General features: G+C 55.2%; 105 protein-coding genes, 2 tRNA genes and 2 pseudogenes (1 of these 109 running past the window's edge). 57 read left to right on the forward strand and 52 right to left on the reverse strand.

Going from position 1 to position 115,343, the window contains the following annotated elements; genetic code table 11:
- Positions 1 to 147: 147 nt before the first annotated feature.
- From E1H13_RS06960 to tsaE, 4 genes are all read right to left on the reverse strand, one after another.
- On the reverse strand, positions 148 to 570 hold the full coding sequence (locus E1H13_RS06960) for a biopolymer transporter ExbD (RefSeq protein WP_169612688.1): 423 nt from the start codon (positions 568 to 570) through the stop codon (positions 148 to 150).
- Between the two features lie 6 nt (positions 571 to 576).
- A complete protein-coding gene (locus tag E1H13_RS06965) occupies positions 577 to 801 on the reverse strand; it encodes a hypothetical protein (protein ID WP_169612689.1) in 225 nt (74 codons plus the stop codon).
- Between the two features lie 122 nt (positions 802 to 923).
- Positions 924 to 1,391, reverse strand: a complete 468-nt coding sequence (locus tag E1H13_RS06970; RefSeq protein WP_169612690.1) for an EVE domain-containing protein — start codon at positions 1,389 to 1,391, stop codon at positions 924 to 926.
- Positions 1,366 to 1,866 (reverse strand): tRNA (adenosine(37)-N6)-threonylcarbamoyltransferase complex ATPase subunit type 1 TsaE, encoded by a 501-nt coding sequence (gene tsaE, locus E1H13_RS06975; RefSeq protein WP_169612691.1) that lies wholly within the window; start codon positions 1,864 to 1,866, stop codon positions 1,366 to 1,368. The genes E1H13_RS06970 and tsaE overlap by 26 nt, the downstream gene beginning before the upstream one ends.
- A gap of 197 nt (positions 1,867 to 2,063) precedes the next feature.
- On the opposite strand from tsaE, the gene E1H13_RS06980 reads away from it, so the two are divergent.
- On the forward strand, positions 2,064 to 2,678 hold the full coding sequence (locus tag E1H13_RS06980) for a ParA family protein (protein WP_169612692.1): 615 nt from the start codon (positions 2,064 to 2,066) through the stop codon (positions 2,676 to 2,678).
- A gap of 34 nt (positions 2,679 to 2,712) precedes the next feature.
- On the opposite strand, the gene E1H13_RS06985 is transcribed toward E1H13_RS06980, so the two are convergent.
- The 8 genes from E1H13_RS06985 to E1H13_RS07020 form a co-directional block, all read right to left on the reverse strand.
- Positions 2,713 to 3,090 carry a hypothetical protein gene (locus E1H13_RS06985; RefSeq protein WP_169612693.1) on the reverse strand — a complete coding sequence of 126 codons (378 nt, stop codon included), beginning with the start codon at positions 3,088 to 3,090 and terminating at the stop codon, positions 2,713 to 2,715.
- A 232-nt stretch (positions 3,091 to 3,322) separates the two neighbouring features.
- Positions 3,323 to 4,597, reverse strand: coding sequence for a phosphoribosylamine--glycine ligase (gene purD / locus E1H13_RS06990; RefSeq protein WP_169612694.1), 1,275 nt, complete (start codon positions 4,595 to 4,597; stop codon positions 3,323 to 3,325).
- Positions 4,598 to 4,674: 77 nt separating this feature from the next.
- Complete coding sequence (locus E1H13_RS06995; RefSeq protein WP_240966510.1) at positions 4,675 to 5,925, reverse strand: ATP-binding protein; 1,251 nt, start codon at positions 5,923 to 5,925, stop codon at positions 4,675 to 4,677.
- A gap of 47 nt (positions 5,926 to 5,972) precedes the next feature.
- Positions 5,973 to 6,404, reverse strand: coding sequence for a response regulator (locus tag E1H13_RS07000; RefSeq protein ID WP_169612695.1), 432 nt, complete (start codon positions 6,402 to 6,404; stop codon positions 5,973 to 5,975).
- Between the two features lie 246 nt (positions 6,405 to 6,650).
- A complete protein-coding gene (locus E1H13_RS07005; protein WP_169612696.1) occupies positions 6,651 to 7,739 on the reverse strand; it encodes a DUF3326 domain-containing protein in 1,089 nt (362 codons plus the stop codon).
- A 17-nt stretch (positions 7,740 to 7,756) separates the two neighbouring features.
- Positions 7,757 to 7,939 carry a hypothetical protein gene (locus E1H13_RS07010; protein ID WP_169612697.1) on the reverse strand — a complete coding sequence of 61 codons (183 nt, stop codon included), beginning with the start codon at positions 7,937 to 7,939 and terminating at the stop codon, positions 7,757 to 7,759.
- A gap of 74 nt (positions 7,940 to 8,013) precedes the next feature.
- Entirely contained in the window at positions 8,014 to 8,331 is a 318-nt protein-coding gene (locus E1H13_RS07015) for a 2Fe-2S iron-sulfur cluster-binding protein (RefSeq protein ID WP_169612698.1), read from the reverse strand.
- A 40-nt stretch (positions 8,332 to 8,371) separates the two neighbouring features.
- Complete coding sequence (locus tag E1H13_RS07020; RefSeq protein WP_169612699.1) at positions 8,372 to 8,545, reverse strand: hypothetical protein; 174 nt, start codon at positions 8,543 to 8,545, stop codon at positions 8,372 to 8,374.
- A gap of 135 nt (positions 8,546 to 8,680) precedes the next feature.
- Between E1H13_RS07020 and E1H13_RS07025 the strand changes: the two genes are divergently transcribed.
- Both E1H13_RS07025 and E1H13_RS07030 read left to right on the forward strand, forming a co-directional pair.
- On the forward strand, positions 8,681 to 9,256 hold the full coding sequence (locus E1H13_RS07025) for a DUF2854 domain-containing protein (RefSeq protein ID WP_169612781.1): 576 nt from the start codon (positions 8,681 to 8,683) through the stop codon (positions 9,254 to 9,256).
- Between the two features lie 107 nt (positions 9,257 to 9,363).
- Complete coding sequence (locus tag E1H13_RS07030; protein WP_169612700.1) at positions 9,364 to 10,140, forward strand: Uma2 family endonuclease; 777 nt, start codon at positions 9,364 to 9,366, stop codon at positions 10,138 to 10,140.
- A gap of 176 nt (positions 10,141 to 10,316) precedes the next feature.
- Here E1H13_RS07030 and E1H13_RS07035 read toward each other — a convergent pair whose 3' ends face one another.
- Entirely contained in the window at positions 10,317 to 10,652 is a 336-nt protein-coding gene (locus E1H13_RS07035) for a hypothetical protein (RefSeq protein ID WP_169612701.1), read from the reverse strand.
- Positions 10,653 to 11,009: 357 nt separating this feature from the next.
- The gene (locus tag E1H13_RS07040; protein WP_347404131.1) at positions 11,010 to 12,968 is read right to left on the reverse strand and encodes an FAD-dependent oxidoreductase; all 1,959 of its coding nucleotides are present in this window, start codon (positions 12,966 to 12,968) and stop codon (positions 11,010 to 11,012) included.
- A gap of 148 nt (positions 12,969 to 13,116) precedes the next feature.
- Here E1H13_RS07040 and E1H13_RS07045 point away from each other — a divergent pair, with 148 nt between their 5' ends.
- The 3 genes from E1H13_RS07045 (at position 13,117) to E1H13_RS07055 (ending at position 14,832) form a co-directional block, all read left to right on the forward strand.
- Positions 13,117 to 13,533, forward strand: coding sequence for a resolvase (locus E1H13_RS07045; RefSeq protein ID WP_240966511.1), 417 nt, complete (start codon positions 13,117 to 13,119; stop codon positions 13,531 to 13,533).
- 532 nt (positions 13,534 to 14,065) lie between these two features.
- A complete protein-coding gene (locus E1H13_RS07050; RefSeq protein ID WP_169612687.1) occupies positions 14,066 to 14,254 on the forward strand; it encodes a hypothetical protein in 189 nt (62 codons plus the stop codon).
- A gap of 68 nt (positions 14,255 to 14,322) precedes the next feature.
- Positions 14,323 to 14,832 (forward strand): inorganic diphosphatase, encoded by a 510-nt coding sequence (locus tag E1H13_RS07055; protein ID WP_169612702.1) that lies wholly within the window; start codon positions 14,323 to 14,325, stop codon positions 14,830 to 14,832.
- 580 nt (positions 14,833 to 15,412) lie between these two features.
- Here E1H13_RS07055 and E1H13_RS07060 read toward each other — a convergent pair.
- The 3 genes from E1H13_RS07060 to fabI all read right to left on the reverse strand — a co-directional run bounded on the left by E1H13_RS07060 (position 15,413) and on the right by fabI (position 17,088).
- Positions 15,413 to 15,712, reverse strand: coding sequence for a ferredoxin (locus E1H13_RS07060; protein WP_169612703.1), 300 nt, complete (start codon positions 15,710 to 15,712; stop codon positions 15,413 to 15,415).
- Positions 15,713 to 16,081: 369 nt separating this feature from the next.
- Complete coding sequence (locus E1H13_RS07065; RefSeq protein ID WP_169612704.1) at positions 16,082 to 16,249, reverse strand: hypothetical protein; 168 nt, start codon at positions 16,247 to 16,249, stop codon at positions 16,082 to 16,084.
- Between the two features lie 62 nt (positions 16,250 to 16,311).
- The gene (fabI, locus tag E1H13_RS07070) at positions 16,312 to 17,088 is read right to left on the reverse strand and encodes an enoyl-ACP reductase FabI (protein ID WP_169612705.1); all 777 of its coding nucleotides are present in this window, start codon (positions 17,086 to 17,088) and stop codon (positions 16,312 to 16,314) included.
- 113 nt (positions 17,089 to 17,201) lie between these two features.
- On the opposite strand from fabI, the gene hisA reads away from it, so the two are divergent.
- Complete coding sequence (hisA, locus tag E1H13_RS07075) at positions 17,202 to 17,975, forward strand: 1-(5-phosphoribosyl)-5-[(5-phosphoribosylamino)methylideneamino]imidazole-4-carboxamide isomerase (RefSeq protein ID WP_169612706.1); 774 nt, start codon at positions 17,202 to 17,204, stop codon at positions 17,973 to 17,975.
- Here the strand turns inward: hisA and E1H13_RS07080 are convergent.
- From E1H13_RS07080 to purS, 3 genes are all read right to left on the reverse strand, one after another.
- Positions 17,972 to 18,904, reverse strand: coding sequence for a DMT family transporter (locus E1H13_RS07080; protein ID WP_206070152.1), 933 nt, complete (start codon positions 18,902 to 18,904; stop codon positions 17,972 to 17,974). The genes hisA and E1H13_RS07080 overlap by 4 nt on opposite strands.
- A 271-nt stretch (positions 18,905 to 19,175) precedes the next feature.
- Positions 19,176 to 19,871, reverse strand: coding sequence for a phosphoribosylformylglycinamidine synthase subunit PurQ (purQ, locus tag E1H13_RS07085; protein WP_169612708.1), 696 nt, complete (start codon positions 19,869 to 19,871; stop codon positions 19,176 to 19,178).
- Positions 19,872 to 20,254: 383 nt separating this feature from the next.
- Positions 20,255 to 20,551 carry a phosphoribosylformylglycinamidine synthase subunit PurS gene (gene purS / locus E1H13_RS07090; RefSeq protein ID WP_169612709.1) on the reverse strand — a complete coding sequence of 99 codons (297 nt, stop codon included), beginning with the start codon at positions 20,549 to 20,551 and terminating at the stop codon, positions 20,255 to 20,257.
- Positions 20,552 to 20,620: 69 nt separating this feature from the next.
- Between purS and E1H13_RS07095 the strand changes: the two genes are divergently transcribed.
- The 7 genes from E1H13_RS07095 to E1H13_RS07120 all read left to right on the forward strand — a co-directional run bounded on the left by E1H13_RS07095 (position 20,621) and on the right by E1H13_RS07120 (position 25,944).
- Complete coding sequence (locus E1H13_RS07095; RefSeq protein WP_169612710.1) at positions 20,621 to 21,028, forward strand: Fur family transcriptional regulator; 408 nt, start codon at positions 20,621 to 20,623, stop codon at positions 21,026 to 21,028.
- Positions 21,029 to 21,342: 314 nt separating this feature from the next.
- A complete protein-coding gene (gene eno, locus E1H13_RS07100) occupies positions 21,343 to 22,641 on the forward strand; it encodes a phosphopyruvate hydratase (RefSeq protein ID WP_169612711.1) in 1,299 nt (432 codons plus the stop codon).
- A gap of 174 nt (positions 22,642 to 22,815) precedes the next feature.
- Complete coding sequence (locus E1H13_RS07105; protein ID WP_169612712.1) at positions 22,816 to 23,352, forward strand: M67 family metallopeptidase; 537 nt, start codon at positions 22,816 to 22,818, stop codon at positions 23,350 to 23,352.
- Between the two features lie 76 nt (positions 23,353 to 23,428).
- Positions 23,429 to 24,601 (forward strand): molybdopterin-synthase adenylyltransferase MoeB, encoded by a 1,173-nt coding sequence (moeB, locus tag E1H13_RS07110; RefSeq protein WP_169612713.1) that lies wholly within the window; start codon positions 23,429 to 23,431, stop codon positions 24,599 to 24,601.
- Positions 24,602 to 24,730: 129 nt separating this feature from the next.
- Positions 24,731 to 24,883 (forward strand): hypothetical protein, encoded by a 153-nt coding sequence (locus E1H13_RS28275; RefSeq protein ID WP_240966512.1) that lies wholly within the window; start codon positions 24,731 to 24,733, stop codon positions 24,881 to 24,883.
- Between the two features lie 24 nt (positions 24,884 to 24,907).
- On the forward strand, positions 24,908 to 25,201 hold the full coding sequence (locus tag E1H13_RS28280; protein WP_240966513.1) for a hypothetical protein: 294 nt from the start codon (positions 24,908 to 24,910) through the stop codon (positions 25,199 to 25,201).
- Between the two features lie 161 nt (positions 25,202 to 25,362).
- Positions 25,363 to 25,944: a hypothetical protein gene (locus E1H13_RS07120; RefSeq protein WP_169612714.1), complete on the forward strand. Its 582-nt coding sequence runs from the start codon at positions 25,363 to 25,365 to the stop codon at positions 25,942 to 25,944.
- Positions 25,945 to 26,325: 381 nt separating this feature from the next.
- On the opposite strand, the gene E1H13_RS07125 is transcribed toward E1H13_RS07120, so the two are convergent.
- Positions 26,326 to 27,267, reverse strand: coding sequence for an alpha/beta fold hydrolase (locus E1H13_RS07125; protein ID WP_169612715.1), 942 nt, complete (start codon positions 27,265 to 27,267; stop codon positions 26,326 to 26,328).
- Between the two features lie 112 nt (positions 27,268 to 27,379).
- Between E1H13_RS07125 and E1H13_RS07130 the strand changes: the two genes are divergently transcribed.
- Together E1H13_RS07130 and E1H13_RS07135 are read left to right on the forward strand one after the other, a co-directional pair.
- Positions 27,380 to 28,870: a hypothetical protein gene (locus E1H13_RS07130; RefSeq protein ID WP_169612716.1), complete on the forward strand. Its 1,491-nt coding sequence runs from the start codon at positions 27,380 to 27,382 to the stop codon at positions 28,868 to 28,870.
- A 75-nt stretch (positions 28,871 to 28,945) separates the two neighbouring features.
- Positions 28,946 to 29,770, forward strand: coding sequence for a hypothetical protein (locus E1H13_RS07135; protein WP_169612717.1), 825 nt, complete (start codon positions 28,946 to 28,948; stop codon positions 29,768 to 29,770).
- Between the two features lie 82 nt (positions 29,771 to 29,852).
- Here E1H13_RS07135 and E1H13_RS07140 read toward each other — a convergent pair whose 3' ends face one another.
- Complete coding sequence (locus E1H13_RS07140; RefSeq protein ID WP_169612718.1) at positions 29,853 to 30,644, reverse strand: RDD family protein; 792 nt, start codon at positions 30,642 to 30,644, stop codon at positions 29,853 to 29,855.
- Between the two features lie 127 nt (positions 30,645 to 30,771).
- Positions 30,772 to 31,737, reverse strand: coding sequence for a hypothetical protein (locus E1H13_RS07145; RefSeq protein WP_169612719.1), 966 nt, complete (start codon positions 31,735 to 31,737; stop codon positions 30,772 to 30,774).
- Positions 31,738 to 31,837: 100 nt separating this feature from the next.
- Between E1H13_RS07145 and E1H13_RS07150 the strand changes: the two genes are divergently transcribed.
- Together E1H13_RS07150 and E1H13_RS07155 are read left to right on the forward strand one after the other, a co-directional pair.
- Positions 31,838 to 32,839 (forward strand): stage II sporulation protein M, encoded by a 1,002-nt coding sequence (locus tag E1H13_RS07150; RefSeq protein ID WP_169612720.1) that lies wholly within the window; start codon positions 31,838 to 31,840, stop codon positions 32,837 to 32,839.
- Between the two features lie 72 nt (positions 32,840 to 32,911).
- The gene (locus E1H13_RS07155; protein ID WP_169612721.1) at positions 32,912 to 35,173 is read left to right on the forward strand and encodes a transglycosylase domain-containing protein; all 2,262 of its coding nucleotides are present in this window, start codon (positions 32,912 to 32,914) and stop codon (positions 35,171 to 35,173) included.
- Between the two features lie 545 nt (positions 35,174 to 35,718).
- On the opposite strand, the gene E1H13_RS07160 is transcribed toward E1H13_RS07155, so the two are convergent.
- Complete coding sequence (locus E1H13_RS07160) at positions 35,719 to 36,087, reverse strand: cupin domain-containing protein (protein WP_169612722.1); 369 nt, start codon at positions 36,085 to 36,087, stop codon at positions 35,719 to 35,721.
- Complete coding sequence (locus tag E1H13_RS07165; protein WP_169612723.1) at positions 36,056 to 37,843, reverse strand: EAL domain-containing protein; 1,788 nt, start codon at positions 37,841 to 37,843, stop codon at positions 36,056 to 36,058. The genes E1H13_RS07160 and E1H13_RS07165 overlap by 32 nt, the downstream gene beginning before the upstream one ends.
- 216 nt (positions 37,844 to 38,059) lie before the next feature.
- Here E1H13_RS07165 and E1H13_RS07170 point away from each other — a divergent pair, with 216 nt between their 5' ends.
- Positions 38,060 to 39,691, forward strand: a complete 1,632-nt coding sequence (locus tag E1H13_RS07170) for an MFS transporter (RefSeq protein ID WP_256378498.1) — start codon at positions 38,060 to 38,062, stop codon at positions 39,689 to 39,691.
- 268 nt (positions 39,692 to 39,959) lie between these two features.
- Positions 39,960 to 43,565: a peptidase gene (locus tag E1H13_RS07175; RefSeq protein WP_169612725.1), complete on the forward strand. Its 3,606-nt coding sequence runs from the start codon at positions 39,960 to 39,962 to the stop codon at positions 43,563 to 43,565.
- Positions 43,566 to 43,593: 28 nt separating this feature from the next.
- Here the strand turns inward: E1H13_RS07175 and E1H13_RS07180 are convergent, their stop codons facing one another.
- Both E1H13_RS07180 and E1H13_RS07185 read right to left on the reverse strand, forming a co-directional pair.
- The gene (locus tag E1H13_RS07180) at positions 43,594 to 44,001 is read right to left on the reverse strand and encodes a response regulator (RefSeq protein ID WP_169612726.1); all 408 of its coding nucleotides are present in this window, start codon (positions 43,999 to 44,001) and stop codon (positions 43,594 to 43,596) included.
- Between the two features lie 195 nt (positions 44,002 to 44,196).
- Positions 44,197 to 48,171, reverse strand: a complete 3,975-nt coding sequence (locus E1H13_RS07185; protein ID WP_169612727.1) for a PAS domain S-box protein — start codon at positions 48,169 to 48,171, stop codon at positions 44,197 to 44,199.
- A 219-nt stretch (positions 48,172 to 48,390) separates the two neighbouring features.
- On the opposite strand from E1H13_RS07185, the gene E1H13_RS07190 reads away from it, so the two are divergent.
- Entirely contained in the window at positions 48,391 to 49,941 is a 1,551-nt protein-coding gene (locus tag E1H13_RS07190) for an ATP-binding protein (RefSeq protein ID WP_169612728.1), read from the forward strand.
- Between the two features lie 163 nt (positions 49,942 to 50,104).
- Here the strand turns inward: E1H13_RS07190 and E1H13_RS07195 are convergent.
- Positions 50,105 to 50,191 (reverse strand) — tRNA-Ser (locus E1H13_RS07195).
- Positions 50,192 to 50,345: 154 nt separating this feature from the next.
- On the opposite strand from E1H13_RS07195, the gene E1H13_RS07200 reads away from it, so the two are divergent.
- The 3 genes from E1H13_RS07200 to ftsH3 all read left to right on the forward strand — a co-directional run bounded on the left by E1H13_RS07200 (position 50,346) and on the right by ftsH3 (position 54,507).
- Positions 50,346 to 51,650 (forward strand): TldD/PmbA family protein, encoded by a 1,305-nt coding sequence (locus E1H13_RS07200; protein ID WP_169612729.1) that lies wholly within the window; start codon positions 50,346 to 50,348, stop codon positions 51,648 to 51,650.
- Between the two features lie 6 nt (positions 51,651 to 51,656).
- The gene (locus tag E1H13_RS07205; RefSeq protein WP_169612730.1) at positions 51,657 to 52,481 is read left to right on the forward strand and encodes an aminotransferase class IV; all 825 of its coding nucleotides are present in this window, start codon (positions 51,657 to 51,659) and stop codon (positions 52,479 to 52,481) included.
- Between the two features lie 184 nt (positions 52,482 to 52,665).
- Complete coding sequence (ftsH3, locus tag E1H13_RS07210; RefSeq protein WP_169612731.1) at positions 52,666 to 54,507, forward strand: ATP-dependent zinc metalloprotease FtsH3; 1,842 nt, start codon at positions 52,666 to 52,668, stop codon at positions 54,505 to 54,507.
- 209 nt (positions 54,508 to 54,716) lie between these two features.
- Here ftsH3 and E1H13_RS07215 read toward each other — a convergent pair whose 3' ends face one another.
- Both E1H13_RS07215 and E1H13_RS07220 read right to left on the reverse strand, forming a co-directional pair.
- Positions 54,717 to 55,373 (reverse strand): PRC-barrel domain-containing protein, encoded by a 657-nt coding sequence (locus E1H13_RS07215; RefSeq protein ID WP_169612732.1) that lies wholly within the window; start codon positions 55,371 to 55,373, stop codon positions 54,717 to 54,719.
- Positions 55,374 to 55,439: 66 nt separating this feature from the next.
- A complete protein-coding gene (locus tag E1H13_RS07220) occupies positions 55,440 to 55,619 on the reverse strand; it encodes a hypothetical protein (RefSeq protein ID WP_169612733.1) in 180 nt (59 codons plus the stop codon).
- Between the two features lie 30 nt (positions 55,620 to 55,649).
- Between E1H13_RS07220 and E1H13_RS07225 the strand changes: the two genes are divergently transcribed.
- The 4 genes from E1H13_RS07225 to E1H13_RS07240 all read left to right on the forward strand — a co-directional run bounded on the left by E1H13_RS07225 (position 55,650) and on the right by E1H13_RS07240 (position 58,336).
- On the forward strand, positions 55,650 to 55,937 hold the full coding sequence (locus E1H13_RS07225) for a hypothetical protein (protein ID WP_169612734.1): 288 nt from the start codon (positions 55,650 to 55,652) through the stop codon (positions 55,935 to 55,937).
- Between the two features lie 248 nt (positions 55,938 to 56,185).
- A complete protein-coding gene (locus E1H13_RS07230; RefSeq protein ID WP_169612735.1) occupies positions 56,186 to 56,518 on the forward strand; it encodes a LapA family protein in 333 nt (110 codons plus the stop codon).
- Positions 56,519 to 56,607: 89 nt separating this feature from the next.
- Positions 56,608 to 56,997, forward strand: coding sequence for a DUF3119 family protein (locus E1H13_RS07235; RefSeq protein WP_347404132.1), 390 nt, complete (start codon positions 56,608 to 56,610; stop codon positions 56,995 to 56,997).
- 208 nt (positions 56,998 to 57,205) lie between these two features.
- On the forward strand, positions 57,206 to 58,336 hold the full coding sequence (locus E1H13_RS07240; protein ID WP_169612736.1) for a DUF3086 domain-containing protein: 1,131 nt from the start codon (positions 57,206 to 57,208) through the stop codon (positions 58,334 to 58,336).
- 3 nt (positions 58,337 to 58,339) lie between these two features.
- Here E1H13_RS07240 and E1H13_RS07245 read toward each other — a convergent pair whose 3' ends face one another.
- The 4 genes from E1H13_RS07245 to E1H13_RS07260 all read right to left on the reverse strand — a co-directional run bounded on the left by E1H13_RS07245 (position 58,340) and on the right by E1H13_RS07260 (position 64,304).
- A complete protein-coding gene (locus E1H13_RS07245; protein WP_169612737.1) occupies positions 58,340 to 60,013 on the reverse strand; it encodes an alpha-glucosidase in 1,674 nt (557 codons plus the stop codon).
- A gap of 167 nt (positions 60,014 to 60,180) precedes the next feature.
- A complete protein-coding gene (locus E1H13_RS07250) occupies positions 60,181 to 61,737 on the reverse strand; it encodes a TolC family protein (RefSeq protein WP_206070156.1) in 1,557 nt (518 codons plus the stop codon).
- A gap of 278 nt (positions 61,738 to 62,015) precedes the next feature.
- Positions 62,016 to 63,425 (reverse strand): TIGR03279 family radical SAM protein, encoded by a 1,410-nt coding sequence (locus E1H13_RS07255; RefSeq protein WP_169612739.1) that lies wholly within the window; start codon positions 63,423 to 63,425, stop codon positions 62,016 to 62,018.
- Positions 63,426 to 63,467: 42 nt separating this feature from the next.
- Positions 63,468 to 64,304 (reverse strand): undecaprenyl-diphosphate phosphatase, encoded by an 837-nt coding sequence (locus E1H13_RS07260; RefSeq protein WP_169612785.1) that lies wholly within the window; start codon positions 64,302 to 64,304, stop codon positions 63,468 to 63,470.
- A 323-nt stretch (positions 64,305 to 64,627) separates the two neighbouring features.
- Here E1H13_RS07260 and E1H13_RS07265 point away from each other — a divergent pair, with 323 nt between their 5' ends.
- The 6 genes from E1H13_RS07265 (at position 64,628) to purF (ending at position 73,082) form a co-directional block, all read left to right on the forward strand.
- Positions 64,628 to 65,344: a DUF3120 domain-containing protein gene (locus tag E1H13_RS07265; protein ID WP_240966514.1), complete on the forward strand. Its 717-nt coding sequence runs from the start codon at positions 64,628 to 64,630 to the stop codon at positions 65,342 to 65,344.
- Between the two features lie 277 nt (positions 65,345 to 65,621).
- Positions 65,622 to 66,608, forward strand: coding sequence for an adenylate/guanylate cyclase domain-containing protein (locus tag E1H13_RS07270; RefSeq protein ID WP_347404133.1), 987 nt, complete (start codon positions 65,622 to 65,624; stop codon positions 66,606 to 66,608).
- A 330-nt stretch (positions 66,609 to 66,938) separates the two neighbouring features.
- Positions 66,939 to 67,862, forward strand: coding sequence for a vitamin K epoxide reductase family protein (locus E1H13_RS07275; protein ID WP_169612742.1), 924 nt, complete (start codon positions 66,939 to 66,941; stop codon positions 67,860 to 67,862).
- A gap of 208 nt (positions 67,863 to 68,070) precedes the next feature.
- Positions 68,071 to 68,694 (forward strand): hypothetical protein, encoded by a 624-nt coding sequence (locus E1H13_RS07280; protein ID WP_169612743.1) that lies wholly within the window; start codon positions 68,071 to 68,073, stop codon positions 68,692 to 68,694.
- Between the two features lie 145 nt (positions 68,695 to 68,839).
- Positions 68,840 to 71,218, forward strand: a complete 2,379-nt coding sequence (purL, locus tag E1H13_RS07285) for a phosphoribosylformylglycinamidine synthase subunit PurL (protein ID WP_169612744.1) — start codon at positions 68,840 to 68,842, stop codon at positions 71,216 to 71,218.
- 340 nt (positions 71,219 to 71,558) lie between these two features.
- Positions 71,559 to 73,082, forward strand: a complete 1,524-nt coding sequence (gene purF / locus E1H13_RS07290) for an amidophosphoribosyltransferase (protein WP_169612745.1) — start codon at positions 71,559 to 71,561, stop codon at positions 73,080 to 73,082.
- Between the two features lie 133 nt (positions 73,083 to 73,215).
- Here the strand turns inward: purF and E1H13_RS07295 are convergent, their stop codons facing one another.
- The 3 genes from E1H13_RS07295 to E1H13_RS07305 all read right to left on the reverse strand — a co-directional run bounded on the left by E1H13_RS07295 (position 73,216) and on the right by E1H13_RS07305 (position 74,943).
- Complete coding sequence (locus tag E1H13_RS07295; RefSeq protein ID WP_169612746.1) at positions 73,216 to 73,644, reverse strand: Rieske 2Fe-2S domain-containing protein; 429 nt, start codon at positions 73,642 to 73,644, stop codon at positions 73,216 to 73,218.
- A gap of 73 nt (positions 73,645 to 73,717) precedes the next feature.
- Positions 73,718 to 74,242, reverse strand: coding sequence for a peptidylprolyl isomerase (locus E1H13_RS07300; protein WP_169612747.1), 525 nt, complete (start codon positions 74,240 to 74,242; stop codon positions 73,718 to 73,720).
- Positions 74,243 to 74,577: 335 nt separating this feature from the next.
- On the reverse strand, positions 74,578 to 74,943 hold the full coding sequence (locus E1H13_RS07305) for an EamA family transporter (protein ID WP_169612748.1): 366 nt from the start codon (positions 74,941 to 74,943) through the stop codon (positions 74,578 to 74,580).
- 129 nt (positions 74,944 to 75,072) lie between these two features.
- On the opposite strand from E1H13_RS07305, the gene E1H13_RS07310 reads away from it, so the two are divergent.
- The 10 genes and pseudogenes from E1H13_RS07310 to E1H13_RS07350 form a co-directional block, all read left to right on the forward strand.
- Positions 75,073 to 75,939, forward strand: coding sequence for a M48 family metallopeptidase (locus E1H13_RS07310; protein WP_169612749.1), 867 nt, complete (start codon positions 75,073 to 75,075; stop codon positions 75,937 to 75,939).
- Positions 75,918 to 76,001, forward strand: a tRNA-Leu gene (locus E1H13_RS07315). Before E1H13_RS07310 ends, E1H13_RS07315 begins: the two co-directional genes overlap by 22 nt.
- 211 nt (positions 76,002 to 76,212) lie before the next feature.
- Positions 76,213 to 77,367, forward strand: a complete 1,155-nt coding sequence (metK, locus tag E1H13_RS07320) for a methionine adenosyltransferase (RefSeq protein WP_169612750.1) — start codon at positions 76,213 to 76,215, stop codon at positions 77,365 to 77,367.
- Positions 77,368 to 77,541: 174 nt separating this feature from the next.
- A pseudogene (locus E1H13_RS28285) lies at positions 77,542 to 77,615 on the forward strand (type IIL restriction-modification enzyme MmeI); the annotation flags it as partial.
- A 58-nt stretch (positions 77,616 to 77,673) separates the two neighbouring features.
- Positions 77,674 to 77,904 (forward strand): addiction module protein, encoded by a 231-nt coding sequence (locus E1H13_RS07325; RefSeq protein ID WP_169612751.1) that lies wholly within the window; start codon positions 77,674 to 77,676, stop codon positions 77,902 to 77,904.
- Complete coding sequence (locus E1H13_RS07330; protein ID WP_169612752.1) at positions 77,901 to 78,191, forward strand: type II toxin-antitoxin system RelE/ParE family toxin; 291 nt, start codon at positions 77,901 to 77,903, stop codon at positions 78,189 to 78,191. Before E1H13_RS07325 ends, E1H13_RS07330 begins: the two co-directional genes overlap by 4 nt.
- Before the next feature lie 270 nt (positions 78,192 to 78,461).
- Positions 78,462 to 78,704: a type II toxin-antitoxin system RelE/ParE family toxin gene (locus E1H13_RS27215; protein WP_256378499.1), complete on the forward strand. Its 243-nt coding sequence runs from the start codon at positions 78,462 to 78,464 to the stop codon at positions 78,702 to 78,704.
- Between the two features lie 10 nt (positions 78,705 to 78,714).
- Positions 78,715 to 79,017 (forward strand): addiction module antidote protein, encoded by a 303-nt coding sequence (locus tag E1H13_RS07340; protein ID WP_169612753.1) that lies wholly within the window; start codon positions 78,715 to 78,717, stop codon positions 79,015 to 79,017.
- A 2-nt stretch (positions 79,018 to 79,019) separates the two neighbouring features.
- On the forward strand, positions 79,020 to 79,196 hold the full coding sequence (locus E1H13_RS07345) for a hypothetical protein (protein WP_169612754.1): 177 nt from the start codon (positions 79,020 to 79,022) through the stop codon (positions 79,194 to 79,196).
- 384 nt (positions 79,197 to 79,580) lie between these two features.
- Positions 79,581 to 80,345 (forward strand): annotated as a pseudogene (locus E1H13_RS07350) (Appr-1-p processing protein); the annotation flags it as partial.
- Between the two features lie 198 nt (positions 80,346 to 80,543).
- Here the strand turns inward: E1H13_RS07350 and E1H13_RS07355 are convergent.
- From E1H13_RS07355 to E1H13_RS07375, 5 genes are all read right to left on the reverse strand, one after another.
- Positions 80,544 to 82,157, reverse strand: coding sequence for a cation:proton antiporter (locus tag E1H13_RS07355; RefSeq protein WP_347404134.1), 1,614 nt, complete (start codon positions 82,155 to 82,157; stop codon positions 80,544 to 80,546).
- 13 nt (positions 82,158 to 82,170) lie between these two features.
- Positions 82,171 to 82,413, reverse strand: coding sequence for a hypothetical protein (locus E1H13_RS07360; protein WP_169612755.1), 243 nt, complete (start codon positions 82,411 to 82,413; stop codon positions 82,171 to 82,173).
- A gap of 57 nt (positions 82,414 to 82,470) precedes the next feature.
- Positions 82,471 to 83,733: an MFS transporter gene (locus E1H13_RS07365; RefSeq protein ID WP_169612756.1), complete on the reverse strand. Its 1,263-nt coding sequence runs from the start codon at positions 83,731 to 83,733 to the stop codon at positions 82,471 to 82,473.
- 261 nt (positions 83,734 to 83,994) lie between these two features.
- The gene (locus E1H13_RS07370) at positions 83,995 to 84,756 is read right to left on the reverse strand and encodes a hypothetical protein (protein WP_206070158.1); all 762 of its coding nucleotides are present in this window, start codon (positions 84,754 to 84,756) and stop codon (positions 83,995 to 83,997) included.
- A 124-nt stretch (positions 84,757 to 84,880) separates the two neighbouring features.
- Complete coding sequence (locus E1H13_RS07375) at positions 84,881 to 85,942, reverse strand: potassium channel protein (protein ID WP_169612757.1); 1,062 nt, start codon at positions 85,940 to 85,942, stop codon at positions 84,881 to 84,883.
- Between the two features lie 276 nt (positions 85,943 to 86,218).
- On the opposite strand from E1H13_RS07375, the gene E1H13_RS07380 reads away from it, so the two are divergent.
- Together E1H13_RS07380 and E1H13_RS07385 are read left to right on the forward strand one after the other, a co-directional pair.
- On the forward strand, positions 86,219 to 88,303 hold the full coding sequence (locus E1H13_RS07380) for a M3 family metallopeptidase (RefSeq protein WP_169612758.1): 2,085 nt from the start codon (positions 86,219 to 86,221) through the stop codon (positions 88,301 to 88,303).
- Between the two features lie 398 nt (positions 88,304 to 88,701).
- Positions 88,702 to 90,531 carry a serine/threonine-protein kinase gene (locus tag E1H13_RS07385; RefSeq protein ID WP_169612759.1) on the forward strand — a complete coding sequence of 610 codons (1,830 nt, stop codon included), beginning with the start codon at positions 88,702 to 88,704 and terminating at the stop codon, positions 90,529 to 90,531.
- Positions 90,532 to 90,562: 31 nt separating this feature from the next.
- Here E1H13_RS07385 and E1H13_RS07390 read toward each other — a convergent pair whose 3' ends face one another.
- Positions 90,563 to 91,426, reverse strand: coding sequence for a transglutaminase family protein (locus tag E1H13_RS07390; protein WP_169612760.1), 864 nt, complete (start codon positions 91,424 to 91,426; stop codon positions 90,563 to 90,565).
- A 614-nt stretch (positions 91,427 to 92,040) separates the two neighbouring features.
- On the opposite strand from E1H13_RS07390, the gene E1H13_RS07395 reads away from it, so the two are divergent.
- A complete protein-coding gene (locus E1H13_RS07395) occupies positions 92,041 to 92,229 on the forward strand; it encodes a replication restart DNA helicase PriA (RefSeq protein WP_206070160.1) in 189 nt (62 codons plus the stop codon).
- 217 nt (positions 92,230 to 92,446) lie between these two features.
- A complete protein-coding gene (gene codA / locus E1H13_RS07400) occupies positions 92,447 to 93,715 on the forward strand; it encodes a cytosine deaminase (protein WP_169612761.1) in 1,269 nt (422 codons plus the stop codon).
- Positions 93,716 to 93,718: 3 nt separating this feature from the next.
- Here codA and E1H13_RS07405 read toward each other — a convergent pair whose 3' ends face one another.
- Positions 93,719 to 93,919: a hypothetical protein gene (locus E1H13_RS07405; RefSeq protein WP_169612762.1), complete on the reverse strand. Its 201-nt coding sequence runs from the start codon at positions 93,917 to 93,919 to the stop codon at positions 93,719 to 93,721.
- 77 nt (positions 93,920 to 93,996) lie between these two features.
- On the opposite strand from E1H13_RS07405, the gene E1H13_RS07410 reads away from it, so the two are divergent.
- From E1H13_RS07410 to E1H13_RS07435, 6 genes are all read left to right on the forward strand, one after another.
- Complete coding sequence (locus E1H13_RS07410) at positions 93,997 to 95,586, forward strand: hypothetical protein (RefSeq protein WP_169612763.1); 1,590 nt, start codon at positions 93,997 to 93,999, stop codon at positions 95,584 to 95,586.
- A gap of 250 nt (positions 95,587 to 95,836) precedes the next feature.
- Positions 95,837 to 96,172 carry a DUF6825 family protein gene (locus E1H13_RS07415; RefSeq protein WP_169612764.1) on the forward strand — a complete coding sequence of 112 codons (336 nt, stop codon included), beginning with the start codon at positions 95,837 to 95,839 and terminating at the stop codon, positions 96,170 to 96,172.
- Positions 96,173 to 96,406: 234 nt separating this feature from the next.
- Positions 96,407 to 98,158 (forward strand): AarF/ABC1/UbiB kinase family protein, encoded by a 1,752-nt coding sequence (locus E1H13_RS07420; protein WP_169612789.1) that lies wholly within the window; start codon positions 96,407 to 96,409, stop codon positions 98,156 to 98,158.
- Positions 98,159 to 98,179: 21 nt separating this feature from the next.
- The gene (locus tag E1H13_RS07425) at positions 98,180 to 98,932 is read left to right on the forward strand and encodes a PP2C family serine/threonine-protein phosphatase (RefSeq protein WP_169612765.1); all 753 of its coding nucleotides are present in this window, start codon (positions 98,180 to 98,182) and stop codon (positions 98,930 to 98,932) included.
- Between the two features lie 549 nt (positions 98,933 to 99,481).
- Positions 99,482 to 99,676 carry an NblA/ycf18 family protein gene (locus tag E1H13_RS07430; protein WP_169612766.1) on the forward strand — a complete coding sequence of 65 codons (195 nt, stop codon included), beginning with the start codon at positions 99,482 to 99,484 and terminating at the stop codon, positions 99,674 to 99,676.
- A 556-nt stretch (positions 99,677 to 100,232) separates the two neighbouring features.
- Positions 100,233 to 101,105, forward strand: a complete 873-nt coding sequence (locus E1H13_RS07435) for a universal stress protein (protein WP_169612767.1) — start codon at positions 100,233 to 100,235, stop codon at positions 101,103 to 101,105.
- A 22-nt stretch (positions 101,106 to 101,127) separates the two neighbouring features.
- Here E1H13_RS07435 and E1H13_RS07440 read toward each other — a convergent pair whose 3' ends face one another.
- From E1H13_RS07440 to E1H13_RS07455, 4 genes are all read right to left on the reverse strand, one after another.
- Positions 101,128 to 102,669 (reverse strand): serine/threonine-protein kinase, encoded by a 1,542-nt coding sequence (locus tag E1H13_RS07440; protein WP_169612768.1) that lies wholly within the window; start codon positions 102,667 to 102,669, stop codon positions 101,128 to 101,130.
- Positions 102,670 to 102,848: 179 nt separating this feature from the next.
- Positions 102,849 to 103,310, reverse strand: coding sequence for a hypothetical protein (locus tag E1H13_RS07445; protein ID WP_169612769.1), 462 nt, complete (start codon positions 103,308 to 103,310; stop codon positions 102,849 to 102,851).
- Between the two features lie 199 nt (positions 103,311 to 103,509).
- Entirely contained in the window at positions 103,510 to 104,652 is a 1,143-nt protein-coding gene (locus E1H13_RS07450) for an anhydro-N-acetylmuramic acid kinase (RefSeq protein ID WP_169612770.1), read from the reverse strand.
- 51 nt (positions 104,653 to 104,703) lie between these two features.
- Positions 104,704 to 105,408, reverse strand: a complete 705-nt coding sequence (locus tag E1H13_RS07455; RefSeq protein WP_169612771.1) for a TrkA family potassium uptake protein — start codon at positions 105,406 to 105,408, stop codon at positions 104,704 to 104,706.
- 153 nt (positions 105,409 to 105,561) lie between these two features.
- Here E1H13_RS07455 and E1H13_RS07460 point away from each other — a divergent pair, with 153 nt between their 5' ends.
- The 3 genes from E1H13_RS07460 to E1H13_RS07470 all read left to right on the forward strand — a co-directional run bounded on the left by E1H13_RS07460 (position 105,562) and on the right by E1H13_RS07470 (position 109,009).
- Positions 105,562 to 106,725 carry a GuaB3 family IMP dehydrogenase-related protein gene (locus E1H13_RS07460; RefSeq protein ID WP_169612772.1) on the forward strand — a complete coding sequence of 388 codons (1,164 nt, stop codon included), beginning with the start codon at positions 105,562 to 105,564 and terminating at the stop codon, positions 106,723 to 106,725.
- 524 nt (positions 106,726 to 107,249) lie between these two features.
- Positions 107,250 to 107,570 (forward strand): thioredoxin, encoded by a 321-nt coding sequence (gene trxA / locus E1H13_RS07465; protein ID WP_169612773.1) that lies wholly within the window; start codon positions 107,250 to 107,252, stop codon positions 107,568 to 107,570.
- Between the two features lie 374 nt (positions 107,571 to 107,944).
- Positions 107,945 to 109,009 (forward strand): LOG family protein, encoded by a 1,065-nt coding sequence (locus E1H13_RS07470; protein ID WP_169612774.1) that lies wholly within the window; start codon positions 107,945 to 107,947, stop codon positions 109,007 to 109,009.
- An 80-nt stretch (positions 109,010 to 109,089) separates the two neighbouring features.
- Here the strand turns inward: E1H13_RS07470 and E1H13_RS07475 are convergent, their stop codons facing one another.
- The 4 genes from E1H13_RS07475 to ppc form a co-directional block, all read right to left on the reverse strand.
- Positions 109,090 to 110,196, reverse strand: a complete 1,107-nt coding sequence (locus E1H13_RS07475) for a serine/threonine-protein kinase (RefSeq protein WP_169612775.1) — start codon at positions 110,194 to 110,196, stop codon at positions 109,090 to 109,092.
- Positions 110,197 to 110,856: 660 nt separating this feature from the next.
- Positions 110,857 to 112,623 carry an ATP-binding protein gene (locus E1H13_RS07480; RefSeq protein ID WP_169612776.1) on the reverse strand — a complete coding sequence of 589 codons (1,767 nt, stop codon included), beginning with the start codon at positions 112,621 to 112,623 and terminating at the stop codon, positions 110,857 to 110,859.
- Positions 112,624 to 112,728: 105 nt separating this feature from the next.
- Positions 112,729 to 113,268, reverse strand: coding sequence for a hypothetical protein (locus E1H13_RS07485; RefSeq protein WP_240966518.1), 540 nt, complete (start codon positions 113,266 to 113,268; stop codon positions 112,729 to 112,731).
- 144 nt (positions 113,269 to 113,412) lie between these two features.
- Positions 113,413 to 115,343 carry the 3' portion of a phosphoenolpyruvate carboxylase gene (gene ppc, locus E1H13_RS07490; RefSeq protein WP_169612777.1) on the reverse strand. The gene runs 1,207 nt beyond the window's last position, so 1,931 of the gene's 3,138 nt are visible here — the last part of the coding sequence; the start codon falls outside the window, past its right edge — the gene reads right to left on this strand; it ends in the stop codon at positions 113,413 to 113,415.

The raw sequence follows: 115,343 nt of genomic DNA on the forward strand, positions 1-115,343 counted from the left end.
ACTGGCCTCCGTTTCATCACCTCTGAAAGTATGCCGTCTTAATTCCTAATGTGACACTTCAAAGGGCGGAATGTGGGGTATAGCGGCCTGGACTGCGCTTCTATAGGCTAATGCATTTGTCAGGTTAATTCATGGGTGGCTGTGACTTCACGGGTCAGGGGCCAAGGCGTCATGGGGTTGGGTGGCAATGGCTAACTGCACTCCCTCTAGGGTTCTCAGTTGATCCATCACCGTGACAACCCGGCCATGGGGGACACTGGCATCAGCCCGAATTACCACCAAGCTCCCTTCAGTATCGGTGATCAACGTCTGTACGGCTGCTAGCAGCTGGTTGTCGTCATAGGGGCGATCGCCAATCAGCACCTGGCCACTGGAATCGAGGGTGACCACCAGTCGCTGTTGGGGCTGCCCCTCGGCCGTTTGTGCCCCTGGCAGGGTCACAGGCAACCCTTCGTTGCGGGTTAAAAACAGACTGGAAATAATAAAAAAGGCCAGCACCGCAAACACCACATCAATCATCGGCACGATGTTGATGCTTGCAGGGGTTTCCGGTTCATCGGGCAAGCGCATAGGGTTTCACACTCGAATCGGCACCCACGCCCCCTGTAAGACTTGGCCTTGGGCTAAGGCATGCTGCAAGCGATCGATCAGATCTAACTCTAGGGGGGTGAGGTTAGATTGTTCTTGAATGTTAGCAATAATCGTCTCTACCTCTGGGGCTAATTCTCCTAAGGATAGGGTCTGACCAATCAAGGCTTGAAGACAAGCCGAGCGGTACAGGGGGGGTAAGTCAGCCAACATAGCAATTACCGTAGTTTGGGGGGTACTGATGACTTCAGTCCTACGGCCTCCAGCCCGGAAACAGGCGGCCAGTTTTACAATAGGTCCATCCACATGGTGCTTTGGTGAATCGTCCGATCAGCTTACGGCTTATCCTGGCCACGGGCCATGGCCAAAAGCCTGGCGGCCACCGCATCAGCCACAGGCATCACCGAGAGGCGGTTGCCCCGGCGCACCACCCACAGGTCCTCGGGCGTAAAGGCGGCTTTCATTTGGTCTAGGGTGATGCCGGGGGCAAAGGTTTCTTTGTAACCGACCGTCACTGTGTGCCAACGGGGCTGTTCTGGCGATGACTTAGGGTCATAGTAGGGACTGGCTGAGTCAAACTGGGTAGGGTCAACCACTTGGGTCTCGACCACATCCATCAGGCCCACAATGCCAGGGGGTTTAGTGTTGGAATGGTAGAAAAAGGCTAAATCTCCCACCGCCATGCTGGTTAGAAAATTGCGCGCCTGATAGTTACGCACCCCATCCCAAAGCTCAGTGTTATCCCGCTTTAGGTCATCAATGCTGTATACATCGGGTTCAGACTTCATTAACCAGTAGGCCATGGTCCGGCAAGTTCTCCAGTAGGGTGACATGGTCAGGGGTGATGGCCACCAGGGTCGCTTGGCGGCCCCCTGCGGCAGTGTCGGTGAGGGTGATCTCTAGGGCATCGGGGGGAGGGGGCCACAGGCGATCGCCCCATTCAATCGCCACTAACCCAGGGGTGGTTTCCAGCGGATCCCAATAGCTATCGAGATAAAGGGAGACGGCTTCAGCTGGGCTAAGGCGATATAGGTCAACATGGTAGAGGGGAATGCGGCCTTCCAGGTACTCGTTCACTAGGGTAAAGGTGGGGCTGGCGATTGGCTCAACAAGGCCTAATCCGGCCCCAATACCCTGCACCAAGGTGGTTTTGCCTGCCCCCAGATCCCCCGACAGCAGCAAAATCATACCCGCTGGGCAGTGCTGACCCAGGGATTGGCCCAGGTTTTTCGTGGCCTGCGGATGGGGCAGATCGAGCCGGAATGTACAGGGGACCATGAAACCAGGAAAAGGGTAGATGACTGAGCGATCGCGATCAGGAGAGGCTGACCCGTCCGCCACCCTTGAGTAACCGTCATACTTTTGTTTACTTTATCGTTAATGGCTGTCGATGAATAACCATGAATAACCGCTCTCATTCGAGCTCTATGGCCCAGTCTAGCCTTTAAAGTCTCAGCGCTTAGCCCGCTACCACCATGATCATCACCGTCGCCAGCTTCAAGGGAGGCGTAGGCAAAACCACCACAGCCATTCACCTGGCCGCCTTTTTGCAGGGCTGCGCTGAGACCCTATTGATCGATGCTGACCCTAATCGGTCTGCCTTAGCCTGGGCCAGTCGAGGAGACCTGCCCTTTCGGGTGGTGGATGAATGGCAAGCCACCGAGCCGCTCCGGCCCTATGGTCATGTGGTGATCGACACCCCAGCCCGGCCCATGGCCGATGACCTGGTGCTGCTAGCCAATGCCTGTGACCTGCTGATTTTGCCCACCACCCCTGACATTTTGGCCCTGGATGCCCTGGCTCTGATGGTGCAATATCTAGTGAGCCAGCAGATCAAAACCTACAAAATTCTATTGACCGCCATTCCCCCTCGCCCCAGTAAAGCAGGGGAGGAAGTCAGGGCCATGTTAGCCAAGACCGATTTACCGGTACTGGAAGGAGGGATCCGTCGCTATGCGGCGTTTCAAAAAGCCGCCCAAGCCGGTCAAGTGATTTACAGCGTTAAAGACCCTAAGGCAGAAGCCGGTTGGCAGGACTATAAGGCTGTCGGCCAAGAAATCTTGGCCAGCAGTCAGAACGTCTCTCCGTAGACCAAACGTAGGTGCCCATCTGGGCCGATGATGATTAAAAGGGGTTAGGCTCGGCTGGCTCTGTTGCCTCGACATCAAGGGTGCCCGGGGATTGCTGACGCATTGCTTCCTGCTGCAAGCTGCGAAAGCGATCGGCTTCAGTGGTCATTCGTCCTTGGTTTTGACGACTAAAGTCAGATAAGCTGGTTTCATTCATCAGGACTGCCCGGTGCAGCAGATCCATCGGATTGGATGATTCCCCAAACAGGCCACCGCCACGGCTATCACTGCTACCGAACCCGGTGTTGGTATCGACCACAGGAGCACGATTAGGATCGGTATCTGTAGCCAGGGCCGTTGGGGCAGCAGCTACAACCCCCAGAACGGCTAGGGAACCGGCCAAGGTTGGTAAAAGCTTGATTGGGTAAGCCATAGGAACACTCCGTGACACCATAAACATCTGTGACACCGTAAACAAAAGCGAAGATCTGCTTACAGAGATCTACTTTTCGAAGCATTTGCTAAACATGACTCAGATAGTTTGATGATATCTAAGTCAGGGGAAAGCTGCCAAGTGATCTAACGATATACCTCCCTGCTAACCCCGCAGCCCCCGACTATGACAGTTGATGTCGCCAAAATGTCGCCAAACATCAGCGCCAAGGCTATCCCATGACTCGATAGCCGATATCGCGACGGTAGTACATATTTTCAAAGCAGATATGATCAACGGCGGTGTAGGCATTGGCGATCGCAGCTTTAAAGCTATCCCCGAGGCCAGTGACCCCCAGCACCCGGCCCCCATCTGAGACAATGGCGTTGCCCTGGCGGCGAGTGCCAGCCTGAAAGACCAGGGCGTCGGTGGCCGCGGCTTCTGCTAAGCCAAAAATCTCCATCCCCTTAGGGTACTTATCTGGGTATCCTTCGGCGGCCACCACAACGCAGGCGGCGGCCCCCGGTTTCCACTGCAAGGGGGGAAAGTCGGCCAGGCGCCCCTCAATGCAGGCCAGCATCACCTGGTGCAGCGGGGTTTCCAGCAGGGGCAGCACCGCCTGGGTCTCGGGATCGCCAAAGCGGCAGTTAAACTCCACCACATTGGGAACCCCTTCCGGTGAAATCATTAATCCGGCATAGAGAATTCCACAGTAGTGGATGCCTCGATGCCCTAAGGTTGCGATCGCCGGTTCCAGCACTTGTCGCTGCACCTGGGTCATAATCTCGGGGGTCACCACCGGGGTTGGGGCATAGGCGCCCATGCCACCGGTATTAGGGCCTGTGTCCCCCTCCCCAATCGCCTTATGATCTTGAGCTGGCAGCAGGGGGCGAATGGTGGTGCCATCGGTAACCGCCAGCACTGACGCCTCTTGCCCAAGCAAAACATCTTCTACCACAACGGTCTGGCCCGCCACCCCAAACTTGCCACTAAAGGCCGCTTTCAATGCCTGGATGGCATCGTTGAGGGTGGTGGCCACTGTCACCCCTTTACCCGCTGCCAAACCATCGGCCTTAATTACAATTGGGGTCCCTCGCTGTTCCACGTAGGCTAGGGCTGGGTTCAGGTCAGTAAACACTTCCGCCCGGGCCGTAGGAATACCGGCTTCAACCATGAACGCCTTAGACCAGGCTTTGCTAGCCTCAATTTGGGCGCCTGCCTGGTTAGGGCCAAACACCTTTAAACCCTGCCCCTGCAAGTAGTCGGTAATGCCTGCGGCTAACGGTTGCTCTGGGCCAACCACCACCAGGGTAAAATTATTCACCAGGGCAAAACGAGCAATGCCCTGAAAGTCATCCAGGGTCATGGCCAGGTTCCGGCATTGGGGTAACGTCGCAGTGCCGCCATTACCAGGGATGCACACCACCTCCGTCACATCCGCAGACTGCAACAGGCACCAGGCTAGGGTGTGTTCACGGCCACCATTGCCGATTACAAGAGCTTTCACAGGCTAAATTCTTAGGGGAAATCGTTACTACCATTCTCCCATGGTCTATCCCCCCCGACCAGAGGGATTTCGGCGGGTTATGGATTGCTGCTGCCTTGAATCTGTCGGGGTAGATGGACCGCAAAGGTGGTGCCCTGCCCCAGTTGGCTATCCACGGTAATCCTCCCTCCCATTAAGCTCACGAGGGAATGGATAATCGCTAACCCAAGGCCAGTACCAGAATTACGACGACGGATAGTTTGGTCAATTTGACGGAACGCCTCGAAGATATGGGGTAGGTGGTCGGCATCAATGCCGACACCAGTATCGGCAACAGTTAACGTAATGGTGTCAGCATCTTTGGCGGTAACACTGATCCGAATGGCACCGCGATCGGTAAATTTAATCGCATTGGAGACTAAATTCACCAACACCTGCCGCAGCCGGTGCTCGTCATTCACCACAATGGGGTTTTCTAGGGTCAGCTGAGTATCCAGGGTAAGCTGCTTCTCACTCGCTAGGGACTGGAGATCAGACAGGGTCGCCATCACCAGGCGATGTAAATCAACGGGGGCAGGGGTTAGGCTGAGCCGTTGAGCTTCTAACTTGGAGAGGTCAAGAATATCATTGACTAGGTTTAGCAAATTTTTACCGTTGGTAAAAATACGCTTGATCATTTCAGCCTGATAGTCGTTTAGTGGCCCTTTGGCCTGGGTGTCCAGAATTTGCGAAAATCCCAGAATCGCATTCAAGGGGGTGCGCAATTCGTGGGACATGGTGGCCAAAAATTCCGACTTCACCCGGTAGGCCTCCAACAATTCTAAGTTTTGGTCTTGAATATATTGGCGCTGGCGTTCCAGTTCTTGATTTTGCAGCGTCAACAAAGCGTTCGTTTGGTGGAGCTTAGCTCGGGCTTCGGCCTCTCGCTGCTCGGCCTCGTAGACCCGCATCGCGTTGCGCAACAACGACGCCAGTCGGTCAGGGGAAACCCGAGGCTTGACCAAATAATCATTGGCCCCAGCTTTCATCAAATCGACAGCAATTTCTTCGTCCCCTTGCCCAGTCAGCACAATCAGCGGAATCGCCACCCCTTCCGATCGCAGTTGACGAATCAGCGATAAGCCATCCTGTTCAGGTAAGCGATAGTCCAGAAAGACACAGTCATATCGTTGGGTACCCAACGCTTCCCGGGCCTTCTCGGCGTTCGTGACTTCAGTGATGGTGACCTGTAAATCCGCTTGCTTCAGAGCACGACCAATCGCCATCCGATCGACTTCATCATCGTCCACCAACAAAATCGTTAGCTCCTTAGCCATGGCGGCGGCCCACCCTTTAGGAATTGCTTGCATTGGCAATGGTCCTACCTATGGTAATCCAGGAGCTAGGGGTAAGTAACTTAAGGAATTTCACACAGAGCCCAATATTTGTTCAGGGCTGCCATCACCTCGGCAAAGTTGGTGAAGGTGACAGGTTTGAGAATATAACCAGCCACGTTCAACCGGTAAGCTTCCACCCGGTCTTGGTCCTCATCAGAAGTAGTCAACACAACCACTGGGGTGGCACTCAGCTCGTCATCTTGACGCAGCTCGTGTAAAAACTCAATGCCATTCATTTTCGGCATGTTGATGTCTAGCAAGATAATCCGCCGGTGGCCAGGAATGCGGTCATACCTATCATCGTTGCCTCGCAACATACTTAAGGCTTCCAGACCATTGTTGGCAACATAGAGCGGGTTGGTGATGTTGCTGCGTTTAAAGGCTCGCTGGACGTTCATGACGTCCACTTCATCGTCCTCCACCAGCAAAACGTTAACAATCCGATCTTCCATAGGTGCTCCTCGGGTGACAGTCGGGCCAAGCCTGGAAACAGTTAACCTGACGCCGCCTAAGCGATAATTGTCGGTAGCCTGACTAACCCGGCATAAAGTTCACCGGTCACCTGTCCAGTGGCTTTACTGAGGCCCTAAAGCAGCCACAAACCATCCGCACTACCGATGATGAAACCTAAGGCTTAACTCAGCTTGACAGTGATAATAATGAATACTTCTAATTCTATCGACATGAATTACGAGGTTCTATCTGTCTAAGGGAGGAAAACCTTGGCCTACCACCTGCAACCTAGGCACTTGGGCGGTTAAGGCGTGAGCGTGTACCCCCGCCCGGTGGGCGGCAATCAGGCCAATAGCCTCTAGGTAAGAGGCCACTCGCACCACTGGCAAGCCAAGGGTAGCGGCGGGTACGTCCAGGGTCGTGGTATTGGCATCTACGGCGATCGCCTGGACGCCTGGACGGCTGAGGCTTAAGACGGCGCTCCCTCCCCAGGCACTGGTGGGGGCAATAATGGCATCCACCTGATCGGCCCAAAGAGCCGTTCCCTGGGCGGTCGTCATGACAAACTGGGGGGCTCGGCTGAGCCCGGCTAGCACACAGGGTAGGAAAGTATAGCCGATTTCCTCGGCCGCAGACTTAGGGGAAATTTTGGGATCTAAGGGCAATGGGCTGAGGGCAGGGGCATGGGCGCAGGGCACTTGGAAGGTGCGTACCACTAGATGGCTAATCACCGCTTCAGCCCCAGCGAGAGGATCCACCCCTTGGCCCTGGCGATAGTTTTGCAGAACCGTGTCATCGGTGTCATCGGGAAAACGAGCCACCACAGCGATCGCCGTAGCGCCTGCGGCCAAAGCTTTCTCTACGGCCCGTAGCAAGGCGTCCGGCTGCTGGATAGTGCCCCAGGTGGCCCCCGACACGGCTGTACGTAGTGCTACCCCCAAAGGGGCGTCCGTGACCACATAATCGGTCAGATTTAACCCCAAGGTAGCCCGAGTAGCCTCAGCCGCTTGCAGGTGTCGCCAGCGCAGTTCGGTTTCAATGCCCTGGTCAAGAACTAGGCCGATGCGATTGCCATGGACCGGGCGTAACCCCCACCGGCCAGCGGCAAACTGATCTAGACCATACCCTTCCACATAGAGCGCGTTGGCTACGGGCCAATATAGCTGAGCCCCATTCATCACGTTGGGATGGGTGATCAGGGTGTCCACCACCGCAGCCAGCCCCCGAGCCACAGGTAGGGCATCCCCGGCATAGCCACCAATGGCGGCCCCAATGCCGGTGGGCACCACTAAAACAGCCGTATAGGGACGGCGGTGGCACATATCCTGAACCATAGGTGAGCCAAACAGCATTAAGACTGAACGGTGACTACAGCTTCCACCGTGGCCATACGGGAACCAGGGTCGACGTGGGTGATCGCCCAGCGCAGGGGATACCCCTGCTCAGCCAGGGCGGCTTCAACCCAGGCAACCAAGTCACCCTGGGCATCAACCAAGCTGATCTCCAGGGTGATGAACTGTGTGACTAGGGCCATGGACCTACCGCCTTTGCTTCTACGTCAGTATGGCCAAGATATCGACTTTGCCCTGGGGCGTCCCTACGCTGGGATTACCCTTGGCCAAATTGCTTTTGGTAGACAATATCTTCTTTCTCAGTTTCCACTTTCAGGTCAGAGCGGGGATAAGCCACACAAAGCAGGGCATACCCCTGGGCTTGCAGATCAGGGCTAACGCCCATACCGTCGGTTTGATCAACATTTCCTTCCAGTACTAGGGCCGCACAGGTGGTGCAAACCCCCGCACTGCAAGAAAACGGCAACTCTAACCCCGCCTCTTGGGCGGCGGTCAAAACAGTCTTATCGTCTGGAACAGTAATGGTATGGGTCTTGCCCTGATGGTTAATCTCGACGGTGTAGCTGGTGGCCATGGCAGGATGAAAACTCGATGTAAATCCAGCATTCAACCTATCATCCTGCCGGGAAGGTGCGATCAAATTCTTCCAGCAAATCGTCGATTTCTTCTAAGGCCTGGTTCACATCAATCCGCAGGGTGCCCAGATCAGGCTGTTCCAACAGGCGAATCAGGGCTTCTCGTTTGGTTCTGATGGTCGTAATGCGATCGCGAATGACCTGTGCTTCCATGGTTATGCTCACAACGCTTCTTTGACAGGATAAGCCAGTTGCCGCTGGTTTGCTGTCGTCTTCTAGAACTGGCCCTACCGTTCTCACCCCGAAGGGGGCATGATAAATAACAGTGACGTTCAGGCTAAAGACACCATGTTAGGGCGAATCAATCTCAGTTTAGTGCTGCTGGGGGTGGGCGGTGTGCTCACGGTCGTTGGGTTTGTCGCCTACTTTCAGGATAATGCCACCCTGAACCTGGCCGGTTTTTTCTACGGCATTCCCATTTTGCTGGGGGGGTTGGCCCTGCGAGCTGCGGAGTTAGAGCCCGCCCCCTATACCCAACCCACCCCCCCAGAAATACTTAACCTGCGGGCCACCCAGGCCACGCCCACCCAAAACCAGGTGCGGCAGGATGTGACCCGCTACCGCTATGGCCAGGAGGCCCATTTGGATGTGGCCTTACAAAAGCTTGGCCTTAGCCCCTCTGGAGAAGAATGCCCGGAGCTGACCGGGGTGCGAGAGATTGCCGTGGATGGCTGCTACGCCCTGGTGCTGGAGTTTGACTCGCCCACGGTGCCGCTCTCCACCTGGGTAGAGAAAAAAGCCAAAATCGAAACTTTCTTTGGCCCCAACATCCGCGCCGACCTCAATGCTCCCACCGAAAACCAGGTGGAACTCGCCCTGGTTACCCGTCTAACCCCCGCCCCCGCCACCCCCGTCGATGCTTAGGCCAACAGGTATGACCCCAGGGTCATGAGGCGCAAACGTTCATCACCTGCCTCCGCTCATTAAATGCCGTGGGCTATACTAAAGCCAACCATTCTGGGGGTTTGGCTATGGTTCGAGTGGATCAAAATCCTCCCGCTACCGGTGAAAGCATCGCCGACATCATTGAGCTGCCGCCGACTAACCTTTACAGTGATGAGCCCCCCTTGGAAACCGATTTCCATCGCGATCAGATTGATCTACTGATTCGGCTACTAAAGCACTGGTGGCGCGAACGCCAAGACTTCTACATTTCCGGCAACCTAACGGTTTACTACAACACCCAACAACTAAAATCGCGGGACTTTCGTGGGCCAGATGTGTTTGTGGTACTGGGAACCGAAAAAAAAGACCGCCGTAGTTGGGCCATTTGGGATGAGGGTGGCAAATATCCCAATGTCGTGATTGAGTTGCTCTCGAGCTCCACCGCCAGGGTAGACAAGGGAGCCAAGAAAACCCTGTATCAGGATGTGTGGCGGCTACCCGAGTATTACTGGTTCCACCCCGAAACCCTAGAGTTTGCTGGGTTCCATCTTGTGGATGGGCGCTACGAAACGATCACGCCAGTGGAGGATGGACGCTTGCCCAGTGAGCAGCTAGGGTTACAGCTGGGAATTTATGACCGCCAGTTGCGCTGGTTTACGGCAGCAGGAGAGCTGATTCCCCTGCCGGAAGAGGTAGAACATCAGCGGGCAGAACAGGAACGCCAGCGGGCAGAACAGGAACGCCAGCGGGCAGAACAGGAACGCCAGCGGGCAGAACAGGAGCAGCAGGCCAGAGAGCGTTTAGAAGCTTACCTGCGATCGCAGGGCGTTGACCCTGACCAACTACCTGACGTGGGACCATGAGGCCCGTGCATCACAGCAGCGAGGTCTTCGGGGTTCTCTGCTGCGATCGCCTGGTTGCTGCTATCTTGTCCCTCTGGAACTCGTGACAAAACAAGTCTTTCAGATTGGCCAGTTCTGGCAGGTTAGGTGGCGCGCCACCCAACCTGCAGGATCCTATTTTTAGGCTTGACTCAACACTAGCTATTGGGTTCAGTTTTAACAGCAGTGGCCCCGTCCACCGTCATGGCGATTTTCTTGGCCTGGTCTAACACCCCATTGGCATCTGGGTTGTATTTCAGCACCACCGTTGATCCTGTTTGGGCCACCCAGAGCCCCACGTTATCAGCCATACCGGCATCATCAAAGGCCTTGGCCACCCGCTTAGCCAGACCACTCTCATCAAACTTGCCGTCTAACCCCACCTTGGCGGGTTCAATTTTGGCCGTAGTCGCTGCTTTCTTCACATCCACCTTAGGGGTGGCTTTTGCCTTCTCTTCTTCTTTTTTGCCAAACAGCTTGCCCAGGAAACCCATCACGTTTCTCCCAATTAGGTTAAAGGTCGTCAGTCAAGACATCAAAACCATACAAGCCCAGCCCAGGGTACCCCTGTGTCTAGACCTCCGGGACAGATCTCAGGGTTCTATTTTGGGATACCCCAACGTTCATAACTCCTGAACCCCAAGCCTGCTGGGAGCTTGACACATGGCACCAATACAATAGGCCAGCACCGTCGAGTAACGTACCAGGAAATCATAAAGGTTCAGTAAGACCAGGGCAGCAGTTGAGCCAGGGCGTTACCTGCGGCACAAGTCACCAACCCTTCCTGACAACCTGATACCTGTCACCTGATACCTGTCACCTGATACCTGTCACCCTCCTATCAGGCCGGACTAGAAACTCAACCTTAGCCCCTGCTGCACCATGGTTTGCTGTAGCTGGCCCATGGTGCCGGCAGGCACAATACTGGGGGGATCGCTCACCGGGGCATCCGTGGCCATCAACCAGCTGGCTGTGACCCCCGCAGCCGCCCCCGCTTGCCATTCGCCATAGTGAATTCGAGTAGACGCATTGGCAATATGGGTAGCTGCCATCGCTTTGCCGCCAATCAACAGATTATCCACCCCTTGGGGGATCAAGCTTTCAAGCGGAATTTGAATTGGGCGGACCCGGGGTTCTTGGGCTGGGGCACTGACCGCATCCCCAGAGGGTCCCCAATTGCGGTATCGGCAGCCGTGGATGTCGATAGCGTAGTGGGTAGTGCCCACGCTGGTGGGAGCAAAGTTGCGCTGCTCAGGAAAGTCATAGCGCAGATCGTTTTCCCGCAGCATAAACGCGTCCTGGCCATAGGCAGTACGACCTAAAATCCGTCGCCCCTCTCGAAAGTAGGGCACCATGCTTAGCCCAGACAGAGTACCCATCGGGCTGTCAGAGCCGTATAGATACGTCAGCGGGTAATCGGCGGAGGACTGGGTTTCCAGCAACCAACGGGCAAACATCAGGGCATGTTCTTCAGCAAATTTCAAGGCCGACTGAGACAAGCCCCCCATCCAGTTTTGGTACTGGCCTGAAGCCGCCAGCTCATGGTGCTTCAAAACCAGAGGCGGATCCATCCAGTTCCAATCATTGCCCCGGGTCCAGTTGATCATGGAAATATCCCCCCGAGCTGGAGCGCCAGTGTAGGGATTGTTGCGGGTTTGGCTGACAATGCGGCGATAGTGGAACACGCTCTTGCCACTAAAGAACGGAAAGCCCTCCAGGTCAAACACGGATTGGTGTTCGTGTAACCCATAGGTGGTCCTCAGTCGCGACAGGGCGGCTAGACTATCGCCACCATCGTCGTGGATAGCCAGACCAAAGGTGTAGGTAAAGGCCTGGGTGCAATCGGGGTTATCAAAGGCGGCGGCATTCGGTTCGCCAGTGGTTTCCCGAGATTCAGACCCCAGGCGGTAGGGCACCTGGGCCCAGGCCACCAGCTCCCCGGTATCGGTGGCATCGATCACCACCATCGACTGTCCTGGGGGTGGCTGTAGCTTCACCGGAGACTTGTCGAAGTTGTCGGTCGGCGACCAGCTATACCAGTCAGCCAGCTCAGCAGACAGTCGCCCTTTAGGATAGTAGTTGGGATCTCGGGGGGTGCGTTGAACCCCATAGACAGCGGTAATGTGGCGCCCAGTGACATCAAATTCAGCCCCTTTGAAAGCGGTCATAGTAGCCCAACGACTATCTGGGGAGGCCTGATGGGCTGATTGCAACAGTTGCTCTGAAGCGGCAGCACCAGCGATCGGTGAGAAGCAGAGCCCGCCCACCCAGCAGCTGTTCAGGTCGGCTACGGTGCGAGAGCTACCGCCTGGGCTCCAGGCTGGTAATGGCACCGGCTGCTGCTTGATCAGTTGGCGAAAGCGCAGCCAGCTAGGGGAAAAGCTATTGCTCAGACGCATGCGCAGGGACTCGTCTAAGGCCGATACCCCCTGGGCACTGATTTGTCCCCCCAGCCAGGGGGCAACCTCGATTAAACAGGTCTGGGCACCGCCAGCCATAGCATGGGCGGCAGCGGCGATCCCCCCAAGGGAACCTCCGACTACTACCACCTGGCAGTCCCAAACATCGACCGTAGCAGGGATGGGGTTGAGCTGGGGACGACCATTCAAGGCCAGGGGCTGGGGCAGCCGTGCCCCTCTGACCACTGGCTCTAGATGGGTATTGTTGCTACCCTGGGATACTTCGGATGCAGAGTCAGAGGCGGTCAGACCCACCAAGGCCCCAAATGCAAACATGCCTGCCGCCAAGATAGAGAGTTGCTTGGCCTGATGCGATCGCCGTTTGCCTTTCACAATCTGTTTACGTTTCACCAATGATGTCTCCCCATCCCCCAATCTGTGCCACGGTTGTAGCACAGATAGCTAAACCCTAAGCACCTTTTTAGCCAGTCTTGTCTTTGGCCCCAAGGGGTGACTGCAAACCTGATAAAGTAGCCAGAGGACTCCATCCCCTGCTGACATGAATACCGATTTTATTGCCCCTGGCCCAGGGGAATCCTTGTTATCGTCGTTCTCGGGTGCTCCAGGTGAGGTGTCTGCAGACGGAACGACGAACCGGTTGAACATTGAGGATGTGCAGCGATATCTCAATCGGTCCCGGGCATCGGTCTATCGCTATGCTAATACGGATCCCGAACTGCTCAACCCGCCCTACGATCCCAAGAAATTGAATCCAGAGATCCGTCGTGATAAAGATGACCCTTTGGAATTTCACCCCCAGGAAGTCAGACGGTTTGCGGAGGAGGTCTTGGGCTTAAACCCGACGATTCAGGTGCAGCCTTCGGAAGAAACCGTGACTCAAACGTTAATGCGGCAAATTTTGCATGAGCTTCAAGCGATTCATCATTTGCTGCAGGCCCAGCAGGATAAATCCTGACAGGCAAGGTGTCCCACAGGTACAGGGCCCATGGCAAAGATGGGATCACCGTCTCCTGCCTAAGGTTTCCTGCTCTCGGGTCGGCAAACCGTCATCCCCATCCCCTGGCCGGGAATGCTAGTATAGATGGCTAATTGGTTGTGATTATGGTCGCGGGCTAGACGGTTACAGGGGCTACTGTTCCCCAAGCAACGGAATGACTTGGTTAAGAGAGTGGCTACTTTGTGATTTGTCTAACGATTTATTTTTGAAGGATCTTTAAGATTGTCTGAGAAAGTACCCATGACAAATTGATGTAATTCCTATACCAGCCTCGACGGGCAGTTCCGCTTTTCGCAAAAAGCCCTGCTTGTCGCCAAACAACTACTCGTAGGCTGGTTTTGATCTGTACCCTAAGCCCCATGGCCCCTAAGCGAACGCCAACGTACGCTTAGATCGATCGTTCTTAGCCATTGTGGCTTTCCAGGCGCAGGGTTTGATCACCTGCTGGTGCCAACACTGCGTTTCTTGCTGCTTTCAGACACTTCACTGTATGGATTCTGCCAGTCAACCTGATACCCCTGGAGGGGAACCTCCGAGTAAACTGTCCAGTCTGCTAGGTCTGGCGATCGCGATTCTGACCCTGACCTTACCGCTCTTTATGGTGGCTCATTTCTCGACGGTCACCGGCGTTACCCCGGATCCAGTCTTGTTTACGACGCCCACCCCTGATCGACGATAGGGAATAATTCCTGAAAAAGGGGTCACTGCCCCGTAAAATACTCAAGTCTTTTCCATTGGAGTAGCGTTGTGGATTTATCCCGTATTCCTGCCCAACCAGAACCTGGGCTGATCAATGTGCTGGTCGAGATCCCGGCTGGCAGCAAAAACAAGTACGAGTTTGACAAAGACTTAAATGCCTTCATCCTCGACCGGGTGCTATTTTCTTCGGTGCATTACCCCTATGACTATGGCTTTGTGCCCAACACCCTGGCCGACGATGGCGATCCCCTCGACGGTATGGTGCTGATGGATCAGCCCACATTCCCGGGTTGTGTGATTGCGGCTCGCCCCATCGGTATGCTGGAAATGATCGACGGCGGCGATCGCGATGAAAAGATCCTTTGCGTGCCGGCCGAAGATCCCCGCTATGCCGAGGTGAAATCCCTGGATGACGTCGCGCCCCATCGGCTGGATGAAATTGCAGAGTTCTTTCGCTCTTACAAAAACTTAGAGAAGAAAGTCACCGAAATTTTGGGTTGGCAAAACGTCGATAAGGTGAAAGCCTTGGTTGACCAATGCGTGGCGGCAGCCAAGTAGCCCGAGACCGTTGAGAACAGTTGAGTGGGCAACGTCCACTCGCTCAACCGATTCCTATCATTAGACTTGTGAAAATTTGACTCAAGTCCATAAAAATCAAGGGAGGCATTCGTTGACTTGAATGCCTCCCTAATTGAGCTATTTCAGAGTTTGTTAGCTAGTCAGCCCCTCACTGTTACCCCAGCCAAAGAGCAAGCGCAAGTTTCAATTGCTCAAAATGCTTACTAACTGAGTGAGTATTAACCTTAACCCCTAGTTGACTGACAAATCTTGTTTCCCCTCATCCCCCAACCCCTTCTCCCACAAGGGGCGAAGGGGAGCCGGAAAAGTAGCTTGATTTTCAAAGTCCCTCTCCCGCTCTGGGAGAGGGATTTAGGGTGAGGGCTATACACTTTTGTCAGTCAATCAGCCTTAACCCTCTAACAAGGGCGCTAAGGGATAACTAGTGCTCTTACCAAGCCATAACCAAACTTGCTATGGCTGAAGACAAACTAATTTAAAGATCTTCGAAAACGGTCGCAGCCCATTGAGCTATAGTCCAAAAAACCTAGTTTTCGGATACGTTCTCGAATGCGTGTTCTTAGTAAAGCTCTTCTTCTTGGTGAGTAATGATGGTGCAGTCAGAGGTGGGATAGGCCACACAGGTCAACACATACCCAGCCCCAATTTGATCATCATCTAAGAAAGACTGATCAGACTGATCAACACTGCCAGCCGTGATTTTACCGGCACAGGTAGAACAAGCGCCAGCACGGCAGGAGTAGGGCAAATCTAAGCCTTGCTCTTCAGCAGCGTCCAGAATATAGGTATCATCTTCAACTTCGATAGTTTGATTTAGACCTTCTGACTCGTTGACCAGCGTAACTTTGTAGCTTGCCATGATGCTATCCTCTCATCAAATACACATTGATCTCGATCTACAGAATTTCCCTGGAATAGCGTTCCCAAGGCTTGTTCTAGATAGACCGGCCACATTTCTGATACTACGGGAAAACCTGAAGACTGTCTTGTATTTTTCCGGCCTGGTTGAACGGGATTCGTAATCAAACTCATAAGTTACTGATTGGTTTACTTATACCCTATGTCGGGTTTTACCTTTCGATAGAGGTGATCGCAGTGTGATCCCCTCAAACTAAAGGGCCACCTACTTCAAGGCAGCCCTTTATTGGGGATTTTCAAGGGTTTCTATAGGGTGTACGGTGCAAGGAAAAACCGTAAACCGCAAACCGTAAACCGCGAGCATGACAACCTAAGAGGCCTTACGGCTGCTTTCTGCCAGTTGTAGGCTAAATTCGGCCTGGGTCAAGGTGGCCGCAATTTGACAGGCGGCCTCGGGAGATAAGGTGGGCTGGCTTTCGGCTAAAAAGTCGAGATAGCCTCGGAAGGTACTGATGATAATCTGCTTGTTTTGTAGCATGTCATCCTCTAACCGTTACCATTCAATGCTGCAGGAAAACTATCGGATAGGCTTAGCATGCCCTACATTCCCATAATGCAATACCCAGAATCGACATAAAGAATTTGCCCGGTCATGCCGCTCGACAGGTCGCTACATAGAAAAGCGGCGGTATTGCCCACTTCAGTTTGGGTGACGGTACGTTTTAGGGGAGCTACGGCTTCCACATGGTGAATCATGTCTAAAATGCCGCCCACCGCTGAAGAGGCCAGGGTACGGATAGGCCCGGCAGAAATGCCATTCACCCGAATGTTATGGGCACCCAGTTCTGAGGCTAGATAACGTACGTTCATTTCCAAGGCCGATTTGGCAATGCCCATGACGTTGTAGTTAGGTACAACCCGTGCGCCCCCTAAATAGGTCAGGGTGACAATGCTGCCGCCATCGGTCATTAGAGGCTTGGCGCCTCGGGCCAGGGTAATTAATGAATAGGCACTGACATCAAGGGCAAGCTGGAAGCCCTGTCGGGAGGTGTTACTAAAGTCGCCAGCCAGATCATCCCGATTGGCAAAGGCGAGGCAGTGAATCAGGATATCGAGCTTGCCCCATTCTTGCTGAATGGTGTCGAAGACGGCCTGAACCTGGGTTTCGTCTTGCACATTGCAGGGCAAAAACAGGCTGGGACTGAGGGGCTCCACCAGGGTTTTTACTTTGCTTTCCATCTTCCCTTTTTCGTCGGGCAAATAGGTGACCCCCAGGGTGGCTCCAGCCTGATGCAGTTGCTGGGCAATGCCCCAGGCGATCGATCGATTGTTGGCAATGCCCGTTACAAGGGCCTTTTTCCCAGTCAGGTCTAGCATGATTCTCGCTGATGATTCGCATTTAGGAGTCTACGGGAATTTGGTACCGGTGAATAGGGGATAGCTCGATAGAATGGATAGGTTGAAAACGAACGCTGTGCTTCTTGCGACCTATGGACGTTATCCCCGCAATCGATTTGCTTGATGGGCGTTGTGTTCGCCTCTATCAGGGCGACTACGCTCAGTCCCAGGTGTTTGACGATAACCCGGTGGCGGTGGCTCGACAATGGGTTGACCAGGGGGCAACCCGCCTGCATTTGGTTGACCTGGATGGGGCGAAGTCTGGCCAGCCCGAAAACTGGCAGGCGATTGAGGCGATCGTGCGGGCGGTGGATGTGCCGGTGCAGGTGGGGGGAGGCTTACGCGATCGCGATCGAGTGGCAGATTTATTTTCCTTGGGGGTGCGCTATGCCATTCTGGGTACCGCAGCTGTGGACAACCCGAACCTAGTTAGCGACCTCAGCCAAGCGTTCCCCGGTCAAATCATCGTAGGGATCGATGCTCGGGATGGAAAAGTCGCCACCCGAGGCTGGCTGGAAACCTCTGAGGTGGAAGCCATTGCCCTAGCCCAACAGATGAAGCAACGGGGCGCTGCGGCTGTGATCTACACCGATATTCAGCGGGATGGTACCCTCAAAGGCCCCAATATTGAGGCCCTACGGGCCATGGCAGAGGCGGTTTCCATGCCAGTAATCGCCTCTGGGGGGGTAGGTGCCCTACGAGACCTGTTGAGGCTGCTGCCCCTGGAAGCTCAAGGAGTGGCCGGGGTGATTGTGGGGCGGGCCCTATACACCGGCGATGTGAGTTTGCCAGAAGCAGTACGGGCGATTGGCAACGGTCGCTGGCAAGATGTGCCCCCATCCCTTGGCGGATCGGCGTTTGCTTAAGCCTGCCCTGGCTGGGATCGTTCTTGGCTGAGGGCAACGATGCTAATAACCACCAGTACCATACCCACCATCTGTCGCAGTTGAAGACTCTCTTGCAGCAGAATCCAGGCGATCGCCACAGTAAACACCGGGTTACTGACGGCCACAATGGACATAGAAGCAGCCCGCACCAGATGAATGCCGATGTTATAGAACAGTTGACCCAGTAGGGTCAACCCTGCGGTCACCAGGCTCAGCAGCCAGAGTAAACCCCACTGACCAGGCGGTACATCGATCTGGATGACCAGTAAGCTGAGGGTCGATAGCAACGCCATCACACTAAAGTTGATCAGGGTGAAGGGAACAGGGTGGATCTGCCGGAAGCAAATTTGAGCCAAAACCCCCTGGAGCGAATAGGCCACACTGGCCCCCAGGGCGGCCCCAACCCCCAGCCACATGGCGTTATCGGTGGACCCCACAAAGCTTGGTACCACCAAGATACTGCCGCAAAGAACACCAGCGGTGACGCCAAGCCGCAGCCGGGTGGGGCGACTGCCAAATACCCACCAAGATAATAGGCCAGTAATCACAGGGTGCATAAAGAAAAGCACCGTGGCCACCCCGGCTGGAATGCTGGCGATCGCAATGAAGAGCAACGCCAGGGCTAGATACAAAAAGCTACTGCTAATCAGTGACAGCTTTAGGGTGCGCCGCTGGGAGGGCTGGGTCAACTGACGCAGAGCCTTGGTGGTAGAGGGATATAACCGGTAAGACAGCAACACCACCGCTGGTAAAATCAGCAGCGATCGCATCTGGAGCACCAAGAGGGAGTTAGCCAGGGTAGGGGGGATAAACCCACCCCAGTCGACTTGTCCTAATAGGTTACTTTCTGAAAAAATGACGCGCACGACAACATTTTGCAGGGCCAGGCAAAGTGAACCCAAGATCACAATCAGAAATCCCTGCACACCCTCGCTCCCAAATGAATTGCTATGACCAGCATAAACAAGCTCTAGGGGGCTGGGAACGGCAATTTGTCATTTTTCCCTGGCTAAGAAGAGATAGTAGATTTCCTTCGGGTGAAATATCATCGTCGGGATTCCCCCTGTCCCCCTTAACAAAGGGGGTGCAAGCGCATAACTTAGACAGCTACAATCTGGGGGAATCCAGAACTCGGCCAAGGCGTACCTCACTCAATCGGGAATCGCTACATAGCCGCAGTTAGGCCGCCGCCAGAGTCTTGAGGAGCCCTTGAAACATAGGCAGGCCATCTGTGCCGCCAACAAGCGCATCAGCAGCCCGTTCGGGGTGAGGCATCAGCCCCAGCACATTGCCCTGGCGGTTACAGATGCCAGCAATGTTATGGAGCGACCCATTGGGGTTTTGAGATGGATCGACAAGGCCGTCCGGGCCACAGTAGCGAAAGACAATCTGATCATGGGCTTCTAGGTCCGCCAGGGTGGCGTCGTCGGCATAGTAGCAGCCTTCCCCATGGGCAATGGGCAGGGTAATCACCTGGTGGGGATCATAGCCCTGGGTCCAAACTAAGTCGGTACGCTCTACCCGCAGAGGTACGCGATCGCAGATAAACCGCATATCCCGATTACGCATCAGCGCCCCAGGCAGCAACCCCATCTCGGTCAAAATTTGAAAGCCGTTGCAGATGCCCAGTACAGGCTTGCCCTGGTTAGCGTGCTCGACGGTAGCTTGCATAGCAGGAGAAAACCGGGCGATCGCCCCACACCGCAGATAGTCCCCATAGCTAAACCCCCCAGGCACCACCACCACATCGATATCGTCCAGGTCGCTGTCCTCGTGCCAGACCATGCGGGTAGGCTGCTGTAAGATATCGCGGGTCACATAGGCCACGTCGCGATCGCAGTTAGCACCAGGGAAGACAATGATACCGAATTTCATGGGAGGGAGTGGGGGAGTGATGGGGTGGGGGAGGTGGATGGGTGGATGGGTAGGGAGGTGGAGTGATGAGGAGGTGGGGGAGATGGGGAAGGTGGGGACGTAGGGGCGGACCGATGTGTCCGCCCTGGGGGGAATGGTAACGGGGGTAGATGGGTGGATGGGTGGATGGGTTGGGGAAGGTGCGGACCGATGTGTCCGCCCTGGGGGGAATGGTAATGGGGGGATTCGGAGGAGGCGGGGACGTAGGGACGAACCTGGGTGTCCGCCCTGGGGAGGGATTCAGTCTCAGCATCCCCTCCTGGGAGGGGCAGGGGTGGGTTATCTAGCCTGACACCTATCTCCTGTCTCCTGACACCTATCTCCTGTCCCCTATCCCCTACCCCTCAAGCCGCAGCCAAGGCTTGCAGTTCAAACCGATAGTTTTCAATCACCGGGTTAGCCAGGAGTTGATCGCACATGCGATCGAGTTGCTGGGTAGCGGCGGCTTCGGTATCTGCTTGCAGGGTGAGTTCGATGTATTTACCAATGCGCACCTGGTCCACATTGTCGTAACCCATGTGGGCCAGGCCAGATTGCACGGCGGTCCCGGCTGGGTCTAATACAGACGGGCGCAGGGTGACGTAGATGCGAGCACTATAGTGGGGCACAGCGAGCTCCAGCTGGGGGTAGAAAACCAGCATAAATCAATAACCTCATCATCCTACCGTATCGGTAGATTGATAAAATGGAAGCAAATCGAGTGATCCAGCATGGTGCGACGAACCCGCAATCAAGACAAAATTTTGACAGCCTTAAAAGGGCAAGATCAGCCAATCTCTGCCCAAGAGCTGTATATGCAGCTGCGGCAAGCGGGCCATTCTATGGGGCTAGCCACAGTGTATCGCTCCCTGGATGCTTTGAAATTAGAGGGAGCGGTGCAAATGCGCACATTGCCCTCGGGGGAGTCAGTTTACAGCCTGCCCCAGGAAGATCGCCATCACCTCACCTGCTTGCAGTGCGGCAATACCATTGCCATTGACGAATGCCCGGTGCACGACCTAGAACGTCAGCTTAACCAGGCCCATAAGTTCAAGATTTTCTATCACACCCTAGAGTTTTTTGGCCTTTGCCCCCAGTGTCAGGGCCAGATGGCCGTAGTGGAGTCATCTGTGACTTAGGAGACCGACGGCCTGTGAAACTCGGGTCACCGTAAAAGTCATCAAATGGTGATCCTTAGGGGATTCTAAGAATTAGCGGCCTATGGGCCCAGGTCCGGTACTATCCACCTAAGAGTATGTCAGCTCATACGTTATCCAGAGCATGGATTCAGACCTGCCCATTTAGCTGAGTTCAGTGTCCATGCTACGCATATTGTGTCAGTAGGAAAAAGGGCTCGCTCGGTAGGATACTACAGACTTGTTTACCGTCTGGTACGCTCTCCCCAACAGAGACGTTGACAGCGGTTGATTGAATCACCAACGGAGTAATGGTTATGGTTGCAATTACATCGGTACAGGCGCGGGAAATTCTGGATTCTCGGGGTAACCCCACCGTAGAAGTCGATGTGGTGCTAGAAGGCGGCGCTAAGGGACGGGCCGCTGTACCGTCTGGGGCCTCCACTGGCATTCGGGAAGCCCTGGAATTGCGGGATGGCGATAAATCTCGCTATGGCGGTAAAGGGGTGCTAAAAGCTGTTGCCAATGTGAATGACACCATTGCCCCGGCCATTCAAGGGATGGATGCCGCCGACCAAGGGGCCGTTGACCAGAAAATGCTGGACCTGGACGGCACTGAGAATAAAGGTAAGTTAGGGGCAAACGCGATTTTAGGGGTGTCCATGGCGGTGGCCCGGGCTGCGGCGATCGCCGCCGATACTCCCCTCTATGTCCACCTGGGCAGTGCCGAGTCGGTGCTGCTACCGGTGCCCTGCTTCAACATCATCAATGGTGGGGCCCACGCCGATAACAGCGTTGACTTCCAAGAGTTTATGATTGCCCCCGTGGGTGCCCCCTCCTTTTCTGAGGCCCTGCGCTACGGGGCCGAAGTGTACCACGCTCTGAAGGCCGTGCTGAACGAGGCAGGCTACAGCACCGGGGTGGGTGATGAAGGCGGCTTTGCCCCCAACCTGAAAAGCAATGTGGAATCTATTGAGGTGATTCTGAAGGGGATCGAGAAAGCAGGCCTACGTCCCGGGGCCGACATCGCCATTGCCCTGGACCCGGCGGTGAGTGAACTGTACCAAGAAGATGGCAGCTACCTGTTCTACAATTCTGACAATAGCCGCAAGTCTTCGGCGGAAATGATTGACCTGTGGGAAAGCTGGGTAAACCAGTTCCCCATTGTCTCCATCGAAGATGGCTTGGGCGAGCAAGACTGGGAGGGCTGGAAGGTGATGACCCAACGCCTAGGCGATCGCATTCAGCTGGTAGGGGATGATGCCTTTGTCACCAACCCCGCCATTATTGAGCAGGCGATTAAAGACGGGGTGGGCAATTCGACCCTGGTGAAGGTGAACCAAATTGGCTCGATCACCGAGACCCTGGCGGCAATCAAGATGTCCCATGATGCGGGTTATACCTGCATGGTCAGCCACCGCTCTGGGGAAACCCCCGACGACTTCATTGCTGACCTGGTGGTGGGAGCCATGACCGGCCAAATCAAGTCGGGGGCGCCCTGCCGGGGTGAGCGCTTGTCGAAGTACAACCAGCTGCTGCGGATTGAAGCGGAACTGGGCGATCGGGCCAACTATGCCGGGCTTTCCACCTTTAAGAAGCAGTCGCTGGTGGCTTAGGCATCTTCTAAAAAGTTGGCTCCCCAGTGGTGGGCACCTGCCCACCGTCGACTGGATTTCCGAGCTATAAAGCCATTTGGCAATGGCTCAGGCAGAAGTGCCAAGTCGAGGTAGAGTACAAAACGGTATAAAGGATATATACAAGGACGCGAGCATTAAGCTGATCATAGAGTCGTGGCCATTTATCTTTCTTCACATCATCACGACGCCATGGTGGCGGCCGCAGTAGACGCCTATCCCCAGGAATGCTGCGGCTTAATCCTTGGGCAACGGGAGTTGGATAACAATCGCTGCGATCATCCCCAACCGGAGGACGACGATCGCCAAGTCCTAGACATCGTCCCGGTGGCCAATGCCTGGGAGCCCTCGCTGCTGGACGATACCGACCCCAGTGGTACAGCTGAAGCAGGCCATGGGCGGCGCGATCGCTACTGGATTGACCCTACCGTAATGCTGGGGGTACAAAAGTCTGCGCGGCAGCAGCAGCTAGAGATTATCGGCATTTACCATTCTCACCCGGACCATCCAGCGGTACCCTCAGAATGCGATCGCACCCTAGCCTGGCCCATCTACTCCTACGTCATTCTCTCAGTACAGCTAGGCACCGTTGCCGATCTAACCAGTTGGCGACTTGGCCCCCAGCAGCAATTTCAGCCCGAGCCCGTGAAAATCATCGGCACATCTGCCAACAACAGCCCATTCTTGTCCTAAGCTGAAGAGATGTGTGATTTCGGTATTGCCCCGTACCGTTTCCGTTTGCACTCATCACATTTCCGCCCTGGAGACCATGCTCAACCCTAACCTAGACGACATCCAACTCACCAAAGAGGAGTACGAGCGCTACTCCCGCCACATTATTTTGCCGGAAGTGGGCCTAGACGGGCAGAAGAAGCTCAAAGCCGCCAGTGTGCTCTGTGTGGGCACGGGTGGGTTGGGCTCTCCGCTGCTGCTGTACCTGGCCGCCGCTGGCATTGGCCGCATCGGCATTGTTGACTTTGATCTGGTCGATCAATCCAACCTGCATCGCCAGGTGATCCACAGCGAGTCGTGGGTTGGCAAGCCCAAGATTGAGTCCGCCAAAGGCCGCATCCTGGAAATCAACCCCCACTGCCAGGTGGATCTCTACGAAACCCGGCTCAACGCCGATAACGCCCTCGATATCTTCAAAGACTACGATGTGGTGGTGGATGGCACCGACAACTTCCCGACTCGTTACCTGGTCAACGATGCCTGCGTGCTGCTGAATAAGCCCAACGTCTACGGCTCGATCTTTCGGTTTGAAGGCCAGGCCACCGTCTTCAACTACCAGGATGGCCCCAACTACCGCGATCTATACCCCGAGCCCCCACCGCCGGGGCTGGTCCCCTCCTGTGCCGAGGGCGGCGTGCTAGGGGTACTGCCGGGGATCATTGGCGTGATCCAGGCAAACGAAACCATCAAGGTGATTTTGGGGGTGGGTAATACCCTTAGCGGTCGGCTGCTGCTCTACAACGCCCTGGATATGACTTTCCGGGAACTGAAGCTACGGCCTAACCCGGTGCGTCCCGTGATCGATAAGTTGATTGACTACGACATGTTCTGCGGCATTCCCCAGGCCCAGGAAGAAGCCCAAAAGGCCCTGGCTGAGATTCCTGAAATGACGGTCACCGAACTGAAGCAGGTGCTAGACCAGGGCGACAAGGATGTGCTGCTGCTGGATGTCCGTAACCCCAATGAATATGAGATTGCCAAAATTCCTGGGTCGGTGCTGGTACCCCTGCCCGATATTGAAAATGGCGATGGGGTGGATCAGGTGAAAAACCTGGTCAATGGCCACAAGCTGATTGTCCACTGCAAGATGGGCGGTCGTTCGGCCAAGGCTCTGGGTATCCTCAAGCAGCACGGCATTGCAGGCACCAATGTCAAAGGCGGCATCACCGCCTGGAGCAAAGAGGTAGATCCCTCAGTACCGGAATACTAAGCCGGTCCAGGTCAGGGTTAACCCCCAGACCCCGTTGCCCTGATGGAAATGTTTCCATCAGGGCATTCTGTTTAAAGGCTCGGCCCTCAGCTCAGACCTGCCATCCGCTAAACTTGAAGTACCGGGTATATGACTGCTTGGCTCAACTTTTTATCTCTGATTCCAGCTACGGTCCTGACACTGCTGCTGATCAGCATTGCCTTTCTGCGTTTCTACAATGAACAAGATTTCACCTTCCTCGGACTCATCGCCAACCCCCGCATCTGGAGCAACCTGTGGTGAGCTTGTCGAATCCACCGGCTCACCATGGCGGCCTTCGTGGCTGCGGTTGCTAATTTCGGCGTTGAGTGGGACCGTCGAAACCGAGAGGCAAACCGCCTGGCTGAAGCAGCACAACGCCGAATTGAGGAAGAGCAACGCCGGGTTGAGGAAGAGCAACGCCGAGTTGAGGAACAAGAACAAGCAACTCGCCGAGCTGCAGTCGAAGTTGAACGAGATCTTGCACTCTTAAGCTATCTGGTTGCTCCCTCTGCCGAAAATCAGCGCAAGCTGGGCCTGGTATTAGCAGTTTTGGATGACTACCGCAACGCCCTCAGTTGATCGGGATAGGAGAAGCACTATAGACCAGGTCCAGACAGACCAGGTCCAGACCTGGAGTTTTCCCAGGCAAATCTCCAGGTTTAGGACTTGGATTTGGTTTAGTCCGTTATTTCCCAGGCTTGTTATCATCAAGCACGGGTTCCTTGAGGGAGGATGGACGAATGGTGGCGTGGTTTAGCCGAAGTGTCGGACTGGGGATTGTGACCCTGGGGTTGCTGGCCCCCCCTGCGATCGCATTACCAGGGCAGTCGGTGCGAGTTGTCGAGACCTGGATACGTAATAACCCAACCCTGCGGCCTCGCCCCAACGAACGTTTGACCATTAATCGGGTGGCGGCACCGGGCCAGCGGTTTATCTTTCAGGCGTCTGTGTTTCCAGTCACGGGGGTACAACCCGATGTTAACCGCCGCACCATTCGCACCGAGCGATTTACCTTTGTCGATCACGCTAATCCGATTACCAGCGATCGCCTGGAAGAGTCCCTGCGGCTGATCTATGGTCCTGAGGTGTTCAACGACTATCGCCAGGCAGAAGAGTTGTTTCGCTATCCCCTGCGGGCTGGCACGGCGGCCACCGAGAATCCCAACCTGCGGCTGCGCGGCCATGTGCGGCAGGGGGAACAATTTGCCTACTGGCAAGAACTGGCCTACGACCAGGAAGGCAACGCCTATCTGGGTCGGATGGCGGTGCTGCTGAAAGCGGATCTGCCGCTGCTACAGGCCCACCTGATCGGTGACGAATGAATCTACACCCCAATCGTGGGTTACGGCGGTGACTCAGGTGACCTGCGATCGCCCTAACCCCGCCCACCTAACCCACGCTACGACTTCAAAATATCCTGCGGGGAGGGCAAAGCCTTCCAAAATCTAAAATTCCCCTCCGCTCCCATTCCTCGCTAGGGCGGACACATAGGTCCGCCCCTACGCCACCTTCCCTACCCTCCGGGAAGCCGCTCCGTGTCTACACCTGATCCCCTACCGGTGCATTGCGGCCTCAGGTTGACCGCCGATACCCAGACTCTGGCCGCTAATGCACCCTACGGCTTCAATTCAAAACCCAAAACCTAAAATCTAAAATTCCCCTCCGTTCCCATTCATTGCCAGGACGGACACACAGGTCCGCCCCTACCCATCCACCCATCCACTCCCCCACCCCTTCACCTCCACCTCCCCCAACACCCACTGCTGCAGTAACCCATTCACCTGCTCGGGCACCTCATCATGGGGGCAGTGGCCCGCTTGCAGGTAGTGTTCTGTCAAACTTGGGTAATACTGGCGAAACAGCTTTCCTTTTGCTCGGCAGTTCATCCAGGGGTCCCCGTCTCCCCAGAGCATCAGTAGGGGACAGGTGAGCTTTTGCAGCAGGGCATCCACGGTTTCCCCCTGGCGGGATTTAAACACCGAGGCAAACACCTTAGCGGCCCCTGGATCACAGGCCGGGCGGCGGATATCCTCCACCAATTGGTCGGTAATCGCCGATTTGTCTAAATACACTTGGCTCAAGGTGCGGCGGATAACCGTTGGCTGACGCACGTACTGGAACAGCAGCCAACTGGGCAGGGGTTGCAGCATCAGAGACTGCACCAGCTTGGCGATGGGGGTTAGCCGTTTCGGCGGGGGTTGGCCAGTGGCGGCTTCGGAAAAGGGACCGGCACTGTTCAGTAGTACCAATCCGGCCACAGCATCGGGATGGTTAGCGGCCACGCACAACGCCGCATACCCCCCCAGGGAGTTACCCGCCAGCACCGCTGGTTGGCCGATGACCTCGCTAATAAAGTCATGGAGTTGGGCTTGCCAGAGGCTGCCACTGTAGTCCCAGGCAGGTTTAGCCGATCGGCCAAACCCCAGCAGATCGATCGCCCATACCTGAAAGTCGGCCTGCAACCCTTGAATATTTTTACGCCAGTGGTCGGTCGAGGCGCCAAAGCCGTGGATCAATAGTAGCGGCGGGCGATCCTCCCTGATCTCGCCAGCCCGTACATAGTGAATGGCTTGATCGCGCCAGGTCCAGTAGGTTTCGGCGGGGTTGGTATCGGCGGACAAGGAGTGGGAAACGGCTGCGGCCATGGGTGTCATTCAGGCTTGTTAACAAATATTAATAACCATGGTAGCGAATCGTAAGATGACAAATCGGCCAAGACCAGGCATTGTTTCAAAGGAAGCTCTTGGGTCTACTGCCATGGCTGCGCTATCTCGTTCCCGTAAATCCTCTGATCGCCGCGAATTTTCTAAGTATGAAGCCCGAACTAACCGGTCACGCACGTCTCGCATCTTTGAGAGTGTGATGGCCCTAGCGGCTCTGCTAAATCTGATTTTAGTGATCGGCGATTTAAGCTACATTCCCCTGCGGGATTTGTACCTGCGGTTTCTGCCCGATTTGACCACCTGGTATGGGGAAACCTTTAAGGGCATTGAGCCCCATCGGTTTACCACCCATTACCTAGATACCGTCGATGAATTGGAAGACCAGGTAGCCCAGACCGGCATTACCTCCCCTGAAGCTCAGCTGATTCTGGAGGACTTGCAGCAGCAGAGCGTTGAAATGATTGCCGAAAATCCATTTCAAGTGGCTAATAAGTCAGGGGCGCTGGAGCGGATAAAAAATGAAATGCGCGATCGCATGGACGTTGACTCTGCCTCGGAAGCTATGACCGAATTTTGGAGTTTCGAGCACCTGAGCGAAGCTGGCTTTCCGGGAGAGATTGCCTTTTTCAACAACGACGTCAGACCCCTGATCGAGACTAACTTTTTCCGCAACATTGGCCTCCATGGTGGCTTTGTGGATGTTTTCTGGCGCATTGACATCTGGTTTAACCTGCTATTTGGCCTAGAGTTGCTGGCCCGTAGCTTCTACCTCGATCGCCGTTACAAAAACTTTACTTGGCGGGATGCCATCCTCTGGCGTTGGTACGACCTGCTGTTGATTTTTCCCTTCAGCGCCCTGCGATTACCCTGGCTGGCGCTGCTGCGCGTCGTACCGGTGATTATCCGCATTAACCAGTCCAACATCATCAACCTGGACCCCGTTAAAAACCGCATTAGCCGCTTTGTCATGAGCCAGGTGGCCGTAGAAATTACTGAGGTGGTGGTGCTGCGCATGATTGACCAAATGCAGTCCCTGGTACGAGATGGCACCCTGACCCAAAGCCTACTGCGTACCAATGACCGACGCTACATCGATGTCAGCGGTGTTAATGACCTGGAAGTGCTCTCTCAGCGACTGGTGGCCCTGGCCATCTACAACGTCATCCCCCAGGTGAAACCCGAAGTCGATGCCCTGCTCAAGCACAGCATCCGCCAGGCCTTTGACCAGGCACCGGGTTACAAAGGATTCCGACAGCTGCCAGGCATTAGCGACCTATCGGATCAAGTGGCTCAGCGAGTGGTGGCCCAACTCTCGGCTAACGCCTACGGCATCATTAAAGGCAGCATGGATGACGATACCGGCCGCGATCTCACCCAAAACCTGATGCAAAAATTGACGGAAACGTTCAAAACTCAGATTAAGGAAAACGAAAATATCGAAGAGCTAGAGGCGTTGGTCGTGAACTTTTTAGAGGAGTTCAAGCTGAACTATGTGAAGCGGCTGGCGGCGGCAGATGTGGATCGCTTGATTGAAGAGCGTTATCAAATCTATAACGTCACCCAGCAGACGTTAGGAGACAACTAAGCAACACCCTACCCGACCGGGGTATTGACAGGGCATTTGAGCCGGATATGCTGGCTTTAAGTAGAGGATTTTGCCATGAAAATAACCGTAACGTTACTTGGCCTGGCGGTGGGGATTGCAGCCATGGGCGGTTTTCCAGGACCGCGATCGCCGTTACCGCTGGCCCTAGCCACAGCCCAGGCGGCTGAAGGCTCCTTTAGTGGCACCTTCACAGGCCAGGTTGGCAACACCCAAGCCGTGGTCGACCTCGATCGCGACGACGATGAAATCTACGGGGAAATTTTGGCAGACGGCTATCTCTATCTGTTGATCGCCACCAAGGTGGGGCAGGGGATGGCCCAGGGAGAAGTGTACGATCCCCAAACAGATAGCACCATGCCCGCCGAAATCACCCAGCAGGGCGACCAGTTGAGCATTACCCTCATGGCCAACGGTCAGCCGGTGGCCTTTCAATTTACTCGTGGCACCGCAGCCCCCAGTGCCGCAACCCCCAGTGCCGCAACCCCCAGTGCCGCAACCCCCAGTGCGGCGGTCAGCCCGGGACCAGCCGCGGCCGTACCCGAGGGTGGCCGAGACGGGGCACTGGTGGGGGTTTGGTCATATCAAGATGTGATGACTGGTGGGGGCATGTCCGTGGCGACGGTGCTCTACATGCAGGTTGGTGCCGATGGTCGCTATCGCTATGGCGACGCCCGAACCATGGCCAGTGGGGCTGATTTTGGCGGGGATACGGGTACTGGCGGGGCCACCACCGGGGCCTGGCGCACCGAAAACAACGTGATTTATGTGCAACAGGATGGAGCCGCCCAGTGGACCCCCTATGCCCGGTACGAAGTATCGGGAAATCGGCTTTTGCTGATGTTCAATGATGGCTCTCGACAACTGTGGTACCGGCAATAGGATTTAGGTGACTTTTAGGAAACTTTCTGCCAAGTGGTGGGCAATGCCCACCCTACAAGAGCTGTGGTATCGGCAATAGGACTTAATGAAGGCGATCGCGCTGTTGCTGATAGGCCCAATAGAGGGCTTCAAGGAAAGTGTCGGTGGTCATTTCTGTGGGGAGGGTCTCTAGCTCCACCTGCGCCTTAAACCGTCGGGCCAGTTGGTCACTGACCTGGGCTCTTGCCTTGGGGCTCATGGCCGAGCGCCGCTGCAAGAACTCGCGGATGGTGGCCAAGTCATCGGGGGACAGCTGCGCCAGGTTGATCACCCCCAGTAGGTCTTTGCCGATCATCTGGGAGCGTTCGGGTATACCAATTTGGCCTCGGGTGTTGGGGTCTACCTGCACCACCACGGTTCCTGCCAGCCTATCCCCCAGGCGTTTTTCAGTTTTGCTCAGCAAAATGCAGAAGAAGCCAATAAAGAAGCTGTCGTCAACCGGTCGCAACAGCGATCGCAGGGTGGCCTGGGGCAATCGCTCCGGCTGGCCATTATCCCGAATCACCCGGATTTTGGTGTAACGTTTGCCAGGGGTTTGGCCGTACCAGGCCGTCTCAAACCCAACAAAATAGCCCACATACAGGGCAAAGGCGAAGACCCCGTAAAGGGCCGTCAACCACAAGCCTACCGTCTCGCTGGCGGCCCCCAGGGTGGCTGGGTTAGCCAGCAGCTGCACCAGCAGAAAACTGTACAGTAGGGTCAGCCCTAGCAACCCTAGCCCCAGGCAGACGTAATCGATCACCAACGCCACCGCTCGGCTGCCAATGCCCGCCAGCACAAACTCCAATTCCACACTTTCGGGGGTGCGAATGGTGACTGTGTTAAATAATGCCATCCCGGTTCCAGGCCCTTGCTTTAGGTGTCCTGCCGTGGGCTGGCTGTAGGGTATCCCTAGCAGTACCGTAGTCCACCCCCCCGGCAAACGTGATTTTATGTCTAAGCTGCCCCATCTCTCCCCATCCCTAGTTAGATGAATGGCGCAGTTCTAGGTCCAGTCCTTCACGCCGGCTGCGTAAATCGTAGTACAGCACCCCCTTAACCGCCTGCCAGAGGGGTAACACAAAAATGCTGCCCACCAGGCTAAGCACCAGTCCCAATGCCGTAGCGATCGCAGAGAAAGCCGTATTTCCCGGCAAAAGCTCAATCAAAAGGGTAGGGATATAGTTAGTCACCATCACAATCGGAATCTGAATTAAAAAGGTGGCTAAAAACACCACCTGAATTCTCACCACCGAGCCGCTGGTCAGGTCCCAGCTGCGGCCCATACTGCCACCAGCGTCTTGATTGGGTTCAATTGCCAGCACCACCTCCGCAATAAACAGCCGAGCGGCGATCCAAATCAGACTAATCAATAAAATGGCTCCCCCCAACATCAGCCCTAGCAAGACCCCCACAACGCCCCCCACGGCCTCATTAATCAGGGCGGACAAGATACCAGCGGTTAAAAAGCCTAGCGCCCCGCCAGCAATCAAGGCGGCCAAGGTACCGATGAGATAAGCGGCCATATAGGCGAGCAACAGCACCACCCCCAGCAGCAAAAACTGTCCTAATTTAGGGGCCACTTGACGCCGGGCCTGTAACGAGACTTCCGGTTGATCTAGCAAATCGCGAAACGATAGGCGACCAATCACGCTAGAGAGCATGTAATACTTAGCGGAGCCATACAGCAGTGGCAAAAAGCCGATCGCCGCCCCCAGCAAGCCGCCTAAAACCCCCAGCAGCTCGCCACCAACGGCTGTGAGCAATCCAGCAAACAGAACAATCGATAGCATCAGCCCAATCACGCCCCCGATTAACCAAACCATGGCCAGGGCCGCCAGTTGGAAAAAGGTTTGGAAGCGATCGCGGTACAGGCGAATGCCAGCACTGACGACATCGCCAGGGTTGAGGGGGCCGAGCTGACTGCCCGGACTGGTGGATGGGGTCATGGGTACAGTCTCCTAATACATTGGTCGAGTAACCGGTAGCCATCGATTTCGAGAGTAGCCTACACTTCAGTCAAGCCGAACCATTTTCCCGATGTACTTCATGAATATTCAGCGTTGGATGGCTCGCCGTGAGCCCACCTGGCGGCAATTTGAGACCCTACTCAGCCAAGCCGAAACGCGAGGGCTGCCCACTTTGTCCAGCCATCAGGTGCGGCAGATGGCCAGCCTGTACCGCTCGGTATCTGCGGATTTAGCCCGGGCCAAAAGTCACGGGGTGGGGCCAGCGGTGGTCAAAGACCTGCAACATCTGACCAGCCGGGGCTATAGCCAAATTTACCAGGGGTCGCGACGGCAAGAATGGCAAGCCCTGTGGGATTTTTGTAGCTACGGGTTTCCCGAAACCATCCGGCAAACTTGGGGCTATATTGCCGTCGCCACCCTCCTGTTTGGGCTTGGAGGCGGTATCGGCTGGTGGTATGCCTGGCAAGACCCCAGCTTTATGAGCCTAGTTCTGGGGCAAGGGTTTGTGGAAGAGGTGAAAACCAGTCAAGAACTCTGGACCGTCTCGATCATGGGCATGGAACCGGTGGCCTCTAGCGGCATCATGATCAACAACATCACGGTGGCCCTGCGGACCATCGTTGGTGGGGTGACAATGGTGATGCCCCAAGCCCCCTGGTTGATGCCGCCTGGGGTCTTCACCATTTTTGTGTTGGTGATGAATGGGCTGATGATCGGCTGTGTGGGGGTGTTAGTGGCCCAAGCCAATTTGGCCTACGATCTCTGGGCTTTTGTGTTTCCCCACGGAGCCCTAGAGCTACCGGCTATTTTTATCGCTGGCGGGGCCGGATTACTCCTGGCTAAAGGCATCTTGCTGCCTGGGGTCTACCGTCGCCGGGATGCCCTAGGAGTCTATGGTTTACAAGCGGCCAAGCTCCTATATGGCTTAATTCCTATGCTGGTGATTGCCGGTCTAATCGAAGGCTTCTTTTCACCCCAAACCTGGATACCGAATCCGTTGAAGTATGCCGTGGGTATAGCCCTGTTGATAGCCCTCGGGCTCTACTGTGGTCGCCAGCGCCCAGCCTTAAAATTGGACTAGGGGCCATGGCACTTTTGCCCCTGCTGACTACAATAGGGTCTGTACCTATGGTTGGGTCTTGCCTGTTGCCCCATGACGCCTCCAAATCCTCCCCAGCCCCGCAACACCTTTGTGAAGACAGTGACCCAAGTGGTCCAGGCGGTTCAGGCCAAGGTTGACTTTGGCCAACTGGCCGTGAAGCCAGGTGCCCGTACCGCCGAACTTCAGGTGACGGCCCAGGGCAAACAGGCCACCTATCCCCTGCTGGGGGAGCACTACATTCTGGGCCGCAGTTCCTCCCAGTGCGACATTGTTGCCCCCAGTCCGATTGTCAGCCAGGTGCACGCCACTCTAACTCGCGACACCAACCGTCCAGGCCAGCCATTTGTGCTCAAGGACCGCAGCTCCACCAACGGTATTTATCGGGATAAAAAGCGGATCACCAAAACCGTGATGAATCACGGGGATGTGTATACCCTGGGGCCAGCAGAACTAGCCGATGCGGTCACTCTGCGCTATTTAGATCCACCCCCTTGGCATGTTAAAACCGCCCGCTACACCCTCTATGGCTTTACCGGCCTGTCGCTCTTAATCGGTGCCTGGATCGTCGGCATTGAGTGGCCCAAGATTCCGGTGCGGCCTTTGCCCGATTCCGTTCAGGGGCCGGTGATGATCTATGCCCAGGAAAATGGTGAAACAATTCCTCTGCGGGAACAGCGCACCCAAGCCCATTTGGAACTGCGCCGCATGGGGGACTTTTCCCCCTATGTGTCCAAGGCGGTGATTGCCTCAGAAGATACCCGCTATTACTGGCACCTGGGAGTTGACCCCATTGGTATTGCCCGGGCTTCATTCATCAACCTGCAAGGGGGCACCATCCGCCAGGGGGGCAGTACCCTGACCCAGCAGCTGGCCCGCAGTGTTTACCGGGAGTATGTGGGGACGGAAGATTCTGCGGGACGCAAGCTGCGGGAAGCGATCGTGGCCTTAAAGCTGGAGACGTTCTATAGCAAGAACCACATCCTGCTCACCTATCTCAACCGGGTGTACCTGGGGGAAAATCTCTACGGGTTTGAGGATGCGGCCCAGTTTTACTTCGACAAACCCGCCCGCGACCTCACCCTGTCAGAAGCCGCCACTCTGGTCGGAATTTTGCCCGGGCCGAATGCCTTTAACCCGGTACAAAACTATGACGCCGCTGTGTTTTACCGCAACCGGGTGCTAGACCGCATGGTGGCCCTGGGGATGGTCACCCAGGAGGAAGCTCGCCGGGCTCGGCGATCGCGGATTGAGATCAGCCCTGACGCCATCGAGCAATTACAGAGCACCCGAGCTCCCTACTTCTATAGCTACATCTTTCAGGAGCTGGAGGCTGTGCTGGGTACCTCCCTGGCCCGGGAAGGCAACTTTCTGGTGGAGACAGGCCTGGACCTGAACCTGCAACGGGCAGCAGAGTCCGCCCTAGCCCAGGACGTGGCGACCCGGGGGGCTACCCTGGGCTATTCCCAGGGAGCGGTGGTAACCCTCGATACCGCCAGTGGCGAAATCCGAGCCATGGTGGGCGGGGTCAACTACGAGACCAGTCAGTTCAACCGGGCCTCCCAGGCTCTGCGCCAGCCCGGGTCTACCTTTAAGCTCTTTGCCTTTGGGGCCGCCCTAGAAGACGGTATTCCCCCCAGTCGCGCCTTTGGCTGCGACTCGATGGTGTGGAATGGGCAGCGGTTTGCGGGCTGTCGCTCTGGGTCAGCACCGCTGGATATGTACGCCGGTATGGCCCGCTCAGAAAATGTGGTGGCCCTGCGCATTGCCCAGGCGGCTGGTCTGCGGGATGTGATTCAGGTGGCCCAGCGCCTGGGAATCGAGTCGCGGCTGGTGGCGTCCCCAGGGCTGGTGCTGGGGGAAAGTGAAGTCACCCCCCTGGAAATTACCGGCTCCTTTGCGGCGGTGGCTAACAATGGGGTATGGAACCGGCCCCATGGCATCGTGCGGGTGCTGGATAGCAGTGATTGCAGCGATCGCGAAGATTTGAGCACCTGTCGCGTTGTTTACGAGTTCGGCCAGGCGGGGGATGCCGACCGCCAGGTGATGGAGCCTGGCATTGCCAACACCCTAACCAGTCTGTTGCAAGGGGTGGTACAGGGGGGCACCGGGCGCAATGCCTTTTTGGGTCTGGGGGAGTCCGGTAAAACCGGCACCACCGACGACAACCGCGACCTCTGGTTTGTCGGTTCGGTGCCCGGTCGGGGGCTGACCACTGGGGTCTGGCTGGGCAATGATGACAATTCCCCCACCCGGGGCAGCAGTGGCCAGGCGGCAACTGTTTGGGGCGATTACATGCGGCAGGTGACCCGTTAACGGCACCAGGCCAGGCGAAGTGCAGCGTCAAGACTTGAATTTAGGGTTTCCAGATGTAGAGATTTGGTGGCATCAAGGTCCGAAATCCCCTCCTTTGGAGGCCTGTGCTGTATAGCCTGCGGCATGGCTTCGCTAGCGTGTAGCGGCCCCGGAGGGGCAACTTGTCGAAGTAGGTAGGGGTGGGTCAAGCAAGCCCGAAGGGACCCACCCCGCCCTCCGGGCACCCTTCCGTGGGAGGGGATGAAAGATCCTGATGTGTTGAAGCGACCTCCCTGAGGATTAAAAGGCTTTTGCAAAGCACTTGCCCTAATTTTTAGTCTTGACAGACCACTAGAACACTGGTGCAGATCCCAGCGGGTGACTAATGGCGATGCCCTTCGATAGAGCAGGAAGAAACCCGGTGACGGCGGTTCCTGGGGTTGGTGGGCAGAGCCCACCCTACGATCGGAGCCGTGTTTCTTAGGAGGGTTCTGTCCTGGGGTGCCCCGAAACCCATGGCCAATCAGCCTAAGAACCCTGGGATCTTGACAGACCGTACCGATGCGCTAGGCAGGGTCGTAAACAGTTTCATCCGCCTGGCGCCAGGCGGGATCCACGATGCAGATAAACACCAACGGTTCTGTGCCGGTATTGTGAATGTATTGGCGGGCATTGGGGGGAATGTAGACCGCATCCCCTGGGTGGACCGGGTGGTGCTCCTCGCCAATGTGCATTTCTCCCTGGCCGGACAGAATGTAATATACCTCTGAGGTGGTTAAGGCATGGGGGGTGGATACTTGCCCCACAGGCACCGTGGCGTGGGCCAGACTGTAGCGGAGGGCGATCGCCTGCTTATCCGGGTGCAATAGTTCCCGCAGCTGGGTGCCGTCTCCAGCGGTAAACTCAGGGCAGTTGCGTAGTTGGCGAATCAGCATAGGGGGTAGCCGAGTTTTGGAGGGTGGAAACGCTGGGGCTAGGCTGGACCGCTAGGGGATGGCCCAGGCGCTCTACCAGCATAGCCTCAATGGCATCCGGGGCTAAGGGCCTGGAGAAGAGATAGCCCTGACCCAGCTCACACCGCAGGGCCTTCAATTGAGCGTAGTGTTTAGAGGTTTCAATGCCTTCTGCCACCACATCCAGACCCAAATTCCAGGCTAAGCGCACCACCGACTGTAGAATTTCTAGCTTCTCAAAGTCCTGATCGGCATTTTCGATAAACGATCGATCAATTTTCAAGCAGTCAAACGGAAAGCGATGCAAATAGCTTAAAGAGGAGTAACCTGTGCCAAAGTCGTCCACCAAAAGTTGAATCCCCATAGCCTTGAGTTGGTGGAGGATGGTGATAATGGTATCAGAGTTATCGATCAGAACACCTTCTGTGATTTCAATTTTCAGGCGATGGGGATCAAACCCAGTGCGGCTCAAAATTTCCCCTACGTTTTGAACCAGATTGGGCTGGGTAAATTGCTTGCTTGACATGTTCACACTGACGGTAAAGGCGGCCATGGCCGGATACTTGCTCGTCCAGATTTGCATTTGGCGGCAAGCTTCCTCCAGGACCCACCAGCCCAGGGGAATAATTAACCCGGTCTCTTCAGCGATAGGAATGAAGTCAACTGGGGGTAACAGGCCACGGGTAGGGTGCTGCCAGCGCACCAGGGCTTCAAAGCCGGTGATGGTTTGGTTACTGATGGTCACAATCGGTTGATAATGCAACCGCAATTCCCCTTTGGTCAGTGCCTGTCTCAGGCCAATTTCCAGTTGTAGCCGTTGGTCTTGCTGAATCTGCAAGGAGCTGTCAAAGATATGCCAGCCCTGGGTGGGCATGTCTTTAATTTGATACATCGCTGTATCCGCATCCCGCAGCCAGAGGTCAGGACTGTCGTAGTTTCCTGGTCCTAGGGCAATGCCAATGCTGGCATCGATGTAAACATCCTGGGCTTGCAACTGAAATGGCTGAGTTACCACCGACCGTAGTTGTTCGGCTATGGCAATGGCGCTAGAACCCGTAGGAATATCTTCAATTAAGACAGCAAACTCATCTCCTCCCAGCCGAGCCAGGGTATCTTCAGGTCGTAGAGCTGCCCTCAGGCGGCTACCCAACTCAATCAGCAATTGATTGCCAACCCCATGGCCCAGGTTGTCGTTCACCACCTTAAAGCGATCTAAATCAATAAACAGCAGGGCCATTAAGAGGCCGGGGTGCTCTTGGGCCCGGGCTAGGGCGTGACTAACCCGGTCTAAAAATAGCGATCGGTTGGGTAATCCGGTCAGTTCATCGTGGAAAGCCTGCTTCAGCAGCGCCGCCTCCCGGTGTTTGTAGGGAGAGATGTCCTGGATGGTCAGTACGATCCCGCCTGCGGGCTGACCCGGCGCAGGCCCGCCACTAACGGCAACCCACCGGGGGTTCTGATGGTCGCCATCGACTAAGATCAGCTCTTCTGCTTGTAAAACCTGCCCAGCCTGTAGCCGTTCCAGGGGCGTTTCTGAGGCGTTTAGTGGCCGCAAGTGGTGATCGAGCCATTGTCTCTGAGCATCGCCAGAGCTGCGCCAATTTTCCCCTAAGGGATCGCCAAAAATGACGTTTGCTCTTGCATTACTAAAGCAAACGTACCCTTCTGCATCGATCACAAGCACAGCTTCATGCAGACCGTCTAAGATCGATCGATAGATCTGTGGGGATAGGGGCATAGCGTAAGCCTGGCAAGGGGTACGGTAAGGCTAGCAGGGATATAAGCTGATATCAATCCGGGTCGCAGCCCCAAGGTAAGATCCATGGGACTGCCAGCAGCGTCAGTCTAGTGTGCCCTGGGCGTGCTCAAAAACCCCTTGGTCCAGGCTTTGATGACCTTTGGGCTGTCCTTTGGGCCATTGGTGCCAGTCTTTTCGTACGGTGTTGTGCCTACTATGACCAAGTCGCATACCTTCTGGGAGACATGGGGTGGGCCCCTGGGACTATGTCTGACCTTGTTTATGCTGTCTTACACCATTGGGGTGGTGCAGCCAGTGATGCCGCCCCTGGTGCGGGAATTTAACTCTAGCGTTGGCTATGTGCAGTCGGCTTTGGTATTGATGTCGTTGGTTACCGCCTCGTTTATTCCCACCACTGAAAACCTGAGTCGGCGGCTGGGGCGTCGCCCCCTGCTGGGCATAGCCCTGCTATTGTATGCCCTGGGTCTATTGGTGATGATCCTCAGCCCCAATATCGGCATCTTTACCCTGGGCTTAGCAGGGCTGACGGGGCTAGGGGCGGCGGTGCTGGTCAGCACCCCGGTGGCGATGATGGATGGGTTGTACCAGAATGAGGGAGCCCGTAAATATGGTCTGGTAGCTCTGGCGATCGCTGGTATATTGGGTTCCCTCACTGGCTCCATCCTCGGCGGGGTTATGGCCTTTGACTTTAGCTGGCGTTGGGCCTTTGCCTTTGAACTGGCGTTAATTCCCGCGATCTGGTATCTCGTGCGACGGGTGGTAGTGCCCACCCCTGTTACCACCCAGGGTATTGACTGGGTGGGTGGTCTGCTGTCAGTGGTAGGGTTTGGCTTCACCCTGGTGGGACTTAGTCTGGCGGCTGAGTTGGGCTGGTGGCAACCCAGGGCCGATCCCCAGACGTTAGCCTTTTTCCTGGCCCCGTTTGGCATTTCCATTGCCCCGGTCTTAATCGCCTCTGGGCTCATTTGTATCGGTCTACTGATCTTTTGGGAGCGGCAGCGATCGCGTCAGGGCTACCCACCGCTGCTGCGGCTGGGGGTATTTAACCGGCGGATCTATACGATCGGGCTGACGATCGGCACCCTGCACACCATGGCTACAGTGGGGGTGCAGTTTAATCTGTTTCAGTTTATTCCAGCGGTCGTGGGGCTGAACCCGGTGCAAACGGCGATCGCCGTCATCCCCTTTACCCTGACGCAACTGGTGGTATTGCTGGTGCTAGCCAAGCGACGGCCCCAGTTTCCCCCCCGCTATTTGTTGCAATTAGGCTTGCTGATTAAGAGTATTGGCATCGCCCTGCTAATGGCGGCGGTGCGGCCGCCGGTCACCAGCCTCGGCCTGCTACCCTCCCTGGTCGTGATGGGCCTGGGTACAGGACTCTTTGGCACCTACATTACCTCCCTCACTTTTGCAGACACCTCTGAAGCTGAACGAGCCGAGGCCAGAGGGGTATACCGGCCTTTTCAAAACCTGGGTGCTTCCCTGGGGCGGGGGATTTTAGGCACCGTTTTAGTGGGTACAGTGTCGATGAAAATTGTGGATGGCGTTGTGGCTGATTTAGGGGAATCCATTGACCCTTTAGTACGCCGTGAGGCTATTCGGGCGTTATTAGTAGCCATTCAAACCCTTCGTCGCAGTGAGCGCCAGGAGCTATTTGCCGAGCTGCCCGAGCGGGTTCAGCCCGTCCTCAACAGTATTTTGCAAACCGCCGCCACAGAAGCGATGCAGCTTACCCTGGGGGTTATTTTGGGACTGTGTCTACTGTGTCTGGGGTTATCCTGCTTGTTGCCCAAGACCGTCAGAACGCTAGAGGCCCCGATTGAGTAGATCTAATTCAGTTTCTGTAGGACGGTAAAGTCAGCTAGACTTCTGGAAATTCAGGGGAGGATGATGAAGCTTAACCTAAGCGGCTGCCCCTAACCTTGCCTTTAGAGCATTGGTACAGGATGTCAAGATCCCAGGTTTTTTTGGACTGATTGGCCATGACTTTCGGGGCAACCCAGGGCAGAACCCAGGGATCTGTACCGGCGTTCTCGGTACGTTGAGCCGCCCAGCTTGACCAGACAAGTCTAACCATTCACGTGATAGGTCACCCATGGCAGAATCCTTTCTCGACCAATTTTGGCACCTGGTAAGGGGGGCCCTGAGCCTGGATCCTGATATCTTTGCCGATCTGGCCACCTTTGCCTATGGGGTCTGGATTGCACTCCTGGTGCTGCTTCTGGCTGGTTTGTCGGAGGCCATTGGCCAGAGCATTGTGTTGTTTGTTAACCGGGTAAAGCCCTTTCGCTTCGCCCTCAGCCTGGTCACCTCTGCCTTGATTTTTGCGGCCACTTACCTGTTTTGGGTGGTTAGCATCTGGGGGGTGGTGGAGTTTTTGTTCGCCATTGACACGTCCATCCCTCAATTAGCGATGGCCCTGGCCCTCTGCTACGCCCCGATGATGCTGGAATTTCTGGTGGCGTTGCCCTACTTTGGCCTGCCGATTTCGGTGTTGCTATCGATCTGGACCTTGCTGGCCATTTTTGTCGGCCTAGAATCTAGTCTGGGCCTGACCTCCTGGCAGGCCATGGTCACCGCCGGGCTGGGTTGGTTGGTGTTGCAGCTGGGCCAACGCACCATTGGTCGCCCTCTGACGGTACTAGCTCAATGGTTGCAGACGCAATCGGCTGGGTTGCCCTTGGTGACGAATCGGGCCGAACTAAAGGAGTTGCTGGATGCTGCTAGCCACCCTAGCCGCTCAGCGGCTGACATCCTCTGGTTAGAGGAGGGGGTCAATCAGCCCCAGGTCGCCTCGGCCCGGCGGATTTATCGTTGGATTGCCTTTGCCTTTTTAGGCTTTGTGGGGTTGGGGATGGTCGCCAGTTCCCGGCAGGGGGTGGCGATCTGGCTGCAGGCGCTGGACGAAACCACCAAACTGATCGTTGACTTGGTCACGATTACCCTTCTAGCTGCTGGGGTGGCGGTTCTGCTGACTCCCCTTGAGTCGCTGAGTTGGTGGGCTGGTTGGCAGAGGGAACAGCCGATCAATCCCGGGGTGCCGGTTCGTCCGCCTGAGGAGGACACAGCCATTAGTCGCTACGTCACCTATTTAGATGGCATTAACCAGGGCAGCTATGACTATTTGCCAGAGGTCGAGCGATTCTTGGCTGGTCTGGGTGAGCTGCTGCCCGCTGACATCCTGCTGGTTAAAGGCATCATTCCCTACTCGGTGAGTAACCGCAGGCTGGCCACAGGTAACCCCTTTGCCTGGGTCTGGCGGTTGGTCGATACCCTTAGAGCCGCAGTGCCACAGCTGCCGTTTGGCTTTATCGTTAATATCCGCAATATTGTCGCGGTGATGGTTTCTGCCGATGCCCGCTATGGGCCGATCCAAAATCGAGGGCTGGCCCAGGTGCTTTACGATAGTCTGCTGTACTACGGCTACCAACCCGGCAGCGGCACCCCGATCACCCTGATTGGCTTTAGCGGCGGCGGTCAAATGTCCATGGGCTCGGCTCGCTATCTGGTCCAGGCAACCAAAGCTCCCATTGAGGTGATTTCCATTTCCGGGGTGATCAGCGGCAACACTGGGGCAATGCAGACAGAGCGGGTGTATCATCTGGTGGGCGATCGCGACCTAGTGGCTAAGTCGGCAAGTTGGTACTTTCCGGCTCGCTGGCCCATCGCCCTGTTATCAAGTTGGAATATGGCCAAACGCCGGGGTCGGATTCTGACCGTATCCCTGGGGGACGTGGGCCACAGCGGCAAGACTGGTCCGATGGCAGCGGAGGCATGGCTGCCTGATGGCCGCAGCCACTTGCAGCAAACCGTCGACGTTGTCGCTGGCATTTTTCTTCAGGATTGGGCTCGCACCGGGTTAGATCGGCACCAATTTTTTCGCCCTAGCAACTACGAGCTTTACCTGGCTGCCCCCTTCAACCGGCCCGAGTATTACCCGGTGGGGCCAAGGCCCAACCCTGATCTATACCAACCGCTGGAGGCCTGGCTGGGGCGGCTAATTCTGCCAGATTCTGCGGGGGTATTGCCGCGATCGCCAGTGCAGATCGAAATTCACCATGCCCCGCTGGCCTATGAGCATCTTGTGGGCCGCACCATGGCCTTGCAATGGAGTGCTGATCCGACCGTACAGGCCTACGTCAAGCTGGTGACCATGGATGTGGCCTTCGCCGAACAGGTGCAGGTCAGCCGCCGCCAGGGGGTCGTCCATCCTGATCGCATCAACCACTGGCCCCAGGTGGACCCGCTGGAATCCATCGCTGGCGCTCACCCCATCGACGATGTGATGGTGCAGTTGCCGGAGCCGGTGCAGGTGTTGGGTGACCAAGACGCCCCTACCCTGGTGATTCAGGCTGACCCGATCCACATCTCCGGGCGCTATTATGGCCTGGTACAAATCCTGGAACCCGTGGGGGACGATCGCTTCCGGGTGCGTCACTACAGCAAAGTGACAGGCCAGTTTGATGGCCCCGAGGAGGTGGTCTATGCCCCGGCGGTGCAGCCCAACCGAGATGATATTTACCAGTCCACCACCCGCCAGATCGAGCGATCCCCCCTGAATTCAGGGGGCTGGTACATCTATGGTGCCCTGAATAGCGATGGGGAGTTTGTGGTGCAGGCGATCGCCCCGTACCACCTGTTTGATCTGACGGCAGATCGGGTAGTGACTGGCTCAAAAGCCACCCTCCGCTACCTCAAGGCCGACTACTGGCGAGACACCCGTCAGCAAAAGGGCCAGGTGGTTAACGCCCTGCTTTTACCAGACCTGGACCCCCAAGCCCTGGGAATTCCCAAGCCTGACGACCTCTGGCAGGAGGGCGATCGCGCCCTAGTGATGGAAGTCTATGGCGGGGTAGGCGGCCCCAAACAGGAACCCGGCGTGATTGCCGGTACGTACTTTGGCCATTTCTCCTTTGGGGTGGCCCACGTCATCCAGGAGCCCTTGACGGACAAACGGCGGTTCGCCATCGACTACCGGCAGATTTTCACCCACAGCCCCGAGGCGGTGATTGCCGGATCTGTAGGCTGGACCCGGTTCATGGGCGATCGCCAGTTTGGCCGGGTGGGCTTTCGCCCTGTGGCCCATGTGTTGATCAAGTTTCCGCCGTTCACCACAGACTACGACTTCGATGGAGTCACCTTTTCCCCCATGCAGCGGCTGATTCGCGAGCTAGACGTGATGGCCGCCCGCTACCGCGTTGGCGATGGCACTGGCACCACCTCCGTCAGCCCGGTCAACTCCTGTGTGCAGGACTCGGTGCAAGCCCTGACCACCGCCCTCAACCGCATGTTGGCCGAATTTCAGCTGAATCCCCTGATGCTCAAGTGGCTGCGCGAACATCCCGACCACGAGCAAACCCAACGGTTCTGGTTACTCAAAGACCTGTTGACATCCCTAGAAGCCAGCCTCATGCCCCCCGCCTTTGCCCGCTCAGACTGGCGCACCGGGGAACTGACCCTGGGCCGCTTCGTGGGAGAAACCCCCGTGCAAACCCTGGTGGATGCCCTGGCCAGCTGGCGGTCAGTTTTCCCCCGCCTGGCCCATGACATTATGGCGATGATTTTTCTGCAGCTGGGAGCCACCGTCTGGATTATCCGGGCTAATCAAATCGGGGGCGACGATCCCGACATTGAGCCCGTTGCCCCCACGGACTTTGGCTTTTGGGTACCTGGGGTTAAGCGGGCTCGGCGATTGGGGTGATGGGGTGATGGGGGTGGTGGTGGAGAGCCTATGGGTCAGCCCGGAGACTTGAATCCAGGCTATTCCAGTGCAATAGCTGCGACACATAGGCCGAAAGGGTGATGGGGTTAAAGGGCTTGGGGATGGTGCCAGCAAAGCCCATCTGGTGCAACTCTGGCAGCGTAAACCAATTGGCCCGGTTCGTGATTAGCACAAGGGGTACAGCCAGCGATACCGAGTACTGCTTCAGCTGTTCAATAAACACTAGGGCATCGGCTTCTGGAGCTGAGGCATCCACCAAAATTGCATCGGGATGGACTAAGCCACATAACCCGATCCCTTCCTGGATGGACGTAGAGGCCGTCACTCTCCAACCACCCAGCTCTCGCAAACAAGCACTCAGCACTTCACGAATGCTCGGCTCATGCTCAATTAACAGAATAGACTTAGGGGCCATAGCATTATGGCAATTAGAATATTTATTTTAAACCATAGCGTTCAAATATATGAAACTGATGAGAGGCCATAAACTTTGGGATCGAAAGCCGTTGCCGTCGGACCGAGGACAACGGCTGGCCTCTTGATCGACCTTTATAACGACCTTTATAACGACCAACCCAATAAATCAGCATCATCCACAATTAACACTCGCTTAGTCATTGGCGTCATCCAGGTGCTCCACGATGGGCAATGTCATGTAAAAAGTGCTGCCTTCCCCTAATAGACTGTCTACCCAGACATGGCCCTGATGCTGCTGCACAATCCGCTTACAGATGGCTAACCCTAGGCCAGTGCCCCCTTTTTTGCGAGCGTCGGACACATCCACCTGGTGAAACTGCTCAAAAATAGTGTCTAGCTTATCCGCTGGGATACCCCGCCCCTGATCTTTAACCGAGATCAGCACGTGGGGGGCGTGGGCGTGGGGCACGGGTAGGTGCAAGCCAGTCGCTGTGATCGCTGCCGTTAACCAGACGGTGTCCCCCGGTTCTGAGAACTTAATGGCGTTGCTGAGTAAGTTTGTCAGGGCCTGGACAATGGCATCAGGGGCGACGAGCACCACAGCCTGGCAGATAGTGACCTGTAGCCTCACTGCAAACTGGTCGGCCAGGGGCTGCACCACTTCGACCGCTTGGTGTAGCACATCTGTCAAGGGCCAGGGTTCTATGGGCAGCTGCACCTGACCAGACTCCAGCCGCTCAAAACTCAAAATGTCATCCACCAGCCGTACTAGCCGTTTGCTGTTGTTGATGGCGATGCGTAACATGGCGTTGGACTTCTCAGGATTGCGATCGTAGATGCCTGCCCCCAGCAGGGCTAAGGCTCCTTCAATCGACGTGATGGGGGTGCGCAGTTCGTGGCTGACAATGGAGATGAACTCGTCTTTCAGGCGTTCGACTTGCAGGCGATCGCGGATATCTTGAACATGACCCACCACATAGAGGGGCTGGCCCTGGTCATCGTCGATTAACGAGGCATTGACCACCACCGGTATGCGTTCACCCTGCTTGGTAACGTAGTGTTTTTTGACCTCAAACGTGTCAATGTCTCCCGCTAGCATCTGCTGAAAAATAGCCAGTTCAGCCTCGATGTCTGGGGGGTGGGTCACCTCTGCAAAGTGGCGGCCTAGCAACTCGGCTTCGCTGTAACCGAGCAAGCTACAGTAGCGGCTATTGGCCCGCAAAAACCGTCCCTCCACCGACACGATGGAGACGCCAATTGGGGCATCGTCAAAGGCACTGCGAAAGAGCTGCTCACTGGCCTTGAGGGCGGCTTCCGCCTGCTTCATGCGGGTAATATCGAGTTCTACCCCATACCAAATGGTGCGGCCATCCTCCAGACGACGAGGGATAGAGCGCACCGTTGACCATTGAATCTCTCCCCAGGTTGTGCGTTTGCGCATTTCCATCTCAAACTGGGAGAGATTGTCTAGAGACTCCTGGTTAAGCGCCTGGAGCCGGACTCGATCTTCTTCAATGATTAGGTCTAGCAGCGCATTAAAATCATTGACCACCACCTCAGGGGTTAAGCCCACCACCTGCTCAATACCGGCGCTGATGTAAGAGAAATTAAAGCCTTTACCCGGCTCATGGATAAATTGGTAGACAAACCCTTTGGGCAGGTTATCCCCCACGGCCCGCAGCAGGGTTTCTTGCTCTTGCAAGCGGGCTTCCGCTTGTTTGCGCTCGGCCAATTCGGCTTGCAACTGCTGATATAGGCTGGCCTGGTAAATGGCGATCGCCAGTTGATTGGCAATCCGCTGCAATAGCTGAGCCTCTGACCCTTGCCACTGGCGGTAGTCGGCACAGGCATGGACGATCAGCAGCCCCCACACCCTTGAAGCACCACTCTCTTGAATCTGCACAATGGGGGCAACCACCTTGGACTTGACCCCGATCTGGGTCATAAAGTCGACCAGGCAGTCAGCCCAGGGATCCAGGGCAACGTCTGGCACAATGCGTGGGTGGCCCTGGCAATAATGCTCGTAGCAGGCCTCCGGGAAGTGTTCGTCTTCCCATTGAGTGGTGGTGGTAACAGGGTAAGCAGGGTTGACGGCTTCTTGAATCACCTGGCCGACCCCTTCTGCGGTGAGGCGAAAGATCAAGGTGCGATCGGCTTGCAGGGTCTGTTGCACCGCCTTCACCGTAGTCGCCAAAATGTCGTCCAGGTTCAAGGACTGACGGATCGTTTGGGTGATATCGGCCAGGAGCCGCTCCTCTTCCGCCTGAGCCCGTAGGGAGTCCTCCAGCCGTTTGCGTTCGGTCACATCATCAGCAAAACCGATGAATTGGAGTGGTTGCCCAGCCTCATCCAGACTCAAAAAGATTTCGGCTGAGACCCAACGAATCGTGCCATCGGGCCTGAAAATGCGATACTCCCGGTGCGCCCCATGGCTGATCTCCTGCTCTTGCAGGGAGGCCAGAACCATGGGGCGGTCCTCAGGATGAATAGGATCCAACCAAGATTCTGGGTTGTCATAGAGGCTCTGGCAGGAGCGACCCCAGATTTTCTCGTAGCCAGGGCTGATGTAAAGATACTGACCCGACTGGGCACAGCGGACAAAAAAGAGCTGATTGATATAATTAGCCACCTGCTGAAAGCGCTCTTCGCTTTCTCGTAGGGTAGCCTCGGCCCGCCGTCGAGCCGTTATGTCCTCTACATTCCCGACATAGCGTATGATATGACCATCGACATCAAAAATGGGAAAAGCCTGCGATCGCAGATAGCGCAACCCCTGCTCTGGGTGCAGCAGGCGATATTCCTGGTCGAAGTGATATCCCTGATATTTTGCCTTCAGAGCCTGGGTAATTCGGGGCCGATCCTCTGGGTGCAGGCGTTCCAACCAATGATCTGGGGGCCGATGGGCAAAGGCTGGGGTAGGGCCAAACAAGGCTTCGTAGACCGGGTTGACGTAGGAATAGGCCTGCAAGTCTGTCTCGTAGACAAAAAAGCCTTCCTGGACCGTTTCAGCCAGTTGGCGAAACCGGGCTTCGCTCTGGCGCAGGGCCGCATCCGCCTGCTTGTAGTTGTCAATGTCGACCACGACCCCGTGCCAGGCCACCTCCCCATTCGGGCGACATTCGGGCTGGGAGTGGGCATGCACCCACTTGATTTGCCCCGAAGGGGTGATAATCCGGAACTGATAGGAAAAGGGGCTGAGGTGGTCTTCGCTTTCGGCGTCGGCGGCCAGATACCCGGCTCGGTCGTCAGGATGAATCAGATCCATCACTGTACTGGGATCCTGCATCACCTGCTCCACGGTGATTTCGCCGATGCCTTCCACCGCAGAACTCAGATATTCAAACCAGACCCGCTTGCCCTGGGGTCCTGGGGCTTCCACCAGGGTGTAGATCATACTGGGGGACACCTGGCTGTATTGCTGTAGCCATTTTTCGGTCTGGCGCAGCTGGGCTTCCGCTTGTTTGCGATCGCTAATATCCCGATGGATCACAATCACACAGTCTTGCCCATCCAGGGCGCAAACCTCAGCAGACAGCAGGGCTGTTTTCACCTGCCCCGACTGGGTGCGTAGGGGCACTTCCTGGTTCCGGATGTGACCTTGCTGCTGCAAGGCATTGATGTAAGTCTGCCGGTCCTCAGGGTTAGCCCACAGGTTTAGGTTCAGGGAGGTGCGGCCAATTATCTCGTGGCGATCGCGGCCAAAGAACGCCAGCAGACTATCGTTTACCTCCAGCAGGCGACCGTCAGGGAAACTGGCGATCGCCATGGGGTCAGGGCTGTTGCGAAACACCGTGGCAAACTTTTTTTCTGAAGTGGCTAAATCTTGGTGAGTCTGCTGGAAAGACAGCTGCAGCTGGTTAGCCATCTGGTTGAACGATCGGGCTAATGTATTCAGCTCTGCGATCGGACTGTTCGTCGGCAAACGCTGATCCAACCGGCCCTGGGCTAGGGCCTGACTGGCTTGGCTCAGCCACCGCAGCCGCAACGCTAAGGCCTGGGCCATCCACAGACCACACCCCAGGGCCGCCACTATAATTGCCAGGTCGGCAATCAGATTCCGGGTCGAAAAGGTAAGTAAGCTGACCGCCCCAACCGCCAGCACCACCAGGGGAGTCGCGATCGCCCAACGCAACGGAATCTCAATGACCGGTGGACGAACCTGAGCCATGGTCTAACAGCAATATGGAGCCCGAACTACAAACCCTGGTTGGGGGTGCCCCCAACCGACGTCAAGACAGTTTTCCTGAAGATTCTAACCCTTAGCGGTTCCAGGCGTGTATCCATAGCCAGACAGGATGAAGTTAAAGCAGAACTGGAGTGGCGGGCATGGCTGCGATCGTTAAAGTAAGCTTGAGACTGCAGCCTATCACCTGCGGTTCCTCAAGCGATGCCCAAATGGTTTAACACCGCTGGCCCCTGCCAGGCCGATATCCACTACATGCTATCTCCGCTAAAACGCCTGCCCAACCTGGAGCGGTTAGTGGCCCAGCGGGGCTACTTCGTAATCCATGCCCCTCGGCAGACGGGCAAAACCACGGCCATGCTCACCCTGGCTCAGCAGTTAACAGAGAGTGGACAATACAGTGCCATTATGGTGTCTGCCGAAGTGGGTGCCGCCTTCCCCCATGATCCAGGCACGGCAGAAGCGGCCATCCTGAGCGACTGGCGGCAAGCGGCCCAATTTCGCTTACCCCCAGAGTTACAACCGCCCCCCTGGCCCCGGACCGTTCCGGGCCAACAAATTGGGGCGGCGCTGAGCACATGGGCCAAACTCTCCCCTCGTCCTCTGGTTGTCTTGATTGACGAAATCGATTCCTTGGGTGATCAGACGTTAATTTCGGTGCTGCGTCAGTTACGCTCTGGTTATCCCAACCGCCCCGCTGGGTTTCCCCAATCCGTAGCCCTGATCGGGGTCAGGGATGTGCGCGACTACAAAGTTGCCGCTGGAGGTAGTACCCGCCTCAATACCTCCAGCCCCTTCAATATTAAGGTTGAGTCCCTTACCCTGGGCAACTTTTCGCAGGCAGATGTCGCTGCACTCTATCAGCAACACACGGCAGAAACCGGACAGGTCTTTTCTGTGGAGGCCATACACAGGGCCTTTGACCTCACCCAAGGGCAACCGTGGTTGGTGAATGCGTTAGCTCGCCAAATTGTAGAGGTTATTGTCCCTAACCTCAGTGAAAAGATTACCCCTGACCATGTGAACATCGCTAAAGAAATTCTGATTCAACGGCAAGACACGCATCTGGATAGTCTGGCCAGTCTTCTACGGGAAGACCGGGTTAAAGCGATTATTGAACCGCTTCTGGCAGGGCAAGAGCTAGGCAATGTGCCCGCCGATGATGTGCAATTTTTGCTAGATCTAGGCCTCTGCCGCCACAGTCCCCAAGGCGGACTGCAGGTGGCCAACCCTATCTATCGGGAAGTATTGCCTCGGGTTTTGAGTCAAACCCCCGAGGCCTCTTTGCCGCAGATTACCCCTAGTTGGTTGCACTCAGATGGCACCCTCGCCCCTGATAAATTGCTGCAGGCTTTTCTGAGCTTCTGGCGCCAGCATGGGCAACCCCTGCTGAAGAGTGCGCCCTACCACGAGATTGCCCCCCACCTGGTACTGATGGCTTTTTTACATCGTGTGATCAACGGTGGTGGCACCCTGGAGCGAGAATATGCCATCGGCTCTGACCGGATGGATTTGTGCCTGCGCTATGGCGATGTCACCCTGGGCATGGAACTGAAGGTGTGGCGAGCAGGGCGACCGGACCCCAAGCAAGCAGGTCTGGGGCAGTTAGACCGTTACCTGAGCGGGTTGGGGCTTAGTAGCGGTTGGTTGGTGATTTTTGACCAGCGACCGGGACAGCCTCCTATCGCCAAGCGCACCACCACAGAGCAGGCCCAAACAGCCAGTGGACGAGCCGTTACAGTCATTCGGGGGTGAGTCGCGCTTTTTATGCCAAAGGTCTAGTGGTCTGTCATGCCAGTCGTGACGAGTTAACAGGGTCTGAGGTGCAAGGTCTACGGTTCACGGTCTACGGCTCGCCTTAAACCGCGTACCTTAAACCGTGAACCCTGTCAGCCCAGCATTTTTAAAAAGCCTAAAACGGAGAGGGAGGGATTCGAACCCTCGGTGGGTGTGACCCCACAACAGATTTCGAGTCTGCCGCATTCAACCACTCTGCCACCTCTCCAGGTGTGAATTTATATTACCCCCGATTGGCCCCAGGGGGGAGGGGTGCAGTGGCGATGGCTGGATCGATATCAGGATTGAGCCTTCCCAGGGGGACGACCATCCGCGAAGATAGATGCAGGTTTCACCCATTTTTATCTTGCCGCTGAGCCCCTATGGAGTCCTGCCTACCCGACGATTTGCTAGCTGAACAGTTGCTTGACCTGGCGCTAAAGCATGGGGCAGAGGCGGCGGAGGTGCTGCAATCGCGATCGCAGTCGCATCCGGTGTTTTTTGAAGCTAACCGCCTCAAACAGCTAGAAAGTTCTGCCGCAGCCGGTACCGCCCTACGCCTATGGGTCAACAATCGTCCTGGTCTGGCGGTGGCCTATGGCCATGTGCCAGCGGAGGCCATTGTGGCCAAAGCGCTAGCCATCAGCGCCCTCAACGATCCAGAACCAACTGAACTGACGACAGGGGGGCGCCACCATTACCCCGATATGGGGCAGGCGGTTACCGTCGAGCAGTTGATTACCTGGGGAAACGAGATCCGCGATCGCATCTGTAGAGCCTATCCCGACAGCATCTGTGGGGTCGATTTAGAGTGCGATCTGGAAACCACCCGCATTCTCAACAGCCACGGACTGGACTGCTACTACAGCGATACTACTCTCAGCGCCTACGGCTCCGCAGAATGGATTCGAGGGGATGACTTTCTCTGCGTCAGCGATGGCCAGACCCAACGGGATCGCTTAGATAGCCAGCGCCTGGCGGATCAAATTCTGCAACGGCTAGGGTGGGCGGAAACAACGACGGTGGTTAACACCGGCCGCATGCCCGTGATTTTTACCGCTAAAGCCGCAGATATGTTGTGGAGCACCCTGCAGTCTGCCCTCAGTGGCAAACGAGTCTTGGAAGGATCGTCCCCCTGGAGTGATGGTCTAGGGGAACAGATGACCGCTGCCGCCATTACCCTCTACCAAGACCCTGAGGTCGGCCCCTTTAGCTGCCCCTTTGACGACGAGGGCACCCCCACCGAACCCCTGACGTTCATTGAAAATGGGGTGGTGCAGCTGTTTTACTGCGATCGCACCGTGGGTCGCGACCTGGGTGGCAAATCCACCGGCAATGGGTTTCGTCCTGGCCTCGGCAGTTACCCTACCCCCAGTCTTTACAACACGTTGATCAAACCTGGCGATCGCTCCCTGGACCAACTGATCGCCAGCGTGGACGAAGGCATTTTGGTGGATCAAATTTTGGGGGGTGGGGCTGGCATCTCCGGCGACTTTTCCATCAATATTGACCTGGGGTACCGTATCCGCCGCGGGCAGTTGGTGGGGCGCATCAAAGACACGATGGTGGCGGGCAATGTCTATGCCGCGCTCAAACACCAGATGGAACTGGGCAATGACGCCGACTGGAATGGGTCCTGTTATACCCCCTCGGTGTTGGTGGATGGCTTGTCAGTGACCAGCGGATAGGTAATTATGCCCTATTGGTTTAACGGTCACCTGCACCCTGGCGATCGGATAGATCTAGGGATTCACGACCCTGCCTTTCTCTATGGGGCTACGGTGTTCACCACCCTGCGGGTTTACGACCAAAGCCTAGACCACCCCTTAACCCAGTGGTCAGCCCACCAGCATCGGTTACAGCAGACCTTAACCGACTTCCATTGGCCAGCCCCAGACTGGGCCCAGGTGCGGCGCGGGGCAGAGCACCTCAAGCGTAACTATCCGGTGCTACGCATCGCTTGCTTGCCAGATAGCCGCGAGTTGATCACGGGACGGCCCCTGCCGACCCACCTGGCTACCCGCCAAACTAAAGGTATTACCGCCTGGGTAGCCCAATCTGGCCCCTATCACAGGGGGTTACCCCAGTACAAAACCGGCAACTATTTAGGCAGTTGGCTGGCGTTGCAAGCCGCCCAAGCCCAAGCGGCCAAAGAAGCGATCCTGGTGAATAACGCGGGTGATTGGCTAGAAACCAGCACCGGCAACCTGTGGGGATGGGCCAGGGGGCAATGGTGGACTCCCCCCTGGCAGGCTGGCCTCTTACCCGGTATTGCTCGCCAGCAAGTGCTTGATCACTTCCATCGGCTGGGTATACCTGTGCACACCCAGCCCTGGACCCGGCCTCTGATCCCCACCCTAGAGGTTCTGGCCTATACCAACGGCGTGGTGCAGGTCGTCCCGATACACACAGTCTTAGAAGATCAGAGTAGACTGGAATTTGACCCCCAACATTCTTGTTTGGGAGAACTAAGGGCCGTATTTCAGTGGCCCAACCCAAGAAAACTGAAAGATCAATAGCCCATTCCAACGGATCGCGTTAACATAAATTAATATCCTTCTAATTAAACGATTTTTCCTGGCCCAGATTCAACTATTTCCAGCTTCCTCAGGGAAACAGCAATAGTCTCTCTAGGCTTGTCCGATCAAAATCGATCTTTAGATTCACATTTCAGTTCTAGATGTTAGTGGAGGCATTACCCCGGTGAACAAACGGTGGAGAAATGCAGGTCTGTACGCCTTGCTCGTAGTCGTGGTCATTGCTCTGGCCACAGCCATTTTTGATGGCTCTGGTCAGGAAACCCAAACCTGGCGCTACAGCAAGTTTTTAGACGCTGTACAAAACAACCAAATTGAGCGGGTCAATATCAGTGCCGATCGCACCCGCGCCCGCTTTACCGATCCTGAAGGCAACGGTCAGGTGATAGTCAACCTGCCCAATGACCAGGAGCTCATCAACACCCTGGAAACCAATAATGTTGACATTGTGGTGTTGCCCCAAAGCGACGACAGCGTTTGGGTGCGCGCCTTCAGCACCCTGTTAATTCCCGTGTTGCTGCTGGGGGTGCTGTTCTTTGTGTTGCGGCGGGCCCAGAGTGGTCCCGGCAGCCAGGCCATGAACTTTGGTAAATCTAAAGCGCGGGTACAAATGGAGCCCCAGACTCAGGTCACTTTTGGCGATGTGGCTGGCATTGAACAAGCCAAGCTAGAGCTGACCGAAGTGGTGGACTTCCTCAAAAATGCCGACCGCTTTACCGCTGTTGGGGCCAAAATTCCCAAAGGGGTGCTGCTGGTAGGGCCTCCAGGGACCGGTAAGACCCTGCTAGCTAAAGCTGTGGCTGGGGAAGCTGGGGTACCCTTTTTCTCCATCTCCGGTTCCGAGTTTGTGGAAATGTTTGTCGGGGTTGGGGCCTCCCGGGTGCGTGACCTGTTTGAGCAGGCCAAAGCTAATGCCCCTTGTATCGTGTTCATCGACGAGATCGACGCTGTCGGGCGTCAACGGGGTGCTGGCTTAGGTGGCGGTAACGACGAGCGGGAGCAAACCCTGAACCAATTGCTGACCGAAATGGACGGCTTCGAGGGTAACACCGGCATTATTATCATTGCTGCCACCAACCGCCCCGATGTGTTGGATGCGGCCCTGCTGCGTCCTGGACGTTTTGACCGCCAGGTGGTGGTGGATCGGCCCGACTATGCTGGTCGTCTGGAAATTCTCAACGTCCATTCCCGGGGCAAAACCTTTGCCAAAGACGTGGACTTGCAGAAGATTGCCCGGCGTACCCCTGGCTTTACTGGGGCAGACCTGTCTAACCTGCTGAATGAGGCGGCAATTCTGGCGGCCCGTCGCAATCTCACCGAAATTTCTATGGATGAGGTGAACGACGCCATTGACCGGGTGCTGGCTGGTCCCGAGAAGAAAGATCGGGTGATGAGCGAGAAGCGCAAAGAGCTAGTGGCCTATCATGAAGCGGGTCACGCTCTGGTGGGTGCATTGATGCCCGACTACGACCCAGTGCAGAAAATCAGCATCATTCCCCGGGGACGAGCCGGTGGGTTAACCTGGTTCACCCCCAGCGAAGATCGCTTAGAGTCTGGCTTGTACTCCCGCTCCTACCTGCAAAATCAGATGGCTGTGGCTTTGGGTGGCCGAATTGCGGAAGAAATTATCTTCGGCGAAGAGGAAGTCACCACCGGCGCCTCCAACGACTTGCAGCAGGTGGCTCGTGTTGCCCGGCAAATGGTGACTCGCTTTGGTATGAGCGACCGGTTGGGACCTGTGGCCCTGGGTCGTCAGCAGGGCAATATGTTTCTGGGCCGCGACATTGCCTCTGAGCGTGATTTCTCGGAAAGCACAGCCGCCACCATTGACGCTGAAGTCCGTTCTCTGGTGGATGAGGCGTATCGGCGGGCCAAAGAGGTGCTGACCGGTAATCGTCACATTCTTGACCAATTGGCTAACATGCTGGTGGACAAGGAAACGGTTGATTCTGAAGAGTTGCAGCAGCTGCTGACCACCAATGAAGTGCGCATGGCCACCATCGCCTAAAGCGCCGGTACAGTTCCCAGGGTTCTGCCCTGGGATGGCCCAAAGTTCATGGTCCATGAGATCAAGAATCCTCAGAGCTTGAGATCTCGACATCCTGCACTGAGGTTCTAGGTAATAGCTGTCAAGCAAACTAATAACTACCAATTAAAGGGATGCCCTAAACAGGGTGTCCCTTTTGTGTTTGCTCCCAGTGGTTATCCCACCTTCCCTTACTCTTGTGCTGAATCATCAGTATTAGGGGACTCCCCTTTAACTTTATGGGCTAAATCCTGGGCGCCTTTCTGCAAATCCGCCAAATCTTGCTTGGTACGCTCGTAGTCGGCTTGAATAAAGTCACTGGCTTGGGTGAGTTTAGCCCCTAGGCCTGGGGTGTATTGTTGGGGGGCTTCAACGGCGGATTCCAGCACAATGACTCGCTTTTCACCCACACTGGAAATGGCAATCGGGGCAAAGATGTAGGTGCCCTCCATCAGCCCCTTCCACCCGTGGGGGGTAAACAGGTAGCCAGTAACTCGGCCAGACTCCAGCTCGAAGAGTAAATCGGTGACCTTACCCACCGTGTTGCCGTGGTCGGTCAAAATCTCGAAACCAATGGGCGCTTCGGTCATGTCAGGGGAACTTGCCTGGGGGCTGTCGGCCACCCGGACCAAGATACTATCCTTACCAATCGCCTCGATTTGATCCCAGCTAAAGGCTCGCTTTGTGGTACCTAAAAAACCTGACTTGCAAACTAGCCCTGTGACTCGCTGTGCCTGAGCGTCTACCAACAGTTGAGTTGTTTGACCCAACTCTTCCACAGTTTGGCGATTCAGGACCGGACGCTTGAGCAGTGTGCTAAAAGCTAAGGTTTGAGCAGCGGTAGACATGGTCAAAGACTCCCAGAACCAATACTTAACGATTGACACCTTAATTCTAGTGCCGTGGAATCAGGTTTACCGCGATCGCCCATCTGGGTCGGCAGGGGTAAACCGACGCAGATGGGCTCCAGGCCTGTCCAGGTGTTCAAGAAGCTTTAAGCCACCAGCCAGGCTTGCGGCCAGCACTTCTATACTAAAAGGTAAGAGGGTTTCATCTACCGTTGATACTCGACCCTCGGCAGGGCTACTGCTCATTTCCCCAATTAGTTCACTGAGGTATCCACCATGGAAGACCGATCGACATCCCAAGGAAAGATGGAAGCCCAGCTTCAGGAATGGGGGGCCAAGCTAGACGACATGCAGGCTAAGGCCAATCAAGTCAGTGCGGATAAAAAAGCAGACCTGGATCAGCAAATTGCGGCCTTAAGGGCTAAGCGCGATGCTATGCAGCAAAGACTGTCTGACCTGACCGCCGCCAGCGATGATGCCTGGCAAAGTGTGAAAGTGGGGCTGCAAGACGCTTGGCACGATCTGAGGGTGGCTTTTGAAGAAGCGGCCTCTAAGTTTAAGTGACCTTGTTTAAGTGACCTTTGGTGAGTGCCGCTCGGCAGCAATAACTTCCCTATTTGCCAAAGCGGGAACCTTTGTGTACCCGGTCTCTCCTGCCACCCTTCTGCCTTGCTGTACTCATGCCCCCTATTTGGCCTGAAGCCCCCACCCCAGGGTATGGCTGCAAAGCTGGGCTGAGTGCTTCTTCTGGGTAAGCTATGGTTCTCGTGGTAATTTCAAGGTAGTTTTTGTCTGACTAAGGGAGCGGCACCATGAGATTGTTTTTAATCCTGGCCTTGCTGATTGCGATCGCAGCCGTGATCTTTTCCTTTCAAAACTCGGTGCCGATCATGGTCCATATCGCCATTTGGAACTTTGAGGCTTCCCTAGCCCTGGTGCTGCTGAGTACTCTGGCCATCGGTATTTTGATTGGCATTCTGGTGTCGTTGCCTAGCGCGGTGCGTAGAACCATGGAAATTTCCAAGGATGAGCGCTACATTGAACAGCTGAAGGCCGATCTGAATCAACAATTAGACATTGTCAGCCAGCAGCAAAAGCGGATTGCCAATCTGGAAAAGCACCTTAACTCAGGCAATGAGGTGTGACACCGTTAGCCCCAAGCCCGTCCTCAGGCCTCTGGTCAGCCCGGCATATCTTCTATACTTTAGGTAATCCTCTACCGAAGCCAGACACCGTGACCTCACCTCCTACTGCTGCTGTCACCGACCTAGCCCCCAGCTATCGCATTCCCCTAGCGATTATGGTGCTAGCTCTGCCGTTATTGTGGCTGAACCTGTGGCTAGGCGCCGTGGTCGGTGCATTTGGGGTGTTTTTGATGGTGCAAACCCTAACCCTGACCTTGCGGTTTACCGACAGTGCCCTGGATATCTATCGCCGCGATACGCTAATTCGTCAGTTTCCCTATGCCGAGTGGCAATACTGGCAAATTTTTTGGCCACCCGTGCCGATTTTGTTTTACTTTCGCGAGGTGAAAAGCATTCACTTTTTGCCGATTATTTTTAACCCCAGCCAGTTGCGCACTTGTCTAGAAACCCATTGTCCTAACCCTCCAGAGTTGGCTTAGGCGATCTCTAGGAAAGATTTTCCCTTGATGTAGCTCGATACCTGATGGGCAAGCAAGCTTTGCCCATCCTACGGGGGTATTTTGTTATCCAGAGATTGCCTTAGTAAACGGTCAACCTAAGGATGACAAGTTAGTGGGGACAAGCCGCGTAGGCGTTAACTTGAGTGCTCATCTGATAGGCTGACAACAGACACCTCAAGAAATATCCATGACATCAGATGAGTTTGCTAAACCAGGGTCCGGAACCGAGGACGATGTCTTTCAACCCGCTGAGCCCGATCGCCCCTCTGATTCACTGACATCAGGCAGCAGCGATCCATCGGCGCTCAAGTCTGACTGGAGTACTCGCATAGATGCCCTGAAGCAACAAGAATCAGACTTGAAGCGTAGCATTGCTGACTTACAGACAGCCTATAACCGGTTGACTCAAGACCAGTTCAAAAAAATTCAGACTGACATTAGCCGTATGGTGCAACAGGGTACCGCTGAACTGGAACAGCGTAAGCGTATCCTACAACTGGATATTGAAAAACTGGAACGACGGCAAGAGCGCATCCAGGCCGAAATGAAAACCACCTTTGCCGGAGCCTCCCAAGATTTGGCCGTGCGGGTGCAGGGGTTCAAAGACTACCTGGTGGGTAGCCTGCAAGACTTAGCCGTAGCCGCTGAACAGTTAGACATCGCCCCACGGGAATCGTCCTCCCCCAGTGCTGTCACCCCAGAGTCTGACGTAGCTCCTCGCCGGGGTGCAGCCCGTTCAGAATCCCCTGCTGCTGGAGACCCAGGGTTCGCCGCCAATACCTTCCAAGACCAAGCCGACCGGGTTCGTAGCCTGCTAGATCAGTACCGCATGCGACCCGACTACTATGGGCCGGTCTGGCAATTGCGGCGCACCTTCGAGCCGATCCATGCCGAGCGGGTGTCCAACTGGTTCTTTGCCCAGGGGGGCCGAGGGGCGGTTAAAAGCATGGGCAGCCGCTTGCAGAATGTGCTGGTCGCCTCTGCGGCCCTATCGATTCTCCACACTCTGTATGGCAATCGCCTGCGCACGCTGGTGCTATCTAACAGTCCTGAACGCTTGGGAGAATGGCGGCGCGGATTGCAAGACTGCCTGGGCATTTCCCGGGCCGACTTTGGTACGGGCCAAGGGGTGATGCTGTTTGATGCCCCGGAACCTTTGGCCCAGCGGGCTGAACGGGTGACCTCTGAAGGGGGATTACCGTTTATTCTGGTGGATGAAGCCGAGTCGGTGATTAGCTTGGCTCTGCTACAGTTCCCTCTGTGGTTGGCGTTTGCCCCCGACCCGATGAACCCAGTCACCGACTACGACTTTTACTAAGCGTTAATCCAGGGCGGCTAAGATTGAAATCTCAAACCCTTGAAGCCGCTGAGGGGATTTGAGCTTGTCGCCCGTTTGGCGACGATTGGACAGCAACACCTGCCAATCGTCGTAGGGAATGGGATCGTTAGTGGTCAGCTCTTTTTCCTCAGAAAAATTAATCAGGACTAGAACCGTTTGCTGATTCGTTTGGCGCAGGTAGGCCAGATGTTCGTAGGGGTAGTGAATTAAACTCCGCCAACTGCCCCGGTGTAAGGCTTCATTCTGCCGATGCACTTGAATAAGTTGGCGATAGAAATGCCAGATAGAATCCTGATCTTGCGACTGGGCCGCAACATTAAGGGTTTTAAAGTTGTCGTTGACAGGCAAATAGGGCTGAACATCTTGGCCAAAGCTAAAACCTGCCTGGGGAGAGTCGTCCCACTGCATCGGGGTGCGGGTGCCATCCCGGGAGGGGATCACCTCGCCGTCAATGTTGCCGATCACCACTTTGTCTTTCGCCATTTCTGGGGGAATATCTTCATGGTTAACCATGCCAATTTCTTCCCCGTAATAAAGAATGGGAGTGCCCCGCACGGTCAGCAGTAAGGTGGCAGCGGCTTTCGCGATCGCCTCAGAGTCGATACATAGGCTGCAATCAATCCAGCGGGATAAATGGCGGGGCAGGTCGTGATTATCAAAGAAATAGGCGGGCCAAGCCTCTGGCGGGGTCATCAACTCTTTCTTTTCAATTTCCCGCTGAATATAACCGGGATACCAAGGGCTAAAGGCAAACTCAAAGGTGAGGGGTAAGTGTAGTTCGTTATTGTCAACACCGTGGAAAATAATCGAGTCATATAAGCGACTATCAATGAAGGTTTCGCCAATCAAGACTCGCTCGTCATACTCTTCCAACACAGCCCGCATTTCTTGGATGATGTAGTGGTTTTCTGGCAGATTTTTGTTGTAAAGGTGGTACTGGTTATTGTAATCTTTGCGATCAGTCGCTTCGAACTTGATCGGATTGTCACGAAAGAGTTCATCTTTACTATAAGTACTGGAGGCATCCAGTCGAAACCCATCCACGCCCAAGTCCAGCCAGAATCGCATCATGTCATAGACAGCCTTTCGCACCTCTGGATGACGCCAGTTAAGGTCAGGTTGGTTAGCGTTAAACGTGTGGTAATAATACTGCTGACGGTCTTCGTTAAACGTCCACCCTGGCCCGCCAAAGTAGGCTATCCAGTTGTTTGGTTCGCCACCACCTGGGGCCGGATCAAGCCACAAGTACCAGTCCTCTTTAGGGTTATCTCGACTACGACTTGACTCAATAAACCAAGAATGTTGGTTGGATGTGTGGTTAACCACCAAATCTAGAATAATTTTAATATTACGCCCATGGGCTTCGCTGACTAGTTGCTTAAAGTCATCAAGGCAGCCAAAGGTGGGGCAAATGTCGTAGTAGTCGCTGACGTCATAGCCGTTGTCTACCATGGGGGATTGGTAGATGGGGGAGAGCCAGATGGCGTCTACGCCGAGGGATGACTTGCTATTTGGGTTGCCATCATTGAGATAATCCAACCGCCGGATAATCCCTTGCAAATCCCCCAGACCATCACCGTTACTGTCGGCAAACGTGAGAGGATAAATTTGATAAATCACGCCATGCTGCCACCAGCCAGGCTCTCGAAATTCCATAGACTTACCGCAAATCTGCTGTCTCAGCTTAGAGGTGACCAGGGAACACTGACATCATCTAAAGGGCAGAAATGGCTTGGTACTGCCTCGCAAAAGTATGACCATCGTTGCTGAGGGGGACAGGTGACAGGGGACAGGAAGGGTTGGCCGACTTATGCCGTAGAGTATTAGTTAAGGGCCGTGGATAGATTGCTGACTGCCCGCTCCAGGCGAGCCAGGGCACGGTTATAGTCCAGCACGGCACTGACCAGGTTGCCCTGGGCTTCTGTCAGCTCTCGGGTGGCACTGGTTACATCCAGCTGGGTGCCGACACCCGCATTAAACCGTAGATTAGCCAACTCCAGAGCTTCCCTGGCTTGATTCTCAGCAGCTCGGGCCGTGTCGATGTTCGCCTGGTTAGCAATCAAGGTATAGTAGGCCTCTTCAACTTCTACACGGATGTCGTTACGGGAGCTAGCGTAGTCTAACTCGCTGGTCTGAATGTCCAGATCACTCTGGGTGGCTCGGGCTCTGGCGGCACCGCCATCAAATAACTGCCAAGTAAACTGGGCTCCCAGGGAGAACCCATCATCCACAGAGGAAGACACCCCAGCCGGGGAAGTGAGCTGGCTTTGCAGCCCATACTGGGCAAATACCCCAAGATTAGGCCGAATTTGGGCCAGCTGTAGCTGTCGCTGAGATTCATTAAACTCTCGCTCCACCAAAGCTTGTTCTAGCTCAGCCCGATTTTGAAAAGCGAGCACAATGCTTTCTTCTAGGGAGAGGGGCCAACTGCCAGCAATTTCCACCGCCAGGGTTGTGATGTCGATAGTGGGAGGCACATTCAGCCGTCGGGCTAACTGGCGCTGGGAAATTTGCCGTTGGCTGGTGGCCTGGGTAAGGGACTGGCGGGCATTTGCTAGCTGCACCTCAGCTTGCAACACATCGAAACGAGTCCCTACTCCTACCTCTTCTCGCAGTTGGGTGTCGCGGAGGTTGCGTTCCGCTTCCGCTAAGAAACCCTGGTTAATCCGAATCTGTTCGATCGCTTCTTGCACCGCGTAATAGTCATTGATGGTTGCTAGGCGCAGCTCTTCACGGGTTTGCTCAACGGCCAACTCTGCCAACCGGACTTGGTCTTCTGCAGATCGAATGCTCGCCGATCGCGCCCCAGATATCCCCAGGTCATACTCAGCCCTAACATTGGCCCCTAGGCGGGTGCTAGTGCCCCCCCCACCGCCGACCCCTGGCCCCTGGCCTGAAAAACCCTGGTTGCTAGTTTCCAAGTTGCTATTCAGGCTGGCGGTCGGCAAAAGGGCGGCTCTTTCCGCCTGTAGTCCGGCTTGACTGCGTTCCAGCTGCAATAGGGCGGTACGTAAGGTCTCACTGTTGCGAAAGGCCAACTCAATCGCTGTTTCCAGGGAAATGGGCTGGGTGCCGATAATTTCTACTTCTGCTGGGGTGGTGGGGGTCAGCAACGGGTTAGGGTCAGGATTGAGTGAGTCAGGTGGGGTGTCAAACCCTTCCTCGGTGGGGCGATCGGATTGGGGAATAGCGACTTCAGGCCGAGGTTGTGCCGGTGGGGTGGGGGAGGGGGCATCGGCCGGATCATCTTCCAAGGGAATTGCTGCTTCGCCGGGTTCTAGGGATAGGGCGGCTTGTGGCGACCGATCAGCCGCTGGGACTACGGTTGTGTCTACCGCTGTGGGGTTGTCATCGTCGGCCGATGCTTCAGTGGCAGCCATTAAGGGCAGCGGTGTCCAAGCTGCAACAACCCCTAATCCTAAGGACAGCAGGCAGCAACAATATGAGTTCAGCATAAGTCCCATGTAGTTTATTGAAGTTTTTTGACTTCAGTCTCCTAGCATATCGGGATCTGGCATGACTTGAGCCACCCTAGCCAAGATTCGTGCCGATAGACCGATAGATCAGTTAAGGCCCGACCAGTAACGCTAGGCCAGACTGGTTATAGCATACTAAACCGTTTAGTTCAAAATTTGTTTACCCTAAGAATCGGCCCGAGTTAAGACGGGGTCCAGTAGCCTGCCGCTGGCTGTAGGTCTGCGTAGGCGGGCCGTGGCATGTGCCCAAGGCAACCCTTGATCAGCGCATCGGTGTCATCCACCGGCAAAATCGGGCAATGCAGTTTTTGACTTACCTCAGCAATACTCATGTCATCTAGAAACAGGGTCTCAGCCGGGTCGCCAGAATCACTGGGCTTGAGCATGACGGCGGGCAACAGTAGCAAATCACCCAGGTGCCGGTTTTGTAGCCCCTGGACTAGATCATGGCCGGTGAGTAGCCCGGTGACGGTCATGGCCCGCCCCCAATAGTCACTGGCCAGAGGGGCTAAATGAACCGTCAGTCCATTCACCTGGTTCAGGCGATCGCATAGGGGTTGAAAGGCATGTTCCACCGCATTGCCCACGAGCCAGGTCAGGGTGCGTGGCGGGTCAACAGCGGCGGGCAGGTAAGCGTCGGCGGCGACTTCAAATTGTTGGATGAACTGACGAATGGAGCCGACCCCATTGCCCAACTGGGGATAGTCTTCGTAGTGGCTCTCGGGGGGCACAGGCTGTTTTGCCAACAGGAACCATTCGTCGGCCAGCCAGGCGAAGGTAGTACCAAACCGCTGGCGAAACTCGGCTTGCAGGGCTTGCACCTGGGTAATCACCTGTCGCGCATCAGCCTGGCTAACCGGGGTCAGTTCGTCGTCGGCAGGCCGAAACCGGGTCAACCCCACGGGCACCACCGCCGCCGAAGCCACCGCTGGGGTATCCCCCTGGTGGAAACGGGCTAGATCCCGTAGGGTTGTTTCCAGGTGATCGCCATCGTTGATGCCGGGACAAACCACCACCTGGGCATGAACTTGCAACCGCTGGGTCTGGAACCAGGCCAGTTGGTCTAGGATTTGTCCGGCCCTGGGGTTTTTGAGCAGGCGCGATCGCACCTCAGGTTCGGTGGCATGGACAGAGACATACAACGGCGATAGCCGCAATTGGGCAATGCGTTCCCATTCTTGGGGCAGTAGGTTGGTCAGGGTGAGATAGCTGCCATAGAGGAAGCTGAGGCGATAGTCGTCGTCTTTGAGGTAGAGGGTGTTGCGCTTGCCCGGGGGTTGCTGGTCGATAAAGCAAAAGGGACAGGCATTGTTGCACTGGATCAGGCCATCAAACAGGGCGGTGTCAAACTCTAAGCCCAAGTCATCGTCGATGTCTTTTTCAATCTCGACCCGGTGGGTTTTGCCCTGGCGGTCTAATACGTCCAGGGTTAAGTCTTCATCGGCGCAGAGAAAGCGGTAATCAATCAAATCTCGGGGACGCTGGCCGTTGATGGACACCAGGGCATCTCCTGGTTCAAAGCCCACCTCGGCGGCAATGGAGTCGGGGAGTACAGCGGTGATGCGGGCGGGACGGATGGCCTGGGTGCCCATGGGCGCAATGGTTGAACGTCTGCTTTTCCATATTAGGGGGTATTAAAGATTCGGCGTGTGGCCCATGGCGATCGCCGTTAAAATCACCACCCCAAAGGCCAGTCGGTACCAGACAAATACCCAGGTGGTATGGCGTTTCAAAAAGCCAATCAGCCAGACAATCGAAAGATAAGAGGAAATCACGGTGGCGATCAGGCCGACAGAGAGGGGTAGCCAGCCAATGGTTTCAGTACCCGCGTCAAAAAAGTCTTTAAATTCCACCACCCCGGCCAGGGTAATGGCTGGAATCCCCATTAAAAAGGAGAAACGAGCTGCGGTAGAGCGCTCTAGTCCCATGAATAGCCCGGCCGTCAATGTGGCCCCAGCCCGTGACACCCCAGGAATAATCGCCAGGGCCTGGCCTAGCCCCATGGTGATGCCATCGTGCATTTTCAGAGACTCAAAGTTGCGGATGCGGGAACCCACCATTTCAGCTACCCCAAGCAACCCGGCCATCACAATTGAGACAATAGCAATGGTGGCACTGCTGCGCAAAAACGAGTTGTCAAAGTCAGGGATAAATACTTTGACAAAAATGCCGCCGATAATTAGCGGCAGGGTACCCAGCAAAATACCGAGACCCAGGCGAAAGTCAGGGGCATCATAGTCGCGATCGCGCACCGCTTTCACCATTCCAGTGGTGACCTGCACCAAGTCATCCCAGAAATACCAAAGAATCGCCGCAATGCTACCCAACTGAATGACGGCCGTAAACGCTACCCCTGGATCCCCCCAGCCCAAGAGCACCGGCACAATCTTGACGTGGGCGGTGCTGCTAATCGGCAAAAACTCAGTAAAGCCCTGCACGACCCCAATCACAATGGCCTGCCACAGGGACATATCCGTTAAGAGAGGGACGTTCTCGCCGCTGCCAGTCTGAGCCAGCCACGACAATTCGGCAAAATAGCTTGGTTCCATAAATAATAAATAACTACATATACTAAAGGGCAGGCACTACAAAATATGTTTCGTACTACCTCTTTTGGATTGTACGGAAGCCTGCCCCCCTTGCCCCGGGAAACCTAAAGTCTTTGTTCAGGCTTAATATCCACTGACGTTCCCCCTAACGGGATTTCACTGGGGCCAGTCAGCCCCCCAGCGCCATGCATCCCCCCCAGGGGCATGTTATGTTAAAAACAATTAACCCCACTCTTAGAATTCCCTTGAGTCTTTCTTACAGTTCCAACCCTACTAAAGGAATCCTGGCCCGGCTAACGGTGCTGTCAGACTGGGTTGCTGGTTCCAAGGCCCAGCTTCAAGTCTTCATGGCGTCTGTGGCCTTAGTGATTTTGCCAGTGTTTGTACAAGCTCCTTTAGTGCGTTACTTTCCTTGGGTCAGTTTGGTGATGACCCTGGGCTGGCTGGGGCTGGGGTGGTATTTGATGCAGCGTTCCCGTTGGCAGGTTTGGGGCGATTTAATCATTGGGTTTGGCTGGATTTGGTTGACAGGTACAATCTATTGGGGTTGGCTACGGTGGGAGCCAGTGGTACATCTGCCTGTGGAAGCCCTGGGCTTACCCATTGCCATCCTCTGTTTACGCTGGGGTTGGGGGCGTGTTGGCAGTTACTTCTTCCTGGGCTCTCTGTTGGGTACCGCCGTCACCGATTTATACATCAACTGGATGCAGCTATTTCCCCAGTGGCGTCAGCTGATGCGGGTTGACCCTGAATATGCCTCGACCGTGTTGCAAGCGGCGGCTACATCTCTGGAAACTGATATCGCCGCTGGGCGGGCTGTTGTCCTGGTGATTTTTTTGCTGGTGGCGACTGGTGTCGCCCTCACCACCTCTCGTCAACTGGCCTGGTGGGCCTTTGGCGGGGCGGTGTTTAGCACGTTAATTGTGGATGGTTTATTTTTTCTGGCGGCCATGGTCGCCTGAGCGGGCTTTAGATCCCCCCAGAATTGGGGGGCGGGGGGGGCAAAGCTGGGGTCTATACCAAGTCCAGCTCTGGATCTGGAGTTTTCCCACAGGCAGAACTCCAGGTTTGGACTTGAATTTGGTTTAGTTTTCTGCCGGCAACCATGAAATAGCCCTAATGTCCCCAGTGTTTGGGGCAGGACTGATAGTTTGCCCACTGGGTATCTCTGGCATAATGAGGATGTCCTGGGATCTTTGACAACCTTGACCCGAGGGCTTGTTTATGGCCTGTAGCCCTGTGACTTTTCAGCTTGGCCCCTATTTAGTCCTTAAGACTGATTCTGGCAGCCGCCAACTGTTGCTGTTTAGCCATACCTGCTGGACGGTCGGGCGTAGCGACGATAATAGTCTGGTGTTGCCCGATCGCTGGATTTCCCGTAACCATGCCATGCTGCAGGGCATGGACAATGGCGAGTTCTATCTCATTGATCTGGGTAGCCGCAATGGCACCTTCTTGAACGGTCGACGGGTGAGTGTACCGGTCACGCTCCACGATGGCGATCGCATTACCTTTGGCCAAACTGAGTTGCAATTCTTTTCCCCTCCCCTGAGCCTCCATAGCGGCGCTCAAGCGACTCAGCCTGGTAACAATCGAGACCTGACCGCAACGGCGACGCTGCATGTGCGCCGGTTGATTTCGGTGATGGTCGTGGATATTCGAGACTTTACGGTGATGACCCGCCAGATTGACGAGAGAATTCTGTCGGAGACGATCGGCACTTGGTTTCGCCGGGCTGGAGAAATCATCAGTCAATATGACAGCTGGGTTGATAAGTACATTGGCGATGCGGTGATGGCGGTGTGGATTCACGATCCGGACCATGATATCCAAGCTGACATGTTGGACTTAATGCGGGCCGTCAGCGCCCTAGCGACCATGACCAGCCAGCTACATCAGCAGTTTCCCCTCCCCTTTCCCCTCCGCATTGGGGCGGGGGTGAATACGGGCTATGCCATGGTGGGCAATGCCGGATCTGGCAACCACCCAGACTATACGGCCCTAGGCGATACCGTGAATGCTGCCTTTCGTTTAGAAACCGCCACCAAAGAATTGGGCATAGACCTGGCCATGGGGGAAACCACCTATGAGTGTCTGCAAGAGGTGGGGGCGAGTGAGCAGTTCTTTAAGTGCCGCACCCTGGTGCCGAAGGGGTACGATAGCCCGATCACGGCCCACGGGGGCACGTTTTCTGACTTGACTCGATTCTTGACCTGCCATTCCTAGCGCAGCTGACAGGGTACATGGTCTACGATGCACAGTCTACGATGCACGGTCTGCGGCTCGCCTTAAACCGCTTACCGTGAACCGTGAACCCTAAGTCACATCTCCCGTCATTATTTTTTTGACTTAACACGAGTCGATGACCGTGGCTTCAAGGGTGGGGCTCATCTGGAATACCTGCCAACACAAGCACCCGATCATCGAGGCCCACCGGCCCAGGACTAAGGTTGGTGCCTGATTAATGCGGAAGAGCCGAAGTGGGCATACTAATAGGCAGACGATCTAACCGGTCGCCTTCACCAAACCACAGGTTTGACTGTTGGAGAGTACACTATGCCCCGTCATCACCAACCCAATCGCTGGATTCATCGCCGTTCTCGCCTGCTGTTGGCGGCGATCGCGACCATTGGCGCGATCGAAACGGCTTTCCTGACCATGGCCACGCTTACAGGGGGCGATGTTTGTCCTACCGAAGGCTGCGATCGCGTCGTCAACAGCCCCTACGCCACTGTTTTTGGCTTGCCGCTGACCTTATTTGGCTTTCTGGGCTACGTCGCCATGGTAGCCCTGGCTACGGCCCCCCTGTGGATTAACCCCAACCAGCGCAAAGACCTGCGCCAAACCCTCGAAAACCGCACTTGGCTCCTGATCTTTGGCTTAGCCACGGCGATGCTCACCTTTAGTGCCTACCTGATGGTGATCATGACCTTTGAGATCAGAGCTTTCTGCATCTTTTGCGTCGTCTCGGCCCTTTTAGCCCTGGCCATGTTTGTGATTAGTATCGTCGGCCATCGCTGGCGAGATGTCGGCCAGTTGGTCTTTGCTGGCTTTATTATTGCCACGGTCACCCTGGTCAGCATTATGGCGATTTATGCGCCAATTCGGGCCGGTAATGGTGATGGCGCGATCGACCCTAATGGAGAAACTGGCCCCGCCATTACCACCACCTCTGGCCCTGCCGAAATTGCCCTGGCCCAGCACCTGAGCGGCAGCGGTGCCCTGTTCTATGCCACCTGGTGGTGCCCCTTCTGCCACGACCAAAAGCAACTGTTTGGAGTCGAAGCCACCGCCCTGCTGCCCTACGTGGAGTGCGACCCCCAGGGCGTCAACCCTCAACCCGAGGTCTGCCAGGCCCAACCCGACCTGCAGGGCTATCCCTCCTGGGAAATCGGCGGCGAACTCTACCCCGGTCTTCTGCCCCTAGAGCAGTTGGCTGACCTTTCTGGTTACACAGGACCGATGGACTTTCGCCATTAGCGATCGGCATCTGGACTGGGATTGGGTTTCATTCCAGCCGGGATGATTGTCTAGAATGGCAGTAACAATAATCTAGAAGCTCAGGACAGATCCCAGGGCAGAACCCTGGGCTGCCTGCAAACCCATGGCCAGTGAGGTCAAGAATCCTGGGATCTTGACATACCCGGGACTTGATAGACTGTACCGATGCTCCAGGAGGTAGCCAACCGTGTCCTATAAAGATTTCACCCTGGAAACGGTTCGCAAGCAGTTCGGCCTCAGCATCGAGAGCAATCGAGACCTATTTTCAGATACCATCCATCGGGTGCCCCTGGCCGAAGCCTTCACCAGCTATTTGAACTACAGCGTACCGCTGGCCCTGGCGATTAATACCGAGAAGGCTCGCTCGGAAATGATCATCGCTCCCATTCTGGTAGAGCTCAAACGCCTACTGAACGACCAGATCAGCTTATTCTCTGGTGTGGAGTTTAATGTTGACCCCCAGCAGTCATTGACTGGCTTTTGTGACTTCATCATTAGCCTATCTCGCCAGCAGCTATACGTTAGCGCCCCGGCTTTCATTGTATTTGAAGCCAAAAACGAAAATATCAAAGGAGGCTTGGGTCAGTGTTTGGCGGCCATGTTAGCCGCCCGACTGTTTAACCAGCGAGAAGGGCAAGCCATTGAACCGATTTACGGGGCGGTTACCACCGGCAACCAGTGGAAATTTCTGCGCCTGCAAGGGGACACAGCCTACATTGATCTGAAAGACTATTACATTGATCGAATCGACGATATTGTTGGCATTTTGGTGGGCCTGGTGCAGCCGCCCATGCCAGTGGTGCTGGCTTGATCACACTCAATCTGAAAACGCCTAGGACCGTGAATCCTTTGCTGTGCTGTGAGGCCGCCCTATCATCACCAGCCGATATCGAGATCAAGCTTCAGATGGCATCCGCTTAGGGCTAAGATCGGTAAGCAACTTCCCCAGCGCTAGTATGACCGTCTCTTCTACCCCTCCCTTTAGCCCCGACGAAATTGCTGCCGAGGGCATTAAGCCCGACGAGTATGAGGATATTGTGCGGCGGTTGGGGCGCCATCCCAACCGGGCCGAACTCGGTATGTTTGGGGTGATGTGGTCTGAGCACTGTTGTTATAAGAACTCGCGCCCGCTGCTGAAGCAGTTTCCTACCGAGGGGCCACGGGTCCTGGTGGGCCCAGGGGAAAACGCCGGCGTTATCGATGCTGGAGATGGCCTGCGGGTAGCGTTCAAGATCGAGTCTCACAACCACCCATCTGCCGTAGAGCCCTTCCAGGGGGCGGCTACCGGGGTGGGGGGGATTCTGCGGGATATTTTTACCATGGGGGCGCGGCCCATCGCCACCCTCAACTCCTTGCGATTTGGGGATTTACGCCATAGCCGCACCCGTCGCCTTTGCCAGGGGGTGGTGGCCGGTATTGCCCACTACGGCAACTGCTTTGGGGTACCCACCGTGGGAGGCGAGGTGTACTTTGATGCCGCCTATACGGGCAACCCCCTGGTCAATGCCATGGCCATTGGCATCATGGAAACCGACGACATTGTTAAGTCAGGGGCGGCGGGCATTGGCAACCCGGTGCTGTATGTGGGTTCCACCACCGGGCGAGACGGTATGGGCGGGGCCAGCTTTGCCAGTGCCGAACTGACAGACGAATCAGAAGCCGATCGCCCGGCGGTGCAGGTGGGCGATCCATTTCTGGAAAAGTCTTTGGTAGAAGCCTGTTTGTTGGCCTTTAAGACCGGGGCGATCGTCGCCGCCCAGGACATGGGGGCTGCTGGTCTGACCTGTTCTACCGCTGAAATGGCGGCCAAAGGAGGCGTGGGGATTGAGCTCGATTTGGACCTGATTCCGGTGCGGGAAACCGGCATGGTGCCCTACGAATACCTGCTGTCTGAATCCCAGGAGCGGATGCTGTTTGTGGTAGCCCAAGGTCGCGAAGCTGAGGTGATTGACATCTTCGAGCGCTGGGGACTGCACGCGGTGGTGGCGGGCCGGGTGGTGGAAGAGCCGATTGTGCGAATTTTGTTCCAAGGTCAGACAGCGGCGGAAATTCCAGCCCTGGCCCTGGCCGAAAATACCCCCATTTATCATCGAGAGCTGCTGCCCGAGCCCCCGGCCTATGCCCAAACCGCCTGGGCCTGGGGTGAGGATAGTTTGCCCCCCTGTGAGCTCACAGGCCTGAGCCAGCAGGGAGATATCATTCCCTGGACGGCGGTCCTCCACACCCTGCTAGACCAGCCTACCATTGCCTCTAAAGCCTGGATATACCGCCAGTACGACCATCAGGTGCAAAATAACACCGTCACCGGTCCCGGCCAGGGAGATGCGGCGGTGATTCGACTGCGGCCCCAGGAAGCTGTGCCGGGGCATCAGCCCGGGGGGGTTAGCCGGGGGTTGGCCGCCACAGTGGACTGCAACGCTCGCTACGTGTACCTCCACCCTTACGAGGGGGCCAAGGCCGCCGTGGCCGAAGCGGCCCGCAACCTCAGCTGCGTTGGTGCCCTGCCCCTGGCCGTGACCGATAACCTCAACTTCGGTAGCCCGGAAAAGCCCATTGGCTACTGGCAACTGGCCCATGCCTGTCAGGGGTTAGCAGACGCCTGCCGCGAGTTGGAAACTCCAGTGACCGGGGGTAACGTCTCCCTCTATAACGAAACGGTGGATAGCCAGGGTAACCCCCAGCCCATCTACCCCACCCCGGTGGTGGGCATGGTGGGGCTGATTGAGGATTTAACCCACACCTGTGGCCAGGGCTGGCAGCAGGCTGGCGATTTAATTTATCTGTTAGGGGTGCCAGTGCAGCAGACGGGCACAGCTACCCTAGCCGGTAAACCCCTGGTTACCCTAGGGGGCTCAGAATATTTGGCGGCGGTCCACGGACAGGCCACCGGGTACCCCCCGGCGATTAACCTGGCCCTAGAGAAACAGGTGCAGGCGGCCTGTCGCCATGGCATTGTCCAGGGCTGGGTGCGTTCGGCCCACGACTGCGCCGAGGGGGGGCTGGCTGTGGCCTTGGCAGAATCCTGCATTAGCGGGCAGCGGGGGGCCAGGATACAGCTAACCCTGGGGGCAACCCAGACCAACCAGCGGTGGGATCGGCTCCTGTTTGGCGAAGGCGGCGCCAGAATTGTGGTTTCAGTCAACCCAGGGGACCAGGACGAGTGGGAGGCCTACCTGGGTCGGGAACTGACCGATACCTGGCAGCGGCTGGGGGCGGTACAGGACGATGCCCTGACCATGACAACCCAGACGGGTGAAACGGTGATTACCGCCCCTGTGGCAGCGTTGGCGGCAACCTGGGCGACGGCGATCGAACGGCGATTGGCAGCAGATTAGTGGTCTAACACATTAAAGATGACAGGCTGATAGCAGGGCTTACGGTGCACGGTGTACGGTCTGGGGTTCACGGCCAGCCGTAGACCGTGCACCCCAGGTAGCAAATCCTGTCAGTATCAGATTGACCGAGCACCAGTGGGCATCTCGCCAGGGTGCTATAATCGCTGATATGTTAAGGAACCATTAAATATGGCGGGTAAGTTTGGTAGTTTTTAATGCGGTTTTGAGACCCCCCACCCTATGATGAAGCTGGATACGCACTGCGCAAAGCGTGGTTGCTAAGTGCATGTATCACTCCGCTTATTTGCCATGGCGTTCCTACAGTCACCCTGCATAGCCAATGACGTTCCCTTCTAAATCTTTCTTGAACGAATCCGGTAAGTCCAGCCCTGACAACGGCCTTGACCGTCCGGATAAACCCGAAGAAGCTTGCGGCGTCTTTGGCCTATTTGCCCCGGATGAGGAAGTCGCCCGACTGGCTTACTTCGGCCTGTTTGCTTTGCAACATCGGGGGCAGGAATCGGCTGGCATTGCCACCTTCAATGCGTCAGGCAGTCATTGCTATAAACATATGGGGCTGGTCTCCCAGGTGTTTGACGACCACATTCTTAAGGACTTAACCGGGCATATCGCCGTGGGCCACACCCGCTATTCCACCACTGGATCTAGCCATGTGTGTAATGCTCAGCCTGCCATTGTGCCTACTCGTTTAGGTGATTTGGCCTTGGCCCACAACGGCAACCTGGTCAACGCCGCCGACCTGCGGGAAGAACTGCTAGAACGCAACCACGATCTAGTCACCACCACAGACTCTGAAATGATTGCCTTCGCCCTAGCAGAGGCGGTTAACGATGGCGATGACTGGGTCAGCGCTGCTGAAAAAGCCTTCGATCGCTGCCGTGGAGCCTTTAGCTTGGTCATCGGCACTCCCCAGGGGATCATGGGAGCCCGGGATCATCAGGGGATTCGGCCTCTGGTGCTAGGGGTACTGGGAGATGATATCCCCACTGAAGGGCAGCCCGCCCCCTATGTCCTGGCCTCTGAAACCTGTGCCCTGGATATTATTGGTGCCACCTACATTCGTGACATTCAGCCCGGGGAGCTAGTTTGGATCACCGATCGGGGCCTGGTCTCTTACCAGTGGGCAGCAGCGACCCAACGCAAACTCTGTGTGTTCGAGATGATCTATTTCTCTCGCCCGGACAGTATTGTCAATGGCGAAAGCTTGTACAGCTATCGCCGCCGCCTGGGGCATCAGCTTGCTAAAGAATCTCCAGCTGAGGTGGATTTAATTATGGCGGTACCTGACTCTGGGGTGCCCGCCGCCATCGGCTTTTCTCAGCAGTCGGGGATTCCCTATGCCGAAGGGCTAATCAAAAACCGCTACGTGGGCCGTACCTTTATTCAGCCCACCCAATCGATGCGGGAAGTGGGCATTCGCATGAAGCTGAATCCCCTCAAAGACGTACTGTATGGTAAACGGGTGCTGATTGTGGATGACTCGATTGTGCGGGGCACCACTAGCCGCAAAATTGTCCAGGCACTCCGGGATGCAGGGGCTACAGAAGTACACATGCGAATTTCATCGCCGCCCGTCACCCATCCCTGTTTCTATGGCATTGATACCGACAACCAGGATCAGCTAATTGCCGCTACCAAGTCCTTGGCGGAGATTACCGAACAAATTAATGTCGATTCCCTGGCCTATCTGAGTTGGGAAGGGATGCTGCAAGCGACCGAACAAAATCCTGATAGCTTCTGTTCCGCCTGCTTTACAGGTAACTACCCGGTTGATATCCCCGCCCCCTTTAAGCGAGCCAAACTGAAGTTTGAGGCTAAACAGCCAGTAACAACAACAACCTAGAGCGTCAGTACAGTATTGCAAGATCCCAGGTTTCTTGGGCTAATGGGCAACGAATTTTGGGCCATCCAAGGATAGAACCCTGGGATCTGTACCGGCGTTCTAGGACAACTTCCGAGCAAGAAGATCTCCAGATTTAGACCCGGACTAGCACGGTATCCTCTTCAATGGTTGCATCCAATTGCTCCAAACCGCCTGACGCTGGCCCGTCTACCAAATCGCCATTGGCCTGAAATTTGGAATCGTGGCAGGGACAGCTAAATAAGCTATCTTCACTGTCCCATTCCACGACACAGGACCGGTGGGGACATAGGGTATTTACCGCAAGTACCCCCTCTGAGCTGGCCGGATCTCGCATGACCGCAACTGGAATACCTTGAACATCGTCACGGGTCAGCACCGCCTGGCTGTCCAAATCATCGACGCTGCCGATTTCGGTAAAGCCGTCATCCCGGGTGGGGGCATCGGCCGTCGTGTCAGTTGTGCGACAAGCGGCGATCGCGATGGGTAGGGAGCTAGCCAAGACCCCTACCCCAATCCAACTCATAAAGTCCCGTCGTTTCATCAGCCTTAATGGAATAGTGCTGACTTTAAGCTAATGGATCTGTCAGCAAAAAGCATCTTCGTGCAATCGGAGTCTAAAGCTCTCCACAATCAGCGATCATCACTGGTTCAGAGGTTTGGCCACTGCGGCTGCCGACCTGCTCCATGGCTTGAACCACATCCATGCCTTCGATCACCCGACCAAATACCACATGTTTGCCGTCGAGCCAGGGGGTGGACACCGTGGTCAAGAAAAATTGGGAGCCATTGGTATTTGGCCCGGCGTTAGCCATGCTTAGCAGACCCGGTTCGGTGTGTTTGAGGGTAAAGTTTTCATCGGCAAACTTAGCCCCATAAATTGACTCGCCACCAGTGCCATTGCCTCGGGTAAAATCACCCCCCTGACACATAAACTCAGGAATGATGCGGTGGAAACTAGACCCCTTGAAGTGTAATGGCTTTCCAGAGGTGCCAGTACCTTTCTCGCCAGTGCATAGGGCCCGAAAGTTTTCTGCGGTTTTAGTGGCTACATCGGCCCGCAGTTCCATCACAATGCGACCCGCCGGTGCACCACCAATAGTGATATCAAAAAAGACTTGGGGATTGGTTGTTTCTGTCATTCGTTTTACCTATTAACGCAGGACGCTAGGATTAAAGGCCAGCTTGCCTTAAGCCTATGCTAAGCCCAGATCGGGATCTATAGTTTGCTCACAGGAGTTTGCTCACAGGCAACACGCCATCTCTGGACTTGAATTTGGTGTAGTCAAGCTGGCTACCCAGCCATTAACCCACAATTTGTCCGAAAGCTAAAGATTCTTAGGGTAGACACATTGGTCTGCCCCCATGCCACCACCCCGCCCATACCTTCCCTAGGTCTCTGTTGCCCGCAAAGGGCAGGCACATCGGTCTGCCCCTACAGACGGAACCCTGGCAACCGGACTCAATACCGATCCCCTTACCGCGAGGCCACCAGGACGACCCCACCCATAATCAGTCCGAGCCCCACTAGCCGGATCGAGGTCACATCTTCGTTAAAGACAAAAGCGCCGATCAGTACCGAGGTGAGGTACATCAATGAGGCTGAGGGGGCGGCAATACTGAGGTTGACCCGGGTGAGTAGCAGGATATAGCCAATGGCGCCAACGCCGTAAGCCATCAGCCCGATCAACAGGGCTGGGGTGGTGGCAATGCTGAGAATATGAGTAAGGACATTAGCACTGGTGACTTTGCCCAACTGCAGTGCTCCTAACTTTAGGAACAGTTGCCCAAACGTGCTGGCCATAATTGACATCAACAATAGGCCGAATTCCTGAAACGTCACACTCAGTCCTCACAAAGCAAGGTCATAGATTGGGGGCTAGGCCGGTTTAGTCAATGATTTTACTCGACTTAGAGATCAAAATAAAAGACGCGCTACCATAAACATAAAGGGTATATATATCCTAAACCCATGACTGGAAAAACTCTCCTACTCGGGCTGCGAGCTGATCAGTTTCGCCACCCCCTTGATCTAGACGCGACCCGTGCTCTGAAACAGCTGCCAGGGCTGGATGTGCTGGTGCGGATGGTGATATCCCCCCTGGCAGAGCAGTTTTTCCATCTAGAGAATCTGGCTACTAGTCTGCAAGTCAGCGATCGCCAACTACCTGACCTGCACCAAGCGCTGATTGAGGCGTGTCAAATTCTCGATTTGGATCCACCTCAGCTGTATGTGCGCCAGCATCCGGTGCCCAATGCCTACACCTTTGCCATGCGGGGGGAGCGGCCTTTTATTGTCATTCACACCTCGCTGATAGAGCTGCTGACCCCAGCCGAAACTCAAGCGGTGATTGCCCACGAACTGGGCCATCTGAAATGTGATCACAGCATTTATCTCACCCTGGCTAATCTGATCACCCTGGCAGCCAGTCAACTGCCCCTGGGGGAGGTGCTGGCCCAAAACCTGCAAAGCCAGCTAATGGAGTGGGTGCGGTGTGCCGAGTTTACCTGCGATCGCGCCGCCCTGCTGGTGGCCCAAGACCCTCGCGTGGTCGCCTCCCTGCTGATGAAGCTCTGCGGTGGGGCGCCGTCATTGGTGAATCAGCTGAATGTGGACGCCTTTATCGACCAGGCCCGTGATTATGACGCCATCAGTGATGACAGCCTGGGGGAGGCCCTAAAACAGATGCGCACCCAGGGGTTAACCCACCCGGTGCCGGTGCTGCGCGCCCGAGAGATTGACCGCTGGGCCAGTAGCCAAGCGTATTTTGCCCTAGTTAAAAATCGCCCGATTCAGTATAATGAGGATTCATCCAAGGGCGGATGGCGAAATTGGTAGACGCACCACACTCAAAATGTGGCGGCCTTACGGTCATGGGAGTTCGAGTCTCCCTCTGCCCATTTAGTCGGCTTGCATCCCGGTCTATGTCTATGGTGCAGCCGTGGACCCTAGCTTATCGGCTAGTACCGAATCGATCTGGGACATCCTGAGCGGGTAACCCTCTCAATAACCGTGTAAAATCTTGTGGGTAACGTCCAGGTCAATGTTGTCTGGTGTTGATCAGGCATCTTCTCCGTTTGTAGTACCACCCAGCACCCACACCCTATAGCAATGAGTGAATACAGCATTTTTACCTCCGAGTCCGTTTCCGAAGGTCATCCTGATAAAATGGCCGACCAGATATCTGATGCCGTATTAGACGCCATCCTGAAAGAAGACATTCAAGCCCGGGTAGCGGTGGAAACCTTGGTGAAAACGGGCATGGCTGTGATTGCGGGGGAAGTGCGCACCAGCACCTATGTGGACTTAGAAGACATTGTCCGCGATGTGATCCTGGACATTGGTTATGACAGTTCGACGGTGGGGTTTGACGGCGCCTCTTGTGCGGTGCTGAATGCCATTGGTAAGCAGTCGTCAGACATTGCCATGGGGGTGGACGAAGCCGCCAATAAAGACCTGGGAGCAGGCGATCAAGGGCTGATGTTTGGCTATGCCACTAACGAAACCGATACCCTGATGCCAGCCCCAATTTACTACGCCCATCGGTTGGTAGAGCGGCAAGCCCACCTGCGTAAGCATAAGGTACTGCCCTGGCTGCGCCCTGACGCTAAAAGTCAGATTACCCTGCGTTACCAGGATAACCAGCCAGTGGCCGTTGACGCCGTGGTGCTCTCGACCCAGCATGACCCCGACATTTCCCAAGCCGACATCCGCGAAGCGGTGATGGAGGAAATGATTAAACCTGTGCTGCCGGTGGATTGGCTCCATGCCGGTACCCAGTATCACATTAATCCTACGGGGCAGTTTATTATTGGTGGCCCAGTCGGAGACTGTGGGTTAACTGGGCGCAAAATTATTGTGGATACCTATGGGGGGATGGCTCGCCACGGTGGTGGGGCCTTTTCGGGCAAAGACCCCTCGAAGGTGGATCGTTCAGCCGCCTATGCTGGTCGCTATGTGGCGAAAAACATCGTGGCGGCAGGGCTGGCCGATCGCTGCGAGATTCAAGTCTCCTATGCGATCGGGGTGGCCGAGCCCACATCGATTTCCATTAATACCTTTGGCACGGGCAAAATCGCTGACAGTGCGATCGTGGCCCTGGTGCGTCAGCATTTTGATCTGCGACCCCAAGGGCTAATTGATATGCTGAATTTGCGCCGCCCCATCTATCGCCAAACAGCGGCCTATGGCCACTTTGGCCGCGAAATCCCCGATTTCACCTGGGAGACAACCGACAAGGTGGATGTGTTGAAAGGGGCCTTATAGGCTGAACAGTGGCTATGATGGATAGCAGTTGTTTGTGTCTCAGGGCGTCTTGGTGACTCAGTCGTTTATCAAGGCAAGTCTCTAGGAGACGCCAACGCCGAACGTCAAGCCCTGGGCAATTGATGGTCGGAGTATGAACGCAGTCGAGATCGAAGCAGCCGTTTCCCAGCTTAAATTACACCCCTATGCGGCAAACTCGAAACCCGCTACCGCTACTCCAACACCCTCGGCTGGAACACCTTCCCCGTCCCCGAACTTACCGATCGCAACAAAGCCGACCTCACCCGCTGCAAGGAACGCCCGCCCATGCTGTCCCTAGATCAACTCATCGCCGAGGCCACCGCCTTACCCGCTGCCGACAAGACAATCCTGCTGGAAAAGCTCGTCGAGAGCATGGCCGGACAACTGGATCAGGATGTGTTGCGCGAGGGTATCCAAACTGCTCAGGCCCGTCTAGCCGAAATTGAGAGTGGCGCAGTCCAAACCATTCCCGGAGAGGTGGCTTTAGCCCAAGTCCGACAGCTCATCGAGCCATGAGGTATGAGTTTCACCCTGCCGCCCTGCAAGAATACGCCAAGGCGGTGCAGTTCTTTGCCCAATCCAACCAGCATCAGGCTTTCATTGACACCATTGAAAATTCGATTTTTCGGATTGTGGGCGCACCCGAGCGTTGGCCAGTCGTGGAAGGGCAAATCCGCCGTTATTTAACCCCCAAGTTTGCCTACGCTATTTTGTATCGTGTTTATGGCGATCGCATCGTCATTGTCGCAGTCATGAGTTGCCGTCGCGACCCAGACTACTGGAAAGATCGGCTGGAATCATAAAGTCCAACTTGCCCAAAGCACTGAAGCCATGCGGCTAGCGCGGGAGCACATCTACAGCGGTACTCCTTCGGAGTCGCTTCGCGATTTGCCTTGGGCAACGCTTCAAAAACGACACCGTTGGCGAAGCCTTCCCAGAGGGAAAACGGCTGGAAAAACTGTATGAGCTATATACCAAGATGACCAGCTAGACGTTTTCGTATCCCACAGGATACGATTTTCCCTATGATAGAGATTCGCCAGACCCAAACTTACCTAGATTGATTTGCCTCCCTGCGCGATCGTCAAGCCAAAGCACGTATTAATGTACGGATTCGGCGCTTATCAATGGGCAATCTGGGTGATGTAAAGCCCGTAGGGCAAGGCGTATCAGAACTACGGATTGACTATGGCCCAGGGTATCGAGTGTATTTCATTCAGCGAGGCGAGACCTTAGTCATCCTTTTGGCTGGAGGCGATAAAAAGACTCAAAAACGCGACATCAAAGCAGCTTTAGAACTAGCGAAAGAGTTATAGGAGAGCCACGATGACAAAACTGCAAACCTATCCTTGGGATGCCTCCGATCATCTAGACACCACGGAAGACATCATTGCCTATCTAGAAGCAGCACTAGAAGAGAACGACCCCAGTCTCGTAACGGCTGCATTAGGCGATATTGCGCGTTCTAAAGGAATGACCCAGATTGCCCAGGCAACTGGCTTAGGGCGCGAAAGTCTCTATAAAGCCCTCTCGATGGAAGGTAACCCAGAGTTTGTCACCGTGTTGAAGGTTTTGCGGGCTTTAGGCTTGCGTTTGCAAGTTGTTCCGGTTGCTGCCCAGGAGAGCTAACCATGACATACGAATTGGCCGTGCATCAAAAACAACTTGCCACCGTCGCCCCTGTCCCAACCATTCCCTTCGGCACTCTCACCGGACTGCACGGCATTGCCAAACAGCCTGGTACCGCCCCTCGCGATGAAGCGCTGCAAGCCGACTACACCGACTATCTGACGCAGAAATATCAGTAAATCGCACCGTGAACATCCTCATTGATACCAATATCGTCCTCGATTTACTCCTAAAGCGGGAACCCTACGTTGAGGGGGCGATCGCATTAGCAGGAGAGTAGTCACTGCTAGCTAAATCAGCCATTCGCTACCCTCGAAGCAAGTCCTATGACCGCTCCCAGCAACCCCAAGATTTACCACATTACCCACCTGGACAATCTCACTGGCATTGCCACCACTGGGAGCCTAGTTTCCGATGCCAAGCGCATTGCGAGCGGGCTGTCCTGTTCACTCGTCAGAACGGCAGTGACCTCTGCTAGTCACCAGCCGACCGTATCAGTCAAACCAAGCTGGTATTACTAAGGTGAGAGGAGGCACCCGACCATGATCAAGTTAACTCAAGGTGATATTCTCAAGGCTGTTGTGCAGCAGCACCACATTCAATCCATTGCCATTCCTCCCCTGGGCTGTGGTTTGGGCGGTTTGCACTGGGAAGACGTTAAGCCCGTCATCATTGAAGCCTTTCAAGCGGTTCCTGAGGTCAACGTCATCCTGTATGAACCCTCTGGACCGCCGCCTGCAACTGATATGGCAAAACCGCCCAAAATTCCCCACATGACCGTAGGACGAGCCGCCTTACTTGGGCTAATGCGTCGCTATCTGGCCGCTGTAATGGATCCCACCATTACCCTGCTAGAAGTCCATAAGCTGATGTACTTTATGCAAGAAGCAGGAGAACCCTTGCAGCTAAAGTATCAAAAGGCGCCCTATGGACCTTATGCCGAAAATCTACGCCACGTGCTTAACCATATTGAAGGGCACTTTATTAGTGGCTATGGCGATGCGGGCGATATTCCCGATAAACCCTTAGACCTCAAGCCCCACGCCTCTGAGCAAGCAGAAGCCTTTCTCACTCAGCATGAGGCGACTCGTCAGCGGTTTGACCAAGTGGCAGCCTTGATTAAAGGGTTTGAGACCACCTTCGGCATGGAACTGCTGTCTACGGTGCATTGGGTGGCGACTCACGAACACGCTGCGACCGCTGAAGAAGCAGTCGCCAAGGTGCATGCCTGGAATTCACGCAAGCGTATGTTTGAACCCCGCCATATCCATCTGGCTTGGGAACGGCTGCGTGAAGCTGGCTGGTTGTCATCCGCTAGCCCGCTCTGAATGCCACTTAGACTCCGCTGGATGCCGTGGCCGAAACTGTCCTGCCCCCTGACGAAGACCTGGATGATGAAGCCCTGCTAGCTGCCACCGTTGGCTTCACCTCTCTAGAGGAGTTGTTAGGCTGAGTGCTGAGCTGTAGAACTCAACAGTAGACCAGTGGTGGTTGAGCTCAATCGTTAGGTGCTTTTCCTACCGAATTCAGGGGCTCTCCCCGGGTTTGGGGACAGGGCGCTCAAAAACCTGGGATAGGATTGGGTCAGGCAAGGATTTCAAGTAGCCCTGCTGCACAAAGTCCGCATAGGTGGCGGTTTCGATCGCCACCAGGGTTTCCCGTCGCTGTTGTCGTAGATAATCAGCGAGCTGCGGATAGGTCTGTTGTAGGGTATCCAGCTGCCGCTGACTTTGCTCCAGTTGGGTTTTGACAAACTCCAGCTCTGGGCCAACGGCTTGGGGATCGCCACTGGCAGCAATTGGGGGCTGGGTCAGATGGTCGAGCACCTGTTGGAGAGCCGTGCGGCGGGCCAGCAGCTGCAAGTACTGGGTATGGATTTGCTGATCTTCCAGCAAATTCAGCCGGTCCATTAAGGGCTTGGTGGTAAGGCCCTGGACGAGCAGGGTAAACAGCACCACCCCAAAGGAGTTAGAGATGATTTGTTGGCGATCGCTGACCAGAGCTGGAATGCTCAAAGCCAGGGCGATCGCCACCGACCCCCGCAGCCCCACCCACCACAGCACCGTTTGCTCAGCCCAGGGAATGGGGTTGCCGGTCACCCAGCCACTCAGGGCACTAAAGCCATAGATGGCCACCGCTCGAGATAGGACAACTGCCGCGATCGCCACCAGGCTGGTATCAATGTGCTCAATAAAGTAGGGGAACAGCACCTGATCCCCCAGCAGTAGAAACACAATCGAGTTGACCAGAAAGATGGTGAACTCCCAAAACTCCACCATCGTGGCCCGCTTTTCGGGACGCCGGCCAGGCTCTAAACTCAGGTTGCCGATCACCAACCCCGCCGAAACCACAGCAATCACCCCAGAGCCCCCCAAGTCTTCGGCCAACAGGTAGGCCCCATAGGCGGTCACCAGGCTGAGGGATTGTTCTACCCAGGCCAGGTCATAGCGCTGGGTCAACAGCGCCACCGCCGTACCAATGCCAATGCCCACCCCCAAGCCAATGGCGCTAACCACCAAAAATTGCAGCAGGGTGGTGGTCACATCAATCGGCTGCGGGTCAATCGCCTGTTCTAACAACACGCTAAAGGCGACGACGGCAGCCCCGTCGTTTAACAGACTTTCCCCTTCTAACAGCGTGGTCAGGCGACGCCCAGCCCCCACTTCCCGAAATACCCCCAACACCGAGGCCGAATCAGTGGCGGCCAGGCAAGCCCCCGTCAGCAGAGCGGTGGTCCAGGACACCTGCATCCATTGATGTAGCGCCCAACCAATGCCCAGAATCGACACCGGCACGCTGCCGATGGCAAACAGGCTGCTGGGCACCAGTTCCTGCCGCAAATCCGGCCACTTCATCTTCCAGGCGGCTTCAAACAGAATTGGCGGCAGAAACACCAGCAAAATCATGCCTGGCGACAGGTCAATCAGCCGCACATCCACCAGGGCCAGGCCCAGGCCTACCAGCAGCAACAGCAGGGTGTAGGGCACCTGGCGCAGGGGAGCAAAAATGCGCGGCAGACTGGCAGCACTCAGGGCCACCAGCAACACTGGCAAAAATGCCTTCAGGTTACGCTCGATCGCCAGATCGGTGGCATCGGTCAACAGGCTCATGAGCACAGGGCTAGGGGCAAGGGTCAACACAGCAGGCCCGTCCTCACCCTAGGCTTTGAAACAAGCGAGTGGCCATCTGGGGCAGGTGACTGATCTCAAACCAGAGCTGTTTGGGGGCAATACCAAAGCCATATTGCAGCACCAGCACAATGGCGACAATGCCCAGTAGCGATCGCCACCCCAGGTTCAGCACCTGGAACAGCAGCCTTGAGGCCAAAACAACCACCGCGATCGCTGCGACTAGCAGCACCAGCTGGGAGTCAGCCGAGCCAAACAAAGTGTCCATAGGTTACCAACGCACCAGAAAAACAAGAACCAAAAGCTGTGGCCATAGTAGCAGGAGCTAAGATTCTGAAGGCTGTATAGAAACCTGGGTATGCAGAGTTTCAAAGATCCAGAGCAGGACAATGCACACCGCCACGCTAGCCGCAACCCCCAGCCAAAACCGATGGGCTACCACGGGGGATTGATCCATCGCCCAGCCCCCCAGCAAAGGGCCAATAAAATAGCCCACCGTCCAACATTGCGAGCTAACCGCCACATAGGCCCCCCGGAGGGACGAGGGAGCCAGATCAGACACCGTGGCCACAAAAAATGGCTTGTAGGCCACCGACGCCAGAGACAGCAGGCATAGCGCCACGATCGCCCAAATAAACTGGGCCTCAGCGAACGTACCCGCCGCCCACAACAGGGCAAAGCCAGCCCCCCACAGCACCATACCCCCCATCAGCACAAAAATTCGCCGAAATGGCTTGAGGAAGCTGGTCGTCGGCAGCTGGAGCACCGCCCCAACCCCGATATAGCACCAGGTAAATAGGTTGGCTGTGCTACCGACCGACACCCCTGGAATCGGATCACTACCTGCCATAAAGTTGGTGAAATAGAGGGGAATCGTACTGGTAACCAGCGCCACATAGGTGGTGAAAAAAATATTGGCCAGCAAAAAAACCAGTAATGCTTTGTCTTTCAGGGCACTAATGAATCCCTGGGTGGACGTTTCCTGCTTCAGCTCCGGCTGATAGTCGTCTTTCATAGCCCCCTGCATTAGTAGCAAAAAGGCCAAGAACATCACCCCACAGCCCAGAAATAGAAGCTGAGGCGTCTGCTTGACAATGGCCAGCAGGGCACTGCCCCCCAATACCCCAAGGCCAACGCCAATATATTCTGACACCCCCATGACCGCAAACGCCTGACTGCGATCCTCCGGTGCGGTGGCATCCATCACCGCTGCACTCGAGGCCGTCCAGTAAAAGCCCAAACTAATCCCTAGCACCAAACTGGCTACAATCAGCAGTCCCAGGTTGTGGGCCACCATCAAAATCCCCGAAACCACCATCCCCGACACCGCCGCCAAAGACAGCACGGTTCTGCGGCCAAACCGAGCCGCATCGGTCAGGGTACCCCCCAGAAAATGCCCCCCCACTTCCGTCACGGCGCACAGACTCAGGGCAAACCCCACCGAGGTAGCCGATAGCCCCATTTGGTTGACAAACAAGATCGGGATATAGAAGTTGATCAGACCATAGGCGACTTGAATCAAAAATCGCCCACCCGCCTGCACCGACACCTGTCGATTAGCCACGTGAAAAATTGACGATACACTCATGGATTCTGGGGATAAGGCAGCAATCTGCTGCTTTAAGTAGGTGGACAAAAATAAAGGGCTCAACGTCGCTGGTTTCGACTTCGCTCAACCAGCGACGAGGCTTGAGCGGAGTCGAAGGCCGGATCAAGGATCAGTCAGTAATTGTGTCCATGGACTTATTTGCTTTATTCAAGGCTGAAGCAGAAAACTAGTCTGTACCTCAGGCTGCATATTCTTGGCTAGATAGGCTTGGCTTAATTTCTGGGCTCCATTTCTCTGGGCTCAATCGACAGCGTTAAACACAACGACCATCAGGGTCATGGCTAGCACCGTCAAGGCTGTACCCACCAACTCCTGCCGTAGCGGGGCCCGGCGATGGGCGGGCTGTAGCCAAAAGTCCAACATGCGGGCTACCGCAGGCATCACAAACAGGGTCAAAATGCAGGTGGTAATCAGTAGATTGACCACCATGGCGCTACCTGCTGACCAGTCTTCAAATAGCCCCAAATGCCCAAAAATTAAATCCTGGATCATAATCACGGGGTACAGCGCTAACACCACCGACAGAATTTGTTTCCAAGCGGGCGGTCCTAACCCCGATAGCTCAGCCCCCGAATGATGACAGAACCAGCCCTCAAGCCCGGTCTCAAAGGACTTAAATTTGTAGGCAGTAAAGATTTCCCGTCCTTCTTGTAGCAAGGCTTCCCGTTCATCGGAGAGGAGCCACTGGTTGAGGTGATCAGGGTGCTCGAAGTGTATTACCGAGTACCACCGCAACAACCCACGCTTACAGTTCAGAGGACGATGGCGATCGGCGCGCACAAAGCCCTCGAACCGCTGGGCTGCTCGAATTACCCCCCAGTGCCACTTGCGAAATGCCCAGAGCTTTTCCTCTGGCACTGTGTATTCAATCACCAAGCTGGAATAGGAGGACTGCTCACCCACCGGGCGAAACTGCCCCAGCCCCCGCATTCCCTGAAGCTTGGCGATCGCCTGGGGCCAGCGTTCTTGAAAGAAGTCAATTACTGATACCCGAAGGGTCATGGCTGCCGATCCCCTGTAGCCGCTGCTGTCATGCATTCAGTATACAAAAACCCAACTGAAACGCTTTATGTCTGATGGTATAGGTCCTAGCAAGGGCAGGCAGGGCATCCCAAGGAAGCTATCCTCAACGTACCCTGGCCCCCCGATAGCGCATCTCCTTTTTCAAAACATTTTGTTGGGCAAAGCTGGGCATATCCCCCTGGTGCCCCATCAAAATGATGGAGTCCCCCTTGGCCAAATAGGTCTCCCGGCTGGGGTGGATAATCACTGTGCCATCCGCTCGCCGCAGAGCCACCGTAATAAACGTGCCTTTGCCCCGCACCTCAATGTCCCCAATGGTGCCGCCAATCAAGAGTGAATCACCTCCCACGATGAGTTCATTCAACTGAATATCCAGCTCTGCCAAAAATTCGTTCAGCCCATGGTGGCCATCGGTTTGGGCCAAAAAGTCGACGGCCGAGGGATGGCTGATTAAATGAGCCAGGCGTAAGGCGCTGATAGAGGCGGGCAGTACCACATGGTCAGCCCCTGCTAAGCGCAGCTTTTTCTCCGTCGATGGCATTTCCCCCCGAGCCAAAATCATTAAGTTACAGTTCATCTCCCGGGCGGTCAGGGTAATAAACACGTTGGCGGCATCATTGGGCAACACTGTGGCGAGGGACTTGGCGCGGTGAATGCCAACGGCCTCTAGGGCCACTTCGTCGGTGGCATTGCCCTGGTAAACCAGATAGTTTTGCTCTCGGGCCAATGCAACCCGCTCTGGATCGCTATCCATAATGATGAAGGCTTGGCGATCGCTGGTCAGCTTTCGGGCCACCAATTGGCCAATGCGGCCAAACCCGCAGATAATCACATGGTTGTCCAAACGCTCAATCTCTTTAGTCATACGCTTTAGATTTAGAGCCCGACGAATTTCCCCTGCCGTAATCAGTTGGACAAAGCCTGTCACGGTGTACGCCACAGACAGCGCTCCGGCCACAATCACGAAAATTGTAAACAGCTTCAAGGTGGGGGATGCCAGGGGTTGCACCTCCCCATACCCCACCCCAAACACCGTGATCACCACCATGTAGACGGCATCCAGCAGCGCCCAACCCGCCAACATGTAGCCAACCACTGCCGCTACCACCGTCAGCGAGAAAAAGACAATTCCTGCAATAATGCGCCGAAATGAGCTATTTCGCATCCAACCTTCCAGCCACGACCCGAACCTCAGACAGAAATCGGATCAGTCTGCAAATAAAAGCTATGGTAAGTGACAGCCTTTAATAAAAGCGTGTGGCAACTAGCAAATTGCGATACACTTTTAAGTAAACTCATAATGACTTCGGCTAAATCACGACTTACTTAAACTTCTTATGCCACAAGTGCCAGCCTGAAAGCAGCTTTTGGACTGGGTTAGGTGGCTCCCTGCTAGATGAACGGCTTCTTGTAATCGTTTACCTCGTTCCATTCTGTAACTATGACAGCTACCATCGTTCAAAATCCTTTGCTTATTGGTGCCGGACTACCTCCCTTCCATAGCATCGAAACTGCCCATATTGTGCCGGGTATCACGGCCCTACTAGATAATCTCGCCGCCGACTTAGAGGCCCTGGAATCGACAGTTTTACCGACGTGGGCCGGGTTGGTTGAACCCCTCACCCAAATCGAAGAACGTCTGGGCTGGAGTTGGGGCATTGTGGGTCACTTAATGGGGGTGAAAAATAGCCCCGAACTCCGGGCCGCCTACGAGGAAGTGCAGCCTGCTCTGGTGCAGTTTGCCACCCGCCTGGGCCAGAGTAAGCCCCTTTACGAAGCCTTCAAGGCCCTGCGGGCTAGTGCCGAATGGGACAGCTTTGCCCCGGCCCAGCGGCGGATTGTCGAGTCCTCCATTCGGGAGGCCGAGCTGTCTGGGGTGGGGCTAGAGGGGGCAGAGAAAGAGCGGTTCAACCAGATTCAGCAAGCCCTGGCTGAGCTCACCACTAAATTCGCCAACAATGTGTTGGATGCGACTAAGGCGTTTAGCCTCACGCTCACAACCGCCGAAGACATTGCCGGGCTGCCCCCCAGTTTGCTGGCCCTAGCCGCCCAAGCGGCCCGTGATGCTGGTAATGCCGATGCCACGCAAGCGGCTGGCCCTTGGCGCATTACCCTTGACTACCCCAGCTATGGGCCTTTCATGCAGCACAGTCACCGCCGTGACCTGCGGGAAAAGCTGTATCGGGCGTTTGTGACTCGTGCTTCAGAAGGCGATTTAGATAACAGTGCCAGCATCGATAAAATTCTGGCCCTGCGCCATGAAATGGCTAACTTGTTGGGGTATGACACCTATGCCAATCTCAGCCTGGCCCGTAAAATGGCTCCCACGGTTGAGGCCATCGACAAACTGATGGATGAACTGCGAGTCGCTAGCTACGACACTGCCGTGAAGGAACTGGAGGAATTACAGGCTTTTGCAAACGCCAAGGGTGCCCCCGAAGCAGACAGCCTCACCCACTGGGATACGGCTTTTTGGGCTGAGCGCATTCGCGAAGAAAAGTATGGTCTCAACGATGAAGAACTGCGGCCCTACTTTCCCCTGCCCCAGGTGCTGGATGGCCTGTTTGCTTTAGCTCACCGCATCTTCGATATCACCATTGCCCCCGCTGATGGGGAGGCTCCAGTGTGGCATCCTGATGTGCGCTACTTCCAGGTGCTTAACGGCAGCGGTGATCCCATGGCTCACTTTTACCTTGACCCCTATAGTCGGCCCGCAGAAAAACGGGGCGGGGCCTGGATGGATGACTGTATTAACCGGGGTAAACTCAATGGCCAGGTGCGGTTGCCGGTGGCCTATCTGGTGTGTAACCAGTCCCCGCCGGTGGATGGTAAGCCTAGTCTCATGACCTTTCGGGATGTGGAAACCCTGTTCCATGAGTTTGGCCACGGCTTGCAGCATATGCTGACCCAGGTGGACTACACCGGGGCGGCTGGCATTAACAATGTGGAGTGGGATGCGGTAGAGCTGCCGAGTCAATTTATGGAGAACTGGTGCTACCATCGCGAAACCCTGTTGACCCTGGCTCGCCATTATCAAACAGGGGAGCCTTTGCCGGAGGACCTTTACCAAAAAATTGTTGCCGCCCGCACCTTTATGACCGGTAGTGCTATTCTGCGCCAGGTGCGGTTTGGCTGGACCGACATTGAGCTACACCATCGCTATCGGCCTGATGGCGGTGAAACCATTGCTGAAGTCAATCGCCGGATTGCTGAGCAATCCTCTGTGCTGAATCCTTTGCCGGAAGATGCGTTCCTCTGTGCCTTTACCCATATTTTTGCGGGGGGCTATGCGGCGGGCTACTACAGCTACTTTTGGGCTGAGGTGCTGAGTGCAGATGCCTTTGCCGCCTTTGAGGAAGCGGGGCTGGATGATGAAACGGCCCTGGCGGAAACCGGCCATCGTTTTCGGGATACGGTGTTGGCCTTGGGGGGCAGTCGCCATCCAATGGATGTGTTTAAAGCGTTTCGGGGACGGAAACCCAGCACCCAAGCCCTGTTGCGTCATCGCGGTTTAGTGGCGGCTTAGGGGGGCGGGGACGGATCGCGATCTAGTGGTCGCGATCCGTCCCCGGCGGAATGCTGCTACCCTGCTACCCCGAGTGACAGTAGCTTAGGGGGGGGAGTGCTTGCCTGAGAAAAGGGCTCTGGGGGGCTATGCCCAGTTCCTATCTGTTCGGAGCAGATAGGAACTTATATTAATTATTAATGCCTTATAAGTTAGCGGTACCATGAGGCACACAGTCTAGGGTAAGAGGGAATACACTAGAGCAGGCGTAGTCAATGTAACCGTTGCTGGGCTAGGTTAAAGATGCTTTCGCCAAACATCCGTAGTATCTGAGTTAAAAGTGTAAAAAAATACCATTCCCGCCATCCGTGTCTCGGCAACGATGACCGGTTGGATAGGTAATACATGATCAACAGGGCATGGAGCAGACACTGTTAGGAGGACGATATCAGATCTTGCGGCGGCTAGGTTCTGGGGGGTTTAGCCGTACCTTTTTGGTGTCTGATCTGCACTTGCCCAACCACCCCCGCTGCGTGATCAAGCAGCTCAAGGTGCAGGATAAGGACACAGGCACCCTCGACATGGCCCGACGGCTGTTTGGCACCGAGGCCAGGGTTCTCTATCAACTGGGCAATCATCCTCAAATTCCGGCGCTATTGGCCCATTTTGAAGAAAAACGAGAATTTTATCTAGCCCAAGAATATATTGAAGGGAGCCGCCTAAGCCGTCAAATTGAAGAGGGTAAGCCGTGGTCTGAAACCCGAGTGGTCTTACTGCTGCAAGAAGTTCTCGAAATCCTGGCCTTTGTGCATCGCCAACAGGTGATTCACCGAGATATTAAGCCATCTAACTTAATTCGCCGTCATCGAGATGGCAAGCTGGTGCTGATTGACTTTGGGGCTGTCAAACAAGTCTCTACCTCGCCCCTGATGGATGCGGAAACCGGTGCTACCAATTTGACGGTGGCTATTGGTACCCATGGCTATATGCCGAACGAGCAGTATGCGGGTAAACCCCGGTTTAGTAGTGATGTTTATGCGGTGGGAATTTTAGGCATTCGTGCCCTCACTGGCATCGCCCCCCAAAAACTCGATGAGGATCCGGTCACCAGTGAACTAGATTGGCGCAAGCAGGCGCCGTCAGTCTCCTCATCCTTGGCCCATGTGCTGGATATGATGGTGCGCTATGACTTTCGCGATCGCTATCCCACCGCCCAAGAAGCCTTAGAAGCCCTACAAAATCTGCCTAATTCATGCCAGGGGTTGATTGGCAACCACATCTATCAAACTTGGATGAAGGGAGCCCATGGCCTGAAGCCCATGCTGTCGGGAAGCCTCGCTGAGGCCACCGAGGTGGATGAGGCCTCAGAACTGACGGCAGTGATTAAGGATCCAGATTCTACCTCACTGTTTCCCCTGGATGCGGGGTTCACCAATGGCCATAGCCCTGAGGGGGTTTTGCCCCAAGCCACGAGTAGCAGCCAACGGGTTAACCGGCTAGGCTTCTGGCGACGCCCCACTGTAATGGCGAGTTTGGTGGGGGTCGGGATGCTTGCCGTTGCCCTATGGCAAAGCGGTCTAACGGTGGCGTTTGAACCCAAGACTAGCGATGGGATGGTGGCATTTCAGTCCGCTGATCCTCCCGATTTAGCGCTTAATCTGGGAATGTTGCTGCCGCCAGCAGAGAAAGTTGTGTTCTTAACTGATCAGGGGGATAGTCTCTTGAAAAAGGGGCGCTATCCTGATGCGTTGGGCCTTTATGATGAAGCCATTCAGATCAAGTCGGACCACGCCCCCGCCTACTTGGGGCGGTGTAAAACATTGATTGCCCTGAAGCGCCCCAGTGAGGCGATTGTCGCCTGTGATGATGCTTTGGCCTACAGCGCCTACTACCCTGACGCGGTGCGCAGTAAGGGTAACGCTGAAGAGCAGCAGGGACGGCTGTTAGCGGCCCTGGCCCTGTACGAACAGACGAATCAGAAAATGCCAGCGATGTCTCAAGCCTGGGTGGACCGAGGTCGGGTGCTGCAAAAGCTGGGGCGATCCGCCGAGGCGATCGAAGCCATTGAACGTGCCATTGCCTACGATCGCGATTCTGTTGAGGCCTGGACCGTTCGGGGAGAGGCGACCCTAGCCCTAAAACGATACGAACAATCCATTCTGGCTCTGGAAAAGGCCCTGCAACTGGATCCTGACCATGAGCCAGCGATCGCGCTTCGCCAACAGGTGCGTCAAGCTTTGGGCCGCTGAGCCCAACCCCTGAGCCCAAGCCCCTTGGCTGTTAAGCCTCGATCACCTGGACTTTCACCTCTGTATCCAGGGAAGCGGGCACCCGTGCCCCTGCTTCGGTACTGCCGATGACGGGCGCGGTTTGGGCCGGGAACGCACTCGCTACCAAAACAATGTGGCGATCGGTCACAGCTAGGCCGTGGGTGGGGTCAAACCCCCGCCACCCCCCGCCTGGTATGTAGACTTCGGCCCAGGCATGTAAGTCGCGATCGCTAATCGTACTGTCTCCTTCTTCATAACCACTGACAAAGCGAGCCGCCAGCCCAACGCAGCGGCAGGCCTCCATAAACAACACGGTCAGATCACGACAACTGCCCATTTTTTTCCCCCAGGTCATGCCCGGAGACCAAGGGCGACCCGTGGAGCGGGTAATGTACTGACAGGTTTCATAAATTCGCTGAGTCAAGGCGGTGAGAAACAGGCCCGCATTGCCATTGACCTGATGCAACAGGTCTTGGGCTAAGTCAACCACCCCAGGGGCTGGGGCTGGGTATAGCGGAGCGTGTAGGTAAGCATAGAGGTTGGCCGCCAGGGACGTAGGATAATCGAACGGCAACGTCACTGCCCAAGGTTCGGCGAGGTAATCAAAGGCATTGGTGCGATAGGTTTCTACCTCAGCCGTGGTGACAATGGTGAGCTGCGCCGTGGGCTCGGGAGTAAACCATAACCCAAGGATCTGATTACCGCCCACATCCACAAGACTCGACTGCCGCTGGGGAGTCGGGCTGACGTCCAACTTAAATCGTAATAACTGCTGGGCAGCATCGCTGCGGGGCCGGAGATGCAGGGTGTGGGAACGCAGGACGACCGGCTGTTGATAACGATATTGGGTATGGTGCTGAATGCGATAGCGCATGGGCTTTAGGGATGAACGTTAGCTGGGAAATTCTGAATCGGCCAGGAGTCAGGAGTCAGGAGTCAGGAGCCAGAAGCCAGTCCGTTCTTGTATTCTGCCCCCTGAATTCTATTACGGGGATAACATCTCGCTTGAAGAAATACGATCTCAACCCAAAATTTCCGTCGAAAGATACAGATTTTCTTAAGATTTCTGACTTAGGATGACTTACCGTCGCCCTTTTAAGAACACAACATTGTAGGTTGTCGAATTTAATCAGTTTCAGCTGATGGGGCGCTGATTAGTGGTGGTTAACTTGATGGGATCCACCTATCTTAGTAATTGTTTTTCATGATCCCCACCCCTGGGGAAACTTAAGAAGAGGTCAGATTTTGCCTGGCTTGGCGATCGCCTAGAGCGGGGGGATCGCCTATTCTGAAATGATCCCATGGTTAAGTATTTATGAAATGACGTTGCGCCCGCTGACGAGACTTGACATAATGATGAGTAAGGTAAACCGATTTTTCTTTTGCAAAGGCCTCGCAATGAAGTTTCTCGTTGCGGGCTTATTTTTACCTAACCCAACTTTAAAAACATGCCAAAGTTCATAGCTAAAAAGTAGCCGGAGTCACAAAATGATTTGCAATTCTCAACAGGTCCACTGTCCTAACTGTGGTGCTCTGGCCGAGCGGCACCAGATCGATCCCGATCAGTTGGTGCGCACCCAATGTCCTGCCTGTGATTATTTGATGATTACCTGCGCTAGGACTGGCAGGGTGATTGAAGCCTATGCTCCGGGGTTATTTGCCAGTGCGGCTCGCTAGCTACAGCTCGCTAGCCAGTAACCACGATCGCTGCGCTGTCTCGTCCTGAGTTATCCCATTGTATTCCCTCGCTGGTCGGCCGACCTAGGTCGGCCAGTTGTGGTATGGGCCGATCTTGATCCCTACCAGCATCGCTACCGGCCGCAGCCAAAAAATTCGCTCTAGCCAGAAATTTCGGTTTAGAGTTTAGGCATGGCGTTCACCCAGGGCAAGATTTATGACAATCGAGGGGACAACTGAGGGCATTGACCTAATTCTGCGGCAGTGTCGGCTGGTGGGCGCCCCCGATCTGGTCGATATTGCCATCTCTGATGGCCGCATCTATGCCATCTCCCCTCGTCTGGAGGTACTGGCGGCTCAGGAACTGGCGATCGCGGGCCGATTAGTCAGCCCACCCTTTGTGGAATCTCATATTCATCTAGACTCGGCCCTGACGGCCGGACAACCCCGCTGGAACCAAAGCGGCACCCTGTTCGAAGGAATTGATATTTGGCGCGATCGCAAGCAGTCCTTGACCCTAGAGGACGTCAAAACTCGGGCGATCGCCACCCTCAAGCAGCAAGCACAGCAGGGGGTGCTGTTTGTGCGCACCCATGCCGATGTCAGTGAACCTAACTTGATTGCCCTTCAGGCCCTGCTTGAGGTGCGGGATGCCGTTAAAGATTGGATCACCGTGCAGGTGGTCGCCTTTCCTCAAGATGGCATCTATGGTAGCGACGGCAACGATGCACTCCTAGAAACCGCCCTGAAGCTCGGAGCCGATGCCGTTGGCGGCATTCCTCACTACGAAATGACCCGAGAAGACGGGGTGCAATCAGTCCACCGTATCTTTGAACTGGCCCATCGCTATGACACCCTGATCGACATTCACTGCGACGAAATTGACGACGATCAATCCCGATTCCTAGAAGTGGTCGCCGCTAGCGCCACGCGATCGGGACTAGGGGCAAGAGTCACGGCCAGCCACACCACCGCCTTGGCCTCCTACAACAATGCCTACGCCATGAAGCTGATGGGCCTATTAGCCAAATCCGGCATCAATTTCATTGCTAATCCACTGATCAACATTACCCTGCAAGGACGGACAGATACCTATCCCAAACGACGCGGGGTGACACGGGTCAAAGAACTCTGGCAGCAGGGGCTGAATGTCAGCTTAGGCCATGACTGTGTCCAAGATCCCTGGTATAGCTTGGGCACCGGCAACATGTTGACAGTGGCCGCAATGGCCGTCCATGTCTGTCAGATGACAGGCCAAGCCGAAATTGACGCCTGCTATGACATGGTGACCATGAATGGGGCCAAGACCCTCAAAGTAGAATCTGACTATGGCATCGCCGTCGGTCGCCCGGCCAATCTGATAGTGTTAGATGCCGAAACTCCTTACGATGCTATTCGACGCACCGCCACCGTCACCCAAGTGATTTCCCGGGGGCGGCTATTGGTGGAAACCCAGCCCTCGGTATCCACCTGGTATGGAAATTAGCGTCTATGGGCCTGCTGGGTCCGAGAGCCAGTTTTGCAGCTGTTCCCATAGCGACCCAGGTCCAACCCCCAAAACAAAGTACAAGACCAGCAACACAAAGCCAATAAACAACGCCATTTGCAGCGTATTCCTAATCAGCTTAAACACCCAACCAAACACCAAGATAGCGACAACAATCGCTCCTAGGACAATCAGTAGCTCCATCTATCTATGCCTCCCGCAACAGGTGTTAAAGTGGCAGGGAAATCCACCACTTGCAGCCATTCGGCTTTTCTGCGCCTATGACCCTCGCCCTTGGCACTGCCCTCAAACATGGCTCCTATGTGATTGATGCCCAGGGCATCGACGACACCATTGGTCCAGTGTATTTGGCCACCCATGTGCCTAAAGGTGAATGGGTCCAGTTGCGCATTCTGGGTAGTCGCCATCCCGAAGCTATCCCTCCAACTGAGGTCCGACAAGGGTTTTATCACCATCTGGAGACCCTGCCCACCTGGCAACATCCTTTATTATCAGGGGTATTATCGGGGTTTGAAGAAGACGGGGTATGCTACCAAACCTTACCCACCACCCTAGGGGTGCCCTTGTCCCGGTTGGTATCGCCTCAGGTGCCATTCCCTGTTGATCGTAGCCTGGCTCTGATGCATCAACTCTACAGCGGGTTAAACGTCCTACGATCCTTTGGTTGGGGGGGCTTGCGTTTGCATTTAGACCAATTCTGGCAGGGGGCCGATGGCCAAACCTTGACGTTCGTCGGATTTGATTTGCCCCCCGCAGAGCCAGCGGATGACGCTACCCTAGAGCCAGCTGTGGTAAAGGCTCTAAGTCGCCTGCTTTATACCCTGCTTACCGGTTACCCAGCGGCAGCCACCCAAGCTCCTTTAGCGGTGGATATGCGCCACCGTCAGCCTAGTCTGCCCCCCAGCCTGGATGCACTGGTGGAACCTGGTAGTCATGGTGCTGCCCCCCTCTCCTTGGCCGCTTGGGGGGCGTTACTTCCCTCCCTCAACCAGATGTCACCGGCCTCGAATACCCAAGCCATCCAGCCAACTCCACCGCCCCCCCAGCCTGTGCCTGCCCCCAGCCCTCATGCCCAATCCACAGGTGGGGGAATCACCCATCCTGCATCCCAAGGCGCTCCTACAACTCAAATTCTGGCCCCTCATCAGCCCCCAGTCGGTCAGCGACGCTCGGCTTGGACACCCTTGGCCCTAGGGTTAACAGGCCTGGTGGCCAGTTTAGCTGGGCTTAGTCTGGGCCTCTATGCTCGCTTACAACCCGCCAACGTTTCGTCGTCCCCGGCTGCGGATCGCTTCAACCCCAATCAGTCCTTCCCTTCCTTACCTGACTGGTCAGAGAACACCCTCTGGCAGCCTTGGGATCAAGCCCCTAGTTTGCGTCGCCGACCGAACTATGGCGATGCTCCCCCCAGCCGCTTCGAAGAGACCCAACCTAACTCAGCCCCGGAGTTGGGCCTACCGTCTACCCCCCAGCCCCAAGTGCCAGCCCCAGATCCCACCGCTGCGCCACCCATGCCCGACCCAGAACCAGCTCCAAGGGAACGGCGGCCAGATCCTGTAGAAGCCGCTCCTTCTCCCCCCCCAGAGGGAACATCCAACGGCGGCACTCAGCGGCGAGAAGCCGCTCCGCCGGTTGATCCGCCGCCGCCCCTAGCGCCCCCTTCCTTACCTCAGGCCCCAGCCCCCTCCCCATCTCCCTCTTCTGGAGCTACCCCAGGTGCCGCCCCAGGGATATCGGCTCCAGCCCCTCCAACCAATCACACTCGCCCTGCTGCTCCTGCCCCTGGGGACTCGCAAGTTAATCAAGTCCCAGCGTCATTCCCGCACAGGCGGGAATCCCTGATGGGATAGCGGCTCTAGCGGGTACTTTATGGTGAGCTGCATCCCCAAGCTCTAGCTAAGCGTATTACAGCAAATACTTTATGTGTGTCATCCATGGTGTGTCATCCATGGCCTAAAGATGGTTGAGCCCATAAGTGGGCTTGTATCTGCTGAGATGTTTGGTTCAGAAACCCAGCTACCCTCCGGGTTTATCATGGGCTGAAGATGTTAAGAGGGTTATAATTTTATAAACCTAGGTAAGCATCCACTGAGGATAACTATGAGCGACCCTATGCTGCACGCATTTTTTGTTGGCCGCGCCTTGGCCGAGGTGCTCAACGAGCAGGCCGAACGTCTGGTCACAGACAGCTTAAGCCTGCTGGGTAAGTTTGATGCGGAGCAGCGCGAACGCCTGCGACAATTGACAGAGGATGTGATGGCCCGGGCCCAGCAAGCGGAAGCGGAAGCGGCTCAGACTGCCTCTGGGGTAATTTCCACCGCTGGCTCTGGTACAGATGGCTCATCAACCCAAGATTTACAAGCCACCATCGATACCTTACGGGCCGAGGTTGCTCAAGTGCGGGTGGCGCTGCAGCAATATCGCACCACGGTCTGAGGGCTAGGGGCCATCTGTAGCTCCTCACCCAATCAACCTGGCTGTTATGTTCAAGGGGTGACAGCCAAGTTTTTTGATGGGCTGAGTTATCGTCTTATATAGAACCGGACTAAGGGTATAGGAGTTTGAGTGTCCGCTGTTTCAGATTCATCTGCACCGCCTGTGGCTGACTCATTACCGCAAGGGGATGGGAAAGATGTCGTGGGCCAATCTCAGGACGTCCTGCCGGAGATTATGGGAGCATCGTCGGCCCATAGCTCTGCCTCAAACGGCCATGTTGCGGTTTCTACCGTAGAAAAACCTTTGGTATTTACCCAAGACGCTTACCGGTGGAACCGAGGTCACTATTCTCGCCAGCGGCGATTTGTGGATATCTGGGGATTTGTGCTGCGGTTGCTAGGGGCTCGGTGGCTCTATGGTAAAGCTTGGAGCTATGGGGGCACGATCACTCCAGAGAAACAAGCGGCCCGCCGCCGTCGGTTAGCTGTTTGGATTCGACAGACACTGTTGGAACTAGGTCCCACCTTCATTAAAGTTGGGCAGCTTTTTTCGACTCGGGCAGATATTTTCCCGATTGAGTTTGTTGAAGAGCTCTCGAAGCTGCAAGACCGAGTACCAGCCTTTAGTTATGAGCAAGCCCGCCAGATCATTGAGACTGATCTGGGCAAGCCTATTCAAACCCTTTACCGCACCTTTGATCCAATTCCCCTAGCCGCAGCCAGCCTTGGTCAAGTGCATCGGGCTCAGCTTCACAATGGCGAAGAGGTGGTGGTCAAGGTACAGCGACCGGGCTTAAAGGCACTATTTACGATTGATCTGTCTATTCTCAAAGGCATTGCTCACTATTTCCAAAATCACCCTAACTGGGGCAAGGGCCGAGACTGGGTCGGCATTTACGAAGAATGCTGTCGCATTTTGTGGCAAGAAATTGATTATCTAAATGAAGGTCGCAACGCTGATACTTTCAGGCGAAACTTTCGCCAAGCAGACTGGGTGAATGTGCCCCGGGTATTTTGGCGGTTTACCTCGCCTCGGGTGCTGACCCTGGAATATATGCCAGGGATTAAAATCAGCCACTACGATGCTCTGGAGGCCGCCGGTCTAGATCGTAAGCGGCTAGCTCAACTAGGCGCTCAAGCCTATTTACACCAGCTCTTGGGTGAGGGTTTCTTCCATGCTGATCCTCATCCCGGTAACATTGCTGTCAGCCTAGACGGTTCCCTGATTTTCTATGACTTTGGCATGATGGGCCAGGTTCAGCCGGTGACGCGCCAGCGGTTAATGGGAACGTTTGTGGGTGTTGCCCAGCGTAATGCTGATCAAGTCATGGATTCCCTGATTGAGCTGGGGGCTCTGGCTGAAGTGGAAGACATGAGCCCAGTCCGTCGTTCTATCCAATATATTTTGGATAATTTCATGGACAAACCCTTTGAGGAGCAGTCCATTGATGCCATTAGCGACGACTTGTATGCGGTGGCCTACGACCAGCCCTTCCGATTTCCGGCCACCTTCACCTTTGTGATGCGGGCGTTTTCTACCCTAGAAGGGGTTGGCAAAGGGCTTGATCCCGAGTTTAATTTTATGGAGGCGGCTAAGCCGTTTGCGGCACAGCTTATGAATACTGGCAATTCGACCGATGGTACCAATAGCCTATTGGGGGAAATTAGCCGTCAAGCAGCCCAGGTCAGTACATCGGCCCTAGGCTTGCCCAGACGCATTGAAGATACTCTCGATAAGCTAGAACGGGGAGATATTCGAGTGCGGGTGCGATCAATTGAAACTGATCGCGCCTTGCGGCGCATTAGTGGCGTTAGCATGGCTAATAACTATGCTATTTTGGTGGGCGCGTTCACCCTTTCAGCAACTGGGTTACTATTGTCTGAATTAGCCTGGTTAGCGCTACTGCCTGGGGCGTTAGCTCTGGTCACAGGGATAGCCTTTATCCGATCGGTGATGAAAGTAAACCGGGCTGACCGGCTGCCTTAACCCTTACGTAACCCATATGTTATGGTAGATTGCCAGTTTTCAGGATTGTCTGATCCTGGGTTGGTGCGCACGAGCAACCAGGATGACTACTACATTGATCCTGATGGGCGCTTCTTTATTGTGGCCGATGGCATGGGTGGGCATGCTGGCGGGCAAGAGGCCAGCCGATTAGCCACAATAACCATCAAAACCTTTCTAGACCAGCATTGGCACGGCGAAGTGCCGACAGAAACCCTGCTGAAAAAAGCGCTTGGTCAGGCGAATATGGCCATTTTGGCTGACCAGCGTCGCTATCCTGAGCGGGCGGATATGGGTACCACTGTGGTTATCTTGACCTTTCGTGACCAGGATGCCCAACCCTGGTGCGCCCATGTCGGCGATTCTCGCCTATATCGTCTTCGAGGTCATTTGCTTGAGCAACTGACAGAAGACCACACCTGGATTGCCCGAGCCATTCGAGAAGGGGAGTTAACGGCCCTAGAGTCTCGCAATCATCCCTGGCGCCATGTCCTTTCCCAGTGCCTAGGACGGGAAGATTTAGCCCAGATTGAGGTGCAGCCTATTCAGGTGCAGTCTGGCGATCGCCTGATGTTGTGCAGTGATGGCCTCACTGAAGAATTGTCAGATCATTTAATTGCCTCGCAACTTAAGTCCGTGCGGGCTTGTGAGGCCGCTGCAACGGCCCTGGTTAATGCCGCCAAGCAGCGGGGAGGGCGGGACAACATTACGGTCGTGGTCGTCAATCTACTGGCTGAGAAAGCGTCTGCTTCCTAGCCTAGTGGTCTGTCAAGCTTAAATCTGGAGGTTGGGTGAAATGCTAGTAAACCTAACAGGGCTTACTGCTGTTGGGTTTGCTCCCCTGGCGACGCTGAGTCCAGAGCACACCCTACGCGAACGCGAACACTTCATTCCACCCAACTGCCGAGAGCTCTCATGATCTGATTTGACAAACCACTAGGCCTCCGTACCAGGGCCTGTGGCTACAACAGCTAAAAAATCCAGAAAGAAGTTTACTCTGAGCATTTTTACTTAGAGACAGTTGGTAAATAAGTGTAAAACCAGGGTAGGGAGGTGACGTCTGTGGGATGAATTGCTATAGCCCCTTTTGATCCCAAAGACGGATGCACTATTGTCAAATGATTGTTATATTTCGTAAAATGATCAGCAATGGTACATTCCCATGTTGTGGTTATGGCCAGGTCCGATCTCTCATGTCGTGGCTTTTTGGCTAACTATCCAGTTTCTAGGCCTTTGCAGGCTGGATTCTGGTTTAGGGCTATTGATCCCCGTTTGGGGGTGTTGTTCTCTCTCAGGAGTAAATCCATGAATGAACCGATGCAACTCTCTTTGGAACAGCAGTTCAACCTCAAGTCTTTCGAGACCCAGGTTGACAAAATGAGCCGAGAACAGGCTCAGCAGTTCCTGGTTAAGCTTTATGAGCAAATGATGATGCGGGAAACCATGTATAAACACTTTTTGAAGCATGAGTGGGGTATTGGCCCTAACCCGCAGATTTAGTCCCATAGCCGACCGTCCGAGTTAACGCACTGAAGACGGCGACCTCCCTCTCTCGCAAGGTTCTGAGAATCAGGCTGGGGATGTTGGGGCGTCAGCTTCGATGCTTGTCACTAATTCTATAGTTCTACTTCTTCTTGCTGATTTTTAAGACCTAGCTTTATGATCCGTCCAGGGCGGATGTTAGAGCATAATTTTATTCAAAGACAAAGAAACACTGGAAGCAATAAAGCCTAGGAACATAGGTAGATTTCAGGGTTATCTGGGATGTCATGCCATTGATCTGCATGATGGTCGTCATTGGATTGACTGATCCTATGGCAACTGAAGGCTGCACTCATCACTTATCTTTCTAGGAACCTATCTCCAAAAGGGTGCTGACGCAGCTGTGATAGAGCTGAGTCTGGTTAACGAACCGGTCAGGACCTTCTGGGTTAAATGCCTCGTTCAGGGGTTATGGTAATAAATAAGGCCAAAACTGTAGCCCTTTGAGGGCATGGTTGGTGTGGATGGCAATCGGCTTGCCTTGTACCCATTGTCTTACCCAGAAGAGGAGATTATGTTTCGACGGGCTCTGATTTGTACGGACTTTACCGATGGCATCTATCGTTTGGCTCAGTTTGCACCAAGCCTGGCCAAGGGAGGGTTTCAGTCACTGATCTTTTTTCACAATGTGCCGATTGAGACAGAGCGGGAAATTCCTCGGGAAGAGCCTGAAAAACTGGCGGAGGCTAAAGACCAGTTGACCCAACTGCTAAGGGAAGTGCCGGAGGACGTAGAGGTTGTCGTTGAAGTCCTGATGGGGCGCCCTGGCGATAATATTGTGCGGTTGGCCAAGCAGTACCAGGTGGATGTCATCTTTCTAGGAACACCCACCCGCACCATGTTGGAAGAAAAGCTGTTTGGCAGCACAACCACACAGCTGTCAGAAAAATCTGGTGTACCATTGATCATTTTACGCCCTCAGCTGGTTGCTACCTACACGACAGAAGAACTGTCCTTGCGCTGTCGTCATCTCTTCCGGTATCTGCTGCTCCCCTATGATGGTTCCCCTGGAAGCAAAGTACTGGTCGACTATATTCGCAAACAAGTGCAAAACAACCCGAATTCAGTATTGGAGAGGGTCAGATTACTACGGGTGATCGACGATACTGTTCGTCGAGAACTGCAGGGAGATCATCCGATGCAGGAGGCCCAGCAAGAGTTGGAACAAGTACAAGCCGACTTGGCGGCTTTGAACCTGGTGGTTAACATTAACATCGTCAAAGGGGATCCCATTCAGGAAATTATGGCTGTAGCCGAAAAGCATGACATTGGGGCGATCGCCATTTGTTCAAGCGATGGTGGAGGACTGTTTAAGTGGTCGGCCCCTAGCCTAGCTCGGGAGGTGTTGCGCCAGAGTTGGCACCCGGTATTGTACATCCCGTCCTAATAAACCCCTGCCTTGGCATCCCTTACTCTGACCAATTAGCACCAGTATCCACATAGATAGACTCTAGCTTTTGCAGCACCCGAGGCTTAAGGGCTGTGTTCAGCTCATTGCGCAACAGGTCTCGGCTGGTGGCGGTAGCGCCGAGGGAAGGTCGGCTACGGGCTGTGATCGCCCACTCTTGCAACATACTGCATTGGGGTTGGGCAACGGTGCAGGTGAGCACATGGGCACAGCGGCGGGGGTTCTCTAGGGCAAACAGGAGAAGTTTATAGACGCCAGTCTGCCCCAGGAGCCCTGCTATTGTTTGCCCTTGGGAAGTTTTGAGGTCAATGTAGCAGGGCAACCAGCGAGCCCCATGGGCACTGCTATATAACACGGTCAACCACAGCATCATGGGATGGGGAGACATGGTGCAGATGAAGGTGTTATAACGCGTGCTAATCAGCCGTCGGTTAATCTCCACTCCAGGCATCATGGCCCATAGGGTAGCTAAGTTCCCCTGGCTACTGGGCAACAGGTGAGGAAAGACAATTTCAGCAATCGGCTTGGTTTGCGGCCAGACGGTAAGACGACAGGCTTGGTCTTCGGCTAACCCTTCTTCTGGGGAGGGCTGGCGGGTTACTGGTACCCGGGTCAGGGTGGTGCCAATCCGCTGACTAATACGAAAGCCGTTAACATAGCGAGACTCGAGGGGCTCCAGAGCCTGCAAGATAGCTTGAATGTTATGGGGGCGATCGCTGGGCTGTTTCGCCATACAGCCTAGCACCAGGTCTTCTAGAAGCTTAGGAATCTTAAGGTTGCCGTCTACATCGCTGATGCGCTTTGGGGTGTCTTGTTGATGCACCTTGTACCAGCCACCAAAGGTGTGACTATTGGCCCTCAGGGGTAAATGGCCAGTCAGCATCTGGAACATTAAGATGCCCAGGCTATAAATGTCGGAACGGTTATCGAGTTCTAGGCCCTCCATCTGTTCAGGGGAGGCATAGGCCAGGGTACCCATAAAGCAGTTGGTTTGATCGCTGCCTGTTTGTACCAACTTGGCGATGCCAAAGTCTAGGATTTTTGCCAGTTCCCCTAGGGTCGGATCCTGGATAATCATGATGTTGCTGGGCTTGATATCCCGATGGATAATTGGCACTGGCTCGGCTTGCCCTTTGAGGGTAATGCCGTCATGGGCGGCCTGTAGCCCCAGGCACAGTTGACGGATCAGCCCCAGAAACCGAGGAATGGGCAAGGGTTCCTGGTTAATTAGCTGGCTTAAACTTTGCCCTTTGAGGTACTCCATGACGTAAAACGGAACTCCGTCTTCGTTGACGCCATAGTCTGTTACTCGGACAACGTGAATACTTTTTTGTCCTAGCTGGGCACAGGTCATTGCTTCTTGCATGAAGCGTTGCCTTAGACTTTCCCCAGGCAAGGTTTGCGATAAAAATTTAACGGCAACTTTGACCCCGCCCAGCAGGGTATCTTCGGCCAGGTAAACCCTGCCCATCGACCCCTGCCCCAGGGGCTCCATGAGTTCGTAGCGATTTGCTAACTGACAACCTAAGTTTGAATCAACCATTAGCTTTGAGCTAACCACTGTGGCGTATATCTCTAGCATGCCCATTTAGACAACCGTTAGACCGAAATTGGCACCAAGTCTCAGGCTCTTGTTAGGTTTTGGACGGTTGACCTAATCATTTACATACTCTGGCACGCACACCCTGATAAGACCCCTTGCACTTAGAGGCTAACTCGATACTAACTCCCAGGTGTACCCGAACCTTGTAATTGCAGCGTCGCTTCCATGGCACTGGTAAGGTAGTGCCCGGTCATAATGCCGCTGGATAAATGATATTGCTGCTGATTCAGCCGATACAGGGTTTCAAAACCAGTTCGGCGTTGGCGATCGCCCAAGGCCCAATACCGTTGAATAATGGAGTCAGGAGCCACCCAGCCTTCGCCTTCTACCCGCCCCAATAGGCTGTGCTGTAGCACAAAGGTATACTGGCAGTCTCCGCTAGTCAGCCGACCCCGATACTGCAAGGCCATTTCCTGGGGCTGGGCATCGGGAAAAATCAATTTCATCACCATCGTAAACCAGTCGTCCCGGCTCCAGGCGACCAAAATTTTCCCCTTGACAGGCACCGGTAGTCGGTCTCGTTCAATCCAACTGCCTTGCAATGTCCAACGTCCTGGTTCAATTAAAAAGCTATGAACCACGGGCTGCTCCCCAAACCATACATCCCCACTATGCTATGGCGCTCATTGTTCTGGCGCTAACGGCTCTATCCGGCATCATTTTGGTGAGCATCCAGACTATGCTCCCTGACTCAGTTTAGCCCAAGTCTAAGCTGGCGTCTGACGCTGATCGCTGGAATATCTTAAGCGCAGTCCATACTAGATAATCAGCTAGAAGGCTCTACGGATAGTTAAGGTGCCCTAGCACAACCGGTAAAGTAGCCCCGGTCACGGTGGGTAAGTTCCCTGGAAACCGCTGCCAGTGCCAAAAGCCTAGGACGGCAAAGGCGATCGCCTCTTTATAGCTGGCCGATAGGCCGACTACATCCGTCGACATCACCGGACAGTCTGGGCAGTAGGCCTGGAGTCGGTCCATCAGCACTGGGTTGCGACTGCCACCGCCCCCCACCAAAATGGCATCTGGTTGATCGGGTAAAAAGGTCAAGTATTCTTGGGCGATGGCGGCGGCTGTAAATTCTGTCAGGGTTGCCACCAGATCGGTCGGGCTCAGGCCCCGCTGCTGAGCCATAGGGAAACACTGGTTAAAAAAGCTCCAGCCAAACAGCTCCCGTCCAGTAGACTTGGGCGGGGGTTGGGCAAAGTAGGGGTGCTTTAGCCACTGCTGCACCAGGTCTAAGCATGCTGTGCCCTGAGACGCCCAGGTGCCGTCGCGATCGTAGGTTAGGGTGCCTTCAGATAGGGTAGTCATGGCAATGTCAATCAGTGAGTTGCCAGGGCCAGTATCCCACCCCAATACCTTAGGGGGGATCGCTTGCCGCTGGGGCCAGGGGGGCAGATAGGTGACATTGCCAATGCCGCCAATGTTCTGCACACAGCGCCGCTGCTGGGCATGGCTGAGCAAACACAGATCTACAATCGGCACTAGGGGAGCCCCTTCACCGCCAGCTTCCAGGTCGGCTCGGCGAAAATCACTGACCACAGGGCAGTTGACCTGACGGGCGATCGCCGCTCCCCGACCAAGTTGCACACTGTAGCCCAGGCGGTTGCCGGGCTCCACTGGCCGGTGAAACACCGTTTGGCCATGGGACGCCACTAAGTCGGTCGAGCCAGCTTGGGCCATCAACGCTTGGGCCGCCTGGACAAACTCATGGGCAATGGCATCGTCAAGGGTGGCTAGATCGGCCATGGCCAGGGGATGTCCAGCGCACACCTGGGTAATCTGCTGTTTTAAGTCGGTGGGGTAGGGATAGGTGAGACCATCGACGTAGTGGACGGTGATGGCATATCCTGCCCCCTCAATCTCCACCAGGGCGGCATCAATACCATCAATCGATGTGCCGCTAATTAGCCCAATAACCCGCATGGATAAACTGCCTGAAACGACGACGATAATCGAGATATCCGACTTGTGCAGCTAGACCGGTAACTTTTCTAGCCCCTTATTACTGCCAATGACCACCATTAATCCCCCAGATTGCAGGCGGGTGACAGGACTGGGGTTAATTTCAAATTTGTCAGCCTGGCCGTTTTGGCTGATAGCCAACAGGGTGAGCTCATAGCGGTTGCGCAAATCCAAATCCACGATGGTCTTTTGGTCGAAGGCTTCAGGTACCACTACCTCGGCAATGCTGTGGTCAGGGTCAATTTCAAATCGATCTAGAATCCCCGGGGAGGTGAGGGAGCGGGCCAACTCGCAGCCCATTTCATGTTCTGGGAACACCACATGGTCAGCCCCTACCCGGTCTAAAAGCTTGCCATGAATCTCTGACGATGCCTTGGCTACCACGTTTTTCACCCCTGCTTCCTTCAGGTTAAGGGTGGTAATGATGCTTTCTTCCACGTAGTTGCCGATCGCCACAATTACCGTATCAAAATCAGTAATGCCAGCTTCTTTCAGGGCACTGGGCTGGGTGGTATCCAGTTGGAGAGCATGGGCGGCGATTTGATCGGTCAGAGCCTGGCTAACTCGGCGTTCATCGGTATCGGCCGCTAACACCTCATAGCCTAGACCATGCAATGTACCGCACACGGCCCGGCCAAAACGGCCTAAGCCAATAACCGCAAACTGCCGATTCGGCGATCGCATTTTACGGAGAAAACTCAATGATGATAGGTTCACAGACATGCCTACAAGACGATAACAGGCCAGCTTTGAAACAATCTCTAACCTGTACCATTATTCACTACTAACTGTAGTTGCCGATGGAATTCCTTGCTCGCTGAGAATCCTTTTTTGCTAGGCTAGCCTAATGGTTTCGGGGAACAAATCGACGTGAATATGCAACTTGGTCGTGGCAAAACAGCTCGTAGAGCATATGGAATTGATGAAATTGCGCTGGTACCTGGCCCCAGAACTCTGGATCCCAGCTTAGCTGACACTCGTTGGCAGATCGGTGGGATTGAGCGGGAGATTCCAATTATCGCCAGTGCCATGGATGGCGTCATCGATGTGTCTATGGCAATCCAGTTATCTCAACTGGGGGCTCTAGGGGTTTTGAACTTAGAAGGCATTCAGACCCGTTACGAGAACCCCAACCCAGTCCTCGATAAAATTGCAGCCGTGGGCAAAGACGAGTTTGTGGGCTTGATGCAGTCGCTCTATGCCGAGCCAATTAAACCAGCCCTGATCAGTCAGCGAATTCAAGACATTAAGGCTGGGGGCGGCATTGCTGCGGTCAGCGTTACCCCTGCCGGCGCCGCCAAGTTTGGCGAGACCTTGGCCGCTGCCGGAGCCGACTTGGTATTCGTGCAGGCCACCGTGGTCTCCACGGCCCACCTCTCCCCTGAGTCGATCGCGCCCCTAGATTTGGCTAACTTTTGTGCCGCCATGCCTATGCCAGTGATCTTAGGCAACTGCGTCACCTATGATGTGGCCTTGAATTTGATGAAAGCTGGAGCGGCGGGCGTCCTGGTGGGCATTGGCCCAGGGGCAGCCTGTACCTCCCGGGGTGTGCTCGGTATTGGGGTGCCTCAGGCTACCGCTGTGGCTGACTGTGCCGCCGCCCGTGACGAGTATTTTCAGACCACAGGGCGCTATGTCACCCTGATTGCCGATGGCGGGTTAGTCACCGGGGGCGACATCTGCAAATGTATTGCCTGTGGGGCCGATGGGGTGATGATTGGGTCACCCTTTGCCCGAGCAGCTGAAGCCCCGGGGCGAGGGTTCCACTGGGGCATGGCCACCCCTAGCCCAGTGCTGCCCCGGGGCACCCGGATTCGGGTTGGCACCACGGGTAGCCTAGAGCAAATCTTGCGGGGGCCAGCCCAACTGGATGACGGCACCCACAACTTCCTAGGGGCATTGCAGACCAGCATGGGCACCCTAGGGGCCAAAAACCTGAAGGAAATGCAACAGGTGGAAGTGGTGATTGCCCCCTCGCTACTGACTGAGGGCAAGGTGTATCAGAAAGCTCAACAATTGGGGATGGGCAAGTAGCCGGTCACCTATCTGGCCAAGGATGCGTATCATTAGTCACCCAAACAGACAACTATTGGGTGGCAGATTTGCAATTGTCCACTGTAGAATATAAAAAACGGAACTAACATTCCGTTCACTCCTCACACCACACTCCGCCCAGGTCTTTTTGACTTGGGCGGTTTCTTATGTGGGGTGATGGTTAGAGCACCGGAACAGAAAACCGGCTTCGGCATCCCCAGACCAGCAAACATGTTATACATTTTGATCTAGAAATTCGGTGGCTAGCCACACTGTGCTGATGCCCTAGACATTTATTGCCCCCTCTCAGGTAGACCTGGTCATGGTTTGCCATCAGGCCCGGCAAAATTCCCCTTGAACCCAGCCTTAGCGGCTCCGCAGCCCTCTGGGATAGTCAGTTTTCTAATGTCAGTTCCCTGTAGATCAGGCCAATGTGTTCTATTCTGTTAGGCAATGGCTAAAAACCCTCCGTTTTTGGCTATGGTAAGATGGCGTGTGTTTAAGAAAGGCAAGGAAGACTAGGCATGGCAGCCGCTCAGGTCACAGATTCTACGTTTAAGCAAGAAGTTCTGGAAAGTACAGTTCCCGTCTTGGTCGACTTTTGGGCCCCTTGGTGTGGTCCATGTCGGATGGTTGCTCCGGTAGTAGAGGAGATTGCTGAGCAATATGACGGTCAAATCAAGGTGGTCAAGGTCAACACCGATGAAAATCCTAGTGTGGCCAGCCAATATGGTATTCGGAGCATTCCAACGCTGATGATTTTTAAGGATGGTCAGCGGGTAGATATGGTTGTTGGTGCCGTCCCTAAGACAACCCTGGCGAATACCCTCGAGAAGTATTTGTAAGTGTCACGAGCTGAAATTTGCATTCCATTAGTTACTTAGGGGAAAGTCGCCTCGTCAGAGTCGTGAAACCTGCTAAAGTGGCGGAGCCTTAAGACTTGTGTTTGAAGCTTGCATCAAACGCTTGTCTTAAGCAGTCGATATGTCCAAAAGCATCTGCTGGTCTAAGGCAGGTGCTTTTTTGCCGCCTGAATGATCTAGGAATCCAGTCTTGAAGCAGAACAGAGATATAGTCAAATCTGGTGTACATACAGTACATCCTGAATCGTATACCGTATACCGCCAATCTGGGAGGCGTGCCCTATGAGGGAGATTTAACCCGTAAGGGAGGCAATTCTCGTTAGAATGAAGTGCTACTCATCAACGATCCCTCTCTTATGGTTGCCATTCATTCTAATTTGCCGGATCATGTGCAGGCAGACTTAACAACGGTGCTAGAGCAGTTGCCCACGATGGCCCATGGCAAACTAATCCGCCAGGCTCTAGAAACCATTCTGCGGATGATGGGGCGAGAGGCCGACCGGTTAGATTGGAAGATTTTAAACAATGCCCTGTTAGATATGGAGCAGGGATTCCAGGTCTTTTATCCCCATCGCCATATCCGTAAAATTACGATTTTTGGTTCGGCCCGTTTAGCAAACGATAACCCTGACTATCAGTTGGCGCGCCTGTTTGCCCATCACATTAGCCAGCAGGGGTTTATGGTGATGACTGGGGCTGGAGGCGGCATTATGGAGGCTGGCAATGTTGGTGCGGGGCCTGAACATTCCTTTGGGCTCAACATTCAGTTGCCCTTTGAACAGGGGGCTAACCCGGTGATGGAGGGTAATCCTAAGCTGATTCAGTTTAAGTATTTCTTTACCCGTAAGCTCTTCTTTTTACGGGAAAGTGATGCTCTGGTCTTATTCCCCGGTGGTTTCGGCACCCAGGACGAGGCCTTTGAGTCCTTGACCTTGATTCAGACGGGTAAGGCCGATCCAATGCCCATTGTGATGGTAGACCACCCCGGAGGCCGCTACTGGCAAGGCTGGGATGATTACATTCGTAACCATTTACTCAAGCAGGGCTTAATTAGCGAGGACGACCCTAACCTTTACACCATTACCGATAACGTGGATGACGCCTGTTATGCGATTAGCCATTTCTATCGGGTGTATCATTCTTGCCGCTATGTGGGCGATCGCTTAGTGATTCGGCTCAAGTGCCAGTTGCCTGAGGTTGCTCTTGAGGTGCTCAATCAAGAGTTTAGCGACATTCTCGCCAAGGGAACGATTCAGTCATCAGGGGCGCTACCGGAGGAGCGCCAGGATGAAACAGCTCACTTGCCTCGCCTGGTGATGCATTTCAACCATCGCGACTTTGGCAAACTGCACCAATTTATTTGGCGGCTGAATGACTTAGGGGCTCAGCGGCCTGAGGCGGGGCACCCTGAGCAAAAGTAGCCTTATAGAAGGGGAAAGGGTTTACGGTTCAGGGTGTGCGGTTCACGGTCCAGGGTTCAGGGTACTAGCCAACGGTGCGCTTAGTAAACGGCGCGGCGGTCTGGAGGATTAGGGCGGTCCCGAAAACGCTTCATCCGCCATTTGCGGATGGCTTGAGCCTCCCGTTGGATGGGGGTTAAGTACCCGTCAGAGCTAAGTTCTCCCTCGGGTAGCGTGTCGCTATGGGGGAAGGGATGCTGTCGGGTATTCATACAGCCAGACAGAGCGTCAATGTGGGGCTCTAGTTCTAAAGCCCGGGCGACCTCGTCAATGGAGGTGTAGCGGCTTTCGGGGTCGGGCTTGAGCATTTTGTCGAGGACCGTGGCAAAATGCTGGCTAACCGTTACCATGCCATGCCACTCAATGGCACCGGTCAAAGGGTTTTGGTCGAACTCAACCGGTGTACGGGCCGTCAACAGATATAAGCAGGTCATCCCCAAGGCATAGACGTCACTGCTGTAGCAGGGGCGCAGGGCTAACTGTTCCGGTGGGGCAAAGCCAGGGGTACCCACGAACTGAGTAGCGGGGGCCTGAAAACTACTCTGGCCATCCACATCGACTAAAAACTCCCGCACAGCGCCAAAATCAATCAGCACCAGACGGCGATCGCGATCGCTGCGAATAATATTAGGCGGCTTGATATCCCGATGAATGATCCGATTACGATGGATGAATCGAATCACTGGGATAATTTCCCGGAGGAAATACTTTACCTGGGCTTCGGTTTGCCGACCTTGGCGGCGTACCTCCTGGGACAGGGTTTCCCCGTGGACGTAATCTTGTACTAGGTAAAACTCCCCGTTGGTGGTGAAGTAGTCCAACAATTGGGGAATCTGAGAATGACTGCCGAGGCTAGCTAAAGCCCGAGCCTCGCGGCGAAAACGCACCTTGGCCCGCTCTAAGGTCAGCTCATTGCGGGCTTTGGGACACAGCTGCTTGATCACACAGTAGGGTTCCCCAGGCAGCAGGGCTAACTGGGCTAGGTAGGTGACCCCAAACCCACCCCGTCCCAGCCGTTTCAGGACACGATAGCGATCGCGGAACAGCTCATGGGACTGGTAGTAATGGCGAATTTCCGCCATTGCACTGTCTTCTGAGGAGCGAGCTTCTGAGGAACGGGGGGAGGGTTTGGCGGTAAGGTCTTGCATAAATCTGGCTCAAAGGCACAAAGCAAGGGTAGACACGATTCAATAATAGGGAAAATTCGGGTTAGGTGACAGGTGGGTGACCCCCCTTAGGGGAGCCGTCAACTGGGACGACCCTGGAAAAAGGTCCACAGCTATGGGCTTTTTTAGGGTAAACAACAGACAGTCCGATGACAGAGAAGCCGCTAACTCAGCTAATGACCACAGCAACCAATGCTGGCGTGGCCGGGGCATCCTAGCCAAGATGCTCTGCTAATGTGCCCCGAGGGCAGTGGGCTAAGCCGACCCTTTTCTCTAGACCTAGCTAACGATCCTCCAGACTGTCGGCAAGACCGGCCAATCGACTGGGAGATACGCTATGGACACAGAGGTTGATTAAGCTGGAATAATCTCCGTTGAACAGTTGTGCCCTGGGGGTAGCTGTACGACGGATAGGACTTAACTAGAGATACAGATGAGCTGGAGGACCCCAACTCTGGCCCTCTAGCTGGGGCTATATAGTTTTGACAATAGCCAGTGAACGAAACTCAGGTTGATAGCTGAACCTACCAGGGTAACTATACCACCGTATCTTAAAAGGCAGGGGAGGGGCGACAGCAAATCTCCCTAACTTTTAGGCCCCATGGCGAACCTGAAGCGACTCCGTAAGCGGCGCTGCCTAAGCTAAAAGCCTAAATCAGCGCGGGCCGCTTCTGACGCCTTAAACAAGACCTCATCCGGCAGATCCTCCCAGGGGGTAGCCCCCACCTGGGCATAGAAGGTGGCGTCGTAGGCTCGGGTACGCACCACCACTGGCATCGGTACAGCATGGCCCAAGACCAAAGCTTGTTGTTTTGAGTCGAGCTTAGCTAACACCGAGCGCAAGCTCTGTCCGCCCGAAACACCGGTAAAGATGGCATCGATATCCTTTTCGTCATTCAGGAGGGCCGTAATCCGAGTGCCAATTTGTGACATTACCTCGTTGTCAATACCCGAGGGGCGCTGATCAACCACTAAGAGGGTGACAAAGTACTTGCGCATTTCTCGGGCGATGGTGCCAAAGATGGTCTGGCGGGCCGTGGCCGGATCTAAAAATCGATGGGCTTCTTCAATGGTGATCATCAGCTGCCGGGGCCGGTCAATCACGTTCTTGGTTTGTAAAAACCGATCAGCCTTTTTGACATAGCTGGCGTGAATCCGGCGGGCAATCACATTGGTAGCCAGCATGTAGGCCAGCATGTTGGATTGGGAGCCAAATTCCACCACCACATGCTGGCCATTGTCGAGGGCTGCCAAAATTTGGTTGATGTAGTTGTTGGCGCTGGTGGCCCGCATGTACTTAATATCGGCTAGGCGGGTGAGCTTTCGCTGTAGCGCCATAATCGAGGACTTGCTGCCCATTTTGGTCTCGCAAAATTCCTGGATTTCTTCGTTAGTCATCGTCAGCAGACGATTGATCCAGCTTTTGCCAAACTCGTTGCGCAAAATAATCGCATTTTCTAAGCTAGCCTCTGATAGATTCAGCTCTCCCCGCACCAGGGCTAAATCTTCCACATCGATCTGGTCGAAGCTGATGAATAGCTCCTGGGCGTCGCGTACCCCCCGCCGTTGGGTAGCTTCGGCGTCGAGGGTAAACATCTGCACCTGGCCGGGAAACAATTGCCGCAACCCCTTAACGGTACTGAACTGCTTGCCTTCGCTAACCGCTTCCCAGCCATATTCAGAGTGCATATCAAAAATCAAGTTAACGGCGGCCCCTCGCTGGATGGTGCCCGCCAACAGTAGCCGGGTCAGAAAAGACTTACCGGTACCCGATTTGCCAAAAATGCCGTTACTGCGCTCCACAAAGCGGTCTAGGTCTAGGCAAACGGGCACATCCATGTCGATGGGCTGACCGATGGCAAAGTTGCGACGGTGGGGGTCGTCTTCCCAACCAAAGATGATCCGAAAGTCGCGATCGCTGGCATCGTACACCTGACTAAAGTGGGCTGGGATGGTCTTGACCGGCAGCAGCTCCACGTCAGCATTGCTCTGTACCTCCAGCGACCCATAGCGACTGTTCTGACGCTTCTCCTTCCCCTTCCCCTTGGCTTCCCGCTTGCCGTCCCATCCTCCCATCGCCCCATTGTCCCCCCCCGATTCTGGCTGGGTAAACATCAACATCGGCGTCAGACTCAGGGTGCCATAGGTACCTGTGCCCGCCAGCACCTCTTGCAAAAATAGATTAGACGGCTCTGGGGGATGGGCTAGAATCCGCTGGCTACCTGTCCCTAGGGTGACATCGGTGAGCATGCAGAAAAACTGCGATCGCGCCCCCCGCACCACCAAAAACTTGCCCACCCGCATATCTTCTACCGACACGTCAGGGTGGAGCCTCACCTCCAGACCCTGACTCAGGGATCCTTGGATCACTGAGCCAAGGGGCGGTTGGGGAGACGGCTGAGCCAACATAGATCACCTTTGTTGCTGCGACTAAGGCGATCTTAATACATTTGTCCTAAAGTGACTCAGCCCATGCCCCTCTGTCTGGCTTAGATTGGTAGCGATGCGAACCGATTAAAACTGAATCCCCATGCCCCCCTGGACCGAGATGGCCATGTTACCGCCGTCTCGGTAAGCATCGAAGGCAAAAATCGCATTGCCAAACGCCACCAGGTTGCTATTGGGGAACATATGGTCAATGCCGGGCTGCAACACAAAGGAGGTCTTGTTGCCAACCACTGAAGGGGAGTCTCCGCCACCGGTAAAGGATACCCCTGCACCCACGTAGACATCGGTATTCCAATTGAGGGGAACATCGTAAGAAACGGTGGGCACAAAGGCGAAATTATCGCCAAAAATAAAGGCTTGGCCTCGGACGGAAATGGGCATTTCTAGAAACCGATAGCGCCCCGCAATTAAGCCCTGAACGCCAGCCCCCTGGCCTGTATTTTGGTCATTGGTTAGGCCCACCCCAACCCCGATTCCCACATAGCTGCCATAGGCTACCTGAGCTTCAGCCGCACCAGGATTGAGGATTGCACCGGCTACCGTGGCAGACACGGCCAGCAGTGCAGCTCCTATTGTGTGCCCCATCCAACGCCCTAAGCTTTTCATTGGATCACTCCTCACCTATGAACTATCCCTATGGGTTTAAGTGGTTACCCATCGGACGGCGTGACCAGCCGATCGAGAAACCTGCCGATAAGCTTACTGCATCGGTGAAAATTCAGCACACTGAATTTTAAATTGACCTGGGATCTAACCTGTATTCCGCATACCAGCGGCGATCCCATTGATGGTCAGGAGTGCCCCTCTCAAGAGCTCCCCTTGGCTGTAGCGGGAGCGAATCACCCCGGTAGCGGCCTGGTTTCTATACTGGCGTAGCCGCTTCAGCAAAGATACCTGTAAAAAGCCCAGGGGTACGATTGTGCCATTGCGCAGATAGACCGATCGCTGTAAGTCGGGGTCGTTATCTAAGAGGCGTTCCTGACCGGTAATTTCTAGCACCATTGAGCGGGTGAGATAAAATTCCTCAGAAATGGCGTCAAACAGTGCTAGAAAGCGCTCTTTGTCCTCAGGGTTAGTCAATTCTCTGACATAGTGCTCAGCAATTTGTAAATCGACCTTGGCTAAGGTCATTTCCACCTTAGAAATCACCATCTTGAAGAATGGCCACTTGTGGTAGAAGTACCGCAATAGCTTCAGGTGCTCTTCCGACGCTTCGTCTAAGAACTCTTGCAGAGCTGTGCCGACTCCGTACCAGGAGGGCAGCAAGAACCGGGCCTGGGTCCAGCTAAAGACCCAAGGAATAGCCCGTAGACTGCTTAGATCTTTTTTCCCACCCCGGCGGGCTGGGCGAGAGCTAATTTGCAGTTGACTAATTTCTTGAATGGGCGTCACCTGATGGAAGAAATTGACCAGGTCAGGCTGTTCGTAGATTAATTGACGATAGTGGCGACGGGACCGGCCCGCCAGTTCTTCCATGGTGTCTTTCCAGGGTTGAATGTCGTCAAAGCTATTGCTGAGAATACTGGCTTGCAGGACCGCTGTGGTCACTGTTTCCAGGTTGTACAGGGCCAGGTCCGCCAGGTTGTATTTAGAGGCCAGCACCTCCCCCTGCTCGGTGATTTTGATGCGTCCTTTGATGCTGCGCCCTGGCTGAGCCAAAATTGCTTCGTAGGCAGGGCCACCGCCACGGCCCACAGAGCCGCCGCGGCCATGGAAAATTCGTAGGGACACCTGAAACTGATCGGCCACCGTTTGCAAGGATTGCTGGGCCTTATGAATTTCCCAATTACTGCTTAAAAAGCCTGAGTCTTTGTTGCTATCGGAATAGCCCAGCATCACCTCTTGCAGGGGAACCGCTGGCGGGATGGTGGGATCGTTGACCCGGCGGGCCTCATCTTGAGTGGCTCGACCCCGCAGCATACTCAGGTACAGCGGAGTTTCAAACAGTTCCTGCATGACCGCCGGGGCCCGCTGCAGATCCTCGACGGTTTCAAACAGGGGCACTGGTTGAATGCTGCACAACTCTGTGGCGGGGTCATAGAGGCCGGCTTCTTTCGCCAGTAATAGCACCTCCAACATGTCGCTGACATGGTGGCTCATGCTGATCACATAGCTGAAACAGATGTCGGGGCCAAACTCCTGGTGGAGTTGGCGGATCATCCGCATGGTTTGAACGGTTTCCTGAGTTTTGTCGGAAAATGGGAGTTCCCGGGGGGTTAACGGTCGCCGGGTTTTCAGTTCAGCCACCAGCCAGGCCGTCTTTTCGGCTTCTGATAACTCATTATAGGGCTTGGGCAGAATTTGCAAATACTGGGTAATTTCGTCTAGGGCGTCGGAATGGCGGGAGCTTTCCTGACGCAGATCGAGCTGGGCCAGGTTAAAGCCAAAGATCTCGGCCTGGCAGACTAGGGTATCTAGGTCTTGGCAGTTGAGCCCAGTGGCTTGCAGGTTGCGCTGAATCAGCTGCAGCTCAGCTAAAAACTCTTCGCCGTAGCGGTAGAAGGGGGCATTGTTGCTGAGTTCGGCATAACTATCGGCGAAGGGGTCTCCCTCGTACATCCGCAAGCTGCGATCGTAGGTGTTTTCAAGCCGCTGCTTAATGTAAGCCAGCTTCAGCCGGTAGGGCTCCTGGCGGTAGCGAATGGCCAGATGATCATAGACATCGGGCATGCGCACCTGGT

This window comes from Nodosilinea sp. P-1105 (genome assembly GCF_012911975.1).
Classification (GTDB): domain Bacteria; phylum Cyanobacteriota; class Cyanobacteriia; order Phormidesmidales; family Phormidesmidaceae; genus Nodosilinea.

Coding starts and splice junctions, on each gene's coding strand:
- E1H13_RS07190 (WP_169612728.1), top strand. CDS start 48,391: ATGCCCAAATGGTTTAACACCGCTGGCCCCTGCCAGGCCGATATCCAC.
- E1H13_RS28275 (WP_240966512.1), top strand. CDS start 24,731: ATGACTGCTTGGCTCAACTTTTTATCTCTGATTCCAGCTACGGTCCTG.
- E1H13_RS07325 (WP_169612751.1), top strand. CDS start 77,674: ATGCTGTCCCTAGATCAACTCATCGCCGAGGCCACCGCCTTACCCGCT.
- E1H13_RS07375 (WP_169612757.1), bottom strand. CDS start 85,942: ATGCGAAATAGCTCATTTCGGCGCATTATTGCAGGAATTGTCTTTTTC.
- E1H13_RS07255 (WP_169612739.1), bottom strand. CDS start 63,425: ATGGGCACCCAGGCCATCCGTCCCGCCCGCATCACCGCTGTACTCCCC.
- E1H13_RS07000 (WP_169612695.1), bottom strand. CDS start 6,404: ATGGAAGATCGGATTGTTAACGTTTTGCTGGTGGAGGACGATGAAGTG.
- E1H13_RS07310 (WP_169612749.1), top strand. CDS start 75,073: ATGACTGGAAAAACTCTCCTACTCGGGCTGCGAGCTGATCAGTTTCGC.
- E1H13_RS07405 (WP_169612762.1), bottom strand. CDS start 93,919: ATGGAGCTACTGATTGTCCTAGGAGCGATTGTTGTCGCTATCTTGGTG.
- E1H13_RS07120 (WP_169612714.1), top strand. CDS start 25,363: ATGGTGGCGTGGTTTAGCCGAAGTGTCGGACTGGGGATTGTGACCCTG.
- E1H13_RS07020 (WP_169612699.1), bottom strand. CDS start 8,545: ATGGAAGCACAGGTCATTCGCGATCGCATTACGACCATCAGAACCAAA.
- E1H13_RS07450 (WP_169612770.1), bottom strand. CDS start 104,652: ATGCGGGTTATTGGGCTAATTAGCGGCACATCGATTGATGGTATTGAT.
- E1H13_RS07050 (WP_169612687.1), top strand. CDS start 14,066: ATGGATTCTGCCAGTCAACCTGATACCCCTGGAGGGGAACCTCCGAGT.
- E1H13_RS07025 (WP_169612781.1), top strand. CDS start 8,681: ATGTTAGGGCGAATCAATCTCAGTTTAGTGCTGCTGGGGGTGGGCGGT.
- hisA (WP_169612706.1), top strand. CDS start 17,202: ATGGACGTTATCCCCGCAATCGATTTGCTTGATGGGCGTTGTGTTCGC.
- moeB (WP_169612713.1), top strand. CDS start 23,429: ATGCTCAACCCTAACCTAGACGACATCCAACTCACCAAAGAGGAGTAC.
- E1H13_RS07420 (WP_169612789.1), top strand. CDS start 96,407: ATGGGAGCATCGTCGGCCCATAGCTCTGCCTCAAACGGCCATGTTGCG.
- E1H13_RS07415 (WP_169612764.1), top strand. CDS start 95,837: ATGAGCGACCCTATGCTGCACGCATTTTTTGTTGGCCGCGCCTTGGCC.
- E1H13_RS07125 (WP_169612715.1), bottom strand. CDS start 27,267: ATGGCCGCAGCCGTTTCCCACTCCTTGTCCGCCGATACCAACCCCGCC.
- E1H13_RS07170 (WP_256378498.1), top strand. CDS start 38,060: ATGACCAAGTCGCATACCTTCTGGGAGACATGGGGTGGGCCCCTGGGA.
- E1H13_RS06970 (WP_169612690.1), bottom strand. CDS start 1,391: ATGGCCTACTGGTTAATGAAGTCTGAACCCGATGTATACAGCATTGAT.
- E1H13_RS07015 (WP_169612698.1), bottom strand. CDS start 8,331: ATGGCCACCAGCTACACCGTCGAGATTAACCATCAGGGCAAGACCCAT.
- E1H13_RS07245 (WP_169612737.1), bottom strand. CDS start 60,013: ATGGAATTTCGAGAGCCTGGCTGGTGGCAGCATGGCGTGATTTATCAA.
- codA (WP_169612761.1), top strand. CDS start 92,447: ATGACAATCGAGGGGACAACTGAGGGCATTGACCTAATTCTGCGGCAG.
- E1H13_RS07380 (WP_169612758.1), top strand. CDS start 86,219: ATGACAGCTACCATCGTTCAAAATCCTTTGCTTATTGGTGCCGGACTA.
- E1H13_RS07480 (WP_169612776.1), bottom strand. CDS start 112,623: ATGTTGGCTCAGCCGTCTCCCCAACCGCCCCTTGGCTCAGTGATCCAA.
- E1H13_RS06965 (WP_169612689.1), bottom strand. CDS start 801: ATGTTGGCTGACTTACCCCCCCTGTACCGCTCGGCTTGTCTTCAAGCC.
- E1H13_RS07220 (WP_169612733.1), bottom strand. CDS start 55,619: ATGAGCAGTAGCCCTGCCGAGGGTCGAGTATCAACGGTAGATGAAACC.
- E1H13_RS07160 (WP_169612722.1), bottom strand. CDS start 36,087: ATGCTGATTCGCCAACTACGCAACTGCCCTGAGTTTACCGCTGGAGAC.
- E1H13_RS07225 (WP_169612734.1), top strand. CDS start 55,650: ATGGAAGACCGATCGACATCCCAAGGAAAGATGGAAGCCCAGCTTCAG.
- E1H13_RS07365 (WP_169612756.1), bottom strand. CDS start 83,733: ATGAGTGTATCGTCAATTTTTCACGTGGCTAATCGACAGGTGTCGGTG.
- E1H13_RS07130 (WP_169612716.1), top strand. CDS start 27,380: ATGGCTGCGCTATCTCGTTCCCGTAAATCCTCTGATCGCCGCGAATTT.
- E1H13_RS07385 (WP_169612759.1), top strand. CDS start 88,702: ATGGAGCAGACACTGTTAGGAGGACGATATCAGATCTTGCGGCGGCTA.
- E1H13_RS07260 (WP_169612785.1), bottom strand. CDS start 64,304: ATGTCCCTGTGGCAGGCCATTGTGATTGGGGTCGTGCAGGGCTTTACT.
- E1H13_RS07200 (WP_169612729.1), top strand. CDS start 50,346: ATGGAGTCCTGCCTACCCGACGATTTGCTAGCTGAACAGTTGCTTGAC.
- E1H13_RS06995 (WP_240966510.1), bottom strand. CDS start 5,925: ATGCAAGCAATTCCTAAAGGGTGGGCCGCCGCCATGGCTAAGGAGCTA.
- trxA (WP_169612773.1), top strand. CDS start 107,250: ATGGCAGCCGCTCAGGTCACAGATTCTACGTTTAAGCAAGAAGTTCTG.
- E1H13_RS07150 (WP_169612720.1), top strand. CDS start 31,838: ATGAATATTCAGCGTTGGATGGCTCGCCGTGAGCCCACCTGGCGGCAA.
- purL (WP_169612744.1), top strand. CDS start 68,840: ATGACCGTCTCTTCTACCCCTCCCTTTAGCCCCGACGAAATTGCTGCC.
- tsaE (WP_169612691.1), bottom strand. CDS start 1,866: ATGGTCCCCTGTACATTCCGGCTCGATCTGCCCCATCCGCAGGCCACG.
- E1H13_RS07370 (WP_206070158.1), bottom strand. CDS start 84,756: ATGACCCTTCGGGTATCAGTAATTGACTTCTTTCAAGAACGCTGGCCC.
- E1H13_RS07435 (WP_169612767.1), top strand. CDS start 100,233: ATGTTTCGACGGGCTCTGATTTGTACGGACTTTACCGATGGCATCTAT.
- E1H13_RS07155 (WP_169612721.1), top strand. CDS start 32,912: ATGACGCCTCCAAATCCTCCCCAGCCCCGCAACACCTTTGTGAAGACA.
- E1H13_RS07430 (WP_169612766.1), top strand. CDS start 99,482: ATGAATGAACCGATGCAACTCTCTTTGGAACAGCAGTTCAACCTCAAG.
- E1H13_RS07340 (WP_169612753.1), top strand. CDS start 78,715: ATGACAAAACTGCAAACCTATCCTTGGGATGCCTCCGATCATCTAGAC.
- E1H13_RS07045 (WP_240966511.1), top strand. CDS start 13,117: ATGAATACCGATTTTATTGCCCCTGGCCCAGGGGAATCCTTGTTATCG.
- E1H13_RS07425 (WP_169612765.1), top strand. CDS start 98,180: ATGGTAGATTGCCAGTTTTCAGGATTGTCTGATCCTGGGTTGGTGCGC.
- E1H13_RS28280 (WP_240966513.1), top strand. CDS start 24,908: ATGGCGGCCTTCGTGGCTGCGGTTGCTAATTTCGGCGTTGAGTGGGAC.
- E1H13_RS07485 (WP_240966518.1), bottom strand. CDS start 113,268: ATGAAAAGCTTAGGGCGTTGGATGGGGCACACAATAGGAGCTGCACTG.
- E1H13_RS07475 (WP_169612775.1), bottom strand. CDS start 110,196: ATGCAAGACCTTACCGCCAAACCCTCCCCCCGTTCCTCAGAAGCTCGC.
- E1H13_RS07135 (WP_169612717.1), top strand. CDS start 28,946: ATGAAAATAACCGTAACGTTACTTGGCCTGGCGGTGGGGATTGCAGCC.
- E1H13_RS06980 (WP_169612692.1), top strand. CDS start 2,064: ATGATCATCACCGTCGCCAGCTTCAAGGGAGGCGTAGGCAAAACCACC.
- fabI (WP_169612705.1), bottom strand. CDS start 17,088: ATGCTAGACCTGACTGGGAAAAAGGCCCTTGTAACGGGCATTGCCAAC.
- E1H13_RS07030 (WP_169612700.1), top strand. CDS start 9,364: ATGGTTCGAGTGGATCAAAATCCTCCCGCTACCGGTGAAAGCATCGCC.
- E1H13_RS07065 (WP_169612704.1), bottom strand. CDS start 16,249: ATGCTACAAAACAAGCAGATTATCATCAGTACCTTCCGAGGCTATCTC.
- E1H13_RS07185 (WP_169612727.1), bottom strand. CDS start 48,171: ATGGCTCAGGTTCGTCCACCGGTCATTGAGATTCCGTTGCGTTGGGCG.
- E1H13_RS07360 (WP_169612755.1), bottom strand. CDS start 82,413: ATGGACACTTTGTTTGGCTCGGCTGACTCCCAGCTGGTGCTGCTAGTC.
- E1H13_RS07470 (WP_169612774.1), top strand. CDS start 107,945: ATGGTTGCCATTCATTCTAATTTGCCGGATCATGTGCAGGCAGACTTA.
- E1H13_RS07300 (WP_169612747.1), bottom strand. CDS start 74,242: ATGACAGAAACAACCAATCCCCAAGTCTTTTTTGATATCACTATTGGT.
- E1H13_RS06960 (WP_169612688.1), bottom strand. CDS start 570: ATGCGCTTGCCCGATGAACCGGAAACCCCTGCAAGCATCAACATCGTG.
- purQ (WP_169612708.1), bottom strand. CDS start 19,871: ATGAAATTCGGTATCATTGTCTTCCCTGGTGCTAACTGCGATCGCGAC.
- E1H13_RS07330 (WP_169612752.1), top strand. CDS start 77,901: ATGAGGTATGAGTTTCACCCTGCCGCCCTGCAAGAATACGCCAAGGCG.
- purS (WP_169612709.1), bottom strand. CDS start 20,551: ATGCTGGTTTTCTACCCCCAGCTGGAGCTCGCTGTGCCCCACTATAGT.
- E1H13_RS07390 (WP_169612760.1), bottom strand. CDS start 91,426: ATGCGCTATCGCATTCAGCACCATACCCAATATCGTTATCAACAGCCG.
- E1H13_RS07035 (WP_169612701.1), bottom strand. CDS start 10,652: ATGGGTTTCCTGGGCAAGCTGTTTGGCAAAAAAGAAGAAGAGAAGGCA.
- E1H13_RS07250 (WP_206070156.1), bottom strand. CDS start 61,737: ATGGCTGCCACTGAAGCATCGGCCGACGATGACAACCCCACAGCGGTA.
- E1H13_RS07440 (WP_169612768.1), bottom strand. CDS start 102,669: ATGGTTGATTCAAACTTAGGTTGTCAGTTAGCAAATCGCTACGAACTC.
- E1H13_RS07215 (WP_169612732.1), bottom strand. CDS start 55,373: ATGTCTACCGCTGCTCAAACCTTAGCTTTTAGCACACTGCTCAAGCGT.
- metK (WP_169612750.1), top strand. CDS start 76,213: ATGAGTGAATACAGCATTTTTACCTCCGAGTCCGTTTCCGAAGGTCAT.
- E1H13_RS07010 (WP_169612697.1), bottom strand. CDS start 7,939: ATGGCCCTAGTCACACAGTTCATCACCCTGGAGATCAGCTTGGTTGAT.
- E1H13_RS07230 (WP_169612735.1), top strand. CDS start 56,186: ATGAGATTGTTTTTAATCCTGGCCTTGCTGATTGCGATCGCAGCCGTG.
- E1H13_RS07240 (WP_169612736.1), top strand. CDS start 57,206: ATGACATCAGATGAGTTTGCTAAACCAGGGTCCGGAACCGAGGACGAT.
- E1H13_RS06985 (WP_169612693.1), bottom strand. CDS start 3,090: ATGGCTTACCCAATCAAGCTTTTACCAACCTTGGCCGGTTCCCTAGCC.
- E1H13_RS07165 (WP_169612723.1), bottom strand. CDS start 37,843: ATGCCCCTATCCCCACAGATCTATCGATCGATCTTAGACGGTCTGCAT.
- E1H13_RS07060 (WP_169612703.1), bottom strand. CDS start 15,712: ATGGCAAGCTACAAAGTTACGCTGGTCAACGAGTCAGAAGGTCTAAAT.
- E1H13_RS07295 (WP_169612746.1), bottom strand. CDS start 73,644: ATGAAACGACGGGACTTTATGAGTTGGATTGGGGTAGGGGTCTTGGCT.
- E1H13_RS07275 (WP_169612742.1), top strand. CDS start 66,939: ATGCCCCGTCATCACCAACCCAATCGCTGGATTCATCGCCGTTCTCGC.
- E1H13_RS07410 (WP_169612763.1), top strand. CDS start 93,997: ATGACCCTCGCCCTTGGCACTGCCCTCAAACATGGCTCCTATGTGATT.
- E1H13_RS07395 (WP_206070160.1), top strand. CDS start 92,041: ATGATTTGCAATTCTCAACAGGTCCACTGTCCTAACTGTGGTGCTCTG.
- E1H13_RS07205 (WP_169612730.1), top strand. CDS start 51,657: ATGCCCTATTGGTTTAACGGTCACCTGCACCCTGGCGATCGGATAGAT.
- purF (WP_169612745.1), top strand. CDS start 71,559: ATGACGTTCCCTTCTAAATCTTTCTTGAACGAATCCGGTAAGTCCAGC.
- E1H13_RS07180 (WP_169612726.1), bottom strand. CDS start 44,001: ATGGCCCCTAAGTCTATTCTGTTAATTGAGCATGAGCCGAGCATTCGT.
- E1H13_RS07005 (WP_169612696.1), bottom strand. CDS start 7,739: ATGGTTCAGGATATGTGCCACCGCCGTCCCTATACGGCTGTTTTAGTG.
- E1H13_RS07145 (WP_169612719.1), bottom strand. CDS start 31,737: ATGACCCCATCCACCAGTCCGGGCAGTCAGCTCGGCCCCCTCAACCCT.
- E1H13_RS07095 (WP_169612710.1), top strand. CDS start 20,621: ATGGTGCGACGAACCCGCAATCAAGACAAAATTTTGACAGCCTTAAAA.
- E1H13_RS07140 (WP_169612718.1), bottom strand. CDS start 30,644: ATGGCATTATTTAACACAGTCACCATTCGCACCCCCGAAAGTGTGGAA.
- eno (WP_169612711.1), top strand. CDS start 21,343: ATGGTTGCAATTACATCGGTACAGGCGCGGGAAATTCTGGATTCTCGG.
- E1H13_RS07345 (WP_169612754.1), top strand. CDS start 79,020: ATGACATACGAATTGGCCGTGCATCAAAAACAACTTGCCACCGTCGCC.
- E1H13_RS07175 (WP_169612725.1), top strand. CDS start 39,960: ATGGCAGAATCCTTTCTCGACCAATTTTGGCACCTGGTAAGGGGGGCC.